The sequence below is a fragment of the Flagellimonas sp. CMM7 genome, from assembly GCF_021390195.1.
Lineage (GTDB): Bacteria > Bacteroidota > Bacteroidia > Flavobacteriales > Flavobacteriaceae > Flagellimonas.
Map to the genome: position 1 here is coordinate 3,320,086 of NZ_CP090003.1, position 115,343 is coordinate 3,435,428.

General features: G+C 37.9%; 89 protein-coding genes, 1 tRNA gene and 1 pseudogene (2 of these 91 only partly in view). 29 read left to right on the top strand and 62 right to left on the bottom strand.

All coding sequences use genetic code 11. The features are described from left to right. The 9 genes from LV704_RS14960 to LV704_RS15000 all read right to left on the bottom strand — a co-directional run. Nucleotides 1–744: the 5' portion of an aspartate aminotransferase family protein gene (locus LV704_RS14960; protein ID WP_163423080.1), read on the bottom strand. It extends 453 nt beyond the left edge of the window; only the first 744 of its 1,197 coding nucleotides appear in the window; its start codon is at nucleotides 742–744; its stop codon lies off the left edge, out of view. Then, entirely contained in the window at nucleotides 744–2,453 is a 1,710-nt protein-coding gene (locus LV704_RS14965; RefSeq protein WP_163423081.1) for an OstA-like protein, read from the bottom strand. The genes LV704_RS14960 and LV704_RS14965 overlap by 1 nt, the downstream gene beginning before the upstream one ends. Nucleotides 2,454–2,554: 101 nt before the next feature. After that, nucleotides 2,555–4,117: a sodium:alanine symporter family protein gene (locus LV704_RS14970; RefSeq protein WP_163423082.1), complete on the bottom strand. Its 1,563-nt coding sequence runs from the start codon at nucleotides 4,115–4,117 to the stop codon at nucleotides 2,555–2,557. Nucleotides 4,118–4,238: 121 nt separating this feature from the next. Continuing rightward, complete coding sequence (locus LV704_RS14975; protein WP_163423083.1) at nucleotides 4,239–5,342, bottom strand: hypothetical protein; 1,104 nt, start codon at nucleotides 5,340–5,342, stop codon at nucleotides 4,239–4,241. Between the two features lie 196 nt (nucleotides 5,343–5,538). Beyond that, on the bottom strand, nucleotides 5,539–6,807 hold the full coding sequence (locus tag LV704_RS14980) for an adenylosuccinate synthase (protein ID WP_163423084.1): 1,269 nt from the start codon (nucleotides 6,805–6,807) through the stop codon (nucleotides 5,539–5,541). Nucleotides 6,808–6,819: 12 nt separating this feature from the next. Continuing rightward, nucleotides 6,820–7,275 (bottom strand): Fur family transcriptional regulator, encoded by a 456-nt coding sequence (locus LV704_RS14985; protein WP_163423085.1) that lies wholly within the window; start codon nucleotides 7,273–7,275, stop codon nucleotides 6,820–6,822. Nucleotides 7,276–7,317: 42 nt separating this feature from the next. Then, nucleotides 7,318–9,522 (bottom strand): bifunctional (p)ppGpp synthetase/guanosine-3',5'-bis(diphosphate) 3'-pyrophosphohydrolase, encoded by a 2,205-nt coding sequence (locus LV704_RS14990; RefSeq protein WP_163423086.1) that lies wholly within the window; start codon nucleotides 9,520–9,522, stop codon nucleotides 7,318–7,320. Between the two features lie 44 nt (nucleotides 9,523–9,566). After that, the gene (locus LV704_RS14995) at nucleotides 9,567–10,799 is read right to left on the bottom strand and encodes a M48 family metallopeptidase (RefSeq protein WP_163423087.1); all 1,233 of its coding nucleotides are present in this window, start codon (nucleotides 10,797–10,799) and stop codon (nucleotides 9,567–9,569) included. A 3-nt stretch (nucleotides 10,800–10,802) separates the two neighbouring features. Continuing rightward, nucleotides 10,803–11,606 (bottom strand): RNA methyltransferase, encoded by an 804-nt coding sequence (locus tag LV704_RS15000; RefSeq protein ID WP_163423088.1) that lies wholly within the window; start codon nucleotides 11,604–11,606, stop codon nucleotides 10,803–10,805. A 67-nt stretch (nucleotides 11,607–11,673) separates the two neighbouring features. On the opposite strand from LV704_RS15000, the gene LV704_RS15005 reads away from it, so the two are divergent. Further along, nucleotides 11,674–12,477 carry a DUF6503 family protein gene (locus LV704_RS15005; RefSeq protein ID WP_163423089.1) on the top strand — a complete coding sequence of 268 codons (804 nt, stop codon included), beginning with the start codon at nucleotides 11,674–11,676 and terminating at the stop codon, nucleotides 12,475–12,477. 48 nt (nucleotides 12,478–12,525) lie between these two features. On the opposite strand, the gene LV704_RS15010 is transcribed toward LV704_RS15005, so the two are convergent. From LV704_RS15010 to LV704_RS15035, 6 genes are all read right to left on the bottom strand, one after another. After that, nucleotides 12,526–13,818 carry an amidohydrolase family protein gene (locus tag LV704_RS15010; protein WP_163423090.1) on the bottom strand — a complete coding sequence of 431 codons (1,293 nt, stop codon included), beginning with the start codon at nucleotides 13,816–13,818 and terminating at the stop codon, nucleotides 12,526–12,528. 11 nt (nucleotides 13,819–13,829) lie between these two features. Further along, nucleotides 13,830–16,772 carry an amidohydrolase family protein gene (locus LV704_RS15015; RefSeq protein WP_163423091.1) on the bottom strand — a complete coding sequence of 981 codons (2,943 nt, stop codon included), beginning with the start codon at nucleotides 16,770–16,772 and terminating at the stop codon, nucleotides 13,830–13,832. 64 nt (nucleotides 16,773–16,836) lie between these two features. Then, complete coding sequence (locus tag LV704_RS15020; RefSeq protein WP_163423092.1) at nucleotides 16,837–17,904, bottom strand: DUF3810 domain-containing protein; 1,068 nt, start codon at nucleotides 17,902–17,904, stop codon at nucleotides 16,837–16,839. Nucleotides 17,905–18,058: 154 nt separating this feature from the next. Next, on the bottom strand, nucleotides 18,059–19,168 hold the full coding sequence (locus LV704_RS15025) for a peptidylprolyl isomerase (RefSeq protein WP_163423093.1): 1,110 nt from the start codon (nucleotides 19,166–19,168) through the stop codon (nucleotides 18,059–18,061). A 5-nt stretch (nucleotides 19,169–19,173) separates the two neighbouring features. Beyond that, a complete protein-coding gene (gene gldI, locus LV704_RS15030) occupies nucleotides 19,174–19,731 on the bottom strand; it encodes a gliding motility-associated peptidyl-prolyl isomerase GldI (RefSeq protein WP_163423094.1) in 558 nt (185 codons plus the stop codon). Further along, on the bottom strand, nucleotides 19,728–20,744 hold the full coding sequence (locus LV704_RS15035; RefSeq protein WP_163423095.1) for a bifunctional oligoribonuclease/PAP phosphatase NrnA: 1,017 nt from the start codon (nucleotides 20,742–20,744) through the stop codon (nucleotides 19,728–19,730). Before LV704_RS15035 ends, gldI begins: the two co-directional genes overlap by 4 nt. Nucleotides 20,745–20,818: 74 nt before the next feature. Here LV704_RS15035 and LV704_RS15040 point away from each other — a divergent pair, with 74 nt between their 5' ends. Then, nucleotides 20,819–21,862, top strand: coding sequence for an alkaline phosphatase D family protein (locus tag LV704_RS15040; RefSeq protein WP_163423096.1), 1,044 nt, complete (start codon nucleotides 20,819–20,821; stop codon nucleotides 21,860–21,862). Nucleotides 21,863–21,911: 49 nt separating this feature from the next. Next, nucleotides 21,912–22,331: a nucleoside-diphosphate kinase gene (locus LV704_RS15045; protein WP_163423097.1), complete on the top strand. Its 420-nt coding sequence runs from the start codon at nucleotides 21,912–21,914 to the stop codon at nucleotides 22,329–22,331. Nucleotides 22,332–22,388: 57 nt separating this feature from the next. Here LV704_RS15045 and LV704_RS15050 read toward each other — a convergent pair whose 3' ends face one another. Genes LV704_RS15050 through LV704_RS15065 form a run of 4 tightly spaced genes read right to left on the bottom strand, consistent with a single transcriptional unit; the run spans nucleotide 22,389 to nucleotide 24,722 of the window. Beyond that, nucleotides 22,389–22,895 carry a GNAT family N-acetyltransferase gene (locus LV704_RS15050; protein ID WP_233782057.1) on the bottom strand — a complete coding sequence of 169 codons (507 nt, stop codon included), beginning with the start codon at nucleotides 22,893–22,895 and terminating at the stop codon, nucleotides 22,389–22,391. A gap of 27 nt (nucleotides 22,896–22,922) precedes the next feature. Next, nucleotides 22,923–23,219: a DUF721 domain-containing protein gene (locus LV704_RS15055; RefSeq protein ID WP_163423098.1), complete on the bottom strand. Its 297-nt coding sequence runs from the start codon at nucleotides 23,217–23,219 to the stop codon at nucleotides 22,923–22,925. Next, nucleotides 23,219–23,641: a hypothetical protein gene (locus LV704_RS15060; RefSeq protein WP_163423099.1), complete on the bottom strand. Its 423-nt coding sequence runs from the start codon at nucleotides 23,639–23,641 to the stop codon at nucleotides 23,219–23,221. The genes LV704_RS15055 and LV704_RS15060 overlap by 1 nt, the downstream gene beginning before the upstream one ends. A 1-nt stretch (nucleotide 23,642) precedes the next feature. Further along, nucleotides 23,643–24,722: a DNA replication/repair protein RecF gene (locus LV704_RS15065; RefSeq protein ID WP_163423100.1), complete on the bottom strand. Its 1,080-nt coding sequence runs from the start codon at nucleotides 24,720–24,722 to the stop codon at nucleotides 23,643–23,645. 126 nt (nucleotides 24,723–24,848) lie between these two features. On the opposite strand from LV704_RS15065, the gene LV704_RS15070 reads away from it, so the two are divergent. The 7 genes from LV704_RS15070 to LV704_RS15100 all read left to right on the top strand — a co-directional run bounded on the left by LV704_RS15070 (nucleotide 24,849) and on the right by LV704_RS15100 (nucleotide 30,994). Then, entirely contained in the window at nucleotides 24,849–25,610 is a 762-nt protein-coding gene (locus LV704_RS15070) for a tetratricopeptide repeat protein (protein ID WP_163423101.1), read from the top strand. Between the two features lie 4 nt (nucleotides 25,611–25,614). Then, a complete protein-coding gene (gene ribH / locus LV704_RS15075) occupies nucleotides 25,615–26,097 on the top strand; it encodes a 6,7-dimethyl-8-ribityllumazine synthase (protein WP_163423102.1) in 483 nt (160 codons plus the stop codon). A 128-nt stretch (nucleotides 26,098–26,225) separates the two neighbouring features. After that, a complete protein-coding gene (locus tag LV704_RS15080; protein WP_163423103.1) occupies nucleotides 26,226–26,510 on the top strand; it encodes a riboflavin synthase subunit beta in 285 nt (94 codons plus the stop codon). Next, nucleotides 26,510–28,357, top strand: coding sequence for a DNA mismatch repair endonuclease MutL (gene mutL, locus LV704_RS15085; protein WP_163423104.1), 1,848 nt, complete (start codon nucleotides 26,510–26,512; stop codon nucleotides 28,355–28,357). The genes LV704_RS15080 and mutL overlap by 1 nt, the downstream gene beginning before the upstream one ends. Further along, nucleotides 28,358–29,092, top strand: a complete 735-nt coding sequence (locus LV704_RS15090; RefSeq protein ID WP_163423105.1) for a rhomboid family intramembrane serine protease — start codon at nucleotides 28,358–28,360, stop codon at nucleotides 29,090–29,092. Nucleotides 29,093–29,095: 3 nt separating this feature from the next. Continuing rightward, a complete protein-coding gene (locus tag LV704_RS15095; protein WP_163423106.1) occupies nucleotides 29,096–29,962 on the top strand; it encodes a rhomboid family intramembrane serine protease in 867 nt (288 codons plus the stop codon). A 312-nt stretch (nucleotides 29,963–30,274) separates the two neighbouring features. Beyond that, nucleotides 30,275–30,994, top strand: a complete 720-nt coding sequence (locus tag LV704_RS15100; protein WP_163423107.1) for an endonuclease/exonuclease/phosphatase family protein — start codon at nucleotides 30,275–30,277, stop codon at nucleotides 30,992–30,994. Here LV704_RS15100 and LV704_RS15105 read toward each other — a convergent pair. The 11 genes from LV704_RS15105 to udk all read right to left on the bottom strand — a co-directional run bounded on the left by LV704_RS15105 (nucleotide 30,986) and on the right by udk (nucleotide 41,258). Then, the gene (locus LV704_RS15105; RefSeq protein ID WP_233782058.1) at nucleotides 30,986–31,294 is read right to left on the bottom strand and encodes a DUF6122 family protein; all 309 of its coding nucleotides are present in this window, start codon (nucleotides 31,292–31,294) and stop codon (nucleotides 30,986–30,988) included. The two genes, LV704_RS15100 and LV704_RS15105, sit on opposite strands and share 9 nt — an antisense overlap. After that, nucleotides 31,287–31,919 carry a WbqC family protein gene (locus LV704_RS15110; RefSeq protein ID WP_163423108.1) on the bottom strand — a complete coding sequence of 211 codons (633 nt, stop codon included), beginning with the start codon at nucleotides 31,917–31,919 and terminating at the stop codon, nucleotides 31,287–31,289. Before LV704_RS15110 ends, LV704_RS15105 begins: the two co-directional genes overlap by 8 nt. Beyond that, entirely contained in the window at nucleotides 31,916–33,655 is a 1,740-nt protein-coding gene (gene lepB, locus LV704_RS15115) for a signal peptidase I (protein ID WP_163423109.1), read from the bottom strand. Before lepB ends, LV704_RS15110 begins: the two co-directional genes overlap by 4 nt. A gap of 48 nt (nucleotides 33,656–33,703) precedes the next feature. Then, nucleotides 33,704–34,405, bottom strand: a complete 702-nt coding sequence (gene dapB / locus LV704_RS15120; RefSeq protein ID WP_163423110.1) for a 4-hydroxy-tetrahydrodipicolinate reductase — start codon at nucleotides 34,403–34,405, stop codon at nucleotides 33,704–33,706. Between the two features lie 4 nt (nucleotides 34,406–34,409). Further along, nucleotides 34,410–35,051: a DUF5683 domain-containing protein gene (locus tag LV704_RS15125; RefSeq protein WP_163423111.1), complete on the bottom strand. Its 642-nt coding sequence runs from the start codon at nucleotides 35,049–35,051 to the stop codon at nucleotides 34,410–34,412. Further along, on the bottom strand, nucleotides 35,044–35,955 hold the full coding sequence (locus LV704_RS15130; RefSeq protein WP_163423112.1) for a ParB/RepB/Spo0J family partition protein: 912 nt from the start codon (nucleotides 35,953–35,955) through the stop codon (nucleotides 35,044–35,046). The genes LV704_RS15125 and LV704_RS15130 overlap by 8 nt, the downstream gene beginning before the upstream one ends. Then, on the bottom strand, nucleotides 35,956–36,729 hold the full coding sequence (locus tag LV704_RS15135) for a ParA family protein (protein ID WP_163423113.1): 774 nt from the start codon (nucleotides 36,727–36,729) through the stop codon (nucleotides 35,956–35,958). Between the two features lie 135 nt (nucleotides 36,730–36,864). Then, nucleotides 36,865–38,931, bottom strand: coding sequence for a methylmalonyl-CoA mutase (scpA, locus tag LV704_RS15140; protein WP_163423114.1), 2,067 nt, complete (start codon nucleotides 38,929–38,931; stop codon nucleotides 36,865–36,867). Further along, complete coding sequence (locus tag LV704_RS15145; protein ID WP_163423115.1) at nucleotides 38,924–40,321, bottom strand: methylmalonyl-CoA mutase subunit beta; 1,398 nt, start codon at nucleotides 40,319–40,321, stop codon at nucleotides 38,924–38,926. Before LV704_RS15145 ends, scpA begins: the two co-directional genes overlap by 8 nt. Next, complete coding sequence (locus LV704_RS15150; RefSeq protein WP_163423116.1) at nucleotides 40,314–40,646, bottom strand: septum formation initiator family protein; 333 nt, start codon at nucleotides 40,644–40,646, stop codon at nucleotides 40,314–40,316. The genes LV704_RS15145 and LV704_RS15150 overlap by 8 nt, the downstream gene beginning before the upstream one ends. Nucleotides 40,647–40,649: 3 nt before the next feature. Next, entirely contained in the window at nucleotides 40,650–41,258 is a 609-nt protein-coding gene (udk, locus tag LV704_RS15155) for a uridine kinase (protein WP_163423117.1), read from the bottom strand. A 193-nt stretch (nucleotides 41,259–41,451) separates the two neighbouring features. Between udk and LV704_RS15160 the strand changes: the two genes are divergently transcribed. The 4 genes from LV704_RS15160 (at nucleotide 41,452) to LV704_RS15175 (ending at nucleotide 46,238) form a co-directional block, all read left to right on the top strand. Beyond that, complete coding sequence (locus LV704_RS15160; RefSeq protein WP_163423118.1) at nucleotides 41,452–41,937, top strand: acetyl-CoA carboxylase biotin carboxyl carrier protein subunit; 486 nt, start codon at nucleotides 41,452–41,454, stop codon at nucleotides 41,935–41,937. A 6-nt stretch (nucleotides 41,938–41,943) separates the two neighbouring features. Further along, complete coding sequence (gene accC, locus LV704_RS15165) at nucleotides 41,944–43,386, top strand: acetyl-CoA carboxylase biotin carboxylase subunit (RefSeq protein ID WP_163423119.1); 1,443 nt, start codon at nucleotides 41,944–41,946, stop codon at nucleotides 43,384–43,386. Nucleotides 43,387–43,391: 5 nt separating this feature from the next. Next, on the top strand, nucleotides 43,392–44,933 hold the full coding sequence (locus LV704_RS15170) for an acyl-CoA carboxylase subunit beta (RefSeq protein ID WP_163423120.1): 1,542 nt from the start codon (nucleotides 43,392–43,394) through the stop codon (nucleotides 44,931–44,933). Nucleotides 44,934–45,029: 96 nt separating this feature from the next. Further along, entirely contained in the window at nucleotides 45,030–46,238 is a 1,209-nt protein-coding gene (locus LV704_RS15175; RefSeq protein ID WP_163423121.1) for a multidrug effflux MFS transporter, read from the top strand. On the opposite strand, the gene LV704_RS15180 is transcribed toward LV704_RS15175, so the two are convergent. From LV704_RS15180 to LV704_RS15215, 8 genes are all read right to left on the bottom strand, one after another. Beyond that, nucleotides 46,235–47,317 carry an anhydro-N-acetylmuramic acid kinase gene (locus tag LV704_RS15180; RefSeq protein ID WP_163423122.1) on the bottom strand — a complete coding sequence of 361 codons (1,083 nt, stop codon included), beginning with the start codon at nucleotides 47,315–47,317 and terminating at the stop codon, nucleotides 46,235–46,237. The genes LV704_RS15175 and LV704_RS15180 overlap by 4 nt on opposite strands. Further along, nucleotides 47,317–47,982: a bifunctional 2-polyprenyl-6-hydroxyphenol methylase/3-demethylubiquinol 3-O-methyltransferase UbiG gene (locus tag LV704_RS15185; protein ID WP_163423123.1), complete on the bottom strand. Its 666-nt coding sequence runs from the start codon at nucleotides 47,980–47,982 to the stop codon at nucleotides 47,317–47,319. Before LV704_RS15185 ends, LV704_RS15180 begins: the two co-directional genes overlap by 1 nt. Then, nucleotides 47,979–49,586, bottom strand: coding sequence for a glycoside hydrolase family 3 protein (locus tag LV704_RS15190; RefSeq protein ID WP_163423124.1), 1,608 nt, complete (start codon nucleotides 49,584–49,586; stop codon nucleotides 47,979–47,981). Before LV704_RS15190 ends, LV704_RS15185 begins: the two co-directional genes overlap by 4 nt. After that, entirely contained in the window at nucleotides 49,579–50,859 is a 1,281-nt protein-coding gene (locus tag LV704_RS15195) for an MFS transporter (RefSeq protein ID WP_163423125.1), read from the bottom strand. The genes LV704_RS15190 and LV704_RS15195 overlap by 8 nt, the downstream gene beginning before the upstream one ends. After that, entirely contained in the window at nucleotides 50,856–51,338 is a 483-nt protein-coding gene (locus tag LV704_RS15200; RefSeq protein WP_163423126.1) for a GNAT family N-acetyltransferase, read from the bottom strand. The genes LV704_RS15195 and LV704_RS15200 overlap by 4 nt, the downstream gene beginning before the upstream one ends. 2 nt (nucleotides 51,339–51,340) lie before the next feature. Continuing rightward, the gene (locus tag LV704_RS15205; RefSeq protein WP_233782059.1) at nucleotides 51,341–52,795 is read right to left on the bottom strand and encodes a glycoside hydrolase family 10 protein; all 1,455 of its coding nucleotides are present in this window, start codon (nucleotides 52,793–52,795) and stop codon (nucleotides 51,341–51,343) included. A 157-nt stretch (nucleotides 52,796–52,952) separates the two neighbouring features. After that, nucleotides 52,953–54,263, bottom strand: coding sequence for a RagB/SusD family nutrient uptake outer membrane protein (locus LV704_RS15210; protein ID WP_163423128.1), 1,311 nt, complete (start codon nucleotides 54,261–54,263; stop codon nucleotides 52,953–52,955). A 10-nt stretch (nucleotides 54,264–54,273) separates the two neighbouring features. Further along, nucleotides 54,274–57,345: a SusC/RagA family TonB-linked outer membrane protein gene (locus LV704_RS15215; protein ID WP_163423129.1), complete on the bottom strand. Its 3,072-nt coding sequence runs from the start codon at nucleotides 57,343–57,345 to the stop codon at nucleotides 54,274–54,276. 174 nt (nucleotides 57,346–57,519) lie between these two features. On the opposite strand from LV704_RS15215, the gene LV704_RS15220 reads away from it, so the two are divergent. Beyond that, nucleotides 57,520–58,266, top strand: a complete 747-nt coding sequence (locus LV704_RS15220; protein WP_163423130.1) for a DeoR/GlpR family DNA-binding transcription regulator — start codon at nucleotides 57,520–57,522, stop codon at nucleotides 58,264–58,266. Between the two features lie 36 nt (nucleotides 58,267–58,302). Here the strand turns inward: LV704_RS15220 and nagB are convergent, their stop codons facing one another. Then, nucleotides 58,303–60,243: a glucosamine-6-phosphate deaminase gene (gene nagB, locus LV704_RS15225; RefSeq protein ID WP_163423131.1), complete on the bottom strand. Its 1,941-nt coding sequence runs from the start codon at nucleotides 60,241–60,243 to the stop codon at nucleotides 58,303–58,305. Nucleotides 60,244–60,438: 195 nt separating this feature from the next. On the opposite strand from nagB, the gene LV704_RS15230 reads away from it, so the two are divergent. Beyond that, nucleotides 60,439–61,188: a DeoR/GlpR family DNA-binding transcription regulator gene (locus tag LV704_RS15230; protein WP_163423146.1), complete on the top strand. Its 750-nt coding sequence runs from the start codon at nucleotides 60,439–60,441 to the stop codon at nucleotides 61,186–61,188. Nucleotides 61,189–61,193: 5 nt separating this feature from the next. Then, on the top strand, nucleotides 61,194–62,003 hold the full coding sequence (locus LV704_RS15235) for an N-acetylmuramic acid 6-phosphate etherase (RefSeq protein WP_163423132.1): 810 nt from the start codon (nucleotides 61,194–61,196) through the stop codon (nucleotides 62,001–62,003). Between the two features lie 19 nt (nucleotides 62,004–62,022). Here LV704_RS15235 and LV704_RS15240 read toward each other — a convergent pair whose 3' ends face one another. Next, the gene (locus tag LV704_RS15240; protein ID WP_163423133.1) at nucleotides 62,023–63,141 is read right to left on the bottom strand and encodes a PQQ-dependent sugar dehydrogenase; all 1,119 of its coding nucleotides are present in this window, start codon (nucleotides 63,139–63,141) and stop codon (nucleotides 62,023–62,025) included. A gap of 175 nt (nucleotides 63,142–63,316) precedes the next feature. Further along, complete coding sequence (locus LV704_RS15245; protein WP_233782060.1) at nucleotides 63,317–63,511, bottom strand: hypothetical protein; 195 nt, start codon at nucleotides 63,509–63,511, stop codon at nucleotides 63,317–63,319. Between LV704_RS15245 and LV704_RS15250 the strand changes: the two genes are divergently transcribed. The 4 genes from LV704_RS15250 (at nucleotide 63,510) to LV704_RS15265 (ending at nucleotide 73,558) form a co-directional block, all read left to right on the top strand. Then, nucleotides 63,510–71,609, top strand: a complete 8,100-nt coding sequence (locus LV704_RS15250; RefSeq protein ID WP_233782061.1) for a T9SS type B sorting domain-containing protein — start codon at nucleotides 63,510–63,512, stop codon at nucleotides 71,607–71,609. The two genes, LV704_RS15245 and LV704_RS15250, sit on opposite strands and share 2 nt — an antisense overlap. 210 nt (nucleotides 71,610–71,819) lie before the next feature. Next, nucleotides 71,820–72,116: a hypothetical protein gene (locus tag LV704_RS15255; protein WP_163423135.1), complete on the top strand. Its 297-nt coding sequence runs from the start codon at nucleotides 71,820–71,822 to the stop codon at nucleotides 72,114–72,116. An 88-nt stretch (nucleotides 72,117–72,204) separates the two neighbouring features. Beyond that, a tRNA-Pro gene (locus LV704_RS15260) sits at nucleotides 72,205–72,279 on the top strand. A gap of 217 nt (nucleotides 72,280–72,496) precedes the next feature. Further along, entirely contained in the window at nucleotides 72,497–73,558 is a 1,062-nt protein-coding gene (locus tag LV704_RS15265) for a site-specific integrase (protein WP_163423136.1), read from the top strand. Nucleotides 73,559–73,560: 2 nt separating this feature from the next. Here the strand turns inward: LV704_RS15265 and istB are convergent, their stop codons facing one another. The 10 genes from istB to LV704_RS15315 form a co-directional block, all read right to left on the bottom strand. Beyond that, nucleotides 73,561–74,292 carry an IS21-like element helper ATPase IstB gene (gene istB / locus LV704_RS15270; protein ID WP_163424036.1) on the bottom strand — a complete coding sequence of 244 codons (732 nt, stop codon included), beginning with the start codon at nucleotides 74,290–74,292 and terminating at the stop codon, nucleotides 73,561–73,563. 32 nt (nucleotides 74,293–74,324) lie between these two features. Continuing rightward, the gene (istA, locus tag LV704_RS15275) at nucleotides 74,325–75,869 is read right to left on the bottom strand and encodes an IS21 family transposase (protein WP_163424037.1); all 1,545 of its coding nucleotides are present in this window, start codon (nucleotides 75,867–75,869) and stop codon (nucleotides 74,325–74,327) included. A 509-nt stretch (nucleotides 75,870–76,378) separates the two neighbouring features. After that, nucleotides 76,379–88,774 (bottom strand): T9SS type B sorting domain-containing protein, encoded by a 12,396-nt coding sequence (locus tag LV704_RS15280; RefSeq protein ID WP_163422888.1) that lies wholly within the window; start codon nucleotides 88,772–88,774, stop codon nucleotides 76,379–76,381. A gap of 486 nt (nucleotides 88,775–89,260) precedes the next feature. After that, nucleotides 89,261–89,800: a site-specific integrase gene (locus LV704_RS15285; RefSeq protein WP_163422887.1), complete on the bottom strand. Its 540-nt coding sequence runs from the start codon at nucleotides 89,798–89,800 to the stop codon at nucleotides 89,261–89,263. Between the two features lie 138 nt (nucleotides 89,801–89,938). After that, nucleotides 89,939–90,751, bottom strand: a complete 813-nt coding sequence (locus tag LV704_RS15290; protein WP_163422886.1) for an SDR family oxidoreductase — start codon at nucleotides 90,749–90,751, stop codon at nucleotides 89,939–89,941. A 1-nt stretch (nucleotide 90,752) separates the two neighbouring features. Then, nucleotides 90,753–91,628, bottom strand: coding sequence for an SDR family oxidoreductase (locus LV704_RS15295; RefSeq protein WP_163422885.1), 876 nt, complete (start codon nucleotides 91,626–91,628; stop codon nucleotides 90,753–90,755). A gap of 106 nt (nucleotides 91,629–91,734) precedes the next feature. Continuing rightward, entirely contained in the window at nucleotides 91,735–92,790 is a 1,056-nt protein-coding gene (locus LV704_RS15300; protein WP_163422884.1) for a bestrophin family protein, read from the bottom strand. Between the two features lie 7 nt (nucleotides 92,791–92,797). Next, on the bottom strand, nucleotides 92,798–93,706 hold the full coding sequence (locus LV704_RS15305; protein ID WP_163422883.1) for an AraC family transcriptional regulator: 909 nt from the start codon (nucleotides 93,704–93,706) through the stop codon (nucleotides 92,798–92,800). 324 nt (nucleotides 93,707–94,030) lie between these two features. Next, a complete protein-coding gene (locus LV704_RS15310; RefSeq protein WP_163422882.1) occupies nucleotides 94,031–94,318 on the bottom strand; it encodes a hypothetical protein in 288 nt (95 codons plus the stop codon). Between the two features lie 34 nt (nucleotides 94,319–94,352). Beyond that, entirely contained in the window at nucleotides 94,353–95,072 is a 720-nt protein-coding gene (locus LV704_RS15315) for a DUF4437 domain-containing protein (protein WP_163422881.1), read from the bottom strand. A 28-nt stretch (nucleotides 95,073–95,100) separates the two neighbouring features. Between LV704_RS15315 and LV704_RS15320 the strand changes: the two are divergent. Next, nucleotides 95,101–95,553 (top strand): annotated as a pseudogene (locus tag LV704_RS15320) (TraM recognition domain-containing protein); the annotation flags it as partial. 63 nt (nucleotides 95,554–95,616) lie between these two features. Here the strand turns inward: LV704_RS15320 and LV704_RS15325 are convergent. The 5 genes from LV704_RS15325 to LV704_RS15345 all read right to left on the bottom strand — a co-directional run bounded on the left by LV704_RS15325 (nucleotide 95,617) and on the right by LV704_RS15345 (nucleotide 98,203). Next, on the bottom strand, nucleotides 95,617–95,946 hold the full coding sequence (locus LV704_RS15325; protein ID WP_370636034.1) for a DoxX family protein: 330 nt from the start codon (nucleotides 95,944–95,946) through the stop codon (nucleotides 95,617–95,619). A 67-nt stretch (nucleotides 95,947–96,013) separates the two neighbouring features. After that, nucleotides 96,014–96,469 carry an SRPBCC domain-containing protein gene (locus LV704_RS15330; protein ID WP_163422879.1) on the bottom strand — a complete coding sequence of 152 codons (456 nt, stop codon included), beginning with the start codon at nucleotides 96,467–96,469 and terminating at the stop codon, nucleotides 96,014–96,016. After that, entirely contained in the window at nucleotides 96,466–96,792 is a 327-nt protein-coding gene (locus LV704_RS15335) for a helix-turn-helix transcriptional regulator (protein ID WP_163422878.1), read from the bottom strand. Before LV704_RS15335 ends, LV704_RS15330 begins: the two co-directional genes overlap by 4 nt. A 298-nt stretch (nucleotides 96,793–97,090) precedes the next feature. Continuing rightward, the gene (locus LV704_RS15340; protein ID WP_163422877.1) at nucleotides 97,091–97,732 is read right to left on the bottom strand and encodes a peroxiredoxin-like family protein; all 642 of its coding nucleotides are present in this window, start codon (nucleotides 97,730–97,732) and stop codon (nucleotides 97,091–97,093) included. A 3-nt stretch (nucleotides 97,733–97,735) separates the two neighbouring features. Then, on the bottom strand, nucleotides 97,736–98,203 hold the full coding sequence (locus LV704_RS15345; protein ID WP_163422876.1) for a YHS domain-containing (seleno)protein: 468 nt from the start codon (nucleotides 98,201–98,203) through the stop codon (nucleotides 97,736–97,738). Between the two features lie 99 nt (nucleotides 98,204–98,302). On the opposite strand from LV704_RS15345, the gene LV704_RS15350 reads away from it, so the two are divergent. Next, nucleotides 98,303–99,214: an AraC family transcriptional regulator gene (locus tag LV704_RS15350; protein WP_163422875.1), complete on the top strand. Its 912-nt coding sequence runs from the start codon at nucleotides 98,303–98,305 to the stop codon at nucleotides 99,212–99,214. Between the two features lie 143 nt (nucleotides 99,215–99,357). Here LV704_RS15350 and LV704_RS15355 read toward each other — a convergent pair whose 3' ends face one another. Both LV704_RS15355 and LV704_RS15360 read right to left on the bottom strand, forming a co-directional pair. Continuing rightward, complete coding sequence (locus LV704_RS15355) at nucleotides 99,358–99,753, bottom strand: putative quinol monooxygenase (RefSeq protein ID WP_233782062.1); 396 nt, start codon at nucleotides 99,751–99,753, stop codon at nucleotides 99,358–99,360. Then, the gene (locus LV704_RS15360; RefSeq protein ID WP_163422874.1) at nucleotides 99,750–100,349 is read right to left on the bottom strand and encodes a nitroreductase family protein; all 600 of its coding nucleotides are present in this window, start codon (nucleotides 100,347–100,349) and stop codon (nucleotides 99,750–99,752) included. Before LV704_RS15360 ends, LV704_RS15355 begins: the two co-directional genes overlap by 4 nt. Before the next feature lie 100 nt (nucleotides 100,350–100,449). Between LV704_RS15360 and LV704_RS15365 the strand changes: the two genes are divergently transcribed. Continuing rightward, complete coding sequence (locus LV704_RS15365; RefSeq protein ID WP_233782063.1) at nucleotides 100,450–100,803, top strand: helix-turn-helix domain-containing protein; 354 nt, start codon at nucleotides 100,450–100,452, stop codon at nucleotides 100,801–100,803. A 62-nt stretch (nucleotides 100,804–100,865) separates the two neighbouring features. Here LV704_RS15365 and LV704_RS15370 read toward each other — a convergent pair whose 3' ends face one another. Next, nucleotides 100,866–101,993 carry a tyrosine-type recombinase/integrase gene (locus LV704_RS15370; protein WP_163422873.1) on the bottom strand — a complete coding sequence of 376 codons (1,128 nt, stop codon included), beginning with the start codon at nucleotides 101,991–101,993 and terminating at the stop codon, nucleotides 100,866–100,868. 997 nt (nucleotides 101,994–102,990) lie between these two features. Between LV704_RS15370 and LV704_RS15380 the strand changes: the two genes are divergently transcribed. The 3 genes from LV704_RS15380 to LV704_RS15390 are packed head-to-tail and all read left to right on the top strand — an operon-like array spanning nucleotide 102,991 to nucleotide 108,931. Then, nucleotides 102,991–104,235 carry a M14 family metallopeptidase gene (locus tag LV704_RS15380; RefSeq protein ID WP_233782064.1) on the top strand — a complete coding sequence of 415 codons (1,245 nt, stop codon included), beginning with the start codon at nucleotides 102,991–102,993 and terminating at the stop codon, nucleotides 104,233–104,235. Nucleotides 104,236–104,262: 27 nt separating this feature from the next. Beyond that, nucleotides 104,263–107,496: a SusC/RagA family TonB-linked outer membrane protein gene (locus LV704_RS15385; protein WP_163422872.1), complete on the top strand. Its 3,234-nt coding sequence runs from the start codon at nucleotides 104,263–104,265 to the stop codon at nucleotides 107,494–107,496. A gap of 13 nt (nucleotides 107,497–107,509) precedes the next feature. Then, the gene (locus tag LV704_RS15390) at nucleotides 107,510–108,931 is read left to right on the top strand and encodes a SusD/RagB family nutrient-binding outer membrane lipoprotein (RefSeq protein ID WP_163422871.1); all 1,422 of its coding nucleotides are present in this window, start codon (nucleotides 107,510–107,512) and stop codon (nucleotides 108,929–108,931) included. A 110-nt stretch (nucleotides 108,932–109,041) separates the two neighbouring features. Here LV704_RS15390 and LV704_RS15395 read toward each other — a convergent pair whose 3' ends face one another. From LV704_RS15395 to LV704_RS15405, 3 genes are read right to left on the bottom strand one after another with little or no spacing between them, the layout of a single operon-like run. Beyond that, entirely contained in the window at nucleotides 109,042–110,625 is a 1,584-nt protein-coding gene (locus LV704_RS15395; RefSeq protein ID WP_163422870.1) for an amidohydrolase family protein, read from the bottom strand. Between the two features lie 48 nt (nucleotides 110,626–110,673). Beyond that, entirely contained in the window at nucleotides 110,674–111,546 is an 873-nt protein-coding gene (locus LV704_RS15400; protein ID WP_163422869.1) for an aminotransferase class IV, read from the bottom strand. 26 nt (nucleotides 111,547–111,572) lie between these two features. Beyond that, complete coding sequence (locus tag LV704_RS15405) at nucleotides 111,573–112,568, bottom strand: hypothetical protein (protein WP_163422868.1); 996 nt, start codon at nucleotides 112,566–112,568, stop codon at nucleotides 111,573–111,575. A 106-nt stretch (nucleotides 112,569–112,674) separates the two neighbouring features. Here LV704_RS15405 and LV704_RS15410 point away from each other — a divergent pair, with 106 nt between their 5' ends. Beyond that, nucleotides 112,675–114,177, top strand: coding sequence for a PLP-dependent aminotransferase family protein (locus LV704_RS15410; protein WP_163422867.1), 1,503 nt, complete (start codon nucleotides 112,675–112,677; stop codon nucleotides 114,175–114,177). A 572-nt stretch (nucleotides 114,178–114,749) separates the two neighbouring features. Next, nucleotides 114,750–115,343, top strand: partial view of a thioredoxin-disulfide reductase gene (trxB, locus tag LV704_RS15415; RefSeq protein WP_163422866.1) — the 5' portion only. Its footprint extends 375 nt past the window's final position; the window shows 594 of its 969 coding nt (coding positions 1–594); the start codon lies at nucleotides 114,750–114,752; its stop codon lies off the right edge, out of view.

Below are 115,343 nucleotides of genomic sequence, written 5' to 3' on the forward strand. Positions count from 1 at the left end.
CATTCCTTTGCCCAATACTAAAATATCTGGGACACAGTTAAAATGTTCAAATGCGAATAGTTTTCCTGTTCTTCCAAATCCAGGTTGAATTTCATCTAAAATCAACAGCGCTGCTACTTGATCACAGCGTTTTCGCACTTTTGCCAAATACCCATTTTCTGGAAGAATAAATCCAGCGCCACCTTGTATGGTTTCTAAAACTACTGCGGCGGTTTTTTCCGTAATCTGTTCTAAATCTGCTTCAGCGTTAAATTTGATGAAGGAAACGTCTGGTATTAATGGCCTAAATGCGCTTTTCCGTTCTTCATACCCCATTAAGCTCAAACTCCCCATCGTATTTCCATGATAGGCGCGATGGGCAGCTATGAGTTGTGAGCGCCCAGTATATCTTCTGGCTAATTTTATAGCGCCTTCTATAGCTTCTGTTCCTGAGTTGACCAAATAGGTTGTTTCTAGGTTTTTGGGAAGTTTTGATGCCAATAATTTGGTGAACGCTACAGCAGGTTGTTGAACATATTCTCCATACACCATTACATGCATATATTTTTCAAGCTGTTCTTTTACAGCATCTATAACTCTTGGAGGGCAATGCCCCAAACTGCAGGCAGAAACTCCCGCAACAAAATCTAAATGTGCGTTACCCTGGTTGTCATAAATGTAACTGCCCTTTGCATGAGAAACCTCCATGCCCAAGGGATGTGGTGTGGTTTGGGTTTGATATGTAAAAAAGTCATCTCTAAGCATTAGGGACTTTGTACTTTCTTTACCGTAGCTTCTTTGGGCTTAATAGCCTTGGCGGTGTTCGATATTTTGTTTACCGGGTCGTTTTCATTTTCTTGGCGCTCCTTTTCTTCAGCATCAATGTCTATCGGATTATCTATTCCGCGAATTTTTACCAACTCTATATTATTATCATCTTCATCAAAAATGTCGTCTTTGCTTAGAATCCGTTCATCTCCACGCCATATAAACCCTTTCAATTTTCTACTTTCCACAGGTAATTCCGCGTCCGGAAAAATATCCCCATCAGGATTTACAAAAAAAGTTATGTCTTCAATATCATTGTTGGCCATAAGCAATCTTATCTTACTACAAATGGTTTTATCAATCCCTATCAACTCTTGGTCATCATTGTACATGTAATAGATCACCTCTGTATTTCTGATCAGGTCAATTATTTTGAGTTCATTTTCAATAAACTTTCCATATAGATCTTTTCCTTTTGCCTGATTGTAACCGGTTTTGCTGATGGTATCCAACGAAATAATGAAAGCATTCTCCAATACTTTGAGTGAATCCAATTTCTCGGTCTCTAAGTCAGAAATTAAATGAATACTATCACCTGTTATTTGATTGTCCACATTCCATAGGATTGGATTTTTGATCAATTGGGTAATTCCTGTATTTTCTGCGGAATGAATAGAATCGCATTTTCCGCTTAAGTCAGTTTTATAGAATTTAGCATTTCTGAAAGCACGAAGAATGCGAGCTTCAGGTTTACCTGTAACCATGAGTGTATCCCCATGCATGTAAAGGGAATCTTGTTCCACTAAATTTATTGAAACCGCTCTTTTTGTGGCAAAAACAGAATCTTTAGCCTTGAAAACCTCAGCATAATGAGCTCTAATAACGCCATTGTTAATAGTGTCCGTTATCTGGATATTGTTGGTGGCAGATGCAAATTCAGATGTTTTGTCAAAATAAAGACTGTCACCTACAATGATTTTGTTATCATAATCAATCCTGGTGTTTTTTATGCCATAACCCTGCTCAATCTTGGTATCGTAAAATCCTCGTTCACAATAGATTTTGTATTCTTCACCGGTTATGGTTGAAGGCCCGTACATATATGCATTTTTGGAAATACGGTAATAATCCAATTGTTCTGAATCTATGATGTACTCGGGATTGTCAATGTGTACATCGCTTTTAAACTGCACTTTTTTCAACTCGGTAAAATAGGTGCCGATTTTGCTGGTAAGTACGTTTACGGAATCAACCACTTTTCCTCCAGAATTGTAGAATGATTCTTGTTTTTCCCTATTAAAATATAAAGTATCGGTGGTCAAGGTCATTTGACCATCGGTAAGATCTACTTTCTCCCATGCTTTTGCCAGTTTTGAGTCACCGTTATAACTCATATAGCTGCTGTTCATCTCAATAGAATCGCCCTGTTGTAGTCTAACATTGCCTATTGCCTTTAAACGGTTTTCCTGGGAGTAAAAAATTGCAATATCACACCACAAGTCTGCTCCTTGGTGTTCAAATTGTACTTGACGCTCATCATCCTTGCTAAAAATTGAAGCTCCCGGGAATTGGGCTTCATCTTTGGTGAAATTGGCGCCGTAAACAATGTTTATCTGTCTACTTTCTGGTTCTTGTTCTTTTTCTTGAGCAATAGCCAGGAAAAATGAGAAGATAAAAATGAAAAATGAAATTCTTTTCAAATCCATGGAATTTTGCCCAAAAGTAGGATTTTTAAGCAAAGTATCATGTTGGATTTAGAAAGGTTTAGTAAATGACAAGAGTTCTTCATAAAGTATGAATTCAAATTTTAGGTTCTTGATTTTTTATGTCGGATTAATGCAAGGTATCTATCGAGCTCTTTTTTTACTTCAGGATAGAGAAAGAATAGCCCAATCATATTAGGAAATACTAAGGCTAGAATCATGGCATCGGAAAATTTTATTACGGCATCCAGGGTAATTGCAGCGCCTAAAATTGTAAATAGTAAGAACAAAAGCTTATAGGATAAGTCAACCCACTTTCCTCTCCCAAAAAGATATTTCCAAGCTTGTAGTCCATAATAAGACCATGATAAGATAGTTGAAAATGCAAATAGGATTACTGCAAAGACCAATGCATAAGAAGCTCCGGGAATAGCACTTTCAAAAGCCATTGAAGTGAGATTGATACCTCCTAATCTACTACCGTCTGCCATTAAAGCTCCTCCATTCAATACATCGCCATAAACAAAAGCACCATTGAGATTGAAAATTATAATAACAATGGCGGTCATAGTGCATATAAGCACAGTATCTATAAAAGGTTCAAGTAGGCCAACAAGACCTTCGGATGCCGCATATTTGGTGTTTACGGCAGAATGAGCAATTGCAGCGGAACCAGCTCCAGCTTCATTGGAAAAAGCTGCTCTGCGGAACCCTTGTATCATAACACCAATGAAACCACCACTGATTGTAGCCTTTGGGGTAAAAGCATCCGTAAAGATTTGCATAATGGCATCATCAACAAGTGTTATGTTTGACACAATAATAAATAAGGCAGCAGCAGTATATAGGATGGCCATAAAGGGCACTACTTTTTCAGTTACTTTGGCAATACGCTTAATGCCTCCAATAATTACAATCCCAACACAGATTGCAAATACAATACCTATCATGCTTCCAGAAGCTTCACTTTGAATTCCGAATTGAGTAATTATTTGTGAGGCAGCTTGATTGGTTTGAAAAGCATTACCGCCACCAAATGAGGCACCTACACATAATAAAGCAAAAAGGATTGCTAGAATTTTACCAAAGTTTTTGTACCCTTTTTCTTTTAAACCTCTACTTAAATAATACATTGGGCCTCCGAATACTTTCCCTTGGGTATCTATGTCCCGATACCTTACCCCTAGAGTGCATTCAACAAACTTTGAAGACATGCCTAACAACCCGGCAAGAATCATCCAAAATGTGGCTCCTGGACCACCAATTGAAATTGCTACAGCGACCATAGAGATATTCCCAAGCCCCACAGTACCGGATACCGCTGTTGCCAATGCTTGAAAATGATTTACTTCACCTTGGTTACCTTCCTGTTTTTCAAACTTGTCAAAAGTACCTCTAACCACCTGTATGGCAGTGGTGAATAATCTAACATTTACAAACCTGAAGTATATGGTGAAAAACAAGGCACCTGACAGTAATAGGATAAGTACTAAAGGCACCTGTGCTTGACCTAAAGGTATGTTGGTGAAGATTAATTTTTCCCACCATAAAGCAAAGGGCATGAATGCATCGTTGATTTGTTTATCCAACCCTTCGCCGGATTGTGCAAATGCGGTAGTTGGTATTAGTATTAATAAGAGAAAAAATTTATACACTTTAAAGTTCATGATGGTTGGATTTGAATCATACTCAAGTTGAAAAAGTGATGTGAAAAACTATAAGAAAGTCGGAAAAAACCCAGAAATGTCGGTAATTTCTAAGCAGACAGAATAAGGTTAAATAATTGATTTACAGGAATATGTTTTCTTTAGGAAGAGCCAAACGTATTTTTCTTGCCTTGTGTTCCGACATTTGGAACAATGTATTTTTTAAGGGTATATAATGATGGTCCTTACTCCAATTTTCTTTTCCAAAAAGATTATCCAGTATAGCGGATAATAATCTTTTTATTTGATTATGATCGTTAATTTCAAATTCTTTGTTATGCTCATAGTTTTTTGGTTTAATTTCTAACCAATCATCAAAAGCTTCACTTTTTTTATGTTGCGCAAACTTTAAAAGTAGATTATAATGAGCTCCACTCAAGGTTACCTTTCTTTCTTTGGAACCGGGAAAACCATTAAGATGAATGTACTGTTCTAACTTACCTGTTTTGTTCAATGTTTTGGAAAAAATTAAACTTAGATTTTCTGATTTTGGAATAACATTTTCCGCCAGTTCTTTTACCCAACTCATTGCCAAGGCAAAAAATAGCATTATTAGACATGTCTTGAATATTGCTGAAAATAGAAGTAAATTAATGGAAGTGTTCAAAAGTTTATACAGCTGTGCAACCAATATGACCATTGTACATAGAACGGTTAGCCATGAAAGGAGTTTCAACCTTCTTTTTTCGAATGATTCCCAGAGTACATATCCCAAAAAAATGAGCGTAAAAAAGGCATAGTAGACGTCTAATTGGTTAATGATACCATAGCTCTTACCAGAAACCATTAAATTGATGGTTGGCCCCAATGAAAAAATAAATGGAATACCTACGATGTATTTCCATGTGTTTGATTTAATCAAATGTTTTAGAGGAGAGGGTAGATAACGAAACCATGGTAATGCCAACAAAATGAACAGACTGTTAAAAAGGGAAAAAATACTTAACCATCCCTGGTAATACAAATTGAGTGGACTTGATTTGGAAAAGTATATTTCGAACATTCCTGAGAAGCACCAACATAATACAGACAATGCCAGCCAAACTTGACCAAAATCTTTCTGTTTTTTTCCAATATGCCACCAAATGGCCATTAGGGCCATAAAGGCAAAGAAACATACTGAAGATTGCCACCAACCATAAAAGTTGAGAACCTCGGAATCAATTTGTTGATTTATAAAAAGCATTGTGTCGGTTATCTTAACAAAGACCGCAGCAATATAAAACTATTAAGTAGAAGTAAGTGTCAATATACATTTTGTGCATTGCCAGACAAGTTGAATTCAGTATGTATAAATTGCCAATTTTTCTAAGTGAATTAGTTAAAAAAATCAGTAGAGAGTTATAATCTTAATCTCTCCTACATAATCGACGCTAAAATTATTACCTATGAATAGTCTGTGTTCTATCAGGACCTACAGAAACAATTTTAATGGGAACATTTAATTCTTCCTCCAAAAATGAGATGTAATCATTCAAAGCAGAAGGGAGCTCCTCAGCTTTAGTTAGTTGGGTTAAGTCTTTGGCCCAACCTTTCATCTCTTTATAAACAGGAATTATATTCTCGCTCTCAATATTGTACGGTAAATGTTGAATTTCTTCGCCTTTGTATTTGTAAGCAGTACATACCTTTAGGGTTTTAAAGCCACTAAGAACATCCCCTTTCATCATCATTAATTCAGTAACACCATTAATTTGAACAGCATATTTTAATGCCACTAGATCAAGCCATCCACATCGTCTTGGTCTGCCGGTTGTTGCACCAAACTCATTACCTACACGCCCCATGGTTTCCCCATCATTATCAAACAACTCGGTTGGGAAAGGTCCACTACCAACTCTTGTGGTATATGCTTTAAAAATACCCAATACACGACCTATTTTATTAGGAGCAACTCCTAAACCTGTACAAGCTCCAGCAGCTGTGGTGTTGGATGAAGTCACGAAAGGGTAAGTGCCAAAATCAATGTCCAATAAAGACCCTTGTGCTCCTTCTGCCAATATTTTCTTGCCTTGTTCCTGGGCTTTGAATATGTACTCTTCGCTATCAATAAACTTTAGTTGTTTTAGCGTTGCCACACCCTCGTAAAATTCAGCTTCCAATTCAGCTAAATCATATTGGATATCTACATTGTAAAATCCTATCATGGCTTCGTGCTTATCTGCCAAAGCACGATATTTTTCTTCCCAGTTGTCAAACTCTAAATCTCCAACCCGCATGCCGTTTCTACCAGTCTTGTCCATATAAGTTGGGCCAATTCCTTTTAAAGTGGAGCCAATCTTTGCTTTTCCTTTTGCGGCTTCTGATGCTGCATCCAGTAAACGATGGGTAGGTAAAATAAGATGTGCTTTTCTTGAGATGAAAAGTTTTGATACAATATCAATATCAAACTTTTCAAGATTGTCCAATTCCTTTTTAAAAATAACAGGGTCTATTACAACTCCGTTACCAACAACGTTTATGGCATTCTTATGAAAAATTCCTGAAGGGATAGTATGCAGTACATGTTTTATACCATCAAATTCCAAGGTATGACCTGCATTTGGGCCTCCCTGAAATCTTGCAATAATATCATAGTCTTTAGTGAGTACATCAACAATTTTTCCTTTTCCTTCGTCTCCCCATTGGAGTCCAAGCAATAAATCTACCATGAAATGTGTTGGTTATTCTGTTAAGTTTTCTTCTTTGTTTCTGGTTCCGTAGAAATATAAAGAGTGGTTATTGATTTTAATATCAAAAACCTCCTCAATGGTTTTTTTTATGGATTGAATGCGCGGGTCGCAAAACTCAACCACTTCTCCTGTATCCGTAAGGATGACATGGTCGTGCTGACGATCAAAATATGATTTTTCATACTGTGCCTGATTTTTTCCAAATTGATGTTTTCTGACCAGTTTGGAATCTAGTAAAAGTTCAATGGTATTATATAAAGTGGCACGACTGACCCTGTAATTTTTGGTCTTCATTTTAATGTAAAGAGATTCTACATCAAAGTGATCTTCACTGTCATAAATTTCTTGTAAAATAGCGTAGCGTTCAGGTGTTTTGCGATGCCCTTTTTCTTCTAAGAATGAAGTGAACACGTTTTTTACAATTTCCTGATTTTTATTGTTCCCCATAGCTTTCTCACCAATGCTAAAGGACAAAGGTACAGCTAAAAATTAAATTCTGGTTACTTTGTCTATCCCCTCTACCTGCTTCAAATTATTGATCAGTTTTTTAAGAATACTGTTATTTTTTACCACTAGGGTTATTTTACCTGTAAAAGTCCCTCCATCTGCACTAAAATTAAGGTTACGCATGTTAACGTGCATGTTATCCGATATGATATTGGTAATGTCGTTTACAAGCCCTAAATTATCTATTCCAGTAATTTGGACATCTACCATAAATTCTTCTTGAGAGGAATCAATCCATTTGGCAGACATTATTCTGTAGGCATAGTTGGATTGTAAAGAAATGGCATTGGGGCAGTTCTTCTTATGAACTTTTATTCCATCATTTACGCTTACAAAACCAAAAACATCATCTCCTGGAATTGGATTACAGCATTGAGAAAGCTTATAAGTCAATTTCTCTTCTTCCTTTCCAAATACAAGCATATCATATTTGGTGGTGATTTCTTCTCTATCAATATCTTTTGGAGCAGGATTTCTCCTAATTCTGTTTTTAAAGAAATTTAGGAAGGCATTGTGGTATGAAGAAGCAAACTCCTTTATCTTTTCATTATCAATAACACCGATTCCAACTCTATAAAATAAGTCTAAACTGGTTTTGAGCTTAAAGAAGATCACCAACTTGTTAACGGTGTCTTCGCTAAGATTTATTTTTTGAGATTTTAGCTTTCTTCTCAGGGTTTCTTTTCCATCAGCGGCAATGCTCTTTTTTTCCTCACTTAATGAAGATTTAATTTTTGACCTAGCCCTTGCCGTTTGGGCATAGTCCAACCAACTTTGGCTTGGTTTGGCACTTTCAGAGGTTATGATCTCAACTTGATCACCACTATGGAGTTCTGATCCCAAAGGAACCAATTTTCCATTTACCCGCGCTCCGCGTGTTTTCATCCCAACCTCGGTATGAATGTGAAATGCAAAATCCAATGGAGTAGCTCCTTTAGGCATTGATTTTAATTCACCTTTGGGAGTAAAGACAAAGATTTCCTTGGAATATAGATTTAGTTTAAACTCCTCTACAAAATCAACAGCATTGCTGTTAGAAGTTTCCAGTGCTTCTTGCAACCTGTTCAACCAATCTTCTATACCTTGTTCTTTTTGTTCCCCGTGTTTATATTTAAAGTGTGCTGCATAGCCTTTTTCTGCAATTTCATGCATTCGTTCACTGCGTATCTGTACTTCAACCCATTTCCCTTTTGGCCCCATTACAGTGATATGCAGTGCTTCATAACCTGTAGATTTTGGTGAGGTAATCCAATCTCGTAAACGAATTGGGTTTGGTGTAAAATGATCGGTTACAATGGAATAAATCTTCCATGCCAAGAACTTTTCATTCTTTTTATCGGACTTGTACGTAATCCTAATGGCGAACTTGTCGTAGACTTCATCAAAAGAAACATTTTGGGCCTTCATTTTTCTTCGGATGGAGAAAATGGATTTCATCCGTCCTTTAATCTTATAGTTTAGACCTTCTTTATCCAAGGAATTACTTATAACATTAGAAAAATCATCAATGTAAGCCAATTGATCTTCTTCAGTATCATCAATTTTGACTTGAATGTCTTTGTAGACCTCAGGTTCTGTATATTTTAAGCTAAGGTCTTCTAAATGGGTTTTAATATTGTAAAGCCCAATTCGATGAGCCAACGGAGCGTAGATATACAGGGTTTCCGAAGCTATTTTCACCTGTTTATGCTCAGGCATGTAATCCATTGTGAGCATGTTGTGGTATCTGTCTGCAATTTTGATAATGATTACTCTAACATCATCATGCAGTGTCAACAGCATTTTTCTAAAGTTCTCTGCCTGCTGACTAATATCTTTATCCTTTTTTAGATGGGATATTTTGGTTAATCCATCAACAATACGAGCAACGCTTTCTCCAAACATACGCTCAATATCATCTAAAGTGTAAGGAGTGTCCTCAACAACATCATGTAAGAGTGCTGAAGCAATGGAAACTGCATCGAGGCCAATTTTTGAGGCGACAATTTTTGCTACTGCAATAGGGTGGAAGATATAGGCCTCTCCAGATTTTCGGCGTTGGTCCTTGTGGGCATCTACAGCTACATCAAAAGCAGAGCGTATCAACTTCTTGTCCTTATCGGACAAGGTTTGATAACTGATACGAAGCAATTCTTTATATTGCTTAGCAATCTCTTTGTTCTCTTTTTCAATAGCGGCCTCCGTCATAGTATATTAAAATTACCACAATCTTTAATGGTAACCAACAAAAATCATGCCTTTAGGTTTCTAATGCGCTCTACTAGAGGAGGGTGGGAATAATGCACAAATACATATGCCGGATGCGGCGTTAAGTTGCTTAAATTGTTCTTTGACAGCTTCTTTAATGATGCTACCAAAGGTGTTGCAGCAAAGGTCTTCTTGGCATAATCATCCGCTTGGAACTCAAATCTTCTGGACAAATAGTTCATAGCAAGCCCTGTAACCTCAGAAATTGGACTGTAAAGCAAGACAAAACCAACAAGCCCAGCATGAAAACTTGGCGTCGATACCCCAATTGCCAGTGATATTTCTGGACTGTTTATGAATAAGGAAAGTATGAAAAGCGTAAACCCGGTCAATCCTAAAGAAACCAATAGGTTGAAAATAATATGTTTCCGTTTGTAATGACCTACCTCATGAGCCAGAACTGCCACAATTTCCTCTTCGCTTAAATCATTGATTAAGGTATCAAACAATGTGATGCGTTTTTCCCTACCAAATCCCGAAAAATAGGCGTTTGCTTTGGTTGACCTTTTGGAACCATCGATTACAAAAATATTTTTGAGCTCGAACCCTACTTCTTTAGCATAATTTTCAATCGCACTCTTTAAACTACCATCGGTTAAAGGCGTTTGTTTATTAAAAAGAGGTACAATTAATCGGCTATAAAATAAATTGATGAACAGAACAATAGTGCCGACCAGAATCCAAGTGTAGATCCAGAAGTTTGCTCCCGTCCACTGATAAAAAAGGATAAATAGGGATAGTATTCCTCCACCAAAAACAATGGAAAGTAACCAACCTTTTATTTTGTCCAAGAAAAACAACTTCTTGGTTGTTTTGTTAAAACCGTATTTCTCTTCAATTACAAAAGTTTGGTAATAAGAAAAAGGCGTTCCCAAAATACTACTTCCCAAAAGCATAAACCCAAAGAAAATCAATGCCATTGGAATCGTCTTATCCGTAATTGAACGAGTAATGGAATCAATCCATTCAAACCCCCCAAAGAATAAGAAGCAAAGGGTTAAGACCAATGAAAACCCATCAGAAAAGAGCCCAAATCTATGATTTGTTAATTTATATTTTTGAGATTTTTGATATTCTGCATCATCAAAAACATCACTTAGTTCGGATGGAACATTAGATGTGAATCGCTTTGCATTAAGGTGTTCCAATACTTGGTGAACTAGGTATTGGACTACTAAAATGAAAATGATGGTGTAGAAGAGAGTAGTTTTTTCCATAGGCTAAAATCCGCGTTGCCGCTTCGCTTCAAATATAAGTATTGCCGCCGATACAGAAACGTTCATAGAATCAATTTCACCCTGCATCGGGATAATCAGGTTTTGGTCGGAGCTTTGAAGCCATGTATTGGTTAATCCAGACGCTTCAGTACCAACGACTATTGCCACGCCGGTTTTAAAATCACAATCCACATAGTTTTTGGACGCCGTAAGGGCCGCACAGTATATTTTAACATCTTTTTCTTTTAGAAAATGGATAATTTCTTCCGTAGAGCCCATTCCAATTTGATTGGTGAACACACAGCCTATACTAGAGCGAATAATGTTTGGGTTATAGATGTCAGATTTTGGATTGGCAATAAAAACCGCATCAATTGCGGCAGCGTCTGCTGTTCTTAGCAGTGCCCCAATATTACCAGGTTTTTCAGGAGCTTCCGCTACTAAAATTAAAGGATGTTCATTTTTAAATGTAATTTTTTCCAGACCATGTCCTTTGCTTTTTGCAATGGCCAAGATACCTTCTGTGGTTTCCCTATGCGCTATTTTTTCATAAACAGGTTTGGATAGTTGTATAACTTCAATATTGGAGTTCTTAATAACAGTGTTTAACGCAAAATCCGTTAAAATCTCTGGACAAAATAGGACGGTCTCTAAGATAAAACCTCCTTTTTGGGCAAGTTCAATTTCACGCTGCCCTTCCACTATAAAAAGTCCAGTTTTCTTTCGTTCCCTAGACTTTTCTTTAAGGAGCAATATCTTTTTGACCAAAGGGTTTTGGATACTGCTGATTAATTTGGCTTCCTTCACACTTCAAAAATACGTAATCTTGTAATCTTAAGGAGGTATTTCCGACAAAGCGGCAAACGATATAACTATGAAGAAAGCAACAATCCTATTTCTTGCACTTGCTATTGGAGCATGCAAACCTGCTACTAAAAAAGAAGAAACCACAGAAACTGTTCAAGAGGAAACAGTTGAATCCAAACCAAATTTCCCAAAGGCTATGGGAAAAGTTTTTGATGCTCATGGTGGTTTAGCAACTTGGAAAGAGCAACGTACATTGGTATACGATATGCCCAAAAAAGATTTTACAGAAACGCATACCATAGATTTATGGTCCAGAAAGGATCGAGTAGATTCTGAACAGTTCTCGTTAGGGTCTGATGGTAAAGAGGTTTGGCTGCTTGATACGGAAGAAAACTATAAAGGTGATGCTGGATTCTACCATAATCTGATGTTTTATTTTTATGCGATGCCTTTTGTTCTGGCTGATGATGGTATAGTGTATTCAGAAACGGAAGATTTGGTATATGAAGATCAAACTTATCCAGGTATTAGAATCTCATATGAATCTGGAGTTGGTACTTCATCTAAAGATGAATACTTCATTTATTTTGATTCAAATACGCACCAAATGGCATGGTTGGGATATACAGTTACCTATAGAACAGGTGAAGTATCAGAAACGGTTAAATGGATAAGATATGATGATTGGCAAAAGGTGGAAGGTTTAGCTTTACCAAAATCAATTACTTGGTACAATTTTGAGGGCACTACGATTTTGGATGCAAGAAGTACTGTTCAGTTCGAGAACGTTACTTTGAGTAAAACATCTAAACCCCATGAGTTTTATGCAAAGCCTGAAAAGGCAGAATTTGTGACGGTAAAAAAGAACTAAAAAAATAATAAGAGCGGCGTTCCATGGAACGCCACTCTTATTTTATACTTACTTTCCTTCGTATTTCCCCATATAGCGTTTCCAAAGTTTGGTTTGGTGAGTTTCCAAGGAAATATCCCTGCCATCTATAAACGCTCTTGAAAGTTGGTTGGTTCTCATATCCAGCGCATCTCCCTCAGAAATGAACAACGTAGCACTTTTTCCAACCTCCAGAGTACCATAATCGGAATCAATGCCTAAAATTTTGGCTGTATTTCCCGTTAACAATTGTACTGCTTTTTCCTTTTCTAATCCTTGTGCAACTACTTGACCAGCATAAAAAGGAAGGTTTCTAGTTTGAAAGTTGGAGGCAGATGCATTTTGCAAACCTACCAACAAACCAGCTTCCATTAATAGTTTTGGTAATTTGAAAGTGAAATCATAATCATCATCGTCATACTTTGGGAGGGTATGGGTAAAGTTTACCAAAACAGGAATATTATGTTCCTTTAAAAAATCAGTGATTTTATGTGCATGGTACCCGCCAACAAGGACAATGTTTTTTGCTCCGGTTTTCTTTACTGTGGTAATAGCGTCCATCATTTCCTTTTCGCCATCAGCATAGATATACAGATGTTTTGAGCCATTGAATACACCTTGCATAGCCGCAAATGCAGCATTCCTTTCCTTAGCGCTGTCTTTTCCATAGGCGTTCGCATTTTGCATAAAGGTTTTTACTTCGTTTGCTTGCTTTTGGTAGTTTTTGTTAGGGATGAAACCGCTAGGTTCTCCCATCCACCATCTACCTCTTCTGAAAATAGCAGGCCAGTTTAAATGAACTCCGTCATCCATTTTTACAGCAGCATCTTCCCAGTTCCAAGCATCAAATTGCACAATAGAAGATGTACCTGAAATTCTTCCTCCTTTAGGGGTAATTTGTCCCAGCAATACACCATTAGGGCGCATGCTTTCCACCACTTTGGATTCTGCATTGTAGGCTATAATACTCCTAATATGAGGAATAATGTCCCCAATTTCGTCCTGATCGTTACTTGCTCTTACTGCGTTTACTTCAACTAAGCCCAAAGATTTTCCTGGAGCTATAAAACCAGGGTAGATATGCTTTCCACTTGCATTTATAATTTGACCCTTGTTTTCTACCTCAGAACCACCAATGGCAGTTATTTTTCCGTTCTCAAATACTACTGTGCAATTCTCTATTATCGTGCCGTTACCAATATGGGCATTAGCTCCTGTTATCGTAATTGCTTGTTTTTGAATAGAAGCGGGGGTCTGTTGTGCAGTTCCTGTAAAAATACCTATGAGCCCAAATAGTATAAATGTTGATATAATTTTTTTCATTGTTTTATCTTTTATAAGCTATCGCAGTGAAACTTTGGTTTTTTGTTCTCTTTTGGACCTTGCATTTCTGCTCCGTTCTCTTTTTCGTTCAACATCATATTAATGAGTTGACTACGTTCTCGTTTTACAGATTCTCGCAATAGCCTATCTTTTTCCAGGTCGAAATAAACAGTGCCTTCAATCATTGTTTTTTCTGCTTTGGCATATACTGAAAGCGGATGATCGTTCCACAATACTAAATCTGCGTCTTTGCCCACTTCAATACTTCCAACACGGCTATCAATGTGCAATAACTTAGCTGGATTCAAGGTTACCGTTTTCCAGGCTTCAATTTCTGACATGCCTCCATATTTAACTGTTTTACCAGCTTCTTGGTTCAATCTTCTGGACATTTCTGCATCATCACTATTTATGGCCACAGTTACTCCCTGGCTGGCCATGATTGCAGCATTGTGTGGAATAGCGTCGTTTACTTCATATTTATAGGCCCACCAATCACTAAAAGTTGAACCTCCTACACCGTGTTCAGCCATTTTATCTGCTACTTTATAGCCTTCTAAAATGTGTGTGAAGGTGTTTACACGGAAATTGAATTTTTCGGCAACTTTCATTAGCATATTGATTTCACTTTGAACATAGGAATGACAGCTGATAAAACGTTCCCCATTTAAAATTTCGGCTAAGGTTTCCATTTCCTCATCATACCGGTAGGGTTGCCCACTTTTCTTTTTGGCATCATATTCCTTGGCTCGTTGAAAGTAATCTACAAAAACTTGTTCCACGCCCATTCTGGTTTGTGGAAAACGTGAAAAGCTCTGCCAGTTGGACTGTTTTACATTTTCACCTAAAGCGAATTTTATGAATTTAGGTGAGTTTTGAAATATAAGTCCATCAGCACTTTCGCCCCATTTTAACCTTAAAATAGCTGAACGACCTCCAATGGGATTTGCCGAACCATGAAGCAGCTGAATTGTTGTCACCCCACCAGCCAAATTTCTATAGATATCCATATCCTTGGAGTCTACTACATCCGTCATTTTTACCTCGGCAGTTGAGTTATGACCTGCTTCATTGATTGCAAGAGCTCCAATGTGTGAATGTTCATCAATAATACCTGCGGTCAAATGTTTTCCAGTTGCATCTACTACTTTTACATTTCCGGCATTAAGCTCTTTGCCAATTTTGGAGATCTTACCATTTTTGACCAAAACATCTGTGGTTTCCATAACGGTTTCACCAGTCCAAACCGTTGCATTTTTAAAAAGATAATTCTCTTGTTTTGGTTTTGCCTTGTATCCATACCCCACATTTGGATAGGAGAGAGTCATTAGCTTTGGGGTATTGGTTTTGGTATTCTTTTTTGCCTTTTCCTCAAAAGATGCAGTTCTTCGAACATTTACTGAAGATTCACTTCCATTGGGTAAAGTTATCCTACCTTTAATGTTTTCAGTACTTTCAGTGATAAGGGCTATCAGCCTATATGATTTTCCATCATTGTTGGAAAAGGACAAGTTCAACCAATCTGTTTTATAGTCAATTTTGGAATCAAGTTTTACGGTATCCCTTTTTACAATCGCTTTAGGTTTGTTTGGTTCTCCTGTTATGGAAAGGGCGTAAGTAGCTCCGTCGACGGTAAGGTTGTAATCCCCTCGAATATCTTCTTGATCTTTCGGATTGATGACATTTTTTGTGCCTTGTACCCAATTCTCATAAAGTGTCGCTCCTTTTTCGAAAATATCCCCGGAAGCAATCAACAAGTTTGCGTGTCTGCCTACTTGCAATGAACCTATCTGGTTGGATTTTCCTAAAATGTTCGCGGGCACTGTTGTTAAAGCTTCCAACGCTTTTGTTTTAGAAAGCCCATGATTAATGGCCTTCATGAGTTTGGATTTAAATTCTGATGGAGATTTTAGATCAAACAGCGTGAATGAAAATTGGATTGAATTTTCTTCTAATACTTTAGGGTTTGAAGGAGCCAAATTCCAATGCCTCATATCTTTTAAGGTAACATAATGTGCTTCGTACGGATTTGAAACATCATATGCCTTAGGGAAGTTGAGCGGAACGATTAATTTGGCATTGGTAGCTTTTATTTCCTGTATGTGTTCGTATTCATCCCCACCGGCCAGTATGGCATATTGAATTCCAAATTGATCACCAATTTTATCAGCTCTCAAAACATTTCCATTATTTCCGGCAGCAAAAATTTGTATCATCCCTTTATTCGCTATCAAAGCTTCCAATGAACGGTCTTTGGTATCCACTTTACCTTTGTCATACCAATCCATATCATAGTACAACTGACGCATTAAGGAAGTAGCTCCCATTAAAGATGTGGGATAGGATTGATTTTTTGCAATACTTTTTTTGAAAGAAAAATATTGGGCCGACTTATCTTCCAATATTCGTTTAGATTCGCTTCCCTGATCGTTCAATGCAACCAGAACCCCAGAACCTCTCGCTATACCATCCTGAATATGGGAGTTGACCACCCCAAAGCCTGCTTTTCTAAGCTCTTTGGCTTTTTTATCATCATAGCTAAAACTTGAAATAGCATTGTTTTCGGGCATAATATGATCGTTCCAGTAAAACCCCTCACGAGAAGCGTTGTATTGTGCTGATCTACCTCGGCTTTTCGCTTTCTCAGGTTTTTTTACACCAAAACCGGAGAATACATCAATAAATGAAGGGTAAATGTATTTCCCTTCTAAATCTTCAACCACGGCATTTTTTGGAATACTCACCGTGTTTCCTACCTGAACTACTTTTCCATTTTGGATAAGCAATGTTCCGTTTTCAATAACTTGGGTAGGAGTAACATAAATCTTGGCATTTGTGAATGCCATGTAATTGTTGTTTTTTGTTTTGACACCATCATTTTTTGGAAAATAATCTTGGGCAAACAAAGAGACACTTCCCAAAAGTAGGGAGAGTGTTAGGAGTCTCATCTTCATATAATATTTATTGGATTAGTCGCTTTAAAGGTAGCGGAAGTAGGGGTATTGTACAAGCTGCAATTTAGAATGTATATTTATCATGATAGTTGATTAAAAGCCCCACTACGGAATTATAACTTTTAATACCCTCTTGTTGATTGTTCGCTTTTAAAAAGGTGTTGAAAATGGACTTGAAAACAGGTTCCAAAGGGTTTTCATATTGCTTCCAAAATTCGGAGACCTCTTTAAAATTCTTTTTGACCCCGGGATTTAGTTGTTCAACAATTTCTTGAAATTTGATATCATCTTTTCTTGACAAATCTGACAGACAATAGGCCAAGGCATGGGAGTAAGCCGTGTATTTAAAGTATACATCTTCATTTCTGACAGTAACTAAGAAACCTATGAAATTAGTAGCGTCTTCTGCGGAATACCCTAACTGATGCCCTACTTCATGCCCGCTTACTGTTGGTAATCTGTAGAGAGGGGTTATTCCATTCACTTGTGCCTCATTGGAAAACGGATTTAGGTAACCTCCATATCCCATATAGGTTAGTGGAAGGCTAAAAAGAGATGATTTAAGACTAGGTTTTTTATACTCAAAACTTGGGTAACTTTCCTTTAATAACGCATAACCGTCTTTGGTTTTTTTAAATATTTCTTTCTTGGAATATGGAATTTTTACGGGATCAATACTGTCTCTTGTAATTTTGGCTTGGTAATGGTTGGACCTTTCTGCCAAATACTGTGTGAAAGTTACTAGTTCGTCGTTGCTGTATTCTTTTTCAATCCCGAGTTTCCATGTAATAGGCTGTCGGTAGTAATTCATTCCCCATAGTAAATGGAATGCAAAATAGGTTATGGATAAAACCACTACTATATCTTTTAAAAAAAGTAGCGGTTTCTTTTTTATGGATTTTCGATAGATGTATATGTATCTTCCCGCTAAGATGAAAAGTGCTAGATAAAAAAGATCGCCAATTGAAAAAGGCACCCATCCAAAAAGTGTTCTTAAAAACCACGAGATACCCGGATACAATGCATTGCTATAATATTTTTCAATAAACTCAGGATAGCTTCCAACCCATTTTACAAGAATTATTTGCAGGGGTAGGGCTATGGCGATAATTGTTTTAATTTTCTGTCCCATCAAAAATCAAAAAATATAAGGGGTATTTTAAACTTCTAATCTAGTTCTTAATTATTAGATTCCCAATAAGGTACTAGGTCTTAACAAACCTTTGGGTAAAAAATAAAAAAAGCTGCATATTGTGCAGCTTTTTTTGATGAATTCTTACTATGATTTATTCTCCAATTCCCGTAATTTCCAAATCAAAAACTAGGTCTGAGTTTGGGGGGATTGGGCCTCCGCCTTGTGCTCCATATCCTAGATGAGGTGGAATAAACAAGCGAATTTTATCTCCAACCTTCATGGTTTGAAGGCCTTCTTTAAAACCTGGAATTAGACGTGCTTCTGGACTAAAATCCATCAATACGGGCGAATAGCCATTACCTTGTTTTCTTTTAGCGTCAAACTTGTTGTGTCTTATTGCTACTTCTTCGTAGTTGCTATCAAATAAATCTCCATTGGGTAACCAACCTGCATAGCTTACCAATACTTTTTGCCCTATTTTAGGTTGTTCTCCATCTCCTTGGGTAATAGTGTAAATTTTTAATCCAGATGGAGTTTCCAATGCTTCTTCTTTTTGTTTGGCGAGTTCTGAAACAAAATCCTCTTTCATTTTTTTGAAAGCGGCCACCGCTTCTTCTTCTTCGGCAAAATAGTCGGTCATTATTTGGATAGCATCAAATTTTTTGGCCTCCATACCATTTCTTACAATTTCCACTTTGTTCATTACCACATCAACTTTGGGTTTGTTTGAAGGAGGGATAACTTCAACACCAGCAATGGTGTCCACTACATCCATTCCCACTACTACTTCACCAAATACCGAGTGTCTTCCGTCTAACCAAGGTGTTTCTTTGTGTGTGATAAAGAATTGACTTCCATTGGTCTTAGGCCCCGAGTTGGCCATGGACAAAATTCCTTTTTTGGAATGACTAAGAGAATCATGGAACTCATCTTTGAACTTATACCCAGGGTTTCCACTTCCAGTGCCTGTAGGATCTCCACCTTGTATCATGAAATCCTTTATGATTCTATGAAATATAATACCTTCATAATATTTTTTTCCTGTAAGACTGTCGGCTACAAACGGATTATTGCCTTCTGCTAGTGATACAAAGTTAGCGACGGTAACAGGGGTTTTCCCATGCTCTAATTTTACAATTATGTCACCCTGACTGGTTTGTATGTCTGCAAAAATCCCGTCACCTAAGTCGGCATATTTGCTGGATTTGCATCCAAAGAAAACAATGGAAAGTAAAGTGATTAAAACAATAGATTGTTTCATTTTTATTATGGTTTTTGATTTAAACTATCTTGATTAATAATTATTGTATGTAATTCTATTGTAGATTTTAAAGGAGTTTTAGGGCCAATACTATTTCCATCACCGTGATAGCCAAATGCTAACAAAGAAGGAAACAGAAATGTTGCACGCTCACTAATTTTTAGCAGTTTAACCGCATTTTGTAAGCCAGGAAACAGTTGTTCTTTGTCCACTACGTATGAAATAGGGCCAATGTCTTCCATGGAATAAATGGTGTCATTGCCCAGAGTCACAAGATTATAAGAAAACAATATCTGGTCATTGGTTTTTGGTGAATACGTAGCCGTATCATTTTTAACATCAAAAAAATACTGAAACCCGCTTGGACTGGCTATATAATCATGAACGGTGTCCTTTTCAATAATGTCGGTTATGATTTTTTCTTCAAGCTCCAATAACTGCTTATTGCGTTCCACGGATTCTTTAAAAAAGCTACCAGATTTTACTTCTACTGGTTTTCTTGGTTCTGGACCTCCGCAGTTTGCCAAAAGAATTGCCGTAAAAATTAGAAAAAAATCTCTCATGGATTTAATTGGCTTTTGTACGTTTTTAAGATGGTATTGAATTGATTAATGGTTTCCTCCATACTGATTTCACTTCTTCCTCCTGCCGCATTATCGTGTCCGCCGCCATTAAAATGGTTTCTTGCAAACTCATTTACGGAAAAATCACCTATTGAACGAAACGAAATTTTTATAATACCTTCTTCTTTATTTTCAATAAAAATTACTGCAAAAATAATTCCTTCCAACGTTAAACCATAATTTACAAAACCTTCGGTATCCCCTTTCTTAAAATCATGTTTGTCCAATTCCTCTTGTGTCAACGTAATATAGGCTGCGTTATACTCCGGAAGAATTACCATGTTACTTAATGCTACCCCAAGCAAATGAAGACGGGATGGGGAGTTGGTATCGTAAATATTTTGATGAATTTCCATGTTTTCCGCCCCACGATCTATTAAATCTGCAACCACACGATGCGTTCTGCTAGAGGTTGATCTATATTTAAACGAACCTGTATCTGTCATAATCCCAGTATACAGATTAGTGGCAATAGCTTTGGTTATACTGTCAATACCTCCCAAGTATTCTATGAAATTATAAACCATCTCGCAGGTAGAACTCATGCTTACATCTGAGTAGGTCACCTTGGCATAATTACTTGGTTGTTGATGGTGATCTATCATAATGAAATCTGCCTTTTTTTCTTTTAAAACAGTTTCCAGCTGCCCAGTTCTGGATAAATCATTAAAATCTAATGTAAAAATTACGGTCGCTTCTTCAAGCGCTTTTTTGCATTGCGAGTTTTCCTTTTCAAAATTTAAAATAGTATCACTCCCGGGCATCCATTTTAGAAATTTTGGATAATCATTTGGTGATATGACCGTAGCTTGTAATCCTTTGTCTTTGAGGAAGTTTAGGAGTCCAAGACATGAGCCTATAGCATCACCGTCAGGGTTCTTGTGGGGTATGATTGCGATTTTTTGGGGCTGGGAAAGAATAGACTTGACCGTCGTGATATCCTCTAAATTCATGCGGTCAAAGATACAATAATATAATATAGAGGTAAACCTTGATCATCTATTTTTGTTGTACCGAATTTAAAGTTATGCAACGCTTTTTTCTTTTTTTGAATATTGTCATTTTTGCCTTAGGGTGCAAGAACAAATCATATTCTCCTCCTTCCACTGGGCTTGCCCAAGAAGATGCAAACACCAATTTCATAGTCGCTTTTGGCTCTTGTAACAAACAAGATGTTACAAACCCTTTTTGGGATGATATAACATTGCAGAATCCAAATGTTTGGATTTGGGGAGGTGATATTGTTTATGCAAATACAGATAATATGGATGAATTAAAGGCTATCTACAATAAGCAAGGCAAAAATAAGGGGTATCAATTGTTGAAATCTAAGGTTCCGGTAATTGGCACTTGGGATGACAATGATTATGGATTGAATGATGGAGGAGAAGAGTTTTTCATGAAAAGAGAGAGCCAACAATTGTTTTTGGATTTTATGGAGATTCCCAAAGATGATAAAAGAAGAAATAGAGAAGGAGTTTATGCTTCACATACCTATAAAACCCCCAAAGGAAGTATTAAGATATTGGTTTTGGATACTAGGTATTTTCGAAGTCAACTTTTAAAAGATGAGAATCTAAATAGACGTTACAAGGTTAATTATGAAAGTGATGCTACTGTTTTAGGTACGGAGCAATGGAAGTGGTTAGAGAATGAGTTAAGCACTTCTGAAGCTGATTTTAATCTAATCGTATCCAGTATTCAATTCTTATCTGCTGAGCATGGATTTGAAACTTGGGGTAATTTCCCCAAAGAAGTTGAAAAGCTTAATAAATTAATTATGGAATCCAAGGCAAAGGGAGCAATGATTTTATCTGGAGACCGTCACATATCCGAGTTTTCAAAAACAACTCTTGAAAATATGGAATATCCGTTAATTGATTTTACTAGTAGTGGACTTACGCATTCCTATTCCAGTTACGCTGGTGAGCCTAATCGATTTAGGGTAGGTGAGGTTACTTCCGTTCCTAGTTTTGGAATTATTGAGCTGAACATGAATAATAAAGAAGCGCACCTAAAAATAATGGGTGAAAATGGAATGGTTTTTCAAGAGTTAAAACAGGTATATTAAACCTTGTTCGTTGCTCGAAAAAACGTAAGTTTGCGCAAAATTTAAAGAAATGACTGGAAATAGAACATTTACCATGATAAAGCCAGATGCTGTTGAAAACGGACATATTGGTGCAATTTTGGAAAAGATAACTGCTGCAGGATTTAGAATCGTAGCAATGAAATATACACAGTTAAGTAAAAGAGATGCTGAAGAATTCTACGCTGTACATAAAGAAAGACCTTTCTTTGGGGAATTGGTCGAATTTATGACAAGAGGACCTATTGTACCCGCTATTTTAGAAAAAGACAATGCGGTTGATGATTTTCGTGCATTAATCGGAACAACTAACCCAGCTGAAGCTGCAGAAGGAACTATTCGTAAATTATTCGCCACAAGTATTGGTGAAAACGCAGTTCATGGTTCTGACAGTGATGAAAATGCTGCAATAGAAGGTGCTTTCCATTTTTCAGGTAGAGAAGTATTTTAGTTTTTTGCTAGCAAAAACTTTTTGAAAACATAAAAACCACTCCTTTCGGGTGGTTTTTTAAGTTGAAAACAACAGGAGTTCCTCTTTATCTCCTGGTGGTTTTATTTTTCCTTTTTCCTGAAGTCCAATTTTGTTGAGAAGATAGCGCGATTTACTATTTTTTTTAGTGGTAATTCCTAAAATGGGGTGCAGCTTCAATTCTGATTTTCCATATGCCAATGTTGCTTTGCACGCTTCAGTAGTATAGCTCTTTCCCTCATATTCCGGCAGAATTGCAAATCCTATATCCGGGTTGTCCAAATAATCGCGTTTTACAAAACCACATATGCCAATAGGTACTGAAGATTCTTTTAAGCACATTTTATAAAGTCCGTAGCCATTCTCCTCATAAGAGTTAATTAAACTGGATTTAATATAATGGACTGCCTGCTTATCCGTTTTTACACCCCTATCCCCTATAAATTCTATCCAATTTGGACTATTTAATAGTTTTTTAAAAAACGGGAAATCCTCGATACTTGCTTCACAGATTGTTAATCGGGTTGTTTCAATGATTATTTTCACTTGATTCACGAATAATGTACATTGCTGTTAACGAAGCACTATTTTTTTTACCAATTCTTTGCCCAATTCCTCATTTAGCATAGCTATAATTTTGGTTTTTCCAAGACTCAACTCTTCTCTAAGTACGGAGGAAGAGAGCGACACAAATAGGGTTTCGTTTCTAAGTTCAACTGCAGTAGTATAATTGTTGACCCCATTCCCCATCAATTTTACCCAAGCATCTTTGGCATTTACCTTATCCATGCCTTTTTGGAGTTTATTTTCTTTAAGAAACTCTCCAAGCGCATCACTTAACGGAATATGGGAGTTATGTCTTTTTGGCATTATTTTGGTATTGAAATGGGTTCAAATCTTTTGTAAGAATATAATATTCCATCTTCATTCCGCACAGAAAAAGAAGTTGAATCTATTTTAATCAGCTTTTCCTCTCGTTCACTCAAGGGGTTTTTGTAATGCAATGTAAAACCTTGGTCTATTGCTATCACCTCAAAAATCTCAGCATCATTGGAAGTATGATAAGTACCATCAAATTTGGGTTGCACCTTTTTTCGGTAGCCTTTGGTACCTTCCAATTGTATAAAATCAATACTCGGGTTTATGGAATAGTTCTTTTCCGCACCATCTTGGAATGTAACTTCGGTAATCTCCCAATACCCATTTAAATAATGTAGATCTTCTTTAGAAATGGAAGTGTCCTTGCACCCCCAGAAAAATAAAATCGTAAAGAAAAACAAGATTCTGCCCATATTACAAGGTAAAGATTTTATAACTCTGTCTTATGTTTTTAACTACATTTTCGGTGCGTTCCGCATGCGTATCGCTAATAAATATCTGTCCAAAATTATCATTGTCCACCAATGAAACAATCTGTGAGACGCGGTTTTCATCCAGTTTGTCAAAAATATCATCCAGCAGCAAAATAGGAGTTGTTTTGGCCTGTTCTTTAATAAAATGGAATTGAGCCAATTTTAAAGCAATCAAGAAAGATTTTTGCTGTCCTTGGCTTCCAAATTTTTTAATGGGATGTCCAGCAATGGTAAAATTAAGGTCGTCTTTATGAATACCAACGCTAGTATATTGAATAGCTCTATCCTTGTCAACTGTGGCCTCCAAAAGTTCCAATAAACCTTTGTCCAGGAGTTGGCTTTCGTATGAAAGCATGATTTCTTCTTCCTTTTCTGAGATGTGTGCATATTGTTCCTTAAAGATTGGAATAAATGATGTTACAAACGCTACTCTTTTTTGATGAATCTCTGTGCCAAGGGTATGCAATTGCTCATTGTAAATAGCTAGGGTATTGGGATCAAACGTATGATTGGCAACAAAATATTTGAGCAATGAGTTGCGCTGCACCAAAACCTTATTGTACTTGATCAAGGTTTTTAGGTATTCTTTATCTGATTGCGAAATAACACCGTCCATAAATTTTCTACGGGTGTCACTTCCTTCAGTAATAAGATCTCTATCTGAAGGAGAAATAATTACCAGCGGTAAAAAACCAATATGTTCCGAAAATTTTTCGTAGGCCTTTCCATTTCTTTTAATGACCTTTTTTAAGCCGCGTTTAAAGCTGCAAATAATTTTTTCTGTTCTCTCATCCTTTTCAAATTCACCCTCAACGACAAAAAAATCGGTTTCATGTTTTATGTTCTGGGTAGAAACCGGATTAAAATAACTTTTTCCGAAAGAAAGGTGATATATGGCATCCATGATATTGGTTTTTCCTACACCATTATCGCCAACAAGACAGTTGATAACAGGGTCAAATTCTAGACTCTTGGAAGAGAAATTTTTATAATTAACTAAAGACAAGTGCTTTAAAAACATAAAAAGCTAAAGGAGTATTACGTTTTAAGTCATTTAACGACTAATTAAAGATTCCAAAAATAACGAATAAATTACCTTTTGGTTTTGGATAAAAACTTTATTTTTGCGCGATTAATCAAATAAAGAATGGCAACATACAAGAAGCGCGGCTTTAAGCCAAAAAATAAGGTTGAAGAAGCTCAGTTAGATGAGCAGAACAGTACAACGGCTGAAGTATTCAGTACTTTGGATGAGAGTGCTTCCAAAACCGAGGCTTGGGTTCAGAAAAACCAGAATTACATTTTGGGCGCTATTGGTGCCATTGCTTTAGGAGTTTTAGGTTATTTGGGATACAATGAATTTATTCAAAAGCCAAAAGAAGCGTCCGCAGCCAATGAACTTTTTTATCCCCAACAATATTTTGATCAGGCATTGACGAATGAAACTGCGAAGGATTCATTATTTACTTTGGCTTTAAATGGAGCAGAAGGTAAATATGGCTTTTTGGATATTATTGAAGAATATAAAGGAACCAAAGCGGCCAATCTTGCTAAATATTCAGCGGGAATGACTTATTTGAACATGCAGCAATATGACGAGGCCATAGCTAATTTGGAAGGTTTTTCTTCAAGTGATGCGGTTTTGGGCGCCATGGCCAAGGGAGGAATGGGTGATGCATTTTCTCAATTGGGTCAGAACGAAGATGCTTTGGAGTATTACGAAAAAGCGATTGCACATAGCAATAATGAATATACTGCGCCAAGGTTTTTATACAAAGCCGGTATCATTGCTATGGACTTAAATCAAAAAGAAAAGGCATCGAGTTTCTTTGAGCGAATCAAAAATGAATTTTCTTCCTCTCAAGAGGCAAATGGAATAGATGTACTTATTGGGCTAGCCAAAAATTAGGCTTATGGCTACTGAAAACAAAAACTTATCAGCTTACAATAAGACAACAATCCCAAACGCGAAAGAACTTCGGTTTGGGATTGTTGTTTCTGAGTGGAACGATAACATTACAGAAGGACTGTATAATGGTGCTTTGGAAGCGTTAGTTGATTGTGGGGCCAAAGCTGAAAATATTCTTAGATGGAGTGTTCCAGGAACTTACGAGCTTACTTTTGGGAGTAAAAAGATGCTCAACACTCAAAAAGTGGATGCAGTAATAGCAATAGGTAGTGTTATTCGCGGAGAAACCAGCCACTTTGATTTTGTTTGTAGTGCAGCGGCCCAAGGTATTAAGGACCTAAATGTTACTTACGACATACCTGTTATCTTTTGTGTGCTTACAGATAACACCTTACAGCAAGCCATAGACCGCAGTGGTGGCAAACATGGTAATAAAGGTGCTGAAGCAGCTATTGCAGCCATAAAGATGGCTACCTTAGGAAGGTAATTCTTCATTTACATGCCAAATTGGGTAATACTATAGTTCTATTGAGGACTGTTAACATTTTTTGGCAGTACTTCACAATCCTATTTTTCTATTTTGAGTACCTTTGAGATTACACGGAAAAGGATGTAATGCGAAATTTTCTAAAACTTAGAAAGAATAGAACCTATGATTATTCACCACGTTATTATAAAGGTGAAGGCAATCCTTATAAAATAGAACATAAACTAGATAAATATAGAAGTACGGCGAATACGCAAAGAGGCCTAAAAAATAAATTTTCCTCAGCATTTGATGACTTAAAAAATGAAGGGGATAAAAATTTGAAAATTCGATTTTTAGTTATTGTGGCGGTTTTAGTATTGCTGTTCCTCTTCATCATAGACTTTGATTTATCCATATTCTTGAATCCCTAATGGCAGATATCATTAAACTCTTGCCAGACCATGTTGCCAATCAAATTGCAGCAGGGGAAGTGGTTCAGCGACCAGCTTCAGTAGTTAAGGAACTATTGGAGAACGCCATAGATTCTGGTGCTACCTTAATCAAATTGATTGTAAAAGACGGGGGTAAAGTTCTCATACAAGTGGTGGACGATGGTTCTGGTATGAGTGAAACTGATGCTAGGCTTTCTTTTGAAAGACATGCTACTTCCAAAATATCAACAGCACAAGATTTGTTTAATCTGCAAACAAAAGGCTTCCGCGGGGAGGCTTTGGCTTCAATAGCCGCAATTGCCCATGTGGATATGCATACACGAACAGATAGTGCAGAAGTTGGTACACATCTAAAGATTGAAGGCAGCAAGATAATGTCTCAAGAAGTTATAGCCACTCCAAAAGGAACATCAATAGCCGTTAAAAATCTTTTTTTTAATATTCCTGCTAGGCGTAATTTTTTAAAGTCCAACCAAGTTGAATTACGTCATATTACAGATGAATTTCAGCGAGTTGCTCTGGTCCATCCAAATATCGAATTTCATTATTACAATAATGGTTCAGAACTGTTCAATCTTCCAAGGACCAATCACAGACAGCGAATAAGTAATGTGTTTGGAAATAGAATGGGAGACCGTTTGGTTCCAGTTAATGAAGAGACCGAAGTGGTTAAAATCTCTGGATTTGTTTGTAAACCAGAATTTGCCAAAAAGAGTAGGGGAGAACAGTTTTTCTTTGCGAATAGTCGATTTATAAAAAGTCCGTATCTGCATCATTCCGTGGTAGCAGCTTTTGAAGGGCTTATAAAGTCTGACCTGTACCCTGGATATTTTTTGTATTTGGAAGTAGATCCAGCATCTATTGATATCAATATACACCCAACAAAAACGGAGGTAAAGTTTGATGATGAAAATACTATGTATGCGATTATTCGTTCAACGATAAAGCATAGCTTGGGGCAGTTTAATGTAGCTCCAGTTTTGGATTTTGAGCATGACCCTAACTTGGACACTCCTTATGCTTTCAAAGAAAAAGGCGCCGTGTTGCCTAAGGTTACCATAGATGCTTCTTTTAATCCTTTTCAAGAAACAACTGAAAATCCAAGCCACAAATCTGGCTATCAAAAAACAAGTACGAAAGGTTGGGAGAACTTATATGAAGGGTTAAACGCTACTGTAAATACTGATAATTTCAGTAGCATAGAAATTGAGTCGGATGCAGAAGTACAAGGAACATTTTATTCTGATACTGAATCGCAAGAGCATGTTAGCACCACTTTTCAGCTAAAGCGAAAATACATAGTGAGTACCATTAAATCTGGCATGTTGGTTATTAATCAAAATCGCGCTCATGAACGGGTGCTTTTTGAAAAGTTTCTTGCGGAGATTACCGTAAAGGAGGGTGTAAGCCAACAACTCTTGTTTCCATTGGAACTTAGCTTCACTAAACAGGAATTGACCATTTTAAAAGAGATTAAAGAGAGCTTGATAAACGTTGGTTTTGCTTTTGAAAGTTTGGAAGAAGAGACTGTTAAAGTGACAGGTGTGCCCTTGGTTCTTTCAGAAAGTGGAATTGGCACGGTATTGGATCGTTTAATAGCTGACTGCAAGGAAGGGTTTGAAGGAGGTTCAATTTCTCAAGCAGAATTGTTGGCAAAGGCATTATCTGAAAATCTGGCTGTTAAAACAGGAGAAATATTGGATAAGGATTCTCAACTAGGTTTGGTGAATGACTTGTTCGGTTGTAAGGAACCTACATTAAGTCCGTTCCAAAAAATGACATACACTATTATCTCAGAAGGAGATATTGAAAAAAAGTTTAGCTAAATGGGTAGATTGACAGAGGCTGTAAAACACTTGTTGATTATCAACGTGATACTATTTATAGCCACACAATTATATGGGGATCAAATGTATCAGCTGTTATCCCTATGGTTTCCGCAGAACACCAACTTTCAATGGTGGCAGGTAATTTCCCATATGTTTATGCATGGAGGACTTATGCATATTGTGTTTAATATGTATGCACTATGGGCATTTGGAACTCCACTGGAGCAGGCTTGGGGCAGGAATAAGTTTTTGTTCTTTTATTTTTCAGCCGGACTTGGTTCTGCCTTATTGCATACAGGGGTTAACTATTATCTTTTTAATGAAGGAATGACTGCTTTGGTCAATGCCGGGATGACAGAAACGCAAGTTTTGGATATAATATCAAAAGGACAATACAGCCCAGATTGGTATAACGTGGCTTCCAAAAGTACCATTGATAACTTTCTAAGTGCGTATAACACCCCAGCTGTAGGAGCATCTGGTGCCATTTATGGAATTTTGGTGGCGTTTGCCTTTATGTACTCTGAGGCGAAACTTATGCTGATATTTTTGCCCGTACCAATCAAGGCAAAGTATTTTGTGCCCCTATTGTTAGCTGGAGATTTGTTTTTTGGAATTGGCAATATCAATACAGGAATTGCTCATTTTGCACATATTGGTGGAGCATTGATTGGTTTCATTATGATGTGGTACTGGAAAAAGAATCAGTTTAACCAAAACCGTTGGAATTAGCCTATGGCAAATGGTGGACTACAATATAATTTTGCTCGCTTCAGTATTGCTGAAAAACTGATTGCGCTAAATGTTCTGGTATTTATTTTAGATGGACTGTCTTTAGCTTTATTTGGAAATTCAATATCTGACTGGTTCCAGTTACCTAAAGATTTGATGGAGTTTTTTGGGCAGCCCTGGTCTATTGTTACATACTCATTTTTCCATGCTGGTTTCGGGCATATCTTCTGGAATATGATTATGCTATATTTTGCTGGGAGAATTTTCTTGAATCTATTTGATAACCAGCGCTTCATTAATGTATACTTTTTGGGTGTTATTGTAGGAGGAATAATATTTTTGCTCAGCTATAATGTTTTTCCAACTTTATTAAATACCAATACGGCATTAATTGGTGCTTCGGCAGGAGTCACAGCAGTGTTGATTTTTGTTTGTGCTTATTTGCCAAATCAAGAAGTACGGGTTATCTTCTTTAATGTTAAGCTCTGGTATGTGGGAGCTTTTTTCGTTTTGGTCGATTTAATACAGATTCAATATGGAGGAAATGTAGGTGGTAGATTGGCGCATTTGGGAGGAGCATTACTTGGTTACATTTATGCCAGACAGTTATTAAACGGAAATGATATCGGTTCTGGCTTTACCAAGTTTAGGGATGTTATTGTTCAGCTATTCAAACCAAAGGAAAAAAAAGGCCCTCTTAAAACAGTATATAAAAAGAACACTTCTAAAAGCAAGGGTTCTACAGATTATGATAAACAAGCTCATCAACGTAAAATAGATGCCATTCTGGATAAAATAAGTAAATCTGGCTATGAGAGCTTATCCAAGGCCGAAAAAGATTTTTTGTTTAAAGCAGGTAAAGAGAATTAGTACGTGAAAAAAACTTCTCTTGTTCTTAGTAAGTTAATATTTGCGATGAATATACTAATGGCTGTTTTATTGCTTATTACATGTATTCTTTCCTTTTTGACAACTCATATTTTCTCTTTATTATCAGTTCTTAGTCTGATTGTTCCTTTTCTTTTTATTATAAATGGATTGTTTCTGGGGTACTGGCTTTTTAGAAAAAAAAGAAAATTCTTACTATCTCTAATAACACTATTCATTGGGTATTTGATTTTTGGATCATTTTATGGAATTAGTAACCATAATGAAGAATCATCAGCATCCGATTTGAAAATCATGACCTATAATACTTGGGGGTTTAACAAGAATGAATGGATAAAAGAACCAAATATTGGGGATAGAATAATTGAATTCATTAGAAAGGAAGACCCAGATATCGTCTGTATTCAAGAGCATAGTAGGATACGATACAAGCAATTATCTAAATATCCTTATAGAAGTGAGACCCCTTATTCCGTTCCTAGGAGTATACAAGCCATTTTTTCCAAGTACCCTATTATTGGTAATGGCTCGCTTGATTTACCTGAGACAAGCAATAATATAATCTACGCGGACATCCTGTTTAAAAAAGATACTCTTAGGGTTTATAACTTTCATTTACAATCATTTAATATAGTTCCCTCTTCAGAAACATTTTCCGAAGAAGAATCGGAAAAGAATTATAAAAGGCTGGTGAAGACTTTTAAAAAGCAATTAGAGCAAGCTAAAATTTTTAGTAAACATAAAAAAACAAGTCCATATAAAAATATAGTTTGTGGCGATATGAATAATACACAATTCTCTAATGTATATCGTGTATTGAGCAAGGATTTGCAAGATACTTTTTTGGAAAAAGGAAAAGGATTTGGCAGAACATATAGTCTGTTAGGGTTTCCTATTCGAATAGATTATATACTTGCAGATCCAGCTTTTGAAATAATCTCTCATCAGAACTACAAGGAGGAATTATCAGATCATTATCCGGTTATGGGTACTCTTCGCCTTAAATCAGATTAAGAAGCAATCCGTAATATCTGCAATAATATGGATAATAAGGGCCAAGCCTATTATTCGAGTTTGTTTGAAAAAAGGAAGAATACAATACAGTAAAATGGCCCAATAACTATGTAAGGGGTGAAAATTAATGCTGCAACGATTTAAATCAAATATTGGGTCTGCAAGAAAATGATCCAGGTCGATTACAATTCCTGCTAAAAGAACAAGTATCACCTTAATTTTATTGTCTTTGAAAAATAAAAAACCTATAAGAATAGGAACGATAAAATGAATTCCATAATGAATGATGAACCTAAGCATTTAAAAAATCTAAAGATTGATTTTTTAAATAGGTAAGTGCGTTGGTTCCTTCATTGAATAACAAATCCAAAACACTTAGATTGGCTATAAAACCATGCCTTTCCTCAAAAACTTGAGAATATTCATTTAGATTAATATTTAATTCTTTTTTAGACTCTGCCAAGAATCTCATATCAGTATTTTTAGAAGGCACAACCTCATAAGAAGTGGTCTTTTCTCTAGGATTCTTAACACCTAAACAGTCACTGATAGTCTCTATGGTTTTTAGATTGAAATCAAAAAGAGAACCTTTAGCCTCTTCGAATAAAGGTTTTAAATCATCTTCATAAAATTCAAAGAAAGGTGACGTTCTATAGGCAGTTTCCAAGGTCCTCCAATGTTGTTTTTGCCAATTGAAACTATTATCCATTTCAATCTCACTATATTTTTGATGGTTTTCTTTCCCTTTGATATGTTTTATGGGGATGTTAAGCATATGCTTTCCCTGATCTGTGCAGATATAGCAACGGTTCCTATAGGTCTGTTTCTGGAAATTATCACATGCTTCCCAAACAATGTCGTTTTGTACAATTACAGAATACGTAGCAATACTTGGAAAATATGTTGGATGAACTAATAAACTCAAGAATTCTTTTTTCTTCGTTTTCTAAAAAAGTCAAATGCAAACCATCCTGCAAGTACCATTAAAAAATATTTTAAATAGGATACAGGTTCTCCGCTACCGCCAACAGTGGTGAAAATACGATCCCAACGTGGACGCCATTTTATAAGTCCTTCTTTAAAGTTATCAAAGCTTAACCAAAGAAAAACTGGTTTGCCCACTATATGGTTGGCAGGGACATATCCCCAAGTTCTACTATCTTCAGAGTGGTCACGGTTATCTCCCATCATCCAATAATAATCTTGCTTAAAGGTATAAGAGTTTACTTCTTCTCCATTGATCAAAACTTTTTGTCCCGTAACTATCACATCATTATATTCATAATCACGAATAATCTTTTTGTATAAAGGAATGGTTTTGTAATTGATTTCTACAGTGGCTCCTTCCTCAGGAAGATAAATGGGTCCAAAGTTATCATTGTTCCATGGATAAAAGTTGGGTTTTTGAGGATAAGCACCTGCATATACTCCTTTACCTTCATTCGTTTTTATAACAGAATCTATCTCTTGATTCTTTTGCAATGCAATCACCATGTCATCCGTTAAATTAGCAATTCTTGACCTTGGTTTTTCTTCTGTTAAGGATAATCTCAATTGTCTTATTACTTCGGCAGGTATTCCTTTTTCCCGTGTTATTAGTTCAATTTTACCATCAGGTGTTTGGTTTGCACCAAGCACAAAAGGAGATAGCGCATTGTATTGATCTTGGTTTAGAGCTGCTGTAATATATTTCCTGAGATAATCTGAAGCATCAACCTCAGCAAGTAATCTACTGGATACTCCTTTTTGGGAATAAATGGTATAATCATACATTACTTTTGCCCTATCCGAAAGTTGTAATTTCTTTCCATTGATATGAACAAATCCATCTATGACCGCCAACGAGTCCCCTGGAGTTCCCACACATCTCTTAACATAATTAGATTTTTTGTCTATTGGTTTTTTTACAGCTTTTTCTGCCTTAAAAAATTGATAAAGGGTATCCGAAGGAAGGCTAAAAACAACTATATCATTTTTTTTGATAGTATTAAACCCCGGAAGGCGCATATATGGCAACTGCAATTTATTCTTCCATGACGTTTTATGGGTAGCAGGATCAACATCTGCCACATATGACCTTTTCTTTAGGCCTGGAATAGTATCATGAACCATTGGAAGTGCCAATGTTGTCATAGGTACCCGTGCTCCATAATGAAACTTGCTTACAAACAGAAAATCTCCAATCCTAAGGGTACGTTCCAATGAACCCGTGGGAATTACATAGGGTTGTATAAAATAAGTGTGAACAAATGTTGCTGCTACAATCGCAAAAACGATGGAACTTACCCATTCTCCAAGTCCAGTTCTGGGTTTTAAATCTCTGTCTTCAATATATTTTACATCTTCTGCATAGTTTACAAAATAGATGTAAAATCCAAGGGTAAGAATAACCAACCATGTGTCCTGTAATTTGGATTTTCCAAAACTTCTAATGGTTTCTACCCAAACGACAGGGAACATCAATAAATTGATAATAGGAATAAATAAAAGTAAAACCCACCACCATGGTCTGTTTATAATTTTCATTAAAACAATACCATTGTAAATCGGGATTGCTGCTTCCCATGCTTTTCTACCAGCTTTTACATAGAGTTTCCAAGTACCTAAAAAATGAATGACTTGTACAATCAAAATAAAAATGATCCACTGTGTACCGTTCATAAAGAAATTTGTTTGTAAGACTACAAGTCTAGATTTTTGTTACTTTTTTTAGTTAAGATTTAACACATCTTTCATAGAGAAGATCCCGGTTTTGCCCTGAATCCACTCAGCTGCTATGACCGCTCCTAAAGCGAAACCCTCACGATTATGGGCAGTGTGCTTAATTTCAATATTATCTACCATACTTTCGTATGAAATAGAATGGGTTCCGGGAACAGATCCTTCACGTTTAGAGGTGATTGTAATTTTCTTTTCTCCAGATGTATCCAATTCCCATCCAATATACTTAGTGTTTTCTATGATTCCATCTGCCAAAGTAATTGCTGTGCCGCTTGGTGCGTCCAATTTTTGAGTATGATGAATTTCTTCCATTTGAACCTTATACTGATTTAGATTGGACATCATTTTGGCCAAATACGAATTCAATTCAAAAAACACATTGACCCCTAAACTAAAATTAGAGGCATATATGAATGCTCCATTGACCTCATTGCAGATACCCACTGCTTTATCATAATCTGATAACCATCCGGTAGTACCTGAAATAACAGGGATGTTGTTTTTAAAACAAGAGGTTATGTTATTAAATGCCGCGTCCGGAGTACTAAAATCAATAGCTACATCAATGTTTTTGTAATCTACTTTCTCCGTATCTACATCTACCTTTGCAACTATGAAATGTCCTCTATCTTGAGCAATTTGCTCAATCATTTGCCCCATTTTCCCGTATCCAAACAATCCAATATTCATATAATTAAAATTTTACCACCAGAGCCATTCCATAGTTTGGCTTATTGGTCAATGGATTAAGGTCTAAGTAAGGTTGAAAATCAAACGATAAATCATCATCCACATTATATTGTTTAAGATGTGCATCCACATTTGCGTCTATTATATTTAAGGCATAGAGCGCTATTGTGACCAATAATGACAAATCCCTATCACGTTGAGTACTTTCTTGTGCATCTTGCAAGGCATCATCAGAGATGTCAGGGCCGCTTCCGTCACCATTAATATCGTAAAATTCATCATCGGTAAAACCTGCCCGTCTTCTTTTAAAAGCATCTCTTGCTCGGTTGTATTCAGTATTATTGAAGGAATACACATAAATTCCCGTCCCAATGGCACCCCAAACTATAGGGGCTTTCCAATACCGTTTGTTGTAAATTTGACCTAATCCAGGGAATATAGCGGAGTAAAAAGCGGCTTTACTGGGTGCAAGCGGGTTTATCCTTTTCTTTTCATAAGTGACTTCTTGAATGGTAATACCTTTACCTTCTAAATCTTGAGCCAATGAATCAATTTCTTTGGGATGCGGTTCCACTTCATCTTCTTGAGAAAAGGAAAACTGCACAAAAAGCAATGAAAAGAATAGTAAAAAAAAACTTTTACTCACCTGTCAATAGTTTTCTTAAACGCTGAAATTCTTCTTTGGAATGAAAAGGAATCACAATTTTCCCTTTTCCATTTTGCGATGTAGTAATATCAACTTTGGTGGAAAGGTGTTGTTTTAACACATCCATACCTTTGCTAACAAAATTTGGTATTTCTTTGGAACTTGACTTTTTCGCTTCTGAAGAATTTCCTTTTTTTGATTCCTTATAAACTTTTACCAATCGCTCTGTTTCCCTAACGGAAAGGCCATCAGAAACCACTTTTTCGTAGATATTGATTTGGTCTTTTTTCTTTTCAATATTTATAAGAGCTCGGCCATGCCCCATGCTTACAAAACCATCTCTCATTCCTGTTTGAATGATAGGGTGGAGTTTAAGTAAACGCAAATAATTGGTAATGGTAGAACGCTTTTTACCCACACGATCGCTTAACTTTTCTTGGGTAACCTCAATCTCATCTATGAGTCGCTGATATGAAAGTGCAATTTCGATAGGATCTAGGTCTTGGCGTTGGATATTCTCCACCAAAGCCATTTCCAATGATTCTTGGTCATTTGCTATACGAATGTAAGAAGGGATAGTTTTTAACCCTACTAGCTTAGAAGCACGAAACCTTCTTTCACCAGAGACCAGCTGGAATTTGTTGAAATCGAGCTTTCTTACCGTTATGGGTTGAATAATTCCAAGTTCCCTGATTGAACTTGCAAGTTCTTTAAGTGTTTCATCGTTAAAATTGGAACGTGGTTGAAAAGGATTCACCTCGATAGAATCAATCTCCAGTTCAACTACATTGCCAATGACCTTATCCGCATTTTTATCCGAAACTGATTGAATATCATTCTCGGGATCTTTTAACAGCGCGGAGAGGCCTCTTCCTAAAGCCTGTTTTTTAGTTGCCTTCGCCATTTAAACTTTCTCCTTGTTTTTCTTCAATACTTCGTTGGCCAAGTTTAGATAATTTGTGGCACCCTTACTGCTGGCATCGTATTTAATAATACTTTCTCCATAACTTGGCGCTTCACTTAACCTAACGTTCCTTTGGATTATGGTGTCAAATACCATGTCTGCAAAGTGTTTTTTAACTTCTTCCACAACCTGGTTAGAGAGTCGTAACCTTGAATCATACATGGTCAACAACATGCCTTCAATATCCAAATCGTTATTATGTATTTTCTGTACGCTCTTTATCGTGTTCAACAGTTTTCCTAGGCCTTCTAAAGCAAAATATTCGCACTGTATTGGAATCATAACTGAATCCGCCGCAGTAAGAGCATTCAAAGTCAATAAGCCTAAAGAAGGGGCACAATCAATCAAGATGAAATCATACCTGTCTCCCAAACCTTTAAGGGCTTCTTTCAACATGTACTCCCTGTTGTCCTTATCAACCAATTCTATTTCAATTGCCACAAGGTCAATATGAGCTGGAATAAGATCCACATTTGGAGAATCTGTTGGTATAATTACATCATCTACCGTCTTGGTATGCTCCAGCAACTGGTAAGTGCCTTTTTCAATACTGTCCACATCAATGCCCAAACCTGATGTTGCATTGGCCTGGGGGTCTGCATCTATTAGCAGTACTTTTTTTTCCAATACACCAAGCGAGGCAGCTAGGTTAACCGTAGTGGTTGTTTTACCTACTCCACCCTTCTGATTTGCAATAGCAATAATCTTGCCCATTTCATAGTAAGTTAGAGGCTAAAAATACGATTATTTGGGATGCCAAAAAATGTATTTTGTTAACACTAGGTGAATAACCTTAACATTACTCGTTAAAGAAAGTTAAACTTTTAGTTATTAGGTTATTAAGGAGGGTCAGTCCATCAAAATCTTTAAGATTTCAATAGCTGCGCTACTAATTTTTGTTCCTGGCCCAAAAACTGCAACTGCACCATGTTTTAGTAGGTGTTGGTAATCTTGTTTAGGAATGACACCGCCAACAATGACCATAATGTCTTCTCTTCCATAGTTTTTCAATTCTTGAATTACCTCAGGAACCAAAGTTTTATGCCCTCCCGCCAGAGAGGAGATACCTAATACATGAACATCATTTTCAACAGCTTGTTTTGCCACCTCCGCAGGGGTCTGAAAAAGTGGGCCGATATCCACATCAAAACCAAGATCTGCATAACCTGTAGCCACTACCTTAGCTCCGCGGTCATGTCCATCTTGCCCCATCTTTGCTATCATGATCCTAGGCCTTCTGCCTTCTTCCAAAGCAAAGTCATCCGCCATGTTTTTGGCTTTTTCAAAACTTGCATCGTTTTTAATTTCTTTGGAATACACTCCTGTAAATGATTGGATTTTTGCTCTATAACGCCCAAAAGCCTCTTCCATCGCATCACTAATTTCTCCTAAAGTGGCACGCGCTTTTGCTGCTTCTACGGCTAAAGCTAACAAATTTTCTCGCTCAGCGTTGTTTTCCATGACCTTCTTGGATGCTATTGTAATCTGACTCAAAGCTTTTTGGACCGTATCTTCATTACGGGTAGATTTAATCTGTTGCAGTTGCGCTATCTGCTGTTTACGGACCTTATCATTATCAACTTCTAAAATTTGAAGGTCATCTTCGTCTTCCAAGCGATATTTGTTTACACCTACAATGGTATCTTGACCGCTATCAATCCGGGCTTGTTTTTTGGCTGCGGCTTCTTCAATGCGCATTTTGGGAATACCAGCTTCAATGGCTTTGGTCATTCCTCCAAGCTCTTCCACTTCTTTGATGAGTTCCCAAGCTTCTTGCGTAATTTGATTTGTTAACGCTTCGACCATATGGCTGCCGGCCCAAGGGTCTACGGTTTTTGTGATATGTGTTTCTTGTTGTAAGTAAATTTGAGTGTTACGCGCAATTCGAGCTGAAAAATCTGTAGGTAACGCTATGGCTTCATCCAAGGCATTGGTATGTAAGCTTTGTGTTCCCCCAAAGGCTGCCGCCATAGCTTCAATTGTAGTTCTGGCAACATTGTTAAAGGGGTCTTGTTCTGTTAAACTCCACCCACTGGTCTGGCTATGGGTGCGGAGCATCAATGATTTTTCATTTTTGGGATTGAATTTCTTCACCAACTTGGCCCAAAGCATTCTACCAGCCCTCATTTTGGCAATTTCTGTAAAGTGATTCATGCCAATTCCCCAGAAAAAAGAAAGACGGGGTGCAAAATCATCTATTTGTAGTCCGGCTTTTATACCAGTCCGAATATATTCAATACCATCTGAAAGTGTGTACGCTAATTCCAGTGCAGCTGGAGCACCTGCCTCGTGCATGTGATATCCAGAAATACTGATGCTATTAAATTTTGGCATGTTTTTGCTGGTAAACTCAAAAATATCAGCTACCAATTGCATTGAAGGGGCCGGCGGATAGATATAGGTATTCCGCACCATAAATTCCTTAAGAATGTCATTTTGGATGGTGCCTGAAAGCTGTTCCATAGAAACACCTTGTTCTTCGGCAGCAGCAATGTAAAATGCCATGATAGGGAGAACGGCCCCATTCATGGTCATTGAAACGGACATTTTATCTAAGGGAATCCCATCGAAAAGAACCTTCATGTCTTCCACAGAATCTATGGCGACTCCGGCTTTTCCAACATCACCAACTACACGTTCATTATCGCTATCGTAACCTCTGTGGGTAGGAAGGTCAAACGCAACTGACAGCCCTTTTTGCCCTGCTTCTAAATTTCTTCTGTAAAAGGCATTACTTTCTTCTGCTGTTGAAAACCCGGCATATTGCCGTATTGTCCATGGTCTACGGACATACATGGTAGAGTAGGGGCCGCGTAAAAAAGGGGAGATGCCCGCAGCAAAATTCTTTGAGGTCTCGACTGCGCTCGACCTGACACCTGATGATAATGTTAGATTCTGAAGATTCTTTCTACTCATCGCCAAGTCTTTTTTGTTCCAATGTTTCTGCCAATCGCTTTTCAATAATGGGCTCTATGATTGTTTTTCTGGGTTGGATTTTCACAAAAGGATAGAGCTCTAAATCATCCTTCATTTGGTCTTGTTGGTTTTGATATTTATTCGTTCCGACCAATGTTATTTCTTTTGTATTAAAAAGTTGCTGTTCTTTTTCAGAATTCTCCTTTATTTTTCTTTGTATGGTTCCTTTTTTCAATTCACTTAAAAACCCACCAGAATTTTCAATTTGTTTGAAAAGTTCCAATGCTCTTTCAGCAAGCTGTTGTGTTAAATGTTCAATGTAATATGTGCCCTCAGCAGCTTTTGATATTTGATTGAAATAGCTTTCTTCTTTAAGCAGTAATAATTGATTTCTAGCGATGCGTTCGCCGAACTCATTGTCTTTATGATAAATGGCGTCATACGGTAAATTCGTAACCGTATCGGCTCCTCCTAGTATTGCAGACATGCATTCTGATGTTGTACGTAACATGTTGACGTTATAGTCGTACAAAGTTTTGTTTCGTTTGGAAGGAATTGCCATAATATGGCAATCAGTTTCAATTCCATACTCGGTCCTCAGGCTTTGCCACAACCATCGTAACGCTCGCAGTTTAGCTATTTCAAAGAAATAATTTCCACCAACTGAAACTTTGAAAGTTATTGGGAAAGACTTCTCGACCGCGCTCGAAGTGACTGAGGAAAAATGATTTAAGTACTCGTTGGCATGTGCTAAACCATAGGCCAATTGTTGCACCATGCTGGAGCCAGCGTTTTGATAAATTGAAGTATCAATGCTAATTGCGGTAATTCCTTTTTTACTAGAGGTTTGATTATAGATTTCTCCCAATAACGAATGATCTTTTTCTAGGTTATGAAACCAATTTCCGTCCTTGATCAGGTTAGCGATCAAATCAATATTGAGGTTAATTTCTGATTTTTTTCCAGTAGTGAATTCCAATAGTTTTTTAATGGGCTCAACAGCCAAAAACTGAAAGTTAAAGTGGATTGGGGTATGTTCCAAGTCAATTCCTGAAAGTAATTCTTGAAAATTTATATTCTCATTTGGTATGGTGAACAGTATACTTTCCGTCCCTCTTTTTAGGCAATCTATAGCCTTGGCATTTGCTTTTTTAGAATCACCGACAAAAATAGTCTGCGCAATTTTCCAATTATGGTCTTTTGGAAGGTTAAAGGTTTTTGCATTTTGTAAATCTTCAGCATGGTAAAATGGTTTTACTTTAATGCCCTCCAAGGATTCCCAAAGTAAAGTTTCGTTATAATCCGCTCCCTTTAAATCGAATTGGATTTTCTGTTTCCATTGTTTTGCGGAAACTTCAGGAAATTCATCAAACAAACCTTGATTACTCATTCTTTTTTGTCTTTAAACTATCCTCATATTCTATCAAGAAAATCTCCTCATTTTCTTTCTTCATGTAAAACTTTTCACGAGCAAATTTTTCCAGCTCACTTTTGTCAGAAAGTTTTTCAAGAATCTCTTTATCCTTGTTTATTTCACCTTTTAAAAATTCTTTCTGTTTTTCCAGTTTTTTAACTTCATTCCGTAGCTCTAAATGTATCATCAAAGAATTGGTGTCAAAAAAAACCATCCAAATCAGAAAAATGGTCAAAACCAAGATGTACATGTTGGTCATGACTTTAAACCATTTTTTATTTTTTAATTCTTTGAACCTCATAACTTAACCTAGTCTATCATTTATTATGGTCCTCACCATATCTACGGCCACAGTGTTGTAATGGTTATTTGGGATAATGATGTCCGCAAATTCCTTAGAGGGTTCTATAAATTGCTGATGCATGGGTTTTACTGCTGTTTGATATCTGGTCAGCGCTTTTTCAAGGTCGTGTCCTCGTTCTTTTATATCGCGCTGCAATCTTCTAATCAAGCGTTCATCCGAATCTGCATGAACATAGATTTTTATATCGAACATATTGCGTAGTTGCGGATTGCTCAAAACAAGGATGCCTTCAACGATCATAACTTTTCTTGGCGGTGTCAATATAGTTTCATCTAAACGCGTCTCTTCAACAAAAGAGTATATAGGTTTATTTATTGATTTCCCTTGCCTTAATTGATCAAGGTGAGAAATCAATAAATCAAAATCTATGGAATTTGGGTGGTCAAAATTAACTTTTCCACGTTCCTCTTTGGTCAAGTGTGAAAGGTCATTGTAATAGGAGTCTTGCGAAATGACTCCCACTTCATTCTCTGGCAACTCATCCACTATTTGATTAACCACAGTAGTTTTTCCACACCCTGTACCACCGGCAATTCCTAAAATCAGCATAATGATAATTTAAATCTCAAAAGTAAGCATTTGATAAGATTTACAATCTGTGAATATTCTTGCATAGTTAATGCGTATTTATAAAAAAATGAATGATGATTATCATAAACCTTGAAAGTTTCTAGGACTAGTTTTGTATAGGATTAATGCTTTAATCTTATATTTATCTAGATAACCTGTAACAACAATTTTTATGGAAAATTCCTATGTTATAAAGGTCAATGAAAACTTTGATTTTCAACTTTCCAAAGACGATATTTCCCCTTTAGATATTTTAAAGACAAGCAGTGACACGCTGCACCTACTAAAAAATGGAGTTTCTTACCATATTCAGATAGTAAAAACTGATTTTAACAATAGATTTTATACGATCAATGTAAATGGTAATGAGTACCAAATCTCAATAGATACCCCTTTGGAAGTACTCATTAAAAAAATGGGCTTTGCTATTAACGGTGCTAAAAATATAGATTCCATAGCAGCTCCAATGCCTGGGTTGATTTTAGATATTTTGGTTAAAGAGGGGGAAGAGGTGAAAGAAGATGATCAATTGTTGATTTTGGAAGCTATGAAGATGGAAAATATTATTACCTCCCCCAGAAACGGCATTATTAAAAAGATTTCTATAAAAAAGGGAGAGGCGGTAGAAAAGAAACAATTACTGATTGAATTTGAATAATCAATTATGAAAAAAATACTGGTTGCAAATCGCGGAGAAATTGCCCTGAGGGTAATGAGAACCGCAAAGAAAATGGGTATAAGTACCGTAGCTGTATTTTCCGAAGCAGATAGAAATGCTCCACATGTTCGATTTGCGGACGAAGCGGTCTGTATTGGTGAACCGCCATCTAACAAGTCATATTTGTTGGGAGACAAAATTATTAAGGTCGCATTAAAACTAAATGTTGATGGAATCCATCCCGGATACGGTTTTTTAAGTGAAAATGCCGATTTTGCTGAAGCTGTTGAAAAGAATGGACTCACCTTTATTGGGCCAAAATCTAAAGCAATACGGGTAATGGGCAGTAAACTTGCAGCCAAAGAAGCCGTAAAGGCCTATGATATTCCAATGGTGCCCGGTATTGATGAGGCGATAACAGAGGTTGCGAAAGCCCATGAAATTGCAAATGAGATTGGATATCCAGTTTTAATAAAGGCTTCTGCTGGTGGAGGTGGAAAGGGTATGCGAATTGTTGAAAAGGAAGCGGATTTGGAATCTCAAATGGAACGGGCCATTAGCGAAGCTACTTCTGCTTTTGGTGATGGTTCTGTTTTTGTGGAAAAATACGTGACTTCGCCCAGGCATATTGAAATTCAGGTAATGGCGGATACCCATGGCAATGTGCTGCACTTTTTTGAACGGGAATGTAGTATCCAAAGGCGACATCAAAAGGTAGTGGAAGAGGCCCCATCTTCTATTTTAACACCTGAACTAAGAAACGCAATGGGAGTAGCGGCAACTAAGGTCGCTGAAGCTTGTGATTATGTGGGAGCAGGTACCGTGGAGTTTTTAATGGATGCTGATCTAAATTTCTACTTTTTAGAAATGAACACAAGACTGCAGGTAGAACACCCGGTTACCGAGTTGATTTCTGGAGTTGATTTGGTGGAGCTGCAGATAAAGGTTGCGAGGGGAGAAGAACTACCATTAAAGCAAGAAGATTTAAAGATACAGGGTCATGCTATGGAGTTACGGGTTTATGCAGAAGATCCTCTTAACGATTTCTTGCCCAGTGTTGGTAATTTGGAAGTTTATAAGTTGCCAGTAGGAGAGGGGATTCGAGTTGATAATGGGTTTGAAGAAGGAATGGATATTCCAATTTATTATGACCCCATGCTTTCAAAATTGATTACTTATGGTGAAACTAGGGAAGAGGCGATTGAATTAATACTTGATGCTATTCAGGATTATAAAATCAAAGGGGTACAGACCACATTACCTTTTGGCACTTTTGTTTTCAAACACGATGCGTTTAGGTCGGGAAATTTTGATACACATTTCGTAAAAGATTACTATTCTCCAGAAACCCTCAAACAACAAAATACAGATGAGGCGGAAATAGCAGCTATGATTGCATTGCACCAATACCTTGAAGACCAAAAAATACTAAAATTACCATCAAACTAATTCGTATGGATTCCAAAATAAAAATTTTAAAGGATAAAGTAGCTGAAGCTCATCTAGGTGGAGGTGAAAAACGAATTGAAAAACAACATCAAAAGAAAAAACTGACTGCGAGGGAGCGAGTCCAATATTTGTTGGACGAAGGCTCTTTTGAAGAAATGGGGGTTTTGGTTACCCATCGTACCACAGATTTTGGTATGGAAAAGGAAATCTATTACGGAGATGGTGTGGTAACGGGTTATGGGACCATTAATGGACGATTGGTCTATGTCTATGCCCAGGACTTTACCGTTTTTGGAGGCGCTTTATCTGAAACCCATGCCGAGAAAATATGTAAAGTGATGGATCTGGCCATGAAAGTGGGGGCGCCAATCATTGGATTGAACGATTCTGGGGGTGCCCGAATTCAAGAGGGAGTTAGATCTCTTGGCGGGTATGCTGATATCTTTTACAGAAATGTGCAGGCATCAGGGGTAATCCCACAGATATCTGCAGTAATGGGGCCTTGCGCTGGTGGGGCGGTGTATTCACCGGCAATGACAGATTTTATTGTGATGGTAGAAGAAACCAGTTATATGTTTGTTACCGGACCCAATGTGGTAAAAACGGTTACAAATGAGGAAGTGACATCGGAAGAGTTGGGAGGTGCCAGTGCACATGCTGTAAAATCCGGTGTGGCCCACAAAACTTCTTCTAATGATGCTATATGCTTGGATGATATAAGAAACTTGTTGGACTATTTACCACAGAACAACACCGAGTTACCAAAATTGAAGCCATATGCTTTAGGAGATGAGATACGGGAGGAACTCTCGAGTATAGTACCTGATAACCCTAACAAGCCCTATGATATGCATGGTGTGATCAAGGGGATTATAGACAGCGATACCTTTTATGAAATTCATAAGGATTATGCCGAAAATATAATAGTTGGTTTTGCACGATTAGGAGGTAGAAGTATCGGTGTCATAGCGAACCAACCCATGTTTTTGGCAGGGGTGTTGGGAGTGCAAAGTTCAAGAAAGGCTGCGCGTTTTACACGTTTTTGCGATGCCTTTAATATTCCTTTGTTGGTTTTGGTTGATGTTCCGGGATTCTTACCTGGTACTGATCAAGAATGGAACGGTATTATAATGCATGGTGCTAAACTTTTGTATGCCCTGAGTGAAGCAACAGTGCCAAGAGTCACTGTCATAACTAGAAAAGCATATGGAGGTGCTTATGATGTAATGAATTCTAAACACATTGGAGCAGATTTCAATTTTGCATGGCCCAATGCAGAGATAGCTGTGATGGGAGCGAAAGGTGCTAGTGAGATTATTTTTAGACGAGAAATTGCGGCAGCAAAAAATCCAGCAGAGAAATTAGCAGAAAAAGAAGCTGAATACGCTGAAAAATTTGCAAACCCATATAGAGCGGCACAAAGAGGGTTCATAGATGAGGTAATCCTTCCTAAAAACACCAGACGGAAACTGTTGAAGGCTTTTGCTATGCTAGAGAAAAAGGAAGTGCAGACTCCAAAGAAAAAGCACGGGAATATTCCGCTTTGATTTACTAGAGTTTCTTGGTGAAGTAATTGTAGAAATATAATACAAATATCTTCTAAAAAGCTTCACCACTAATCTGGGTATGCCTAGTTTTGCACAATGCAAAAAGAAACCCAGAAACCTAATTTTGAGTTTATAGCATTGATGGCTGCATTGATGTCAATCGTAGCACTGGCAATTGATGCTATTTTACCTGCGCTATCAAATATTGGAGTGGCCATAAATAGTCTGGACCCCATAGATCATCAATTGTTGATCACCATGATTTTTTTGGGACTTGGAGTAGGGCAACTGTTCTTTGGGCCATTGTCTGATAGTTATGGCAGAAAGCCAATGGTTTATTTAGGTTTCACCTTATTTGTAATAGCCAGTATCATCTGTTTATTTGCCCCTTCATTAGAAATAATGGTTTTGGGGAGAATTTTACAAGGAATTGGTCTTTCAGGCCCAAGAACGCTCGCCATATCGATTATTAGAGATACCTACAAAGGGGATTATATGGCGAAAGTAATGTCCTTTGTGGTTGCTTTTTTCATTTTAATACCAGTTGTTGCCCCGGCTATAGGTAAAGTCATTCTCGACAATTTTGGATGGAAAGCAATTTTTTACATTCAATTGATTTTTGGACTTATTGTCTGTTTTTGGTTTTGGAAAAGACAAGCAGAAACACTTCGCCCCGAATATAAAATTCCAATTTCCAGTAGTGTGTTCATTGATGGTGCAAGGGAGTTTTTAAAGTATAGGGAGACTATTGTTTATACTTTAATGTCAGGTATGGTTACAGGAGCTTTTTTGGTATATTTAAGTGCGGCACAGCATGTTTTTGAAAATCAATATGGATTGAAAGAAGCGTTTCCGTATATTTTTGCCGGGTTGGCAATCTCCATAGGGCTTTCCACATTATTAAACGGTACGTTGGTAATGAAATTTGGCATGAGGAAGCTATCACGGTTAGCACTTATTGCTTTTTGCGCTATAGCAATTTTGTATTCCCTTCTATTCTGGAATTCACCAAACCCCAGTATTTTTGTTTTGGTCGGTTTTCTTTCGGCACAGTTCTTTTGCTTAGGTTTTATGTGGGGAAATTACCGTTCCATAGCTATGGAACCAATAGGTCATATTGCTGGCATCGGTGCAGCTATTAATGGTTTTGTTTCAACCTTGTTAGCCATACCCATTGCAACATTTATAGGAGATTTTGTTGAAGATAGTGTCTGGCCGCTCTTTGCTGGCTTGGCTGTCTGTGGGCTATTTTCATTGCTTACTTTATTGATGGCTAAAAAGCCAAAAAAAGTTGCGGCAGCCTAGTTGTCTTTTGGGAAAAAGACCTCACCACTGCATGAATCTTCTCTTGCACCTGTTACCGAGCTCAATACGTTGACTTTATCCTCTAAACGAAGTACTCCCATTAAAGCAAAAACTAGTGCTTCCTTGAATGAAATAAGTGTTTTAGAAAGGATAATGATATCTATTGATGCTCCAAGCTTTTCTTTCAACGTGTCGATAAAAAAATGATTTAAAGCCCCACCTCCTGCAACGAATAATTTACTACGCGGTTTTGTGGCATGTTTATGGACTTCTATAGCAATTTGTTCGCAATTATGATGAATAAATGTATGGAGTAAATTAATGTGGGAAGCACCCGAATCTTCAATCAATGGAACAATTTGTTCCGTAAACAGCTCGTAACCTGTAGATTTGGGATAAGGCAACTTATAATATTCTAATTGATTAAGCTTTCTAGCTAGTGGTTTATCTACCCTTCCGCTTCTGGCCAATTTGCCTCCTTCATCATAAGCCAACCCCATTTTTTGGGTAACATAATTCAAAGGCATGTTGGCCATACCGATATCATATGCGATGCTTTCTCCATTTTTATCAAAAGAAATGTTGCTTATTCCTCCCAAATTCAGACAAAAATCATAATCATGAAATAACAATCTATCACCAATAGGGACCAAAGGAGCACCTTGTCCACCCAAAGAAACATCCTTGCTCCTAAAATCGCATACGACTTGTTTTTCACTAGTATCTGCCAATAACTGCCCATCTCCCAATTGAAAAGTAAAACCATCTTCTGGTCTGTGGTGCGATGTATGTCCGTGGCTTGCAATAAAATCCACCTGTAAATCGTATTCTTCTATAAAGCTTTTAGCCTGTTCTCCTAGCCACACACCATAGTCCTTATGTAATTGACTGTGGTCTTCTTCTGATAAATGAATTGCATTTTTAAGGTATTCCCGCATTTTTTCGGTATACTGGATATCCATGGTATTTTCTATGGAAAACTCCCAATTACCATTGCTTTTCCAAAGATGGCAATAGGCTAGATCCAACCCATCTAGTGAAGTACCGGACATTAGCCCTAGAACCTTATACTTTTTCATTATAGTTTTTTGATTTTAATGATTAATGAAATAGGCCTTTCATCGTCATTCAATACCTCTTGAAAATCTACTTTTACCTCTTGAAGAGTTCCAAGTGTTTCCATCCAATTTTCAAAAGTTCTTGCATACCATGAATGACCATCTTCAAACTTACCTGGTAAGCCCTTCCAAGCGTCGGATAGCCATTGACTCTTATATGGAAGTCCACTTTGTATTAGAAAAAATGGATGCAAGGTTTGAATTATGATGTATCCGTTATTGGAAACGGACTTTAATGTGTTTTCCAGAAGTTTTTGTAGACCTTCTTCCAAATACAGACAAAAGTTAAAAACAGCCGCATCAAAAGGAGCATATGGTATAGGGTTACCTTCTATTATATCCTCAAAAGTGAGTACATGATAATCTTGTGTGCCTTTTTTTTTGGCTTCTATGATTAGGTCCTCTATCGCATCGAACCCAACGGCCTGAAATCCCATTTCGCTTATTTCACGCGTGAGCCATCCTTCACCGCATCCAATGTCTGCAAATTTCTTACAATCCAGACTAGCTGCAGTTTCCAAAATTGCCTTATTGGTGAATTTTCTAGATGGAATTTGATTTTCCTGAATTACCTTAATCCATTCGGAAGCATTCTTTTCCCAAGATGAAATAATATCAGTTTTCATACTTGAAATGTTTTAAGTGTTATGGGGAGTTTTCCTTTGGCCTTTGTTTGACCAATAAAATGATGAAAGGCAACTTCTTGGAATTCTGCAAAATCTTGATAAACTACCACTATATTAGAATTGGATTTCAACTTTAGAATATCTAGTACGTAGGGATTTCCAAACAGATAGATCAAAACATTTTTTTGGGATATTAAAGATTGGATGAACTCCAATACTCCTTCATCAATTCCAAACTTGTTTTTTGGTTTTATAGATGGCGGAAAGAGCGCTAATACAACGTTTTTATGCTCAGATACTTTGTCTCCAATTAGTTCTATTGTGGACATCTCTAATTGATGATGTTTTTGTCCACCATTCTTTTCAATTTTTGAGGAAAAACTGTTTTTTGTCAGATTATTTAATGAAAGATTGATGAAATCATTTGATTTAATTTCTTTAATATCACCTGGGCTTCCATAGAGTTCAGTAATGCTATGTTGTGCAATTTTTCTATTTAATTCTGATGGCGATTGTGGATTGGGATTCTCGTTCTTATGATTATCTGAAAAAGCCTGCTCCTTTAACCTCCAAACTCTTTTAAAACTTTCTTCAATTCTTTTTTCTGAAGCACCTGCCATTATTTCTTCAATACCCTCTTTTGAATATTCTGAGAAGCACATCATGTCCATACCCGCGGTAAAAGCATTGGCTTCAAGCATTCCTTTTTGAGAATATTTTTTAGAAACGGCGTGCATGTTTAAGGCATCAGAAATAATAACACTCTCAAAACCCATATCTGTTCGCAACAAATCTGTTATAATTTTTGATGAGGTAGTGGATGGGTTTCCAGAATCCAGTTCTGGAATGGATAAATGACCAACCATCACAGCATCGACCCCTTTTTCTATAAGCTTTTGATAGGGATAGAGCTCATTTTTCTTTAACTCTTGTTTTGATTTATTGATTATAGGTAATCCCAAGTGAGAATCTGTGGCAGTATCTCCGTGTCCAGGAAAATGTTTAAGCGCCCCTAATGTCCCAATGCTTTCCATACCTTTTATATAGGCTTCTGCCTTTGTGAGGACCAAGTTTTTATCATCACCAAAAGAGCGGTAGCCAATTACTGGATTTTCAGGATTATTGTTGATGTCCACCACGGGAGCCAAATTCCAATGAACACCTGCTTCCTTGCAATCAGTTGCTATTTGCTTTCCAACCTCAAAAACTAAACTGTGGTTTCCTTGAATAGCTCCTAGGGTAATGGCATAGGGGTATTGGGCAGTTTTTTCTATGCGCATGGCCAAGCCCCATTCTGCATCAATTGCTATAAGCAAAGGGAAGTTTGCAGCTTTTTGATACCTAGAAATAAGTTGTCTTAACCTTGCATAGCTATCATCATTATAAACTACCTTCTTTTTTCCTTCGAAATTGGTTGCGGCACTTGCCCGACTATGAAAAAAACAAATAGCACCTATGTTATTGGTGCTAATCAAATCTTCAATTTGTAGAACTTCTTCTTCAGAATCATTGATGAATGCAGCCGGCATGAACAGTTGACCAACCTTTTGTTTTAAGGTGAGTTTTTTTGTTGCACTAGAATAGGGGAGTAGGCTGTTATGCATCGTTTACATTAGTTTTTTTACCATAGTCCTCTGGGTATTTCAAATACCTAAGTACTAGAAACGCTGGTAATGCTGCAACAACCACCCAAAGAAAGAATCCATCATATCCAAGCCATTCTTGAATATAACCACTCAGCATCCCCGGAATCATCATTCCCAGAGCCATAAATCCTGTGGCTATGGCGTAGTGCGAGGTTTTAGAGATTCCTTCGGCAACATAGATTAGATAAATAAGAAAGGCGGCAAATCCAAATCCATAGCCAAACTGTTCAACAACTACGGTGCCTACAACAGCAAACAAACTTGTAGTTTGCGTAAAGGCAAGAATGGCATAGAGTGCATTGGGTAGGTTTAATGCTAACAGCATTGGAAACATCCATTTTTTTAACCCATCTCGTGAAATTAGAATACCGCCCACAATTCCGCCTATGGAAAGCATTATAACGCCCACAGTGCCGTAAATGGTACCTACAGCTTCGGTAGAATATTCCAAACCACCTAATTCTAAGGTGTCCAGTAGAAACGGTGAGGCCATTTTAACCAATTGGGATTCGCCTAATCGGTAAGTAAGTATAAATAATATGGCCACCCATATTTGGTTCTTTTTAAAAAAACTGGAAAAGACCTCTAAAAAACCAGCTGGTTTTTCTGTTGTTTTATTTTGTGATGCTTCAAATTTTGGGGCAACCAAAAAGTTGGAAATAGTCAAAACCATCATTAAAATTGCGGCACAGATCATCGTTATTGACCAAGCCTTTGCATTGTCACCATATTCATGCTCAAGAAAACCAGCAAATATGACCAGTAAACCTTGTCCTGTTACCATGGCCAGACGATAAAATGTGCTTCGTAATCCTATAAAAAATGATTGTTTCTTTTGAGTTAAACCAATCATATAGTAACCATCTGAAGCAATATCATTAGTTGCAGATGCAAAAGCAGCCATCCAAAAGAATGCAAGCGTTATAATAAAGAAGGAATTGGAGGGAAGAAATAGACCAATTCCCAAAAAGGACAAAGCAACGATAAATTGCATACCCAGAAACCATTTTCTTTTGGTTCCATTTAGGTCTACCAATGGGCTCCATAGCGGTTTTATTACCCAAGGTAAGTACAGCCAACTGGTATACAACCCTATTTCGGCATTACCAATTCCTAAACGCTTGTACATAATAACAGAAACAGTAACCACTAAAATATAGGGAATGCCTTGTGTAAAATAAAGCAATGGTATCCATGCCCATGCGCCTTTGTCTTTTTCTACAGTGCTCATTTAGGATGTTTTAGTAGATTTTGATAGATACTTTTTTCAGATTCTTCAATGACCTTTGCTCCTACTACTTTTTCATAATATTCAGCGGGACCAACCCCACCTATAATAGCATAGGCGTATCCAAGCTCTTTTAATGCATTAAGTGATTTTATCAAAAGTATTTTTCCAATTTTTTTTCCTCTTTCTGATTCTAAAACTCCCGTAGGTCCAAAAAAGTTCTTTGATGTGCTTTCAAAACAAGCAAACCCTAAAATGGATTGTTCTCGTTGTGCTATATAACAATTAACGGGAAGTGACGCGAAAGCAACACTGACTTCATCTCCCCAGTTTACACTGAAATTAGATGTGACCCAATTGGTTACGATACTCATTTCGGGTGCAATAGGTCTTTTGATTATGATATTTTCAGTTTCCCAAAGATACTTTTCATCCTTGGTGGAATCGGGTAAATCAAGAAGTCTTACAAGCATGTCCTGCATAATCAATTTGATTCTGGTTTTAATACCTGTACTTCGCTTTCATTTCCGAAGGCATCAATAATAGTAATTCCAATTCCCTTTTTTAATTGCTTTTTTGTCAATTGGAGTTGGTTACAGATAGTATTTTGGCTTACGGAAAGATAACTCTTTCTAATGAGCAGTTTTTGGTTTGGTGTTTTATTGTTCAATGCGTAATAATTCAAAAATCTTGGAATACTATCCGAATGTGAAATGCAAGTGTTCAGGTTGTTGCTTACTATCTGGATCGATTCAACTTTTGGAACGGACACCTTCCTTTTTGTTTTTGTAATTCCACTTGGGTTTTGGGAAGGAAATCTATAGAACTTTTTCTTTAAGATTTTGGTGACATTATCATGTTTGCCCAAAAGTGATTTTGCACTGAAGAAAACATTGCCCGATATTTCTTTTTGAGATCTGGCCAACGAAAGCTGTTTAGGGATTTCTTTTTTCTTGTTCCAGGCCTTGTCCTTGTTGTTCTTGATTTTGTAAGTCCCGTTGCCTATGTATAAATTGGTGTTTTCGGTGGTAGTAGCCCACCATTTGGTAATAACTTGATGAGAGGCAAGAGGATAATCCATACTCCAATATACTTGGGGGACTAAATAATCTAACCAACCTTTTTGAATCCAAAGTAACGGATCCGCATAAAGGTCCTCATAGGTTGTTTGCCCTGCTTTTGTATCAGAACCATTTGCATCGGTACTCTTGTTTTTCCATACTCCAAAGGGACTAATGCCAAATTGAACCCACGGTTTAGATTTTTTAATGACTTTATGTATATTTTTCACCAAAGAATCCACATTACTTCGTCGCCAATCTTCTATGTTTTGATTCTGTAAACCGCAGGTTTGAAAAGCGATACTGTCTTTAAATACTTCATCTTTGATTTTGTATGGGTAAAAATAATCATCAAAATGAATGGCGTCCACATTGTAGTTTGCAACCACTTCCTCAATGACATTGGTCAGTTTTTGTTGCACTTCTGGTAACCCGGGATTATAGTAGTATTTTTTGCCATATTTGAGCATCCAATCCGGATGTTTGTAGAAATCGTGTTTTTCAGACAGTGCTATTGTATCCAAATCAAAAGTGGCGCGATATGGATTGAGCCATGCATGAAATTCCATTCCACGCTTATGGGTCTCTGTTATCATCCATTCTAAAGGACTGTTGAAATCTTCTTTTGGTGCCTCTCCTTCTTTCCCAGTCAAGTATTTAGACCACGGAGCTTGCTCTGTCTTGTAAAATGCATCGCCCGCTGTTCGTATCTGTACTATAGCCGCATTAAAATTAAGTTCTTGGTAGAAATCTAGAATTTCTATAAAATCTCTTTTCTGTTTTTCTGAATTGTCATTTGCATTTTTAGGCCAGTCAATGTTTGCCACTGTTGCAATCCAAACTCCTCTAAACTCTTTTTGCGGTTGAATTTTGGTCATTCTTGAAACCGAGCAGGAAAGACAAAGTAAAAGTGGAATTATGTAGATAATCCTTGACATAAAACTTAAATAAAAAAGGCCTACTTATGGACTAAATGTAGGCCTTTTCGCTTGATAAAATTGAAAACTAAAACTAACAACTCAAACTAAAACTATTTTATATTGATGGATCTGCAGGGGTATTTGGATTATTATCTCTTTCTGTATCTGGATAAGGATAGAAATTCCTGTTCCGTTCTGCATTTGCATCATTTGGACCTGGTCTATTAAATCTTCTACTATCTTCCAAAGACATACCGCTCATAAATAATTCAATACGTCTGTTTCTATAGATCTCTTCTAAAACTGCTTCTTGGGTTGCCGCACCTGAATATTCAGGTAAATTGGCTCCCAATCCAAATGCATCTCCTGCTGCAGTTTTGGTAAGCACTTCATTCAATACTGTTATGGCTTGAGGTACTTGATCCTGTCTTGCCAAAGCTTCAGCTTCAATGAGTAACATTTCTCCTGGCAAGTATACTGGGATGTCATCTAGATTATCATCAAAAAAACCAACAGAGAAAAACGCATCTTCATTTGTTGAAGGATCATTGGCTATTGTAACGTAAAAATCTAAACGCCCATCCGTTGGATCCGGCAACAATGTATCTGGTAATCCAAATTCATCGTTCTTGGCTTCAACAACATTGTTGGTGCCATATGTTTCCGAAATTGGGTTGGGCACTGCAGCATCATAGGACCAAGTAGATTGAACCGATAAATTCACAGCATTGGCAGCTGTAACAGCAGCGGGATAGTTACCAGCCATAAGGTTATATCTAGCCAATAGTGCTTGAATGGAATTTTCTAAGTCCACAGACTGGAAAACACTTGATGATACTGAAGAAGAGATACCGCTTTGTGCATACCCTAAAGCTGTTGTTAAATCACTGATTGCATCGGCTAAAACCTCTGCTCGTGAATTAAATTGCGCTTCCTGCTCCGTAATCAAAGGTACTTGTTCAAAAAACTGGATGAGCGTGCCATTGGCCAATGCTTCATAGAATAGGGCATAAGCTTTTAAACTATTGGCTTCAGCTTCATCTGCGGCGGCAGTATCTGCATTTTCGAACACGGTCAAAGATTCTCTACGAACCAGCATGAGCTCGCCCCACAGACTTCTTAGGATACCGTTGTTAATAGAAATTTCATTACCTCCATTGATTAGTTCAGCTTCTGCTAAGTTTCCAGGATTAATCAGTCTCAATTCATCCGCGGTTAAGCCAGATGCAGTAACTGTGGTATAAATTGCCCCTGCACGATCAGTACTGTAACGTTGCTGAACTCCATTAATTAATTTGATAAGGTTTTCAACACTTCCTTCAACTTCTGGGTCGGAAATGTTTATTGGGTCGATGAACTCTTTGTCACAAGATACAATGACAAAGAATACGGTAATAGCTATAAATATTTTATTGATATTTTTCATTGTCTTCTTATTAGAAATTTGCACTTAGTGATAGAATAAAAGTTCTTGGAATTGGTACATTACCAAAATTCACAGCACGTAACAAGTTTGATTGTCCACCAGCATTTGTTTCTGGGTCATAACTGAAAAAGTTATCGATAGAAATCAAATTTCTTCCTTTTAAGGCGACGGTAAAGTTTTTTACCCCCTTAAAAAGTTCAGGAAATGTATAACCTAATGAAACCTCACGCAATTTTACAAATGAACCATCCTCCATTCTAAATTCTTGAATTGGATATATTGAAGAGATATAACCTCTTGGAAGTTCACCAGATAATTCTTGTTCTGCCAACCTTCCTACACCAACTCCTTGCCTTGTTCGTTTATCGGCATCAAAGACATCAAAACCTTGAACTGATTCCCACAGCATAGAAAATGAAAATTGTTTGTATTGTACATCTGTTCCTATACCAAGGAGATAATCTGGATTTGGATCACCGATAACTCTTCTTAATGCATCACCTGTTGGTTGTCCATTTGCATCTCTTTGAGGAGTTCCTGCCAAAGCGTCCCCTCTTTCTTGTTGAGGTAAGCCATCTGCAGTCAATAGAAAGCTACCATCATCGTTTCTAGCAAAATAGGTTCCATAAAAGACACCCAAGGCTTCACCTTCCCTAACCTGTGGCGGAGCTCCACTTACAGTGGCTATAGATATGGGGCCACCTGTAGTTGCAGTTACCTCATTTCTATTTCTAGTAAAATTAAAGTTCAAATCCCATTTTAAATCATCAGTTTTTATAGGAGTAACTCTCAAGTAGATTTCTAAACCATCGTTTTTCATACTGCCCACATTCTCAAATCGAGAAAGACCTCCTTCAGAAGGAGCCAACGTACGCTGAACAATCAAGTCTGATATTTTCTGATTGTAATATGTGAACAAAACAGATGCTCTATTGTTAAATAAGCTTAAATCTGTACCTATTTCAAATTCCTTTAATCGCTCTACTTCTAAATTTTCATTACCTAGAGCACTGGACTGGCTTAATGAAGTGGTTCCTTGAAACTCGTTTGGATTGTATCTTCCAAACCTTGCATAAGGACCTACTGCTGTAAGGTTTCCTGCTTCACCATAAGATGAACGTATTCTGGCGGAATTTATAACATTGGATATACCTGAATTCTCCCAAAAAGGTTCACTTGATAACACATACGAACCTGATATTTTAGGATAAAAGTTTGTTCTTTTGTCTGGGTCAAAGTTTGTAGCTCCATCAATTCTACCTGCAATGGTTAGAAAGTATCTATCACTAAAAGACAGGGTCTCTTGAACAAAACCTCCAAAAATCTCTAATCTATCATCGCTTTCTTGCCCTTGTAAAGGAACGGTGGGAGTCCCACTTGCATCTAAATCTCGACCCTGAGTTCCAGAGTACTCTAAACTACTAGATTGAAAATTATAGCCAACTATGGTTTGAGAGTTGATATTATCTGAAATATCAAAATCAAATGTAGCGTTCACATCATAATTCCAGTTAAAAATAGTTGCTTCCGCATTACCTTGATAACCATTGTTGAAATATGCAGCGTTAACAGGCTCATAAGCATATATAGGAATTGAAATGTTTCCATCCTGCTTATAAGTGTCCATACCTAAAATTTGATCTATAGTTAAAAAATCAGTTGGTCTCAAAGACACTGTTAGGTTGGGAATGAACCTGGTGACATCTTGGGTAATGTCAAACTCTTCTATTATGGATAAAGGGTTTACTCTGGTGGGTTCTACACTTTGCAGGTTCCCACTTGCATCCCTTTGAGAAGCATTGTAGATATTGTTGGTAATGTTCACGGAATTGATCGGACTCCAAAAAACATTTCCATCTGGCTTTTCATCAGAAGTACTGTTCATAAAGTAAAGCCCTACGTTGTATGATAACCAATCGTTAACGGTATGGTTAAAATTCAACCTTGCGGAAAGTCTATTGTATTTAGTGTTTCTAATGATGCCTTCATTGGACAAATATCCAACGGAAGCTGCATAGCCCATTTTTTCATTTCCATCCCTAATGGACAAATAGTTGTCCGTTCCGAGTCCCGTTTGGAATATTAAATCTTGATAATCAAAACGCTGTACATCTACCTTATTGGTCAAAAGATTAGCGAAAGGTGTTGTGTTTCCTTCAGCATCTCTACCAAATATGGGCCACAATCTTACATCTTCGCCACCAAATTGTTCACCCCTTAAATTCATATCTACTTCCTTTCTTAAGTCATTTACGTTGAATGAAGTTTTAAAGAAAATTTCTGGACCGTCAACAAAATTACCACCTCTTTTAGTGGTAATGATCACTACACCATTGGAAGCACGCGAGCCATAAATTGCAGCTGCAGCTGATCCATTTAAAATGTTGATGTCTTGGATATCGTTCGGATTAATGTCTACCATTCTGTTTTGACCTGGACTGGCATCTCCAGAGCTAACATTTAGGTTGGTTACATTAGTTGTTAAGTTACTGGCAATAACCCCATCAACTATATATAAAGGTTCTGAAGAACCACTTATGGTACTTGGACCTCTTAGTCTTATTGAAAATCCACCTGCGGGATCACCCGAGTTTTGGGTTATTTGAGCACCTGGAACCTTACCTTGAATTGCAGATGTAACATTTATAGGGTCTGCTTTTAAAAGTTCTACACTTTTTACAGTGGTAACGGCGTTACCTAATTTTTTTCGTTCTTGTACCACGGTGGAGCCTGTTACAACAACCTCATCAAGACTTAGAAGATCTTCTGACATTGCAAAGTTGTTGGTTACATCGCCACCAGAATAACTTACACTTATTTTTTCTGTTGAATACCCTAAGTAACTGGCAACAAGTATGTAGTCTGCCTGCTGCAAGTCAGCTTGAAAGCTGTAGTTACCATCAAAATCGGTTACAGTTCCATAAGAAGTGTTCTCAATATAAACAGAAACACCAGGTATGGGCGTTCCGTTTCTACTATCTGTCACTGCTCCGGAGAAGGAGCCTGAATTTTGGGAAAATGCACTGGCACTGACGGCTATGCACACCAAAAACAGTATTTGGCGCAATTTTTTTCCATTCATAAAATTAGTTTTTTCCATTTAGTGTTGGAGTTAGTAATTAAGTTTTATTAAGTAGTTTTCTCAAAAATATGCAAATAATTGCAAAACATGCAATATTTTGCAATATTTTTGAAGGAATTGGGTTTTAACCTTATTTTACTTAAACTTTTACATTTGCTTAAATTATAAAACACCATGCTGAAGGAAGAACGCCATCAGGTTATATTGAACGAAGTACGGATACACAATAAAGTTCTATTGAATGATATTGCCGAGTTAGTTAAGGTCTCTCCAGATACGGTCAGGAGAGATATAAAGGAGCTACATGATAGCAATAAGCTTAAGCGTGTACATGGTGGGGCAATTTCACTGGGATTCAATCATTACAATTATGCCAGTCGAGAAATTTACTCCCTTGAGAAAAAATCAAAAATTGCAGAAAAGGCGGTTTCATTACTCAAAGAAGGGCAGGTAGTCTTATTGAGTGGTGGAACAACAAACCTTGAAATAGCAAGGTTGATTCCACCTTATCTTAAAATAACATGTTTTACTCCAAGTTTACCCATAGCTGTTCAGTTGTTACCTAAACTAAATATTGAAATAATTTTTGTTGGAGGAAAGATTAATAAGGATTCGCAGATTACTATTGGTGGCGGACCCATTGGGGTTTTATCAGAGATAAAGGCAGATATTTGTTTTTTAGGAGTTAACAGCATACATCCAAATGATGGGGTAACCGAATTTGATTGGGAAATAGTTCAAGTTAAAAAGGCTATGATAAATGCATCAAAAAAAGTAGTTGTTCCCTCTATATATGAAAAAATTGATTCTGTTCAGCGATATAAGATTTGCAATATGGATGCTGTTGATTTATTGATAACCGAATTGGACAAAACGGACCCCTTATTGAAACCATATGGAAAAAATACAGATTTGATGTAAAAAAAGAGAGGCGGATAGCCTCTCTTTTTTTATCAATTATTTGAATTTGTAACGGACAAAACCTTCCATGGCTTCATATTCAGCCATACCCAATTGGTTATATTTTTTTGCTGTTTCCGTGTTGCGTTGCTCGGCACGTTGCCAAAATTCACGTTGATCATTGCCTGGAAACATTGCTGCATCTTTTTGGGATTGATGTTTGAAAATGGCATTTTTCTTTCGTTCCATATCCTTGGGGCCAACAGGCACCGCCATTTCCATATCTGCAATATCCCATTCTTGCCAAGCGCCGCGATATAACCAAAGATAACAGTCGTCAATCCAATCAGCTTTTTCTTGAACTAGTCTATCTACTGCTTCATAGATTATTTGAAGACATACACGGTGTGTTCCATGTGGATCAGAAAGGTCACCTGCAGCAAATATCTGATGTGGCTTCACTTTGTTCAAGAGGTCATATGTTATTTGAACGTCTTCCTTTGAATGAGGCTTTTTCTTTACGGTACCAGTTTCATAAAATGGCAGATTCTGAAAATGAGCGTTTTTTTCATCTACTCCGCAATATCTGCAAGCGGCCAATGCTTCGCCTTTTCTTATAAAACCTTTAATTCTTTGAATTTCCGGACTATCTACCTGCCCGGGGGATTTTAAGCTCAAGAACTGTCTTGCGTCCATTAATTTTTTTTCCAGTTCCTTATTGTCATCTTGCACATCGGTGGCAAAATCTAAAAACCGAATCACTTCATCATCAAAAACCGCGATGTTTCCTGAGGTTTGATAAGCTACATGAACCTCATGCCCTTGATCAACCAGGCGTAGTAGTGTTCCGCCCATGGATATGACATCATCATCGGGGTGCGGACTGAATATTAAAGAACGTTTGGGGTAGGGGTCTTTTCGTTCTGGACGTTGACTATCATCTGTATTTGGTTTTCCTCCCGGCCAACCCGTAATGGTTCTTTGCAGTTCATTAAAAACTTTAAGATTAATATGTTCTGCAGAACCTATTTCGGCAACCAAGCTCCCCATTCCATATTCGTTATAGTGTTCGTTTGTGAGTTTTAAAATGGCTTTATTCAGTTTTTCGGAAAGCCACAGTGTTGCTTTCTTGATCAATTTGTCATTCCAGTCACATTCGCTCACCAGCCAAGGTGTGTTGATTCGTGTTAAGGAAGATGCAGCTGCGGAATCCAAAATGAATTCGCAGTTCTTATGGTGTTGTAGGAATGTAGCGGGAATACTCTCTCTAATTTGTCCTTCAACGGATTGTTCTATGATACTTGCTTTACCTTCGCCCCAAGCCATTAGGATTATTCTTTTGGCATCCATAATGGTTCCAACTCCCATAGTGATTGCTTTTTTTGGTACATTTTCAAGCCCAAAGAAATCACTGGCGGCATCCAATCTGGTTACCCTATCTAAGCGCACTAAACGTGTTTTACTCTTTAAAGATGATCCTGGCTCGTTGAAACCAATATGACCTGTTCGTCCAATACCTAATATTTGAATGTCAATGCCACCTGCCTTGTTAATTTTTTCCTCGTACGCATTACAAAAATCACGTACGTCCTCCTTATCCAAGGTTCCATCAGGGATGTGTATATTTTTCTTTTTGATGTCTATATGATCAAAAAGATGTTCGTCCATAAAACGCACATAACTGTGAATAGAATCAGATTTCATTGGGTAGTATTCATCCAAGTTGAAAGTGATTACGTTTTTAAAACTTAATCCTTCTTCTTTATGAAACTTCGCCAAGTAGTCATACATTTTAGTGGGGGTAGAACCTGTGGCGAGCCCTAAAACAACGTTTTTGCCTTGTTTTTGACGCTGCCTAATCAATTGCGCAATTTCATTGGCCACCCAAAAAGAGGCATCTTGGGAATTATCATGTATATGCGTCTCTATTTTTTCAAACTTTTTGGACTCATAGTCATTGGGGTAGCTCAATGTTTTTGGTTTCGTTGCTTGCGACATAGGTGAATAGTTTTAAACTTTTGAGGTGCAAACGTAATCAAAAAAAATCATTTTTGCTGTTTATTGCTGTAATTAATGCTGTTATGTGCAATAATTAACTTTTAACTAACATAATGGTAATAAAAACGGAATAAAATGGCATGGCGAATATTTTCATATATTTGCCCCGATGAGCATTGTCTTAATGTATCTTTTATGTTAAAAGAAGAACGACAACATGTTATTTTAAATGAAGTGGCACTGCATAACAAGGTGTTATTGACTGATATTGCTGAAATATTGGATGTCTCAATAGATACCATCAGAAGGGATGTAAAGGAACTTGATAGTGAAAATAAACTTCGTAAAGTGCATGGAGGAGCAGTTTCTTTGGGTTTTACCAACTCTACAGTTAGAAACACCAATATTTATGCTCTTGAAGAAAAGACGAAGATTGCTGAAAAAGCGGTATCGATGCTCAAGGAAGGAGGAGTAGTGTTCATTGATGGCGGTACTACTTGTCTTGAATTGGCAAGACAAATTTCAGAGAATATTAAATTAACTTGTTTTACCATGAGTCTCCCTGTAGCAATGGAGTTATTGGCAAAGCCTAATGTGAAAGTTATTTTCATTGGAGGAGAAATTTCACCAGATTCGCAAATATCTATAGGGCCCGGTACAATCCGCCAATTATCAGAAATAAGAGTGGATTATAGTTTTATAGGAACAGGCTATGTAGACTCCCTGTACGGATTAACCGAATTTGATTGGGATATTGTTCAAGTTAAAAAAGCAATAATCAAGGCTTCCAAAAAAACTGTACTTTTGTCGATATCTGAAAAATTAAATTCCCAACACCGATATAAAACCTGTGATATTAATGCCATTAATACGATGATTACGGAATTAGATCCCAACAATAACCTTTTAAACCTCTTTAGAAACCAAGAGATTCATCTTTTGTAATGGAAATGAATTATAAGAAAATCACAGAGAATCCTTCAAATTATGACAATTTGGAGCAAATGGATACCAGTACCATTTTAGATAGTATCAACAAAGAAGACAGAAAAATAGCCGATTCGGTTGCTTTGGTCATTCCACAAATAACCAAACTTGTGGATTTGGCTGCCGAGCGTTTCTTAAAAGGGGGACGCTTGTTTTATATTGGAGCAGGGACCAGTGGTCGTCTAGGAATTTTGGATGCTTCCGAAATACCTCCAACTTATGGTATGCCCTACAATAGAGTGATAGGGTTAATAGCAGGTGGTGATGATGCCATAAGAAAAGCTGTTGAGTTTGCTGAAGATAGCACACTGCAGGCATGGAAGGACTTAAAGAAGTTTGATGTAGATGAAAAAGATGTCATAATTGGCATTGCTGCTTCTGGAACTACGCCTTATGTTTTGGGAGGAATTAGAGAGGCTAAAGAAAATGGTTTGTTAACTGCCGGTATTACCAATAACCCTGGTTCCCCATTAGCGGTAGAATCCGATATCCCCATTGAGGTTGAAGTAGGTCCAGAATTTGTGACTGGAAGTACCCGTATGAAAAGTGGCACAAGTCAAAAACTTGTTTTAAACATGATTTCCACGGCATTAATGATAAAGATTGGGAGGGTAAAGGGAAACAAGATGGTCAATATGCAATTGAGCAATACCAAGTTAGTAGATCGCGGTACACGATATTTAGTAGAAGAGCTTGGTTTGGACTATAACGATGCGGAAAAAGCATTAAAAAAATACGGCTCCGTAAAACGTGCAATAGAAGAAATGAAGTAGTTTTTATATTGTCCGGCGACTAGTTGGGCGTTATTCTATAAATTCCTTTTCCTTCAATTCCAACGTAAATAAAACCATCAGGTGATTGGCGTACACTCCTAAGTCGACCCATGCCATCCAATAATTTTTCACGATATACTACCTTGTTGTTTTCAATAACAAGTCGTTCCAAATATTGAAAGGCCAAGGAACCAACAAGTAGATTCCCCTTCCAGTTAGGGTATTTATCCGAAGTTACAAAAGTCATTCCGCAAGGAGCAATGGAAGGTGTCCATTGATAAATAGGTTGCTCCATGCCTGTTTTTGAAGTTTTATCCGTAATTTTTGTACCACTATAGTTGATTCCATAGGTAATTATTGGCCATCCATAGTTTTTCCCTTTTTGTACAATATTAATTTCATCACCGCCTCTTGGTCCATGCTCATGCTCCCATATCTGCCCAGTTTCATAATGTTTTGCTAGACCCTGAGGATTTCGGTGACCATAGCTGTATATGGCAGTTTTAGCACCTGACCTATCTGCAAATGGATTGTCTTTAGGGATTTGGCCATCATCGTGTATTCTGTATATTTTTCCGCCATCTTTGGTAATATCCTGAGGGTTTACATCCCTGTTGCCTCTATCACCCACAGAAAAGTATAAAAACCCTTCATTGTCAAACTCTAACCTAGATCCAAAATGCTGCCCTTTGGTTGTATTGGGCATAGCTTTATAGAGTAATTGCTTTTCTACAAGCGAGTTTTCAGATAGCTTGGCCCTCATTATGGTTGTGTTTCCCCCTTTATTGCTGCCATTTGAGGAAGCGTAGGACAGATAAAGCCACCCATTTTCTTCGTAATCGGGGTGTAATTCAATATCTAAAAGCCCTCCTTGTCCGCGTAAATAGACCTTGGGAACATTGTCTATTTCAATGGTCTTTCCACTTTTATAAAGAAGAAGTTTCCCTGCCTTTTCAGTTATTAAAATAGCCCCATTTGGAAGAAATACCATGCCCCAAGGGTTTTGAATACCGGAAACTACAAGTTCAGCAGTAAAATCAACATGTGTGGGAAGATTTATGCCCTTATCAGATTTTTGAGCACAAGATGAAGTGAGCATTACAACGAAAAAATAAGGAAGTATCGCACTTTTTTTCATAATTTAACGTTGAAATAAAAGAATTTATAGACGAACTACGGCTTTTTATAGTCGAAAGATAAAAGAAATATATAAGTTTAGATAATTACAATCATAGAATATAAGGTCCCAAATCCGAAGTATTCTACCATAACAAGACTTAACCTATGCTTCCTCAAAAAACAAGGCATTTGCTTTATGCCGTGTTGTTGGTATTTATATCAATATTTTGTTCCACGGTACTTGCAAAAACAGAGGTCAAAACGATACTTACAAAAATAGTGTCGACCGTTTCAGAACCTTCTACTGAAGAGGCTTCGTCGATTTCTAACATCGATGATTCAGTGGCTAAAACAAATACTTTTCTTTCTGCAAGTAGCAGTATGTTCATGACCATTATCCAAGGGGCCAATGAAGAAGTGGTCTGCCCCAATGATGGTAGTACCTTGGCAAAATTTTTCTTATGTGGTACCAGTGATATTAGAACTTTAACATTAAGCCAATCTGGCAGTAGCTACGAATGGCAAAAATTAGACCCCAATACCTGTGCACCTACAGTAGTGGATGATTGTCCTACAATTAATGCAGCTTGTACTTGGAACACCGTTGGCACAGGAGCAACATATAGCCTTGATTCTGCAGGCGAATTTAGGGTACGAGTTGATTCTGGCCAGTTCTTTTACTTTAAGACTACTTTAAACCCACTAGATCCGCAGCTGATCAAAGAAGATATTATTTGTGGAAACCCTGGTAGGGTAGAAGTAACCAATGTACCCGCAGGTTACGAGTATAGTTTAAATAACTCTGGAGGACCTTACCAAGACGACCCATTTTTTGATATTACCACTCCCGGTAATAATATGGTTTGGGTGCGTTTAAAGAATGTTTCTGCCAGTGCATGCTTGTTCCCTTCAAATACTGTGAACATTCAAAATTTGGATATCACTGTTGATGTTACTGCCAATGATATTTTATGTAGTAGCGAGTTGGGTAGTATAGATGTTCAAGTTTCTGGAGTTCCAGGTTTTTATACCTATCGTTTGATAAAAAATGGAGTAACTGTAGATACTTTTGGACCAAATGGATTGGATTCCTATACTTTTGCCAATGTAAGCCCAGGAGTATATAGCATAAGAGTAGATACAAATGATTGTTCCGAAACTGTTACAACGGATACTGGCGGTGCTACTATTGAAATAGGAAATGGGATTAGTCCTCTGGATGTTGTGGCCACGGCTTCTGCCAGTTTTGGCTGTGGAGCTGCTTCCGTTGATGTGGATTTAACGACTACAGGAGGTACGGCACCCTATCGTTTCAGTGTAGACGGCGGGGCATTTGGTTCAACCTATACGAGCACCACATCATTTACAGTAACAACTCCCGCAACCTATGCTATTTTGGTAGAAGATGCCAATGGTTGTCAACGAACTGCTTCGGTAAACGTACCAGATATTCCACCACCAATTTTTAATATCACGGAAGAAGATGCCAATTGCGGGGGATCTAACAATGGTAGAATTACCGTAAATGTCACCAGTGGATTTGGATATGAGATAGAATATAGTAACGATAATGGAGCTAGTTATCAAACAAGTAATGTGTTTTCCAATTTGGCTCCAGGTACTTACGATATCGTTTTACGATATGAACAAGACTCTTTCACTTGTACTACATCACCAATTGTAGGAACAATAGGAACGCCTTCAAATATCAGCGCAACTGCAACCCCAGATTCAGTGCCTACTTGTGCAAATGAAAATGGAGGTCAGATCACTATTTCAGGAGTTTCAGGAGGAACAAGTCCTTACGAATATAGTGTTGGCGCAGGTTTTGGTGCAAACCCAGTATTCTCAAATCTAGGAGTAGGAACCTATACCCCATTGATTAGGGATGCAAATGGGTGTGTTCAGCCCTTACCGGATATTGTTTTTAACGTCCTTGATAAACCTACGGATATAGCGTTTACTATTTCCAGTTTAGACTGTATTACTACTACGGCTTCCGTGGGATTGGTCATAACTGGGGGAACAGGCCCATATAATCATGAAATCATTGCTCCGGCAGCGAGTGCTGTAAACAACGGAACGGTTAGCACATTTACTGGATTGGGACTTGGAACCTACACGTTTAGGGTAACCGATAATGAAGGATGTTCGTATGATGAGAACTACGCGATTACAGATATCAGTTCAATAGGTGTGCAAGCACAGCAAACCAAAGTGGTCACCTGTGTTGGAGATTCTGATGGAGAAGGTCGTTTCTTAGTTGATGGTTTTAACACTACCTATAGTTATGATATAGATGGAGGAACACTGTTCACGGGTCAAAATAGCGGAATTGTACCATTGACCGGATTGGCAGCCGGAAGCTATGTCATTTCCGTTACTGATGAAGATACCAATTGTACGGATACTTCAACCCTTACAATTGAAGAACCTTCAATAGCCTTTGCCATTTCAAGTTTGGATGTAACCGATATGAGTTGCCAAAATGGAAATACCGGTGCCGTTAGAGTTAATACCGTAGGTGGCTGGGGAGCTAATCGATATACTTTAACGCAACCAGATAGTTCCACAAGAGGACCAAAAAATGGGAGTGTTTTCTCTAATCTTTCCCAGGATGGTCTATATCAAGTAAGTGTAACAGATGCTAACGGTTGTACCGTAACAGATAGTTTTACATTAACCATTTTACAAGCCCCAACTTTGACATTGGATGCTGGAGCTTCAGACTTTTGTTATGATAACTTTACAGCAGCTACCCTAGTGGTCAATGCAACTGCTGGTACTGCGCCATATCAATATAGAATAAATGGAGGTGCATTAGGTGCAAGCAATAGTTTTTCAGGGCTTACACCAGGAAACTACAGCATAGAAGTAGTGGATGCAAACGATTGTAGAGATACAGTTACAGCTACTATTGAACCTCAAGTAACTGCATTGGCAACGACCATTCAAGAACTGGATTGTGCTGGTCCGCCTGCGCAAATTCAAGTAAATATTAGCAATGGATATACCTCTGGAGGTAACTACGACATTTATGAGGTACAGATTAATGGTGGGGGATATTCATCAGATAACAATAACATCACAGGAAATTCCTTTATATATAGTATACCTAATGATGGTTCAATCGTTTCAGATACAACGTATCAGTTTTTGATTACAGACAGTCAAGGATGTACAACAGAATCAAATATTGTAACCATAACACCTCCTGAAACCATAGCAGGTTCAGTGGTTGGAATAGATACACAATGTGGTGATGCAACTAGCGGAATTGTTGAAGTGATTGCTGATACTTCTCAAGGGGTTCCACCATATGAATATAGTAATGATAACGGAGCGACATTTAGTTCCCAAAATATTTTCTCTGGTTATGGTCCTGGAACCCACGGAGGATTTATGGTTAGAGATAGTAGAGGTTGCGTAAGTCCGGCTTATAATGTCACTATTGCAGCAAGCGCTGCACTTAATGCTACATCAACCCCTAGCCCTGCAGTGTGTTCATCTGGACCTATTGTAGGTTCTATTGCTACCTCTCTATCTAATGGGGTTGCACCGTTTGATTATGTTCTATTGGATGTGAACGGTACCTTAGTGGCTTCTTCAATGGGTACCGCCAGTACTATTGCTAACTTTCCAAATCTACCTGTTGGTAATTACACTGTGGTAACTACAGATGCTCAAGGGTGTGAGGATAGAGATGAGATAGTAATAGATCAAAACACATTGGATTTAACTCCTTTGGATACACCACCAGCACTATGTTCGGATACATTATTTCCATATAGGGTTCAAGCTAGTGGAGGTACGGCACCTTACGAATTTAGATTGGTGGGTGACCCAATATTTCAGTTGGGTACAGGTGTAAATAATGATATTTTCGATGTTACTGGCCTTGTGGTCCCAAATGTGACTTACTTTGTCGAAGTCATGGATGCAAATGGCTGTACTTATATTGAAGAGATAGATTTCTTGACAGCTCCAAATCCTGTAACTGTAACTGCTACATCGACCACAGCTTCTTGTAATGTCGCAGGGAGTGGAGGAATTGATTATGAAGTTTCTGGCATTTCTTTAAATCCAGGAAACTTCACGGTAACCCTTCAAAATACAGATACTGGAGCTACTATATCTGGTCCAACACCATATATAACAGAACCAATTCCATTTAATGATACATTCACTGGGTTGGCACCTGGCAATTATCAAATTATAGTTACGGATACCGATACTGGATGTAGTGCGAGTACACTTGTTTTTATTGGATTTAGTTCGCCTTCCATCGTTATTGACAATAATGTAGAGGCTACTTGTAATACCGGAGCTCTTATTACGGTAAGGGGCTTTGGTGGAACCGCACCGTTTGAATATGCTTATGTTCCAAATGGCGACCCTGCACCTATGGTCTTTGTTGCGGACACTACATTTGAAATACCAGGACCTTATCCTTCAGATTATGATTTTTATGTGCAGGACGCCAATGGATGTACTGCCCTAGTTACAGCAACCGTAACGCAGGAAGCTGGAATCCCAACGCCAGCCATAGATGTTATCAATCAATGTACGGCAACCAGTGGTTATCAAATTAACGTGACTGCCCCGTTATCTACTGGTTCAGGTCTACCTGAAGAAACCTTTATGTATGATATTGGCAGTGGTTTTCAGAGCAGTGTCAATTTTGTAGTCCCAAATCCAGGAAGTTATGTGATTACCATACGAGATGGTAATGGATGTACAGATACTATAGCAGCAGATGTTTTTGATTTTTTCGCCATAACAGCTGATGCAACTTCTTTCCCAACGTGTAACGCAGGTGATGGTGAAATAACGGTAAATACTACTGGTGGTAGTGGTAATTTTGAATTTCAATTGCGAAATGCTGTAACGTTAGCCAATATTGGGGCTGCACAGAGTTCCAATACATTCACCGGTGTATTACCTGGAGATTATAATATTTTGGTTACTGATTTAAGTTCGAATACCACACCCTTATGTACCGATGAGGCCATTGTTAATGTCTCGACGGTTAACACACCTGTTATTACAGCAACACCAAGTACTGAAATTACATGTAATGGAGCTGATAATGGTACTATTTCTGTGGAATTACAACCAGGTAGTGATACAGATACTCCTTTAAGCTATATTTTATATGATGGTGCCAGTGCAACAATAATGGCCGGCCCTCAAGCATCACCGGTATTTGATGATTTAGCACCAGATACTTATCAGGTAGAAGTGGTTTCAGATAGGGGATGTACAGATCGTTCAGGAGATATTCTTATTAGTGAGCCAACACTTTTACAGGTTGATGCAATAAACACTGAATTCAGTTGTAACCCTTCAAGTAACCAATTTAGTACCGCGACCATTACCATTTTTACGGATACCAATGGAGATGGCTCGGGTACTGCTACTGGAACAGGTCCTTATACGTATAGTATGAATGATGGTACCCCACAGTTTGATGGAACAAACTTCCAAACAAGCAATACGTTTGAAGTTATTGACAATGGGACCAATCAAAGTATTATTCTTACAGCAAGAGATCAGAATGGCTGTGAAGAAATGACAACGGTCAATATAAATACACCTACGGATATTACCTTTAGTTATAGTGTTAGTCCACTTACTTGTGATGCTTCAGGAGCAGGAGTAAGTCCAGGATCCATTACGGTTATTGTAAATGAGGGCGCAGGAAATTATGAGGTCGAGATTTTGCCGTTAGGCTCGGAACCAGCTAGAAGTTCTTCCGGTACGGATCGTGTCGTTTGGCCAATTTCAACACCTGGTGATTATATTTTTGCTGTTACTGATGTTGGTAATGGAGGTTGTTCCTACTTAACAACTACCGTAAACATGCCAGAGTATAACAATATTGAAGCGGTAATTGCTGAGGTAAGACCTGTTACTTGTTTTAACGGTAATGACGGAGAAATCAGCTTAGAAATAAACAACTTTAGTGGAACATATAACTACGAAGTTTTTACACGAGACAATTCTGGTGTTGAAACCACGACTGGTGTAACAGGAGGTTTTGATACCAATGCACCAATTAATAGCCCCGAAATTATAACTGGACTACCGGCAGGTAACCTTATCGTTTATGTTGAAGCCTTGGATACGCCTTTCTGTGATGTAGTCAGTAACATTGTTACTGTAAGATCTCCAGATAGAGCATTATCTGTTGTGGCAAATCAAACCTCAGAAGTTACATGTAATGTACCAGGGTTGGGAGAAATTACTGCTACAGGAGATGGAGGTTGGGGAACCTATGAATATCAGTTGATAGCTCCAGATGGTAGCACAGTACTCGTTGATTACCCAAATACAAACCCAATCTTTCAGAATTTATCTACAGGAAATTATACTGTAAACATTAGGGATTTTAGAGGTTGTGAAGAAAGCACTATGGTTAATCTTCCACTACCTACACCTATTACAGCGGATATTCAAGTGGTTAGCCCATTGGCATGTAATAATGACAATAACGGTGTTATAGAAACGTACAACGTTTTGGGGGGACAAGGTCCAGGTAATTACCTGTATCAGTTAAATAGAATTACAGATGGGACAAATAGTGGACTTCAGATTACCCCTACTTTCGCTAATTTATCTGCAGGAGAATATACCATTACAATTTTTGATGGATGGAATTGTAGCTTTACAACAGTTCCGATTACAGTTCAAGATCCTGAAATTGTAATTGCTGAATTGGTTGAACTTCAACCACCAGGTTGTGGAGATTTGGGAAGAATGGAACTAACTGTAACAAACCCCGAAGTTGGAGTGGATTATTTTTACCGTAGAGCTGGAACAGCAGACCCATTTACACCTTTTGGAGCTGGTTTAACGAGCATAGAAATAACGGCTGATATTACAATAGATCCAGGACCGTTCCAATATGAAGTTCAGAACTCCAACGGATGCCCATTTGAAAGCTCTAATCAGATTTCTTTGGATCCTGCAGCACCTTTGGTAATTGCTTTGGATTTGACAAACGCAACCATCAATTGTGCAGGAGAGGCAACGGGAATTATCCGTTCTGAAGCTTTTGGGGGAATTGGTAGTTATGTATATACATTATTAAACTCAAACACTCCGCCTAATCCAACTGTGGCCAATACAGTAAGATCAGCTCAGAGTTCTGGAATATTCAGAGATCTAAACCCCGGAACATATTATGTTTATGCGCAGAGTGGTGGTTGTGAAGCAATATCTACACCAATTGTCATTGAGCCAAAACCACCTTTGGTATTGGATTACTTAGAAGCGGTTCCTGTAATATGCCATGGAGATAGTAACGGGCAAATCATAATAGAGGCTAGCGGAGGTACAGGTGCAATTAGATATTCAATATCTGATACATTAAGTGAATTCTTTGAAGGTGATGACCCTGCAAATCCAAATAGAAAGACTTTTAATGATTTATCTCCAAGAACATATGATGTGATCATTCAAGATGATTTAGGTTGTACTATAACCAGAACTGTGGAAATAACCCAACCTATGGAATTGTTGGCAGGTATAGCTTCTACCACACCAGAAATATGTTTGGGTGATGAGGATGGTACATTAACTTTAAATGTAACAGGAGGTACCGCGCCTTATTACACTAGTGTGAATTCTGCAGACGATGCTGACTTTGTCTTAAACAGCACAATGTTTTTTGATGGACTTCAAGGGGGTGAAACTTACGTGATTTTCATTAGGGATTCCAATGGTTGCCAGACTAACATTGTTGCTGAAATAGGAATAGGTATTGAACTCATGGCAGAACCAATAGTTCAATATGGTTGTGATGGTATTTTTCCAAATAGTACAGCGACTGTTTCCATTACGGATAGTGCATTATTGCCAAACCTGCTGTTTTCATTGGATGTTGATGATATTCAATTGGCAAATGATCAAAGAGTGTTCGGAGATCTTCCACCAGGAGAACATACCGTTTATATTTATCACCAAAATGGTTGCGTAACATTTGTGGAGTTTGAAATAGATGCATACGAGCCATTGATTCTAGAAGCAGAAAAAATTGGCCCTAATGAAGTTAAAGCAATTGCGACCGGTGGATTTGGAGGATATGAATATTTCTTCCAGGGAGAATCGTTTGGAGAGTTAAATGTTTTTACAATTAATCAAGATGCCAATATCACCATAATGGTAAGAGACCAAAACGGATGTGTTGCTAATTTAGTAATGCCTTTTGATTTTGACGGAATGCCGGAAATTCCAAATTTCTTTACCCCGGATGGTGATAATCTAAATGATTATTGGAGACTTGGCAATAGTAGTTTCTTTCCAAACTTGGAAGTGAAAATCTATGATCGATATGGACGTGTAGTAGCTATATTAGATGAAGTAAAAGGTTGGGATGGTACTTATGAGGGTAGTGAGTTGCCAACTGGAGACTACTGGTATGTGGTCAATGCAAATGACAAAGATAAACAACAGTATGTAGGGCATTTTACACTTTACAGGTAAGTTATTGTAATCGTTTTTGAGTATATTTACGCTTGTACTGTAGTTTTATTATTTGAATTTGTACGATTTAACCAATAGATTCAATTCACCTAAAGAAACAATAGTTCATTTAAAGAAATATAAAGCTGCCATTTTAATGGTATTACTAGTTCTGTTGCCCGTATATGGTTTCTAGAAGTCTAGTTGGCTAATTCTTAAACGTGCTAATTAATGGATAAAAACCAATCTACGCCTGTTCCCTCTTTTTTAACCTGCGAATCTGAAAATCTTGACTATTCTATATTTCAATTGAATCTTTATCTTAACGGATATAGCGAAGGAGATAAACCATATAAAATAGATTACAATACCTTGTTGATGAGTTATCATCTTTGGAAAGGAAAAAACCTGGACGAGTTTTGTCAAAATCAAACTCTAGGTTATTTTTTATTGAATCCTGCAAATGATTCTGCAGAAGCACGAGAGGCTTTTTGTATTGAAATCCGTGAATTCCTATCTGGAGTTTGAAAAATCTAAAACCTCTAAATTAGATTTTTGAATTTGTAGAACTTCAGGCTCAAATGTCATTAAAATTTATATTTTTGCAATCCATTTTCGGGATGTGGCGCAGTCCGGTTAGCGTACACGGCTGGGGGCCGTGTGGTCGCAGGTTCAAATCCTGTCATCCCGACGAACTGCCTTTTTGGCAATATCAAAGCACTGTTAATCGTATGATTGTCAGTGCTTTCCATTTTTTCTGCAATCATTTGATATCAATTAATAGCACATTATAGGTGTGCAATTCGGTGTGCACACCGGTATAGTGTTTGTTGTACTTTTAAGTAGCAATAAGGTGATTTAAATGTAGTCTTTACAATTCATTATTGTTTAACAAAAAGACGTACAACATGCGAACAGACAGCACTTTAGCGGTAATCTTCTTTACCCGAAAAAAGCGAAACAATCCTGACAAACTGGATATCTATATCCGGATTACGGTCAACCAAAGGCGTGCAGAAATTAGCCTAAAAAGAGATATTCCGGTGTGCAATTGGGATGTTTTAATAGGAAGGGCCAAGGGAAACACCCCAAACATTGAAAGACTCAATGGCTATTTAGAACAGGTTTACGCGGAGATATTCAACTCCTATAAACAATTGCACTTGGAACGAAAGCTAATTACAGCAAACGCCATCAAACTACGTTATTTGGGTGAAGACGAACAGCACAAGACCCTTATGGAACTCGTAGCGTATCATAATTCTACCATGCACATCACCCTAAAGCCAGGTACGTTGAAAAACTATGCCACTACTGAAAAGTATCTGAAACAGTTTTTAAAAGATAAAAAGAAAGCCAATGACATCTTTCTCATTCAATTGAACTATCGATTTATTGTGGACTTTGAGCAGTACATCAGAACCTACAGACCCAAGAAGGCTCAAAGAACCTGTACCAACAACGGGACAATGAAACATTTGGAGCGCCTTATGAAAATGACCAATCTCGCCGTAAAAATGGAATGGTTGGACAAAGACCCATTTCGGAACTATAAACTCAATTTTGTAAAAAGCGAACGAAATTATCTAAGTCAACGAGAAATAGACCTGATTACCAACACCACCTTTAAAAGTGAAACCTACGAACGGGTAAAGGATGTATTTCTATTTAGTTGTTATTCAGGGCTTTCCTATATCGATGTAAAAGAACTGGTGCCCACTCAATTGCTGATTGGCATAGATGGCAATTATTGGCTCCATACAAAAAGGGAAAAGACCAATGAAGCGGTAAAAATCCCCTTATTGCCAAAGGCAAAAGAGATTGTGGAAAAGTACAAACAAGAAAGCGAGATTAGCGAAAAACTACTTCCTGTACTCAGCATGGATAGGGCGGCCAAAGTATACCGCCCACAGCGGATGAAAGTGAGCAGTGTAAACGAAGTACTTAAAATCGATTCATTCGTGTGTTAAAATTAATGATTATTCCTTAGTTTTTTTCTCATTGATTCCCCTTTTATGCCTATCCTATGTGCGGTATGCACCAAGCGATCGAGGATTGCGTCCGCAATGGTCTTTTCCCCAATTATCTCATGCCATGCCTCTACGGGCAGTTGGGAAGCTATTATCGTCGATCGTTTTCCGTGCCTGTCCTCTATTATTTCCATAAAGGAGTGCCTGTTTATATTGTCCAAGGGTTTCAGGCCAAAGTCGTCCAGTATCAGCAGGTCCTGTTTTTCGAGCTTGCCTATCAGTTTTAGATATGAACCGTCGGCCTTTGATGTCTTTAGCGTGGTAAAGAGCTTTGCGGTATTGAAGTACATGACCTTGCTGCCCATCGAGCAGGCCTGATGGCCTATGGCGGAGGCCATATAGCTTTTGCCCACGCCCGTGCTCCCCGTAATGAGGATGTTCTCTTTTCTGCCGATGAACTCGCAGGACGCAAAACGTTGCACCTGGTTCTTGTCGATGTTCCTTTCGGGAGTGTAGTTGATCGCTTCCATTACGGCACTGTACCTGAACCTGGCCGCCTTGGTCAGGCGTTCTATCTTGCGGTTCTGCCTATCGTCCCATTCGGACTGCATAAGGTAGGCCAGTAGTTCATCGTTGGTGTAATCGATGCTCTGGGACGAGAGGCTGGTGTTGAAGGCCCTAATCATTCCGTGGAGCCTTAACTGTTTCATTTGTTCCAATGTCTGTTCGTTCATGATGCTTGTTTTTAATTATTGTTAAGCGATTATTATTTGTAATAGTTCCCTCCCCTGATGTTTTCATGGTCGGGCACCTCGGTGTTGTCCAGTGGGTCGTCTTCAAGGACGTCCCACCCCTTTTTCAGGATACGCTCTACCATTTTGTAATTGTATGCCCCATAGTCGGATGCGCGCCTGCAGGCATTGTCCAAGCGCCGGTTTCCTACTTTCTTGGCCAAGTGGAGTATGCCCAGACAGGACTTATAGGACTGTTCGGGATGTTGTTTCTTGTCGAGTATCCCGATGATGTATCCCTTGCAATGGTCGCCGATATGCCCTGCCCAAGCGATGAACTTCTCGCTGCTCCATTCGCTGACGAACCGATGGTGCGATGGCATATGCTCCGCCATGGTGGTATACCCGTACTTCTGCCTTTTCCTTGTATGGGCGGCAAGGCGTTCGTGCCTGTGGTATATCTCGACGAAGCTATGGGTGTAGACGATCTTGATCTGCTTGCCGATGTGCCGATAGGGTACGCTGTAATAATGCTTGTCCTTGCCAAGGTAGATGTGGCTGTTCTTGTGTACGGTGCCCTTTGCGTAGAATCTTATCTCGTACCGCTTCAATGGAAGGGGCTTGAGTTCTTGCCGTTCCACTTCCTTGAACAACGAGTACCGGGAGTACTCCCTTCCCCTGAACGACCTGTCATTGTGTGTTTTCAGTAGTTCCGATATGGCCTTGTTGATTTCGGTTACGGAATGGAAGGCCTGGTTGCGCAACGGCGCAAAGACCCTGGTGTAGATGATCCGGACGGCATTCTCTACGATGGCCTTGTCCCTTGGCCTGTAAGCCCTTGTGGGAAGTACGGCCGTTTCGTAGTGTTCGGCGAAATCGGCAAATGTCTCGTTGACCTTGGGCTCGTAACGACTGCTCTTGGTAACTGCCGATTTTAGGTTGTCCGTAACCATTGCTCGGGGAACCCCGCCGTAAAACCAAAGGGCGTTCTCGGTACAGCGCATGAAGTCTTCCAGTTTTTGGCTTGTACAGGCCTCGACATAGGTATATTGGCTACTTCCCAATACGCATACGTAGACTTCCAGTTCTTGTAGCTCCCCCGTATGTCTATCTACGATAACAAGCTTTTTCCCCGTAAAATCTATGAATAGCTTGTCGCCCGCTTTGTGGGTAAAGTGCATTACGGGGGAGACTTCCTTTGTCCATTCCCGATACCAGTACCTGAACTGTGAGAGCTTGAAGCCGTCCGGGTGCTTCTCGTAATATTCCTCCCATAACAATTGCTTGGTAACACCCGTCCTGCGTAATTCCCTGTCAAAATAGGGAAAGTACTTCTCGAGGGTCTTCAATTGTTCGCTCTTGGGCTTTTGGTCCGACCGGAAAAGCCTGTGGATCTCCTCCAGGGTCATTGCGGACACCTCATAGGAGGTCAGCTTGTACCGCTTGAAGAAGTCGATGTACTTGGTTACGGTATTGCGGGAGAGGCCCAGCTGCTTGCTGATGCCCCGTTTGCTCGCGCCCTCGCCGTACAATTTGAAAATCTGTTTTGCCTTGCGCATATCTATCTGTTTGTTTGCCATCGTCTTTTTTACAAAAGAACCGATGGTAACCCACAAATAGAATCGATTTTTTAGTGGTTCACTTTCGTCCGCCCGGTGTGGCTCACTTTAACCCGCCCGGGGTGGTATACTATGCCCGTTTTTTGCACTTTTGGCCAGAAATTGGACAATGTAGCGTCGCTTTAGCGCGCTACCCTCTCGCTATTCCCCCTTAGTTTAGCATTCATAGTTTTCATAGAGATATTTAGTTAAATTATTGCTTTATGTTTATCATTGATCTTTAATCGGGGAATACTCTCCATAATTGTCAACTATGACCAAACTGATAAGGGTGAATTATGCGCTATTCAAAGCCCTGTCTTAGTTTGTTCTCAAGTCCTTTATCGGTCATTTTCTAGACAGGAATCAGATAGCGATCCAGATGCTTCTTACATGGTCAAGATTCCAGGGATAATCCAGAAGACGCCATAAAATCTGCCAAACCACAGATATAATTATTATCAAATGTTAGTTTTGGAATTCAATTTACTCTACCTATATAATGTAAAATGACCCACAAATTCTCGTTGGTCTTGTTCACCATTCAAACGAATGATATACCAATAGTCACCTGTGGGCAATTCAGAAAGCTGGTACATTCCATTCCAGCTATCCTGGTTGCCGCTAAAGAAGAATAAGGTCCTTCCGTATCGGTCAAATATCTTTATAAAGATGTTAGGATACTGATCTATATTATCAGGAGCCCAAGTATCGTTTAATCCATCACCATCGGGTGTGAAGAATTTTGGAATTTCAATATCGATAAACTCCATAAATATCTCCTGGCTTATACTACAGCCATTTTCATCCGTTACCGTAACTGTGTACACTGCTGTTTCGGTAATATAGAAGGTATCTTCAATACCAGTTGGGTCATCATTTATGCTAAAGGTGTAGTTTCCTGAACCACCTGTTGCCAAAGCATCTATTTGATTGATTTCACCTTCTCTGAGTTGTAAGGTCAATTGTTCAAATATGGTTACTTCAAAGGACATGGTGTTGATACATCCGTTATTGTGCAACACGCTAACAAAATGCTCACCTCTAGATAGGTTTTCAAACACAGGTTCTAGTTGCATCTGGGATGTGTCACTGGTATCCAAACCATATAATACATCTCCAGTAACCGTTTCATCTTCAAAAACCACTTGGATGCTATTTGAAGTAAATCCATTTCCGTCGCATTCATATAGCACTTCTACTTCTCCTACTAGGTTAACACCGTTTTCGACTTCAAAAATTTCGGAATATTCACATCCATTGGCGTCTCGTACAAAAATAACATGGGTTCCACTGGCCAGGTCATTGTATTGAGTCACATCTTGGGCAAACTCTGAATCCAAATTGCTATCAAGGGAAGTGAAATACGGCATTGTTCCTCCTGTAATTTGTAGTGAAATAGTTCCATCGCTGCTATCAAAACAGATTTCATCGGTAATGGTAGAAACCACATTTAGAGCTTGAGGTTCGGTAATATCGAACTCAACCAGTTCAAAACAACCATTTTCATCTTGTACGATGACTTGGTAGCTTCCTGGAGCCAGTTCGTCAAAGGTGTTTTCGGACTCAAACTGATTAAGGTTTGGTGAAATTGCATATTGATATATTCCACTTCCTCCTTGTACTGCCAACGAAATACTTCCATCCTCAGTCCCGGAACAAGTAACATTGGATATGGTGGGGTCAACCACAAGTACTTCAGGTTCTTCAATTATGACCTCTTCCGATACCACTTGGCAATCTTCACTTTGCACTCTTACGAAGTAGGAACCTGCGGGCAAGTCTAAAAATTTACCTGTATTTTGGTTCGGACGGATTTCATTGGTCAAAGCCAAATCTGTAAATAGCGCATATTGGTAATTTCCAAGACCTCCATCAGCTTCTGCATCAATAAAGGCATTGTCCTCACCATTACAGGTAACAGCAGCAGCAGATGTATCCAATGCAACCGTTAAGGTCTCAATAGGTTCTAAACTCACCTCATTGGAAATGGTAGAAACACAATTGAAACTATCTCTGATGTAATACTGATGCGTTCCGGCTGGGACATTAGTGAATAAATGTGTATCCGTGGTAACTGTTTCATTCATGGTGTTGAATGTAGTTCCATCAATACTCCAAGTATACGGAGCTGTTCCACCCGATGCAACCAATAACAATTCTGCATTGGTATTACATCCTAAAGTCTGATTGGTTACCAACAAGGCAGCCACATCTGTAGGTTCAACAATTTCCACAATATTGGTTTCATACGTACAGCTCATATCATCCAACACAGTGACGCTGTAGAAACCAGCACCTAAATTGTCAAAGTTCTGACTTGTTTGAGAATTGGAAGCGCTCAATAAAATAGTTCCCGCTGTATCATTGTAGGTGTTTAAGATATAGCGATAGTTGGTAGTTACATTCCTTGGATTAACCGCTACTGAAACAGATGCGTCCTTATCTCCTTGACACACTAAGTTGGTGTTGGCAATAGACCCCGTAATTGGGTCTGGTACCAACAGCTCAAAGGCATTTGGAAATGGCACGGTACATCCTAAGTTATCTGTAACACTTACTGAATACTGCCCAGCGGTCAAGTTTTGGAATAAGTTACTATTTACAGAATTCACCGTGGTGGTTACCGCAGTTCCATTATGAGTCAATGCGATGGTATATGGAGCGACTCCACTCGCAGGGGCAATCAACGCACTTCCCTGTTTATTTGAGCATCCCACATCGGTCAAGTCTATAGGATTGAGGGTTATTGATGCCGTAGGCGTGGTAATGCTAAAAACTCTTTCCTGAGTACAATCTGGGAACGCATCTTGAATAACCTCAACCACATAATCTCCGGCTGCTACGTTTATAGCTGCCGTAGGACCTACATTGGCTGATGTACCGGTAAGTATGGCCGGACCATCATCAGTCCTATCTGCTGGCGTACCATTTGTATCATAAAGATTCCAGGTAAATCCAGAAGCATAGGTGGCATCTACCAAGGTAAGACGTATGCTACCGGTATCACCAAAACAAACCACATCACCAAGCTTTTCAACGAGTACGTCAAATGTGTTTGGCTCATCCACTACATGGGTGATGGTCAATTCACATCCGGTATTCACATTTAGGATTCCAAAGGTATGGTTGCCAGCAGGAAGGTTCGCGAATACATTGGACGCTTGATAGGTTAAAGAAGGTAATTGTCTAAACTGATAGTTACCTGAGGCAAAATTTGTCAAACTTCCCGTTACATTAATTGTGATATCCTCACCATGATTTGAACAGCTTATCACATCATCAACGGTGATTGACGTACTAATTAGCTCATCAAAAGCAGGTATGTTCACCAATTCTTGAGCGAAGCAGCCGTTTGAATCCACAACTCGTACTAAAACATCAACGGCTGCGTAATCTGTACGAGTATATACTGGATTCGTCCCAGTCTCCAACACACTACTGGTTGCATTATCGATAAACTCATATCTAATATAAGTTCCGCTACCTCCAGCAATAGTAGTTTCATCAATTGTAATGGTAGCTAAATTGACCGAATTTCCAGTGGTACATCCGAAAGGAGAAACGTCAACGGGGTCAAATGATATGATGTTTGGTTCGCCAATAGGAATATTACTTATAGTCGTTGTACAACCGTTCTGTCCCGTTGCTATTACTTCGTAGGTTCCTTGAGGCAAGTTTTCAAAACTATTTGTAGCCGCATTGAATGTGGCAACATTAGGGTTTAATGTATAGCTCAGCGGACTAATTCCGTTGTTATTTTCGGCGATAGCAATTATACCATCACTAGCACCCGAACAGCTAACATCTGTTGGAGTAGGAACAAAGCTTGGCGCAAGGGCTGGTGGTACTTCAATCACGAATGCTCTTGAACATTCGGGACCTGAAGTAATATTGTCATAAACCGTTACCGTGTACGTATCTGCTACAGTCGCCAATACCGTAGTTGGATTTAGAGTCAAAGATTGTCTTGAAACCAAAGTTCCCAAAGTTCCAACCACTTCATATTCATAGCTCCCTGAACCGCTTGTCACCTCTATACGTATCTCAGCCTCATTTCCTGCATCACAACCCAGAACTTCTGCCAATGTGACCGTAGCCTGTAGTTGCGGGTCAACCGTTACTGAATCTGTGTCGGTACAACCATTGCTATCAATAATACTTACAGCGTATGTTCCCGGAGGTACATTGTTAAAAACTCCACCATTATCCACATAATTAGCACCCCCCTCTAAGGAATAGAAAATCTGTGTCACAGCACTTGTTGCGGTAACAGTTACTGTGGCTGGATTTGCGCAATTGTCCACAACAACGCTGTCAATGGTCGGGTTTGCCGTTAATGTCAGGGAAACATAGCCCAATTCAACAGAACAGCTATATTGGTCAGATACTGCTACCCTGTAACTTCCTCCTGGGGAGTTAGGGGCAACCTCTAAAGGATTATCCGAAGTGGATGAAGTGACCAAAACGTCATCTGTTAAATCCAGAGGGGTATTGTTGATGTCGTGGTATAAAGTATAGATATAGATGCCGCCGCCACCTGAAATATCAGGAATCTCAATGAGTCCTGGTCGATCACACGTAATGTCCTGTAATACAGCCGGTGTACCCGTTATCGCATCCAATTCTTGTAAAAGTTCATTTTCGGAAGCACTGATACAGCTTGCTACTACTCCATCCATTTTAGCCACTTCCAAGAAATAACTCCCTGCACCCAAAGTGTTGAATGTCAACGTTTCTGGGGCGGAAAAAGGAACGTTACCTCCACTATCGCTCACCAAAACAGGTGTTCCTGTCGCTACGTTATAGAATGACCACTGCATTTCAGAACCTGGAGAAACTGTATTTTCAGTTATGGTATATGTTATGCTCCCATTATTCGCACCAGCACAGGAAGGTGTGATGGAAGAGGTGATTTCCAGTGGAACCGTAATAATGTCGTTTACATTTACGCTACTTTGACGTACACAGCCGGTAGGTGCGGCATCGTCCCTTACGTAGAAGCTATAGGTCCTACCTGGAACCAGACCGGTAAACGTATGTGTAACGTTCAAGGCAAGCTGTGGAGTCCAAGTTGCTGTACTTGGGTCAAAGTTGGTCGGGTCATCGTTATAGGTGTACTCATAGGGCGCCGTACCGTTCTGTCCCCTAACGGTCACCTGTAGCTCGTTACAGTTCACGATGATGGGCAGGATAGTGATGTCAAGATCATCCAATGGATATGGGATGATGAAGGGTGGGAAGTCCGTCTGGCAGACAGTGTTCCCCAATCCGCCCACTGTTCGCATGGAAGGGTTCACGGTATCCCCGGAGTTGTAACCGGTAAGGCGGTCCGTAGTGCCCGGAACTGAATTGTCCCCGGTCCAGGTCAGACCTCCATCGTCACTGAACTCTATGGTTCCCAAAGTGGTTGGGTATGCCGTGAACTCAAAACCGAAATCATTGATGTTTCCTGTACAATTGGGCGGGGTCACCCCTCCAATTGTGGCGGTAAGCTCATCTGGATTGTTGATGGTGACAGGAGTATCGCTCAAACTACATCCATAAACATCTGTTATTGATATCGTATAGTCTCCTGGAAGTAGATTGAAAAAGTCATACGTATTAGTCAAAACGTTGGTAACCGTTTGGTCTGAAGCACCCGCATTGTCCAAATCAATAATTTGAATGGTATATGGTCCATCACCGGCTGTTATGCTTATGGCAATTGAACCCAATCCATCATGACATTCTGGGTCCGTTGGTGTTGGCGTAAATGCTAAGGTAGGTGCATCATTTACCGTAACGGACTCCATGTATTGACAGTATGGCGCAGTTCCAGAATTGTCCCGGACATATACATCATAGCCTCCTGCTGCTCCAGATGTTACCACAAAGGAATTGGCTGCTGCAAAATCCGAATCAGCTATTGTAGAACCAGTGGTCAAGAAGGCATAGTTATAGCTTCCATCTCCTCCAGATGGTGTAACGGTAATACTTCCATTACCACAACTGGTAACATCCAATACATCAACCTGGGCTGACAGTACTGGAGCGATTACTACAGTTTCAATACTAGAAACACATCCTAACACATCTGAAACCTCAATGGTATAACTGCCATCTGCAAGATTTGAAAACGTATAATCTGTATCTGTTGTAGGGGTGGGTGCTTGCCATGCTCCGCCATTAATTCTAAATGTATAATCACCATTACCCGCTGTAACACTTGCTGTTATCGTGGCATTGTTGGTTCCATCATAACATGCAGTAGCCGAAGTTGTAAACGTAATCGCTTGGGGGGCAACCACTGCTGCAGGAGTCGTTGTGATTTCGGAACATCCATTAACGTCTTGAACACGAACTAGGTAATTCCCTGCAGCTATATTCGCAAATGTGCTGCTATTTTGATATGCGACAATAATACCTCCAACAGTATCTTCCAATTGGTATTCATAGGCTGGGCTTCCTCCGGTCGCCGAGGCCTCCAAGGTCGCACCTGTATTAAAACAAGTAAACTGGGCCGTAAGCGCTAGAGCTGGAACTATTGACGTTGGTTGGGTTAAGGTAGCACCAAAACTTGAGGTACAGCTAGTATCATCCGCCTTGCGAATCTCTACCGTATACGTTCCATCACCTAAGCTGGCTGCCGTAGTAACAGGAGATGAGGTTTCAGGTATCCAAGTTGTTCCTCCGTCCAAAGAGTATTCAAAACCAGCAACAGCATCAAAATTAGTCACCTCAAAGCTTATGGTGCCATCAGTTGCACCATTACAACTTGGGTCCACTACATTCAACAATTGACTAGTAAAGGTTCGGTCTGGTTCAACAACTACAATAATATCTTGAGTCTTTTCACATATTTCTGGTAATTGAACTACCTGAATATCATCCAATATCAAGTCATTACCGTCATTGCTGTTCACATTGGACCTAAATACAATATCAATATCTGTATTGGCGGCAGGATTAAAAGTAATTGTACGATTATGCCAATCTGTATTTCCAGTATTTTTAGAAATTTCAGGAGCTACCTCACTATGAATCAATGTTCCTGTATTATCAAAAATTTCTACTATAACTTCAGGATTATTTCCTACGCCCGTAAGGTTCATCAGGTTATACGCCCAGAAGCTCAGTGAGATTTCCTCGTTGGGCAATACTTCCAAATCACGCTTGGCCCAAAGAATGGAATTCAATACAGGATTACCCGTATCTGAAAACGTACTTACATCTATTGCTAAGAACCTACCATCGGTTAGACCGGTGTGGTCTTGTGGGTTTGTCCAAAAAGGAACTGGATTGGTAACCAGATTCGTTACGGTGTATTCACCATTTACCAAAATTCCAGCGGGTCCTCTGTTACAATTCGTCAAGGAACCATCCTGGGGTTCATAACAATAGTCGGTGCCAACTTCTGCGATTTGGGTAGTGGGTCCTGCACCGAAATCCTCAAAGAAAATCGTGCTCTGGTTAGGTGCAATACTGCTGGAATACCCGACAGTAATCGTTTGACTACCGTCCGAAACACCTGTAAAAACGTTATTGTTAGCTGGAGTGTTTGCAGTGGCATTTAGACTGTATGTATAGGTAAAATCCGTAGTGTTCGAAGTAGAAACGGTAATGGATGCTGTACCATCACAGGCATAGTCTACGGCCACGCTCAGATTTGGGTCGGCAACCGGGGTGGGAACCGTCAAATCCATATCATGTGTACACCCTAAAGCATCTCTAAGAACCAGTTGATAATTTCCCGGCGCCAAATTTCTTTCGCTATTGGTATCAAAATTGCTTCCGCCATCAAAGCTATATTCATAAGGTGCCTGTCCCCCACTTACGTTCAGTATTTTAACCCTTGCGCCTGTTGGACTACATGAAGCATCTTCAATAATTGCTGGTGAAGCATTCAATAGGAAGGGTTGAACAATTTCGTAATCGAAGTTTCCCATACAAGCAGACGCTCCACTACCCCCTGAATCCCTTATGGTGATGGTGTAGAAACCTGCGGGAAGATTCACAAATGTATCACTACTCTGATAGGTAGTACCTCCATCCAAGCTATATTCATAAGGAGCTGTTCCCCCAGTCACAGAAACTGTTAGTGAAGCCGTAGCAGAATCAGCACAAACAATTCCACTATCCGATGCCGAAATGTTCAATCCCCCTGGTTCATCGACACGAACACTATTGGAGATTGTGGAACAACCATTATCATCAAAAACAATGAATTCGTAATCCCCTTCCTCATTAGGGAAATAGGTCGCAGGCGTTCCCCGATAACCAAACAAAAAGTTTGGATTCGTTTGCAAATTAGCTAAAGGTACATCGGCTGGTGTAGCATACAAATCCACACCGTCCTTGCTCCAAATTGCCATTTGATAATCAGGATTTGGAGTACCCCCATTTGGAGTAAGTGTTACAATACCAGCGGTACATGTAATATTTTCAGTATTAAGCGCAACCAGAGTTAGCTCTGGAATTTCGCTTACCGTTATGTTTTGAGTATCTGTACAACCATCATCCGTTGTAGTAATTACAGTATAATTTCCCGGGTTTACATTGGTAAATGTGTGAGTATTATCTGGAGAGGCAACCCGATTGTCCATAAAGGTGCCTTGGCCGCCATTACTACCATCATCAAGTCTTAGCTCGTAGTTGTAGTTGGGCAGAACATTCAATGCCTGAACAGATATAGTTCCCAGTTGGGTACAATCCGCTGGGGTTTCACTTAGGTCAACCTGAAAATTTCGTTCAAGTATTCCGATTTCCTCCGTTTCGAAAATACAGCTTCCTGGAATTGGGTCTCCAGTTACAGGATTTAACAGAGTTACTTGAACAACGTATGTTCCTCCCGTGTTTATATTGAAGTTAGGGCCATTATTACTAGAAAATGGCACAATAATATTATCATTGGAAGCATCGACCAATTGGAGTCCGTAGTTAGCTCCTAAGTTGGTAATTCTAATATTACCGTCTGCACTACATAAGATGTCCGTAGCAGTATGGGTGATATCCAATGTATTCTTAAACACATTAAAATAGAAACGGCTAAAACATCCATTCTGGTAATTAATTACCACTCTGTATTTTCCGCTATCTGTTAGGGTGTAATTATCTTGGGTTACAAGGGTGTTCCAAGTACATGAACTATTCGTATTTGCACAATCATCACCCGCATCCGCACAACTCGCTTCATCAAGCCTTTGCCATACAATGCTTTGGGCATCAGTTATACCCAGCTGAATGGTGGGTTGATCGTTTTCACCGCACAAGAATATTTTAGGTAGAAGACTTCCGTCAATAGCACAGGTTGCAATTTCACCTTGTAAATCGTTATCAGCATTTGCATCGGAATTCACTTGATTGAAGTAGGAAATGATTGGATTTGTCTGTGTAGATCCAAATCGTTCCACCGTAATTAGTTCCGTTAAATCAGGACAGGTTCCACCTGAGTATTTTTCTACGATATAATTTCCAATATCTGTTACGATAAGTGTACTTGGGTTGGCATCCGGGTCACCATCGTTCAAAATAGTGTCTCCTCCATCAATTTGGCCATTACCGTTGTTGTCCAAAGCCCAATTGTAGGTAGTAAATCCTGAACCAGCGGTTAGCACTACATCATCACCACATAACTGGACCGTTCTTGCCTGACCACAGTTTGCCAGGTCATTCAAAATATTATTACCGGCAACTTCAGGTATCGTATTACATGGAAAGTTGGATGAACCAGGCTCATCTGTAAATACGGTCGGATTGTTTACACCTTGAAAGGTGGAATATGCCAAATTTTCTAAATCAGAAGAACAGGCATCTACAAAATCCGAACAGTTCCCTGAAATGGTCACAGTAATACGAATAAAATACTGCGGGTCGCCTATTTGGACCAGATTATCAGGAACTTGGAACGTTATTGTATTGGTCCCTACATCATGGGAATGGGTAGTTCCCAAAGCATTGGAAACATCAACATTGTCCAAAGTCACGTTGGATGGCAAAACATTTCGGATGGTATAATTCGTGGCATTGTCATCACCCGTATTCTGAAAACGAAGTACGTATTGGAAGGTATCTCCCAAGCTTACTCCTTGACCATTGATTTCAACCCCTCCAAGATTTTCTGAAGTATTACCCAGAATGATTTCCGGAGCTAATACTTGAACGTATGAAGCTACGGTTGCCGTACCATCCGAAGAATCAACTGCTGGAACTCCAGCCCCATATTCTCCACCATCTCCACCGTCAGCATTATCGTCTTTATAAAACTCGTTAGCATCACTACATCCATCTCCATCACTGTCCAAATCCAAATGATTGGGAAGGCCATCTGAATCGGTATCGCAACCTGCAGTAAGCAAAGAACCTTGCATATTGGTAGAGCCAGCAACCGTTTGGCCAATAACGATGGAATTGGTCCCAGACGTATTCCAGCTTGTCACATTGGCAGGGGTAGTCAGCGTTAGAGGTTCTAGCGGTCCATTGTTGGTTCGAGTACCAAACAATTCAAATTGTCCAGCCTGATCTATTACTACACGTAGCAGAGGACTACCTTGGGTTCCCGTCAAGGTCCAAATGTCCGGATTACCTCCTTGTCCATACCCACTTCCGTCTTCAAATAGGGCTGTGTTTCCTGGTTCTCCATTCTGTAACTGAATTTCTCCAGCAATATCATTTCCATTGATTTGGAGATTAAATGAATTATCAACACTGAAAATATCAAGAATTAAATAGTCATCCGAGGTGATTAAATCGCTGGTATGGAAAGCTCCACTTGCAATATTGAAAAGAAGCGTATTACATTCATCTCCATCATAAACCCCATCATTATCATCATCTAAATCCGTGATGTCGTTTACATCATCATTGTCAAAGTCATTATGAACAATTATTTTGGCTGAAGGCTGGTCTTGAGTTAAATTGGTGTCTAACTGATCTTGAGTATTGGTAGCTGTATTTGTAAGGCTTAGAAATGGCAGGGTATTTATTTCGTCAGCCTGAACCTCTAATTCCAAAATGGCCACATCACCACCACCCAAGGTTCCAATATTCCATGTGTTGCCACTCCAGCTCCCGGTAATGGTAAAAGCTGATAAAAAGGTAAGTCCGGCTGGAATATCATCCGTTATCTGTAAGTTGGTGAGTGGGCCTAAGCCTAAATTTTGAACTCTAATTGTGAATGTGGCTGTCTCGCCTTCCATAATTTCAGGTCGGTCCACAGTTTTCTGGACATAGACATCTGGGTCACAATAAAGTGCTTGAATCGCATTACTATCGTAGGTACAAGGTCCTTTTGTACCTCGTAAGAAGAATTCACCTGCCCCCATAGGTGCATAACTAGGACTATTAGCACCAGGTATGGCTTGACCGTTCTCAAACCATTGAAAAGCATCAAAATTATTACTGGTAGCCTCAAAAATCTCCGATCCCACAAAACAACCGCTTCCCCCGCGAATTTCGAGAGTAACCTCTGGAAGGGTGTCAAAACCAGAAAAATAGCCAGCCACCCCACGAGCTCCGTTAAATCCAAAGAAACCAACGGCCATGGGTCCAGTAGAATTTACACTCACATTGCCATTAAGGTTTGGGATATAAAAGGTTTTCCAATCTGTGGAGCCTACCACTGGATTTGAAGCAGGTAGTGTAACCGATCCATTTCCATCAGTTACCACAATGTTTGCATCCGGTGTATTAACTGCTGCAATAATGGTCATCCCACCCGTTACCGTGGTACCTGCCATATTGCGGATATCTGGAATATTATCCATAACATCCGGTAGCAAACAGTTTACAGGGGCCACAAAGTTAAGTCCCTGAGTATAGACCTGACTTGCACCGGCCATACATTGGTAGGCGTAAACGTCCTTTGAAGTTTGAAGCAACATATTGGCTCCAACCGTATTTGATGAATAGAAGGTACTGGGAACCTGAAAATAGTCACCGTTGTTTATTGTTGCGATGGGTGTTGCACCTCCGTTGACAAAAATTTGCGTATTGTCAGCCGTAGCAATTACTAGGGGGAATTCTGTAAGGCCGTTCGTACCTCCGTTACCTCTAATGAAGACATATTCTTTTCCTAACCTATTCTCTGGAACTGGTTGGTCAATTCCCGCATCTCGATTACTTGCCCCCGCTTGACGACCAAAATTGATGGAACCATTGCTAATAACAATGTCCTTATCGGATTCAATAGTCGCGCCAATCCACCCATCTTCATGAGCTTGCGTAGGACTGTTACCGATATAAGTTTCAAAAACAAAAGATTCATGTGCATCTAAAGTAACCGTGTATGTATTTGCCGTTATCCCTGCTCGGTCGTTCCTTACCCTAAACTCACAATCAGGGTCATAGCCATAAAGTTGAACTGTGGTGTTATCTTCAGTGGCCATGATTCCCAAAGTGTTGGATTTTGAAGGATGCGACCCAAGGTTAGGAACACCTCCCCATTTGAATCGAGTACCAAGGGCCTGCCTACCCTTTGCTGTCAAGGATGCCGCTTGGGCGCTTGAATTACCCCGATAGTTTACATAAAATCGATTCCCACTGGGAGACTCAAAACGTAGACCGCTATTACTTAAAACAATACCAGTGTTAGCATTATTGACCAAGGTGATATTGTTATCGCCGTTCCCCAAAGTCCAAACTGCCGGACTCACGTTCGAAATATTGAAAGTAGCCACTGGAGCAGCATTGGTACCTTGATAAGCGTTTACCGTAAATGTAGTAGGTTCGGGTGTGGAGAGGTAAATCGCCTGCTCACGTATTCCTGCATTGTTTTGACCCTGTTTTAGAGGGGGTAAATAATGAAGGTCACTTAACTGAGCGTTTACAAAAGAAGAGACAAAAAGAAATACAAATAGCAAACCCAGCTTATGCAAGGTTTTACTTGATAGGTCAATAATTCGGTCCATTTGGGGTGGCATTTGAAGTTATTCCCAACAAAAAAAAAAGCTTTTATGGTGATTTCCAGATATTTGTTGTTAGATGCAATGGATACCTTGTCAGAATGGTAGAATTTGTTGTCAGACCCAAAAAAACTGGTGTCTTGGGAGGTGAAGTATCGTTTTTATTGTAGTTTTTCTCCGACAAAATGGCCACTTCGCAGGTCTTCTTTAGTTATTTACCAAATCTATAGTTAACAGTAAAAGTTGGTCATCCAGACTTATATCCTTTTGGTTTTTCAAAAGCCCCATTCTTCGAAAAGCTCCAGAACAAGATCAATTAAAATGGCCAAAACAAAAAGACCAAGATATAACATCTAGGCTTTTTCTTTAAGTATCTTGGGTGGGAATCGAACCCACACTCCCGAAAGAACTGGATTTTGAATCTATTGCCTAACGCAAATATTGAAACCAAATATAAATTAACAAGTTATTATTGATTATACTTATAAATAATTACAAAGAGGATATCAGTTTTTTGTTATAGTCATCCAGCAGGTCACTGGGTAGCGATTTGAGATAAATTTGTGTTGTGTTCAATTTGCTATGCCCTAGCATAGCAGATATAGCTTGCAATGGAACATCATTTAGCATGGCCTGGGTTGCAAAGCTGTGGCGTGAAACGTAGGTTGTAAGCTTTTGCTCAATACCGCATATTTCACCGATAGTTTTCAAACCTCTGTTGTACCGTTGACGTTCCCAAGAGATTTCTCGTTCTTGTAATGCAGGATTTTCTCTTTTGATGACGGGAAAGATGTAATCTTCTTTCGATTTTCCCTCAAGATAGATTATGAGTATTTCCGAAAGCTGATCAGTAATTTTTATATCATATAATTTGCCAGTTTTCTTTCGTCTGAACTTGATTCGTCCATTGATGATGTTACCGACTTTTAGGTAAGCCATATCCGTAAAGTTCATACCATAAAGTAGAAAGGAGCAAATGAAGTAATTACGGTATCGGAAGAGAACCATATCCTTGGGAAGTTTTAAATCCATTATTTTTCTGATGTTCTCAATTGATAGTGCTCTCTTTTCCGTAGGGACTTGCTTGATAGTATAGTGGGTAAATGGATAGGCTTCTCGTTCTATTAACCCGGCCTTGATTCCTAATACACTTTGTTAGCTACCGTTTTTTTATTTTTCCATTTGACTGTTCATCATTTCAAAAAACTCTGTATCTGTCATTTTCTTTCTTGCGTCTAGTAAGTAATCTGCATCATCCCCTGCTCGGTATCTCAACTGATTTGTTCCATCAGTTACTGAATTGTAAATTACTTCTGCAACCAAACTTGGTGGTGAAACTGTGTTGTTTGGGTTCTGCCATTGTTTCATTAAGGCGTTTATGATAAGTTGATAATCTTCAATATTTCCCGATTGAAAATCGAAAGAACGTCCACCAAAGTCAGTCGCAATGAATCCAGGTTCTACAACCTTAACTTTAACACCAATTTCTTTCATTTCATAATGTAATGACTCTGATATCCCTTCTACGGCAAATTTAGTTCCGTGATAGAGTGAGCCCAAAGCAAAAGTCATTTGTCCGCCAATTGAAGATATATTAACAATAACGCCATCTTTATTTGCTCTAAAATGTGGAATGATAGCTTTTGTTACGTCCATTAATCCAATCACATTGGTATTGAATTGCTTAATGATATTTTCTCTCGGGAAAGATTCCAAAGGACCGTAAGCCCCATAACCTGCATTGTTAAGAAGGGTATCAATTTTTCCAAACTTTTTGATCCCATTTTGAATTGCCACATGAATGGATTCTAAATCCAAAACATCTAATTTTTCTGAATGAACATTCTCTAATTCTTTTAGCTCATTTTCTTTTTCTGGTGAACGCATTGTGGCAATTACATTCCATCCTTGTTTTTGAAAATGGATGGCTGTGGCTTTTCCGATTCCACTACCTGCACCTGTTATTAAAATCGTTTTGCTCACCTTAATCTTTGTTTAGGGTTAGTAAATTGTCTACTCCGTTGGCGGTGTAGATAGCTTTTGTGGTTTCATTCAGTACTTTATTGTAGTTTTCTATACCTTCTTTTAATCCTGAAAAATCTACAACGGTTCTAAATGGCTTTTCACCAAATGGTGTGTTTACCAATCCAACTACAGCTTCTGCAACTCTTTCTGGTCGTTGTTCAGGAATGGACTCGACATAAGCAACGTAACCGTTTAATGCAGTTTCAGGAAGATTAGCCATTTCTCCATATTGCGTTAATCGTTCTGTATCACTTGGTGTTATCATACCTCCCATAAAGCCTGTTGGAAAACCACCTGGTTCTACAATGCAAGATTCTATTCCAAAACCTGAAAGTTCAGCTCTGTATCCTTCGGCTAAAGATTCTAACGCATATTTTGATGCAGAGTAGGAAGCTAGAAAAGGTGTTGTTACCCTACCAATACAGCTAGATGTATGAATCATTGTTCCTTTTCCTTGTTGTCTCAAATGAGGTAAAACGGCTCTCATCAGTCGTTGAACTCCAAAAACATTGACTTCAAACATTTTTTGGATGTCATCAGTTGTAAAACACTCCAAAATCCCATTTGCTCCAATACCTGCATTGTTGAAAACGGTATCTATGCCGTCCATTAACTCAATGGCTGAGCTTACGCAAGAATTAACACTTTCTTCATTGGTAACATCCATTTCAGCTAATGCAACACCTTTTGCTTTTAAAGCATTGGCGATTGCTTCATTTTTTCCTTGTATAGAACGCATTGTTCCTACAACTTGATGCCCATTTTCTGCTAATTGAATACAAGCTAAACTGCCAAAAGCTCCACTTGCCCCTGTAACTAAAATTTTATGTTTCATCTTTTTAATTTTAATGGTTTGATGAAACAAATATCCTACAGCTATGGATGTTAGCTTAACACTAAAAGAGGGAGGTTAAACACAAATCGCTGAAAACCGAATTGAATTAGAACTGTGTATTAAACTTCACTTCAAACTGATTGGGAATATCGTCATTCTCTTCATTTAAATTTTGACGTAAATCGATTTCGATACCTCTAGCAATAGTTGAAATGGGCACATCATTGGCGGTTCCTTCAAAAGGATTGTCTCCTGTTCTACCTATTCTTTCCATGGTGTGGAATATCCACGCAACAATCACATAAATTGGGATGCTAAACCAAACAAAAAGCGCACTTATTAAAGGTTGTGTATCTGTAAATTCTTTTGCAATTTCAGCAAATTGAGGTACTAGTGCAAGAGGAAGCAGAAGGACAAAAATCCACATAAAAAACCGATTGAGTGTAGCGAATTGCCTGGGATATGGAAAGTTTTTAATTCGTTCACTTTTACCTTGATGGGTGAATAATTCTTGAAGAATATTTTCTAATTCCAAAAATGAAAATTCCCAAATTACACCTTGCTCTTTGAGTTTTCTTAAATGTTGTGACTGCAAATACAGTAGGGCTGTCTGCTTATTATCCTTACTCATTACATAGTCATAATCACTTTCAGAAATGTATGGTTTTATATCAACATCTATAGAAGAGGACATTTCTGGAGGGCTTGTGTCCCATTCTCGATTGGATTTATGTTTCATGAAAAACTCCCATGGTTTTGGGGCTCGCATTGAATGACGTAAGGCTGTCATCCAAGCGATATGACGGTAGGTCAGGGTTTTAATTTCTTGTTGAATTTCTTCTTCTGACAAAGGGCTCTCAAGGTGTTCATTGGTTACCATGTCCTGCGTATACATTCCAAAAGTACGAGAAGTGTTTACTATACCTCCCCAAATTTTTCTTGCTTCCCAGATTCGACCATAAGTAGCATTATTTTGGAAGCCAACAACAAATGCAACAGCAGTACCAATTAGAGCTATAGGAGTCCAAGGTATTTTTATCCACTCAATTTCAAAAAAATGATAGATAGACACCCAGAACAAAATAACTCCAAGGAAAAGAAAAGTTTCGTAGCGTGTCCACCAAGCCATCTCAAGGGGTGAGTATGTTTTTTTTATGTACATAATTTTTTTAGTTTAACTGTCTGTATTCTTGAGGTGTTTTACCTGTTTTCCGTTTGAATAATCTTCCGAAATAGTGAGGGTAGTTAAAACCTAAAGTATAGGCGATTCCACTAATTGAATCTGTAGAGGTAAGTAATAGGTGCTTTGCTTTATCCACTAGAAAATCATTGATATGGTCTTTGGCTGAACGTCCTGTTTCTTTTGTTAGAAGGTCGCTCAAATAACTGGCAGATAAATGACAATGGTCTGCCAAATATTGAATGGTCGGCTGTCCTTTTTCTATTAGTTGATTATCTGAATAATACTCTTTTAGTAATAATTCTACTTTGGAAACAATGTCAATGTTCCTTGCAGAACGAGTATTGAATTGCCTTTCGTAAAAACGTTTGCTGTAATTGAGTAACAGCTCAATATTGGAAACCAAGACTTGTTGACTGTGATTGTCAATACGTTCTTTGATTTCATCCTGAATAAGTTGAACGATTTGAGTTAGCGTGTTTTGCTCATTTTCGGAAAGGTGCAATGCTTCATTTACTTCATAGTTGAAGAAATTATATAAATCTATCATTGAACCAAGAGTCGTGTTTCTGATGAGGTCAGGATGGAAGTAAAGCATCCAACCTTTCACTTCGTTAAGTGCTTGAGGCTTCTTAACAGTAATGACTTGTTTCGGTGCAGTAAAAATTAGAACACCATCATCAAAGTCATAAGAATTTCGTCCGTAATCAATTCCACAGCTTGAATCCTTGAGAGCAATGCAGAATAAGTCAGACGAAAACCGTTGCCCTACCGTTTCTTGTCCATAAGCAAGCTTGTGAGTGTCAAGTATCGTTATCAAAGGGTGTGTTGGTTTGGATAAACCGAATACAGACCTGATTTCTGTGATTGATTTTGAATGAATTATGGATTCGCTCATTTTTATTTTTTGACAAAATTAAAGAGACCTTTCATGGTTCATTAACACAAATCGCTGAATGAATAGCACGTTTTGGTTGTAATGGTAGTTTGAGTTGATTCTTTAAGATGCATTGCAACGTAGTTGCGCAGATTAAAGTTCACCGCAGGTGAATTGACTTGAACGGTTTTGTGTATGGTTAGTTGCGAAATTAAATTGGATACTATCGATATGTAAATTACAAAATAAAAAGTAATAGCGACTTGAATGATTACTCAAATCGCTATTACTTATACACGTTGTTGTGTGCTGTTTTTTTCTGTTCAGTTTTATCTGAGTTGATTTTTATGAAACAGAATATACTCGTACATCAGGATTAGCTGTTAAATAAGGTTTTAATTCCTCAACAATATCTTTGGCAAATAAATTACTTGAGAGGTAAGCACTTGCGTTTTCTGTATTATCAAAAGTATGAATAACCTGTACATCTTCAGCTCTTACCAGGAGTTGTTTTGATTTTGCACCTTTTATTCGGTCTAAGAAAGGTTGCTTGTATTTTGAATAAACTGCAGCAGCTGATTTCCTGTTACCAGAATCTATTTTTAATGTGATTTCTAAATATGCGTTTGGCATGATTTCTATATTTTAATATTAGACTAATTATTTATTATTGTTGAATGAAGTCAAAATTTTCAGTTTGAAAAATAAACACAACACAAGGTTCTTCTGAATCTTCAGAACAACGTGTAATGTGTTCTTGTTCGCCAGGTTGATACCAGAAGCTTCCTGCTGGTAACCGTTTTGGATTTGTATTGCCATTCACAGGATTTTCAACAATCCCTTTTACAACGATCCCATGATATGTATTTGATTGTGTATGAGATACTGTTTCTTCACCAACTGGAATTCTTACGAATGTACCATGTGCTCCATTTAGCATACCCTCTACAGTAGCTGCTTCTATAGCACCACCATTAATTCCAGTAGTGAATTCACCAAATTTAATTTCATTTGTCGCGATCTGCACTTCAGTTGGAAAACTTGGTAATACTGAAGTGTTTTTTGAAGAAGTTTTACAAGCTGTGATAGTGGTTACTATAATAACCAATGATATCATATGTTTTTTTATTTTCATTTTTAATGTCCCATCATTTTTATTGATTATATCCTTAGTTATTAAATTACAGATATTTGCAGTTTTGCCATTAATTTCTAAGATTTCATCTCCATAAGATAATTTGTTTTTCAATTCTTCATCCCATACGAAGCCAACTATCAGTTTTTCGTCTTTCAGAGTTCTAGTAAATCCAAAGTCAAGATCATTTAGATTTCTTTTACGAGAGTTTGGTTTAAAATAAAATCTTTTGTGTTTAAAATCAATCGTCATTATTCCATATTCAAGTAGTTCTGCTCCAACCCTTAGAAGTTATGACATTAGTACTATATATGTAATGCAAGACAAGATTCAAAACGATATGCTCTATGGCGAGAAAGCAAGTAAAGCCATATTGAGCAATCTATCTTATCAGTTTTTTGGAAAGGCTAACGATCCCGATACCGCCAAATATTATGAGCGTTTTTTTGAGATTATCAAAAACCCAACAAGAAGTGTAAGTAAGGGTACCGGACTCTCATGGGGAGCTAGGATTACTAAAGGAGAAAAAGAGGTTCCCAAGCGCAGGGCAGAAATTTTCTTTCGGTTGAAGCAAGGGGAGTTCGTAGTCTTTGCTGACGGAAAAGATAAAAGAATAAGACTCAAACAACCGAAAATCCTAAAACAAAAACCCCAGACAAAACTTTTATTTACGCAAGAAGAGCTATCTATAAATCATCAAAAGATATATCAGGATGTCACGGAAATAAAATAAAACTATATCAATTGTGAGCATAAGGTACCTGATACGCATCCCTAATAATGCCATAGGGGTATTTTAGTACATCCTTCTTTCTAAAAAGTGATTTCTTTCTTTCAGTCCCTTTTTCCAAAGAGTATATGACGTTAAAAGTAAAATCAATGCAATAGGAGGTGAAAAGTAGTCTGGAACAGGTGCATTAATCTCTGCTAATATGGCTAACAAAAAAAGGAATAAAAACCCTGAATAAGACCATTCTTTTAAGAGTTTAGATTTGTTTGTCCAAATTGCGATTAACCCTAAAATTTTTACAGTCATCAATGGTATGATTAAGTAAGTTGGAAAACCAATTTCTGCAAATCTTTTTGTGAATTCAGGATTGAATATACTATATGCCAATTGTCGCAAGCATCATCAATGTAAACAAACTTGTTGCAATTAAATAAATAACTTTCTTTGTCTTAATAGCCATTCTCTATTTAATTAATGTGTCTAATATCGTTTCTAATCTGTCCAATGCAGAACCCCAACCATTATAGAACCCCATTTCTTCTTGCTGTTTACAATATTCAGGTGTGGCGTGAATTACGCTAAAAGTAAATTTTGTTTTATCTCCATCTGCTTCAAAGTAAGTTTGTAGCTCTACATTTTCAGTCATAGGCTTAAAGTCAGCAGAAGTAATTATCTTCTTTAGTTCTTCAATTTCTTTATAAATTCCTTCAGAGATGAATTCATTTCCGTCTGGCATTGGCATTGAATATTTCCATTTTCCGCCAACCTCAAAATTATGCTCAATAACTTTTATATCCATTCCATTCGGTGCCCACCATTTTAAAATGTGTTCCAATTGTGTCCAAGCATCCCATACTAATTCTACAGGTGCGTTAAATGTTTTCTCAATCGTTAAAGTTCTGTTCGCTAAATCACTCATTTTTTACCGTTTTTCGTTTGTATTTGATTAATGTAATTTTCAAAGGAATCTATTCTTTCTTCCCATAATTTATGGTATTGTTTTATCCATAGAAAGGCAGGGATTAGTTTTTGTGGTTTGATTAAACATAAACGCTCTCTTCCTTTTTGATTAAAATCAATTATTCCACATTCGTTTAATATTTTTAAGTGTTTAGAAATTGCTGGTCTGCTGATTTCAAACTTTTCTGCTACTTCATTTACGCTTAAAGTATCCTTTGCAAGTAATTCAATAATATCTCTTCTTACTGGGTCTGCAATCGCTTGGAAGACATCTCTTCTCATAATTTGTGTAACTAACTGGTTACAAATATATATGTAATCGTTTAGTTACGCAAATATTTATATAAAAATAACTTAAGTGTTGAATTCTGAGGTTAGAGCACATTTCTTTTTGGGCGGGAGTGCTTAGCACGGAGCAAAAAAAGTCAGCTTCAGCTGAATGTGCTCTAACGTTTTCGTATATGAAAAGTCGTGAATCTAGAGCACTGACCATCCATACTAAAACAAAACTACAGAAAAGCACAAGTATTGATGACTTGTGCTTCAACCGCTATTTTTTATATACAGTGTTACCCAACGTTTATTTTAATTCTGTAAGATATTCTTTAGATTCTGTTCTTTCCATCCAGTTTGGATTTACTGATGCAAATACAATCTCATTATTGCTGTTTACCACAAAAGTTGCAGGAACAGGTAATTCAAAACTTTCATCTCCATTATGGGCAGGAATATCCATTTCAAACGCTTTATGAATAGATCTTAGAGATTCCGTTAAAGCAAAAGCAATTCCAAATTGTTTGGCAACTTCATTTCCTTTATCAAATAGAATTGGATAATCAAATTCATTCTGAGATATGATTTCAGCTGATTTCTCTGGTAGTTGAGGAGAAATAACTACTAAATTAGCACCTGAACTTTTAATTTCACTAGTATGCTTTTGTATGTGTTTAAGTTCAATATTACAGAAAGGACACCAATTACCTCTATTGAAGCTGATTACTAGATCACTTTTTTCTGCAAGGGAGTTTAAGCTAACAATAGTCCCTGCCGAATCTTGTAATTCAAAACCTGGCACTTTATCTCCAACTTTTAAAACAGTATTCATTATACCACTTTCGGCTAATTTTCCAATTTCTGCCCCCATTGTTTCCAATACTTCTTGAGGTACATTTTCAGACATTTGTTGAACAAATACTCCTAATTCTTCTTTTAGACTCACCATAATTTACTTTGATTTTAATGTTTTCCAATTTGCTGCTGCCATTTTTTCCATTTCAGCTTCGTTGTTATTCCAAGGAACTATTGTGTTAAAAGGTTTTCCTTCCCAAAAATCATTATAAAACAAATACAGTTTTCCATCGTCAATTCTAAATGTTTCAGGATTAACAGGAACTTTTTTGCTCATTTTGGCAACAGCAAATGCACAATACCCATCAAATTGAGGTAAATATTTACTTGGGTTTACTTTGAATGTTCTAAGGTTCTCTGCATTCACGAAGTAATAGGTTGCACCATTATGTAGGGCTGAATATTCAATACTACCTTTTTCAGCTGTATTTGTTGTGAAATAATTTACGACATCATACCCTTTGTTAGCTAGCTTGTTTTCATCTGTGTTAACACTTTGTGCATTTACACTGCTCATACCCATAATGACCATTCCTGCCACTATCATTTTTTTAATTACATTCATCTTATTTTTGTTTTAAATTAATAATGACACAAATTTATCTTCATTAATAGAACGAATTGTATCAAATAATACATTAAATTTGCTCAATAATACAATATTATGGATGTGCTAAGTGATGTTTTGTCAAAGGTTAAACTATCTAGTGTAGTTTATTTTAAATCTGATTTTTCAGAACCTTGGGGAATGGATATTCCTAAAGGACCATTTGCCCAATTTCATATAGTTACTAAAGGTCAATGTGTTTTGAAAACTAAGGGTAAATCAATTCAGTTGTTTACTGGGGATATCGTAGTTTTCCCTTTTGGAGCAAGCCATTGGTTGGCTAATAATGAAAATAGTAAACTTTATCAAGGAGAGGATGTGGTGAAAGCAATCTTATCAGGTAAGTCTCTATTTGAGGGAGATAAACTATCTACTACTTTAGTTTGTGGACATTTTGAATTTGATAAAAATTTAGACCATCCTTTTATAAAGGAGTTACCGTCTATTATTCATATTGATGATACTGATTTAAAACAATATTCTTGGTTGAAGAACATTACTGATTTAGTAATTGAAGAAGCGGAAAAAGAACAATCAGGAAGCGGTGTTATTATCAATAAATTGGGAGAAATCTTGTTTGTACATACTTTAAGAGCCTTTATATTAAAAAGCAAGTCTGTAAATGGATTTATTGCAGCAATTCAAGATGAGCGAATAAGCAAGGTTTTAAAAGAAATTCATACCTCTCCAAAAAATGATTGGCAGTTAGAATCATTAGCACAAATAGCAGGAATGTCTAGAACGAGTTTTATCAATAAGTTTAAGGTGTTAATAGGAAATACACCTTTTAATTATTTAACTCAATGGAGGCTTTTATATGCAAAAGAATTGTTAAAAGAAAGTAATAAATCAGTTGGGGAAATAGCAGAAGAAGTTGGTTATCAATCTGAAGCGGCTTTTAACCGTGTTTTTAAGAAAAATGTTAAGCAAACACCTTTAAAATTCAGACAAAAAACTCTCATTTCATAATGTTGGGTAACGGTCTAGTGTATGAGTAGTAGCGGGTTTTAGGTACTACTTTTTCAGGTTACAATATACTTTAATTAAACGAAAAAGCGGTTCAAGTTTCCACCTAAACCGCTATTGCTTATACACTTTGTTGGCAACTGGCTTTAATCTATTTGAGTCATTTCATTCAATACAAACTCTTCAACTGCTCCATCAGTCGCTTTCATATATTCTGCTAAATGAGTGTTGTTCATATGGGTTTGCCATAATTCTCTACTTTCCCAGTTTTCGTAGAATAGAAATAGATTTTCATTTTCATTGTCTTGGTGCAAGTCATAGTTGATACAACCTTTTTCCGCTCTTGTAATGTCAATTAGTTTTAAAAGTTCAGATTTTACTAAATCTCTTTTTTCTGGTTTAGCCAAAATTCTTGCTACAATTGTTAATTTTTGATTACTCATAATTTCTGTTTTTGTATTTTCTGATTTATTTTCTTTTGTTGGATTTGCACACATTATAAAAAGCATACTTATCCCTAATGCGAGTACTGTTTTCCTCATATTGTTTCTATTACTTTGTTAATATCTCTTCTTGATTTTGGTTTTTTATTTGGTTGGTTAAAATCATCCTTATCTCTATAACCAATGGCTACTGCCATAAGTGTTGCATATTCTGTTTGGTTTAAAATTTTATCATAGTTTTTTGTTTCAATTCCTTCCATTGGTGTTGCGTCAATTCCCATTTCGGCACAAGCACTTAAAAACACACCCAAAGCCAAATAAACTTGTCTGTCAAACCAAGATTTGATTTGCGCATCCGTTTGAGGTTTTATAAACTCTTTGAAATAATTAACTGCTCCTTCTGGAAGTTCATTTTCAATTTGCCTTTCGAATAGAGTAATGTCATTAATTCGACTAAAAACAACAACAGTATCACTATCAAGAACCTTATTTCTATTTAGCCAAGATACTTTAGAGAGTTTTTGTTTAGTTTCTTTGTCAGAAACAAAAATGAATTTCCAAGGTTGGCTGTTTATTGAAGAAGGACTTAATAATAGAATTTCTTTTAGTTCTTGGATTTCGCTAGTTGTAGTTCTTTTTGTCGAGTCATACTTTTTAGTCGTATAACGGTTTTTCATTGAATTTAAAAACTTCATATTATCGCTGTCTTAATTTTACTATATAAATTATAGTTGCAAAACTATGTATAGTATTTTATCTTTGCAATAACGGTCAAAAATGATAGTATAATTTTTTATGGAAAAAATGGAACCAAAGATGCTCAAATTCAGAGGTAATGAATATCCTTGCTGTGCAAGTTTAACAATGGGAATTATTGGTGGAAAATGGAAGACAGTTATTCTTTTTCATTTGATGAATCAAAAATTGAGGTATAATGAGTTAAGAAAATCAATGCCTACAGTGACTGAAAGAACATTAAGTTTACAGTTAAAGGCAATGGAAGAAGATGGTTTGATAAAAAGAAAAGTGCATACTTCAAAACCGCCTTTAAAAGTTGAATACTCGCTCACGGATTTCGGTAAAACTTTAATTCCGTTAATTCAGTCTATTGCTGATTGGGGCGATTTAGTTGTTGAAAAGTATTCATAACAGTTCGTTCAGCTTGTTGCCAACAATTGTATATGATTATTGATCATATATCCATTATACGCCTAAGATAGTAAATCTTCGATTTTCATGAACGACCTGTCGGCCACATGGGTATATATTTCAGTTGTTCGGGTAGAGCCATGTCCCAGTAAAAGTTGTATGTGTCTCATATCAGTGCCCTTTTCTAGTAAATGGGTTGCAAAACTATGCCTGAGCATATGAGGAGTTACCCTTCTGTTGATCCCCGCTTTTTTGGCAGCATTGACGATGATATTCAATACGCTTGATGTACTGTAACTTTTCCCGTTCACTCCCTCAAAAAGAAAGTTTTTTGGTCTATATTCTTTGAAGTATTGCCTTAAATCATTCAAAGTATTTTTACTCAGAACCGTCAAACGATCTTTGCTTCCTTTGCCCTGCCTTTCACGAACCATCATCCGTTTGCTGTCAATATCACTTGGTCTTAGTTGCAAGAGTTCATTTCTTCTTAAGCCCGAAGAATAAAGGAGTTCAACAATGCATCTATGTTTTAGGTTGTTGGTATTCTTTATGATACCAAGTATTTCATCTTTGGAAAGTACATCTGGCAAACATTTCTTCTTTCTCGATCTTTCTATTGAATAGAATCTATTGGGCATACCATTGACCACTTCGTAATAGAACTTTATGCTGTTCAATGCTTGGTTGACATAAGAGTTTGATTTGCCATCCCTTATCAATTTTTGAAGGTACTCTCTAATTTCATTCTCATTGATTTCCAAAGGTTCTGTTTCTTTAAAATGATTTATGAAAGCTTCAAAACAATTCACATAGGCTCTTACTCTATTGTTGGAATAACGTAATATCTCCAATTTGGAAAGGTATTCTTCAGGACAAGGTTTTCGGTCAGCACCTAATTTTCGATTTCTGAACCATTCTACATCAACTTTAGGATTGTCGTTATGCAACTTCTTTATAGCGAAGAAATAGTTCCCGTTTACCCATACCTCGCCTTTGAAAATTTTAAATATGTGCTCAAGGTTTGGTTTGGTGTTGGGTAGGTAGTGCATATTGAATTCTACTGACCATTTCATTCCGGGAATAGAATCCACTAAACCTTGAATGACTTTGTCAGAGGAAAACTGTAGCCCGATTTTTCTTTGGTTTTCGATTAATAGATGTTTAAGAGTAATACTTCTTCCTTTGTGCATAATTGTTCGTTTGTAGAACAAATTCCTAATTAAAAATGATTTAATCGTATCTTAAACGAATAATGTTCGAATATACGTTCGATTAATTTTATAAATTCATGAGGTTACAAAAGGTTTGTTTGTACTGTAAAAAGGAATTGGTTGGGCGTACTGACAAAAAATATTGCAATCTACATTGCAAAGCGCTTATCAATACCAAAAGATAAGAGAACAGCCAGAGAGATTCTATAACAAGGTGGATAATCAATTACGTCTGAACAGAAGACTTTTAAAACAGTTTAACAAAGTTGGTAAATCAGTAGTCAGATGCGAAACGCTATTGAAGTTAGGTTTCAATCCAAAGTTTTTTACCCATTATTGGAAGAACAAAAGGGGGGGAGGCTTACCTTTTTGTATACGAGTACGGTTTTTTGAAAAAGAAAGAGAACACAAAGGACAAGTATATCTTGATTACTTGGCAAGATTATATGGTTTGAAAACACTTAATGCTTAAGTATGTTACCTCATATTAAATAAGTATCTTTATTCCATAAAAGACTATATCATTTACATTAATAAGTGCAATACGGTGTACAGCTTTTAATTAGCAAGGTAAAGTATTGGATTACAGTTATATAAAATTCACGTTGTAGGACTGTCATCCCGACACTGTTTTTTTAATTTACAGGCCCTATCAATCTAACCTTTTTATTGATAGGGTTTTTTTTATTCCCTCCATAATGAATCTATAATTCAACACTATAAGGATTTTGAATTTTTGATGGACAAAAGATAGGTTGTTCTTTTACACTTTGGGTATGATTTGATAATAGGCCATAAGGCTTTAATAGATTACCATATATTTTATTCAAAAAATAGTAAGAGTATATCGGGACTTACGTTATCCGATAAAACTGAAAGAATTGGTATGCCTTCAAATGGAAAATTGGTTTGTTGCTGGCACATAAATTTAACTTTATTTTATGATAACTAACTAACCTCAAAACCTCAGAAATCCATGGTGAGCCTCATGCGATTTTCACATTCTATTTTGGTAATATGCCTTATTACCTGCACAGTTTCATGCACTGGCTCGCGAATCATAAAATTTCCAAATAAAGTTGATACCAAGGACAAACCAATAGTCCTGCAGCATAAACAGGTTGAATTTGTAACTGATGTTGGAGTTTATGTTAGTAATGACTTTCCAGGCGCTAGACTTAATAACATAAGTGTTAAAAATGATAGTACTTTAATATTGAGGATTCAACCCGAAAATGAACCCATAAACAACAGTGCCTATTTCGCTTTTAAGACTTGGACTAGTAATGAAAGGGATATTTATTTTCAATTTAGCTACCCTAAAGGATATAAACACAGATATATTCCAAAGTATGAAACGGCAAATAGGGGATGGGTACAAGTGGATTCTACGGTATTTTTCATAAAGGATACTATTGCTACATTAAAATTTAGAGTTTTAAAAGACACTACTCTTATAGCGGCCCAAGAGGTGCGGACATCTCAAGATGTCAAGGATTGGTACACAGGGCTTACTAAAAAAAATGCACCTACAACGCGACTGAAAAGTATTGGAAAAACTCATTTGGGAAGGGATATTCCAATGATGGATATCTATAAAGGGTCTGCAACGAACAAAGATATTATAGTATTACTGACTCGTCAACATCCACCCGAAGTGACCGGATATTTTGCTTTTCAAAGTTTTTTGGAAACTATTTTGCAAAGCGGAAAACTTACAGATGCTTTTCTTGAAAAATACAGAGTCATAGCTTTTCCATTAATGAATCCAGATGGTGTAGATCTTGGACATTGGCGCCATAATGCTGGTGGTGTGGATCTTAATAGAGATTGGGGAAGATATAGACAACCAGAAGTGTCAGCGGTAACCAATCGGATAGAAAATATTGTTAAAGAACAAGAAGTTAAAGTGTTATTAGGAGTGGATTTTCACTCCACTTGGCACGATGTGTTCTATACCAATGTGGAGCGGGAACATACAAATCTACCAAATTTTGTTTCAGACTGGTTTACCCAGCTAGAAGCAAACATTCCAAATTACAAGGTGAATGAGAAAAGCGCAATAAGCACTAAACCTGTATCGAAAGGCTGGTTTCTAAAACGTTTCAATGCAGTCGGAATTACATACGAAATTGGTGATGAGACACCAAGAGATTTTATAACACTAAAAGGAAAAATATCTGCCCATGAAATGATGAAATTACTAACAAACAGCAACTAAATAAATAACTATCTAATTACTAAATTTATGAGAAAATCATTCTTAACGTTTTTACTGGCATGTTTTACAGTAGGAATTGGGTATTCCCAAGTTTCGATTTCCGGTACGGTCTCAGATGAGACCGGTCCATTACCTGGAGCATCGGTTTTTGTCAAAGGGACTACCAATGGAACTACAACAGACTTTGATGGAAATTATACTATCGAAGCTAATCAAGGGGAAACATTGGTTGTTTCTTTTATTGGTTATAGGACTGAAGAGCGAATTATTGGTTCGGAGACTTCAATGAGTTTTGTGTTGCAACCAGATGCAGAAAGCTTGTCAGAAGTAGTGGTAACTGCATTGGGTTTTGTGGAACAACGAGATAAGTTGGCATCTACTTACTCAAAGATTGACGCAGATAAACTGGTACAGCCAGTTGAAAACAAAATTATTGACGGTATTGCCGGTAAGGCAGCTGGTGTAACCATTAATGCAACTTCGGGTGATCCTGGTGCTGGTTCTAACATTCAAATTAGGGGAACAAGCTCATTGAGTGGTTCAAGTCAACCCTTAATTGTTGTAGACGGTATTCCATTGAACAATGACAATTTAGCGGGTTCTGGTGATGATGATCAATCTGCAGGGGTATCACAGCAATCTAGGTTAAATGACATCAACCCTGAAGATATTGAGTCTTTTCAAGTATTTAAAGGAGCCTCTGCTGGTGCATTGTACGGGTCAAGAGCCTTAAACGGTGTAATTGTAATTACAACAAAAAAGGGTAAAGCAGGTAAGTTTAATGTAAATTACTCTACGGGTGTTTCTATTGATCAAATTTCATATGAACACCCACTACAGACCACCTTTGGTCAAGGTAATGGCGGTAGTTTTAGCCCTACCGCGCAACGGTCTTGGGGAGATAGAATTTCTGAAAGAGCTGGTGGAGCGGATGACGTTGATACTTCTGGTGAATTTTTTGAGTCCTTGACTACAGGCAATATTATTTATCCTATCACTCAAAAGAATTCTAGAGAAGTATTCACTAACAGAAACTTTGATCAGGTTTTTCAAACAGGTATTACTTATGATAATAAAGTTTCGGTGAGTAGTGGTAACGAAAAAGGAACGTACTATATAAGTGCTGCCCATGTAAATCAGGAAGGAATTATTAAAAGTAGTTTTTATAAAAAGACAAACTTCACTGTTAATCTTACTCAAAACTTAACAGATAAGTTACGAACCAATTTCAAGGCCAATTATGTGCATACAGGCTCCAATAGAACACAACAAGGTTCCAACACGGCAGGTTTGTATTTAGGACTTCTGCGTACTCCTGCAGATTTTGACCAAACGGATTACATAGGGAATTACAACAGTAGTTCAGGTGCTATAACACAAAATAGACATAGAGGCTATAGAAGGTATTTGGGGAATAGTGATAATGTCATCTACAACAACCCGCTTTGGACGGTTAATGAACAGGAAAGTACCGCTAAAGTAAATAGATTAATTGGTACAGGTGAGGTTGCATATCAATGGAATGATAATATTAGCACCATTGTAAGAGGTGGGGTTGATTTTTATGTAGATACAAGAGTTTACTTTTTCCCGTATTATACAGCAGGTTCTGCAAGAAGATTTGGACTTTTAAATGATGAGACCATTAATAACGAGGAGTATAATGGAGATTTAATAACAAATTTCAATTATGCACTAAGTAAAAATTTAAATACCAATGTAATTGTTGGCTTTGGTATTAATGATAGAAGACGTAAGCGAATTTTTACTGAAGCGGATAACTTCATTGCTAATTTTAGAAGCCCGCTTGATGCAGCTGAACTATCTGCCAAAGAAAATATAGGTTCGGAAACTACGAGAACCAGTAGAAGAAATATTCGGTTCTATGGTACTGCAAATTTTGATTACGCAGACCAGTTGATTTTGCAACTTGGTGGGGCATTTGAAAAGCATTCTGTATTGCCGGCGTCGGATAATGGATTCTTTTATCCTAGTGCAGAATTGGGATGGACCTTTACAAAGGCATTAAAAGATTCAGGTCCGTTATCGTTTGGTAAAGTTAGATTAGCATATGGTCAAGTGGCAAATGTACCAATTGCACATAGGGAACAAACAGTTTTCGAAGTAGGAACATTCTCAAGTTTCTCTGATCAAATTGCGTTGGAGAATTTTGGAGGAGGGTTTCAACTAGATGAACGTTTGGGAAATTCAAACTTAAAACCTGAAATCAAGACTGAATATGAAGTAGGTTTGGATTTACGATTCTTAAGAAACAGATTGGCCTTATCGACCACATACTATACCAATAAAACAGAGGATGTTTTATTAGACCTTGCTTTGGTTCCGTCACTTGGGTTTGACGAGATATATGCCAATGGCGCCACTATAGAAAATGATGGGCTTGAGATTGAATTACGATATGATTTTCTTAGAAAAGAAGATTGGAAAGGTTCCATTTCATTAAACTATAGCACTAACGAGAATATCGTGAGAGGTGTAGATGGTAATGGAGAATTTATCCAAGAATTCTCTGAAGGTACCTCTATTGAATCCGTAGCGATTGATGGCGAACCACTTGGAGTGTTGTACACTCAAGGTGCCTTAAGAAATGATGATGGAAGTTTGATTTTGGATGCAAATGGTTTCCCACAAGTAGATACCGGTGGAAACTTGATTGTTGGAGATCCCAATCCAGATTGGAGAGGTGGTCTACAGTTTGGGCTGTCGTATAAGAATTTGTCATTGGCAGCATCATTTGATACCAGTCAAGGAAATGATTTAGCACAACGAACCCGTTTTATTTTGTCCTTCTTTGGAACACATGCAGATGTAGGTAAAACGATTACGCTATCAGAAGATTTAGTGAACTTTGATGGAGATGTAATCCCAGCTGGCTCCGTGGTCAGAGGAAACGTTGGCAACTTTGGCGGAGGCAATGTATTGCTGGATGAGGAATACTACACCTCCTTATATGGCTTTGGAGATGGGAAACTAAATGAATTTGCGGTAGAAGATGGTAGCTGGACCCGACTTAGGGAACTATCACTGTCATACAGACTGGATTCTGAAAACTTTAAAAAGGCGACTGGTTTAAGTTCGGTAGAATTTACTGCTTCTGGTCGTAACTTGATTATCTGGACAGATGTTGTGGGTATTGACCCTGATGTTAATCAGTTTGGAGTTGGTAGAGCACGTGGTTTGGATTATTTCTCCAATCCTGGTGCAAGAACATATGCTTTTGGAATCAATTTTAATTTTTAATACGTAGGAAATTATGAAATCTATATATAAAATTATTTTATCATTGATTTTTCTAACCTCAGCATCTGGCTGTGATGATTATTTAGATGTAAATGATAATCCAAATCAACTAGTAGAAGTTCCTTCTGGAGATTTATTGCTAGCAGGAACATTATTGGCAAATGCCCAAGTACAACAAGGGCAGTTGGCTAGAACAAGTATGTACTATACAGGGGGCTTAATAGGTTTGCAGTTAGTACAACAGACCTTGTACAACTATGATTATACTCCTGGTGATTCTAATGCTGTTTGGGGACATCTTTACAACGGAATATTAGTCCAAAACAAAGAAATTCGCAGAATTTCTCCAGATGTTGGACTTTTACAAGGAATAATAGACGTTAATGAAGCTTTGGCCGTAGGTACAGCTACATCACTTTTTGGAGACATACCATATTCAACGGCCACACCTGATAATCCTGGAGTCGGATCAGAAGATCCTACCTTAGATGGGCAGGCTGAAATATATGCTGCCTTGCAAACGTTGCTTGACGGTGCAATTCCAAAATTGCAAAATGGTTCAACTACAAGCGTAACCAATAGTCAAGACAATTATTTTGGAGGAGATGCGGCTAGTTGGGTGGCCGCCGCTTATACTTTAAAAGCACGCTACTTTTTACAGACAAAACAATATGCACAGGCATTGGCCAATGTTGTAAATGGAATTAATAGTAGTGTGGGCACAATGTCCTACAATCCAATTGGAGATGTTCCCGGAAATAGTAACATCTTGTTCAATTTTGTAAACAGTAGTAGAGCCGGAGATATGACAGGGGATGGTGCATTTTACAGAGATCTGATGGATCCAGATAATGCGGGGAGCAGAAATAATGCAAAAACGGATGAAACCGCACGTAGAAACTATTCATACATAAGTGGAGACGGAAATCAGGCCGGCGGTATAGATGACGCCACTATTGCCATGAAGTTGGTAAGTTTTGAAGAAAACCTGCTTATTTGGGCGGAATGCTTGATAAGAGCAAATGACGACGTACAAGGTGCTATAGATAAATTAAACGAGCTAAGAGCTTATTTGGATACCGGTGCGTCCTTCAATCTTATAAATGGAGATGAGACTTTTAGCTACGAGCCATATGTACTCGCTGACTTTGAAGCTGGAGGTATGGAAAATCCAGATAATATTGGTACGGATAGAGCAGTTTTACGGGAGATTATTGAAGAGCGTTACGTTACAGGTTTTAGTACATATATGCCTTTCAATGATGTAAGAAGGCTTCGTACTGAGACAGATTTAATAGTGCCTTTTCCTTTGAATAATGCAACAACTACAGTTAACCCACAGCGTTTTCTGTATGCACAGGAAGAGATTAACAATAACAGTAATCTTCCAAATCCAATTCCGGATTTGTTTACGCCGACACCTGTTAATCAGTGAGAAAGATTAGTAGTTAGTTTTGAGTTAGCTTAGTTTTCTCATGCTAAAAGGGATGCAATTTGCATCCCTTTTTTCTTTTTTATGAACAATAGCAAAGATTAATTTTTAATCTATTTAACTACCTTTTTTCTCAACACTTTCCCTGCTTTTATGCCGTTGAACTTTGATTGGTCTATTGAGATTTGTCCATTGACCAATACAAAATGAATACCTTCCGGATATTGATGAGGTGCTTCATACGTTGCTTTGTCAATTACGGTATCTGGGTTAAAAACAACAATATCCGCTTTCATATTTTCTTTAATCAACCCTCTATCGGTTAACCCAAGAGAAGCAGCAGGCAATTTTGTCATTTTGTAGATTGCTTCTGGTAGTGTTATGATTGACTTTTCTCTCACATAATACCTCAATACCCGTGGAAATGTCCCATACCATCTTGGGTGAGGGTGGCCTTGCCCTGGTTTCACCAATCTACCATCAGATGCAATCATGGTTTGGGGGTGTTTCATGATGCGTTCCACATCTTCTTCATGCATGGCATGATAGATGCAAGATGCTCCTCCATTCACCTGAGCTTCGATAACCAAATCAGCACCATTTTCAAGAGTTGGCTCAAGCCCTCTTAATTCGCACCAATACTCCAAAGTTTTTCCTTCCAATTCTTTCATCCACTTTACTTTGGCAAATTGAATGCGTGTCAAGTCATTACCACCTCTATCATTAAGGATATTAAAAATTATTCCAGCTTTAATACTATCCCTGAGCTGTGCATTTTTAACTCTTTCTTTAAAAGCTTCCGTTCCACCTGCTCTTGCCCAACTAGGAATGAGCACAGAAATTCCGGTATGACTTGCACTGTAGGGATATTGGTCAATTTTAATGTCCAAACCTGCCGTTCTAGCTGAATCTACCATGGCGAGGGTAACCGAGCTTTTCCCCCACATGGGTTTTCCTATCGCTTTATGGTGCGTAAGTATCACGGGGATATCAGCCTTTTCTGATATACTGATTGCTTCTGCAACTGCGTCAAAAAGCCCTAAACCTTCTTCTCTAAGATGTGAAGTGTAAATACCGCCCATGGAGGAAGCTACTTTCGATAATTCTATTACTTCATCCACTTCAGAAAAAGCTCCGGGCAAATACTTTAACCCTGTTGATATGCCATAGGCACCATCATCCATTGCCTGCTTTACCTGCGCTTTCATTTCTTGCAATTCTTCTGCCGTTGGAGCCCTGTTTTCTAGCGCCATCACATTTTCTCTAATTCTGTTATGACCCACTAAATAGGCTACATTCATTCCCACTCCAATTTGGGATAGTGTATCCATAAAAGATTTCATTGGCCATGGACTACCTCCATCGGGACCACCTAAAGCTGTAGTAACCCCTTGTCTAATATGGCTTTCGCAATCTGAAAGAGTTAGTATAGGGTCTAAATGAGCATGCATATCTATAAAACCGGGAGCCACGGCCATACCTTTTGCATTGATTATTCTAGTGGCACTAAATTTTGATAAATCACCAATGCTTGCAATGGTTGAATCTTTAATAGCGATATCTGCATTGATGGGGGCATTGCCAGACCCATCATAAACTTCTCCATTAAGAATTAGGATATCATATTGTTGTTTGTCAGCACAACTCAACAAAATACTTGCTGCTAAAACCAGTTGAATGATTACTTTGCTTTTCATATACTTGTGTTTATTTGGAAATTCCTGTGATATTATTAAAAAACAATGTTAAGTGCTTATGGTATTTTCTTGGTGCTTCTTCTTTAATGCTAAAAAGGCCTTTTGCAATTTCTTGGTAATGGGGCCAATGCTATCGTCAAGACTATAAAAATGATCGTCAATCTTTCCTATTGAAGCAATCTGAGTCGTTGTACCGCTCAAGAAAGCTTCATCCATAGTAGCCAAATCTTCCTTCAAAATAGGTTCTTCCCTAAACTCTATTTTTAAATTTTCGCATAACTGTATTACAATTTGCCTGGTAATACCATCCAAAATGTAGGTATCTGCAGGGTGGGTATAAACAACTTCATTTTTTACAAAAAAGACATTGCAATGAGATGCTTCTGTTACCCTCCCATCTCTTATAAAAATAGATTCGTACATTCCTTGCTCTGCAGCTTGATCATTTGCCATTACGTTTCCTAAGAGTGAGGTCGCTTTTATATCACACCTATGCCATCTGTTGTCTTCCGTAGTAATTGTTGCAATACTCTTTTGGTTGATATCTGGTAATGTAAATGGTGTGGCATACATGATAACTGTTGGTGTGGCGGTTTTGGGAAATGCATGTTTTCTAACAGCGACACCTCTTGTAACCTGAATATAAACCAAACAATCTTTACCTTTTAATTTAGATGAAATGAGTAATCTCTCAATCTCTTTGGGCAGGGTGGATACATCAAAATCCAAGTTTATTTTTTTAAGACAACCTACTAGTCTATCCAAATGTTCTTTGCCGTAAAAAAAACGCCCCCCAATTTGAACCATTACTTCATAAATCCCATCACCAAACAAAAAGCCCCTATCAAAAACTGATATTTGGGCTTCTTGGTGCGGAACTATTTTTCCATTTATATATACCTTTTCGGGATAATTGGCCATTTTATGAATTGTTATTACTTTCTATTTTAGTTTAGATATCCAGGAACACCTATTGTTGCCATTGTATGCAAGCCAGGAGGCGCTTTCAAAATACTCTTCACCGAGTTTATTGTAATGGCGCAGGTGGCTATATCACCATTTATGCCCGTATCTATTTCGGAAGTGAAAGATGGCACTCCCTTTACTGTAATCTTATCATAAGATCTTGGCTCACCAACAGCAGCTTTAAAATTCATTTCTATTTTGCAGCCACCATTTTGATACCCATAAGAAATCTGTTGAACTCCACGGGCGTTTCCCTTTTGTATCTCCATAGATGATGTTTTTATATCACTTTCGGCAATTACTGGATTAAGGTCCTCTGTAACCTTATCCAATTCAAAACCTAGACTTTTGGCAAGGAAATATACGGATTCTTTAAGTCCAACATGCCTAAGAGTACCTTCTGCTTCTTTAGTTTTAAATGTTTTTAGGTCTAATCCTGCTCCAATTTTTTTCTTAAAAGGAATCCGTCTAGGTGTTGCATCCTGAATTCGCTCGACCAAAATACTGTCTATATTCTTACATACAGAACTAAGTACGGATGGGAGGTAGTCCATTAAAAACCCTGGGTTTATCCCTGTTCCAAGACACGCAATTTTGTGTTTTTTACAAATTGCTTCAATGTTTTTGCTAGATTCTGGATTCTCTTCCCAAGGGAAAGAAAGCTCTTCACAAGTAGAAACTATTGGGATTCCATGTTTAGCTACTTCCTCAATCTGAGCTTCTAATTTTTTTATACTTGAAACCGTGGTGATTATAGCAACATCTGGTTTTTCTTTAAGTTTTTGCAGTGCATTTTCAACAGAATTATCGATTAAAACGCTTGATGGAGTGTCACTGATGAGCTTTCCAAAATCGGTGCCTTCCAATTGTTTGTTTATATCTACTGCAGCTGTTGTACAAATACTTTCTTTTTCAGAAATGTACCTACCAATTTGTTGCCCTAAAGGCCCCAATCCAATTTGGATTACTGTAATCATATTTAGTTAAATATTTAATTTTTAGTTATTTATAAAGTGCCAATCAATATTATAAAATGTTTTTCTACCTTTCCCATACCAATTTTTTTTTCAATACATTTCAATTTTGAAGACCAAACTCAACAGCTTACTAATTTCCCATGGATTCAGTTCTGGTAATGGAGGGTTAAGCCTCTATATGAAGCTATCCAATTCTTTTATAAGTGCGATCAACAAAAAAAAACTGGTTAAGGGATATCAACTACCCCCAACACGATTATTGGCCAAGGATATGGGCTTGTCACGAAGCACTGTGATAAAAGCTTATGAGATACTTTGTTTAGAGAATTATATCTATGCGGTACAAGGTTCCGGGTATTATGTGAATGATATAAAGGACAAGAAAATAAAGTATAGCGTAAGAACCCATAAACAAACTACAAAGTATCCTGAAGTTTCTGAACGGGCAAAACATTTTAGCTCGGGTATTACCTTAATGAATAGAGGGCATAGTAAGGGTATAGCATTTAGACCTGGTTTACCCCCATTAGATGTTTTTCCTGTAAGACAGTGGCAAAACTTGACCAATAACTATTGGAGGGATATTAGATATTCCGATATGTCTTACAGCCATACCCTTGGTTTGGATTGTCTGCGGAGAAACATAGCTGACTATTTAAAAATGTATAGGAATATACAATGCGATTATTCTCAGATCATAATAGTTACAGGATCACTTCATTCCTTGTCCATTATTGGCGACTTACTATTAAATAAAAAAGATGAAGTAGTGGTAGAGAATCCAACATATGCTAATGCTCTGGCCACTTTTAAAAGTTTAAAAGCTAAGATTATCCCAGCGGAAATTGATTCTGAAGGCTTGTCCTTGGATAGTCTAAGTCATATTAAACTAAAACGGGGGAAACTTATTTTCACCACGCCATCCAACCAATATCCAACAGGAGTTCAAATGAGTCTTAAAAGAAGACTTGAACTTTTGGATTGGGCACAGGAAAACAACATGATTATTGTGGAAGATGATTACGATAATGAATTTAGCAATTGGGAAAGTCCTATCACGTCAATATTCGGTTTAGATAACGGGAACAGGGTTTTTTATCAAGGTACCTTTAATAAAATCTTGCACCCCTCTATACGATTAGGATACTTAATTGCCCCACCGCATTATGTAGGCAGTATTAAAGCAATTTTTGAACAATCATTAAGATTTATATCTCCCGTTACGCAAAAGGTAATGTCAGATTTTATAGAAAAGGATTACCTAAATCAGCATTTAAGAAAAGTTGTACAGGTGGTGAATGAACGGAAACAATTTTTTGTTGATCATTTTAAAAATGTTTTTGATGACAGTATAGAGATTCAACCTGCAAATCAAGGCCTTCATCTTATGGCAAAACTTCCTGATGATATGTGCGATATTGAAGTCTCTAAAATGTTGATTGGGAAAGAGATCATGTCCTTTCCCTATAGCAAGTACTTCATCAAAAATAAGAGAGAAAAAGGCTTGGTAATGGGCTTTTCATCAGTTAGCACTCCCATTATCAAACAAAAACTGGAAAAAATGGCGAGAGCCTATGGCGATTATAAATGTAAGTATAACCAAATCTAGAAAGTACAACCTGTATTTTTCACTCCAATAAAAAGTTTGTGAAGGAGGTTTCTGATTCTTTGCATTTGAATTCAAAAGTCCACTAATACATTCCTTAAAATTTAGTTAGGTTGATCCAAAATGTATATCTGTTAATGGATATTGCCCATTGATTAATTGTAGCATCACTTAAAAATAATTCAATACTAAGTTTACCAAAATTAGTAGTCAAAACTTTTATAGTATAGACTTCCAAGAAGAAGATATAAGGTAATAGGTAATATAGTGTTCTCTATCCAAGTTTCTTTTTTAGAAGAGGTCTCCGTTGCGCCAAGGGGTTTTGAGGTTGAGCTCCTTGGTTGTAACGGTTTTATAATTACCATTACCTTTTTTGAAGTTAGGCACTTAAAAAAGAAAGGTATTCTTTTCAGTTTCCCCACATCAATACTACTCAAATAAAAAACACTAAGTGGCTAGTTTAGCGCAGATATAGGTTTTCATAACTATTCATATTAAATAGAGATGACCATTATGTAAGTTTCTATACAAAAAACCTACTTTTGTATAAGTAATTATACAGGAAGATTTTTGTTATGTCAGAACAAATAGAAAGAATAAAAACATTGATTATTGGATCCGGCCCTGCTGGATATACTGCTGCAATTTATGCAGCAAGAGCAGATTTAAAACCTGTAATGTACACTGGTATGGAACCTGGTGGGCAATTGACCACTACAACGGAAGTGGATAACTTTCCAGGGTATCCTGAAGGTATAGATGGACCAACTATGATGGTTCAGTTACAACAGCAGGCTGAAAGGTTTGGAACAGAGGTAAGGATTGGTATGGTTACAGCAGTTGATTTTAGTGATGAATTAGGTGGGATTCATAAAGTAACGGTTGATGACAGTAAATTGATTGAAGCAGAGACGGTAATTATTTCTACCGGGGCTTCTGCAAAATACCTGAACATTCCTAGCGAGCAACGTTTAAGAGGTGGTGGTGTTTCTGCATGTGCTGTTTGCGATGGTTTCTTTTATAAGGGACAAGAAGTAGCCATAGTCGGTGCTGGTGATACGGCTGCTGAGGAAGCTTCCTACTTGGCTAATATTTGTAAAAAAGTTACCATGTTAGTTCGTAAGGACCATATGAGGGCTTCCAAAGCCATGCAACATAGGGTAAATAGT

What these genes read in the sequence shown, in the direction of transcription:
- LV704_RS14965 (WP_163423081.1), bottom strand. Translation starts at nt 2,453, where the DNA reads ATGGATTTGAAAAGAATTTCATTTTTCATTTTTATCTTCTCATTTTTC.
- LV704_RS14970 (WP_163423082.1), bottom strand. Translation starts at nt 4,117, where the DNA reads ATGAACTTTAAAGTGTATAAATTTTTTCTCTTATTAATACTAATACCA.
- LV704_RS14975 (WP_163423083.1), bottom strand. Translation starts at nt 5,342, where the DNA reads ATGCTTTTTATAAATCAACAAATTGATTCCGAGGTTCTCAACTTTTAT.
- LV704_RS14980 (WP_163423084.1), bottom strand. Translation starts at nt 6,807, where the DNA reads ATGGTAGATTTATTGCTTGGACTCCAATGGGGAGACGAAGGAAAAGGA.
- LV704_RS14985 (WP_163423085.1), bottom strand. Translation starts at nt 7,275, where the DNA reads ATGGGGAACAATAAAAATCAGGAAATTGTAAAAAACGTGTTCACTTCA.
- LV704_RS14990 (WP_163423086.1), bottom strand. Translation starts at nt 9,522, where the DNA reads ATGACGGAGGCCGCTATTGAAAAAGAGAACAAAGAGATTGCTAAGCAA.
- LV704_RS14995 (WP_163423087.1), bottom strand. Translation starts at nt 10,799, where the DNA reads ATGGAAAAAACTACTCTCTTCTACACCATCATTTTCATTTTAGTAGTC.
- LV704_RS15005 (WP_163423089.1), top strand. Translation starts at nt 11,674, where the DNA reads ATGAAGAAAGCAACAATCCTATTTCTTGCACTTGCTATTGGAGCATGC.
- LV704_RS15010 (WP_163423090.1), bottom strand. Translation starts at nt 13,818, where the DNA reads ATGAAAAAAATTATATCAACATTTATACTATTTGGGCTCATAGGTATT.
- LV704_RS15015 (WP_163423091.1), bottom strand. Translation starts at nt 16,772, where the DNA reads ATGAAGATGAGACTCCTAACACTCTCCCTACTTTTGGGAAGTGTCTCT.
- LV704_RS15020 (WP_163423092.1), bottom strand. Translation starts at nt 17,904, where the DNA reads ATGGGACAGAAAATTAAAACAATTATCGCCATAGCCCTACCCCTGCAA.
- LV704_RS15025 (WP_163423093.1), bottom strand. Translation starts at nt 19,168, where the DNA reads ATGAAACAATCTATTGTTTTAATCACTTTACTTTCCATTGTTTTCTTT.
- gldI (WP_163423094.1), bottom strand. Translation starts at nt 19,731, where the DNA reads ATGAGAGATTTTTTTCTAATTTTTACGGCAATTCTTTTGGCAAACTGC.
- LV704_RS15035 (WP_163423095.1), bottom strand. Translation starts at nt 20,744, where the DNA reads ATGAATTTAGAGGATATCACGACGGTCAAGTCTATTCTTTCCCAGCCC.
- LV704_RS15040 (WP_163423096.1), top strand. Translation starts at nt 20,819, where the DNA reads ATGCAACGCTTTTTTCTTTTTTTGAATATTGTCATTTTTGCCTTAGGG.
- LV704_RS15045 (WP_163423097.1), top strand. Translation starts at nt 21,912, where the DNA reads ATGACTGGAAATAGAACATTTACCATGATAAAGCCAGATGCTGTTGAA.
- LV704_RS15055 (WP_163423098.1), bottom strand. Translation starts at nt 23,219, where the DNA reads ATGCCAAAAAGACATAACTCCCATATTCCGTTAAGTGATGCGCTTGGA.
- LV704_RS15060 (WP_163423099.1), bottom strand. Translation starts at nt 23,641, where the DNA reads ATGGGCAGAATCTTGTTTTTCTTTACGATTTTATTTTTCTGGGGGTGC.
- LV704_RS15065 (WP_163423100.1), bottom strand. Translation starts at nt 24,722, where the DNA reads ATGTTTTTAAAGCACTTGTCTTTAGTTAATTATAAAAATTTCTCTTCC.
- LV704_RS15070 (WP_163423101.1), top strand. Translation starts at nt 24,849, where the DNA reads ATGGCAACATACAAGAAGCGCGGCTTTAAGCCAAAAAATAAGGTTGAA.
- ribH (WP_163423102.1), top strand. Translation starts at nt 25,615, where the DNA reads ATGGCTACTGAAAACAAAAACTTATCAGCTTACAATAAGACAACAATC.
- LV704_RS15080 (WP_163423103.1), top strand. Translation starts at nt 26,226, where the DNA reads ATGCGAAATTTTCTAAAACTTAGAAAGAATAGAACCTATGATTATTCA.
- mutL (WP_163423104.1), top strand. Translation starts at nt 26,510, where the DNA reads ATGGCAGATATCATTAAACTCTTGCCAGACCATGTTGCCAATCAAATT.
- LV704_RS15090 (WP_163423105.1), top strand. Translation starts at nt 28,358, where the DNA reads ATGGGTAGATTGACAGAGGCTGTAAAACACTTGTTGATTATCAACGTG.
- LV704_RS15095 (WP_163423106.1), top strand. Translation starts at nt 29,096, where the DNA reads ATGGCAAATGGTGGACTACAATATAATTTTGCTCGCTTCAGTATTGCT.
- LV704_RS15100 (WP_163423107.1), top strand. Translation starts at nt 30,275, where the DNA reads ATGACCTATAATACTTGGGGGTTTAACAAGAATGAATGGATAAAAGAA.
- LV704_RS15105 (WP_233782058.1), bottom strand. Translation starts at nt 31,294, where the DNA reads ATGCTTAGGTTCATCATTCATTATGGAATTCATTTTATCGTTCCTATT.
- lepB (WP_163423109.1), bottom strand. Translation starts at nt 33,655, where the DNA reads ATGAACGGTACACAGTGGATCATTTTTATTTTGATTGTACAAGTCATT.
- dapB (WP_163423110.1), bottom strand. Translation starts at nt 34,405, where the DNA reads ATGAATATTGGATTGTTTGGATACGGGAAAATGGGGCAAATGATTGAG.
- LV704_RS15130 (WP_163423112.1), bottom strand. Translation starts at nt 35,955, where the DNA reads ATGGCGAAGGCAACTAAAAAACAGGCTTTAGGAAGAGGCCTCTCCGCG.
- LV704_RS15135 (WP_163423113.1), bottom strand. Translation starts at nt 36,729, where the DNA reads ATGGGCAAGATTATTGCTATTGCAAATCAGAAGGGTGGAGTAGGTAAA.
- scpA (WP_163423114.1), bottom strand. Translation starts at nt 38,931, where the DNA reads ATGAGTAGAAAGAATCTTCAGAATCTAACATTATCATCAGGTGTCAGG.
- LV704_RS15145 (WP_163423115.1), bottom strand. Translation starts at nt 40,321, where the DNA reads ATGAGTAATCAAGGTTTGTTTGATGAATTTCCTGAAGTTTCCGCAAAA.
- LV704_RS15150 (WP_163423116.1), bottom strand. Translation starts at nt 40,646, where the DNA reads ATGAGGTTCAAAGAATTAAAAAATAAAAAATGGTTTAAAGTCATGACC.
- udk (WP_163423117.1), bottom strand. Translation starts at nt 41,258, where the DNA reads ATGCTGATTTTAGGAATTGCCGGTGGTACAGGGTGTGGAAAAACTACT.
- LV704_RS15160 (WP_163423118.1), top strand. Translation starts at nt 41,452, where the DNA reads ATGGAAAATTCCTATGTTATAAAGGTCAATGAAAACTTTGATTTTCAA.
- accC (WP_163423119.1), top strand. Translation starts at nt 41,944, where the DNA reads ATGAAAAAAATACTGGTTGCAAATCGCGGAGAAATTGCCCTGAGGGTA.
- LV704_RS15170 (WP_163423120.1), top strand. Translation starts at nt 43,392, where the DNA reads ATGGATTCCAAAATAAAAATTTTAAAGGATAAAGTAGCTGAAGCTCAT.
- LV704_RS15175 (WP_163423121.1), top strand. Translation starts at nt 45,030, where the DNA reads ATGCAAAAAGAAACCCAGAAACCTAATTTTGAGTTTATAGCATTGATG.
- LV704_RS15180 (WP_163423122.1), bottom strand. Translation starts at nt 47,317, where the DNA reads ATGAAAAAGTATAAGGTTCTAGGGCTAATGTCCGGTACTTCACTAGAT.
- LV704_RS15185 (WP_163423123.1), bottom strand. Translation starts at nt 47,982, where the DNA reads ATGAAAACTGATATTATTTCATCTTGGGAAAAGAATGCTTCCGAATGG.
- LV704_RS15190 (WP_163423124.1), bottom strand. Translation starts at nt 49,586, where the DNA reads ATGCATAACAGCCTACTCCCCTATTCTAGTGCAACAAAAAAACTCACC.
- LV704_RS15195 (WP_163423125.1), bottom strand. Translation starts at nt 50,859, where the DNA reads ATGAGCACTGTAGAAAAAGACAAAGGCGCATGGGCATGGATACCATTG.
- LV704_RS15200 (WP_163423126.1), bottom strand. Translation starts at nt 51,338, where the DNA reads ATGCAGGACATGCTTGTAAGACTTCTTGATTTACCCGATTCCACCAAG.
- LV704_RS15205 (WP_233782059.1), bottom strand. Translation starts at nt 52,795, where the DNA reads ATGACCAAAATTCAACCGCAAAAAGAGTTTAGAGGAGTTTGGATTGCA.
- LV704_RS15210 (WP_163423128.1), bottom strand. Translation starts at nt 54,263, where the DNA reads ATGAAAAATATCAATAAAATATTTATAGCTATTACCGTATTCTTTGTC.
- LV704_RS15215 (WP_163423129.1), bottom strand. Translation starts at nt 57,345, where the DNA reads ATGAATGGAAAAAAATTGCGCCAAATACTGTTTTTGGTGTGCATAGCC.
- LV704_RS15220 (WP_163423130.1), top strand. Translation starts at nt 57,520, where the DNA reads ATGCTGAAGGAAGAACGCCATCAGGTTATATTGAACGAAGTACGGATA.
- nagB (WP_163423131.1), bottom strand. Translation starts at nt 60,243, where the DNA reads ATGTCGCAAGCAACGAAACCAAAAACATTGAGCTACCCCAATGACTAT.
- LV704_RS15230 (WP_163423146.1), top strand. Translation starts at nt 60,439, where the DNA reads ATGTTAAAAGAAGAACGACAACATGTTATTTTAAATGAAGTGGCACTG.
- LV704_RS15235 (WP_163423132.1), top strand. Translation starts at nt 61,194, where the DNA reads ATGAATTATAAGAAAATCACAGAGAATCCTTCAAATTATGACAATTTG.
- LV704_RS15240 (WP_163423133.1), bottom strand. Translation starts at nt 63,141, where the DNA reads ATGAAAAAAAGTGCGATACTTCCTTATTTTTTCGTTGTAATGCTCACT.
- LV704_RS15250 (WP_233782061.1), top strand. Translation starts at nt 63,510, where the DNA reads ATGACCATTATCCAAGGGGCCAATGAAGAAGTGGTCTGCCCCAATGAT.
- LV704_RS15245 (WP_233782060.1), bottom strand. Translation starts at nt 63,511, where the DNA reads ATGAACATACTGCTACTTGCAGAAAGAAAAGTATTTGTTTTAGCCACT.
- LV704_RS15255 (WP_163423135.1), top strand. Translation starts at nt 71,820, where the DNA reads ATGGATAAAAACCAATCTACGCCTGTTCCCTCTTTTTTAACCTGCGAA.
- LV704_RS15265 (WP_163423136.1), top strand. Translation starts at nt 72,497, where the DNA reads ATGCGAACAGACAGCACTTTAGCGGTAATCTTCTTTACCCGAAAAAAG.
- istB (WP_163424036.1), bottom strand. Translation starts at nt 74,292, where the DNA reads ATGAACGAACAGACATTGGAACAAATGAAACAGTTAAGGCTCCACGGA.
- istA (WP_163424037.1), bottom strand. Translation starts at nt 75,869, where the DNA reads ATGGCAAACAAACAGATAGATATGCGCAAGGCAAAACAGATTTTCAAA.
- LV704_RS15280 (WP_163422888.1), bottom strand. Translation starts at nt 88,774, where the DNA reads ATGGACCGAATTATTGACCTATCAAGTAAAACCTTGCATAAGCTGGGT.
- LV704_RS15285 (WP_163422887.1), bottom strand. Translation starts at nt 89,800, where the DNA reads ATGGATTTAAAACTTCCCAAGGATATGGTTCTCTTCCGATACCGTAAT.
- LV704_RS15295 (WP_163422885.1), bottom strand. Translation starts at nt 91,628, where the DNA reads ATGAAACATAAAATTTTAGTTACAGGGGCAAGTGGAGCTTTTGGCAGT.
- LV704_RS15300 (WP_163422884.1), bottom strand. Translation starts at nt 92,790, where the DNA reads ATGTACATAAAAAAAACATACTCACCCCTTGAGATGGCTTGGTGGACA.
- LV704_RS15305 (WP_163422883.1), bottom strand. Translation starts at nt 93,706, where the DNA reads ATGAGCGAATCCATAATTCATTCAAAATCAATCACAGAAATCAGGTCT.
- LV704_RS15310 (WP_163422882.1), bottom strand. Translation starts at nt 94,318, where the DNA reads ATGCCAAACGCATATTTAGAAATCACATTAAAAATAGATTCTGGTAAC.
- LV704_RS15315 (WP_163422881.1), bottom strand. Translation starts at nt 95,072, where the DNA reads ATGACGATTGATTTTAAACACAAAAGATTTTATTTTAAACCAAACTCT.
- LV704_RS15330 (WP_163422879.1), bottom strand. Translation starts at nt 96,469, where the DNA reads ATGAGTGATTTAGCGAACAGAACTTTAACGATTGAGAAAACATTTAAC.
- LV704_RS15335 (WP_163422878.1), bottom strand. Translation starts at nt 96,792, where the DNA reads ATGAGAAGAGATGTCTTCCAAGCGATTGCAGACCCAGTAAGAAGAGAT.
- LV704_RS15340 (WP_163422877.1), bottom strand. Translation starts at nt 97,732, where the DNA reads ATGGTGAGTCTAAAAGAAGAATTAGGAGTATTTGTTCAACAAATGTCT.
- LV704_RS15345 (WP_163422876.1), bottom strand. Translation starts at nt 98,203, where the DNA reads ATGAATGTAATTAAAAAAATGATAGTGGCAGGAATGGTCATTATGGGT.
- LV704_RS15350 (WP_163422875.1), top strand. Translation starts at nt 98,303, where the DNA reads ATGGATGTGCTAAGTGATGTTTTGTCAAAGGTTAAACTATCTAGTGTA.
- LV704_RS15355 (WP_233782062.1), bottom strand. Translation starts at nt 99,753, where the DNA reads ATGAGGAAAACAGTACTCGCATTAGGGATAAGTATGCTTTTTATAATG.
- LV704_RS15360 (WP_163422874.1), bottom strand. Translation starts at nt 100,349, where the DNA reads ATGAAGTTTTTAAATTCAATGAAAAACCGTTATACGACTAAAAAGTAT.
- LV704_RS15365 (WP_233782063.1), top strand. Translation starts at nt 100,450, where the DNA reads ATGGAAAAAATGGAACCAAAGATGCTCAAATTCAGAGGTAATGAATAT.
- LV704_RS15370 (WP_163422873.1), bottom strand. Translation starts at nt 101,993, where the DNA reads ATGCACAAAGGAAGAAGTATTACTCTTAAACATCTATTAATCGAAAAC.
- LV704_RS15380 (WP_233782064.1), top strand. Translation starts at nt 102,991, where the DNA reads ATGGTGAGCCTCATGCGATTTTCACATTCTATTTTGGTAATATGCCTT.
- LV704_RS15385 (WP_163422872.1), top strand. Translation starts at nt 104,263, where the DNA reads ATGAGAAAATCATTCTTAACGTTTTTACTGGCATGTTTTACAGTAGGA.
- LV704_RS15390 (WP_163422871.1), top strand. Translation starts at nt 107,510, where the DNA reads ATGAAATCTATATATAAAATTATTTTATCATTGATTTTTCTAACCTCA.
- LV704_RS15395 (WP_163422870.1), bottom strand. Translation starts at nt 110,625, where the DNA reads ATGAAAAGCAAAGTAATCATTCAACTGGTTTTAGCAGCAAGTATTTTG.
- LV704_RS15400 (WP_163422869.1), bottom strand. Translation starts at nt 111,546, where the DNA reads ATGGCCAATTATCCCGAAAAGGTATATATAAATGGAAAAATAGTTCCG.
- LV704_RS15405 (WP_163422868.1), bottom strand. Translation starts at nt 112,568, where the DNA reads ATGATTACAGTAATCCAAATTGGATTGGGGCCTTTAGGGCAACAAATT.